Source organism: Erwinia sp. LJJL01 (genome assembly GCF_047300805.2).
Classification (GTDB): domain Bacteria; phylum Pseudomonadota; class Gammaproteobacteria; order Enterobacterales; family Enterobacteriaceae; genus Erwinia; species Erwinia aphidicola.
The window spans coordinates 1-115,343 of record NZ_CP178576.1; the positions used below are offsets into that span (position 1 = coordinate 1).

89 protein-coding genes, 2 tRNA genes, 12 pseudogenes and 1 other annotated feature (1 of these 104 running past the window's edge) are annotated in these 115,343 nt (G+C 53.8%); of the genes and pseudogenes, 43 read left to right on the plus strand and 60 right to left on the minus strand.

What is annotated here, in order from left to right; translation table 11 throughout:
- Positions 1-174: 174 nt before the first annotated feature.
- Entirely contained in the window at positions 175-354 is a 180-nt protein-coding gene (locus ACLI4M_RS00945; protein ID WP_413449759.1) for a hypothetical protein, read from the minus strand.
- A gap of 27 nt (positions 355-381) precedes the next feature.
- Between ACLI4M_RS00945 and ACLI4M_RS00950 the strand changes: the two genes are divergently transcribed.
- On the plus strand, positions 382-639 hold the full coding sequence (locus ACLI4M_RS00950) for a hypothetical protein (protein ID WP_413449760.1): 258 nt from the start codon (positions 382-384) through the stop codon (positions 637-639).
- Positions 640-732: 93 nt separating this feature from the next.
- Positions 733-957: a hypothetical protein gene (locus tag ACLI4M_RS00955; protein ID WP_413449761.1), complete on the plus strand. Its 225-nt coding sequence runs from the start codon at positions 733-735 to the stop codon at positions 955-957.
- Positions 958-1,535: 578 nt separating this feature from the next.
- On the opposite strand, the pseudogene ACLI4M_RS00960 reads toward ACLI4M_RS00955, so the two are convergent.
- From ACLI4M_RS00960 to ACLI4M_RS00980, 5 genes and pseudogenes are all read right to left on the minus strand, one after another.
- A pseudogene (locus tag ACLI4M_RS00960) lies at positions 1,536-2,350 on the minus strand (IS3 family transposase); the annotation flags it as partial.
- Positions 2,351-2,860: 510 nt separating this feature from the next.
- Positions 2,861-4,360 (minus strand): hypothetical protein, encoded by a 1,500-nt coding sequence (locus ACLI4M_RS00965; RefSeq protein WP_413449762.1) that lies wholly within the window; start codon positions 4,358-4,360, stop codon positions 2,861-2,863.
- 537 nt (positions 4,361-4,897) lie between these two features.
- A complete protein-coding gene (locus ACLI4M_RS00970) occupies positions 4,898-6,841 on the minus strand; it encodes a DUF3732 domain-containing protein (protein WP_166643172.1) in 1,944 nt (647 codons plus the stop codon).
- A complete protein-coding gene (locus ACLI4M_RS00975) occupies positions 6,838-7,341 on the minus strand; it encodes a three component ABC system middle component (RefSeq protein ID WP_133623355.1) in 504 nt (167 codons plus the stop codon). The genes ACLI4M_RS00970 and ACLI4M_RS00975 overlap by 4 nt, the downstream gene beginning before the upstream one ends.
- Positions 7,341-8,528, minus strand: a complete 1,188-nt coding sequence (locus tag ACLI4M_RS00980) for an ABC-three component system protein (protein WP_133623354.1) — start codon at positions 8,526-8,528, stop codon at positions 7,341-7,343. Before ACLI4M_RS00980 ends, ACLI4M_RS00975 begins: the two co-directional genes overlap by 1 nt.
- Positions 8,529-8,798: 270 nt before the next feature.
- On the opposite strand from ACLI4M_RS00980, the pseudogene ACLI4M_RS00985 reads away from it, so the two are divergent.
- The 4 genes and pseudogenes from ACLI4M_RS00985 (at position 8,799) to ACLI4M_RS01000 (ending at position 21,402) form a co-directional block, all read left to right on the plus strand.
- A pseudogene (locus ACLI4M_RS00985) lies at positions 8,799-8,999 on the plus strand (hypothetical protein).
- 119 nt (positions 9,000-9,118) lie between these two features.
- Entirely contained in the window at positions 9,119-10,849 is a 1,731-nt protein-coding gene (locus ACLI4M_RS00990) for a ShlB/FhaC/HecB family hemolysin secretion/activation protein (RefSeq protein WP_133623353.1), read from the plus strand.
- 76 nt (positions 10,850-10,925) lie between these two features.
- The gene (locus tag ACLI4M_RS00995; RefSeq protein ID WP_413449763.1) at positions 10,926-21,146 is read left to right on the plus strand and encodes a hemagglutinin repeat-containing protein; all 10,221 of its coding nucleotides are present in this window, start codon (positions 10,926-10,928) and stop codon (positions 21,144-21,146) included.
- Positions 21,118-21,402 carry a hypothetical protein gene (locus tag ACLI4M_RS01000; RefSeq protein WP_133623352.1) on the plus strand — a complete coding sequence of 95 codons (285 nt, stop codon included), beginning with the start codon at positions 21,118-21,120 and terminating at the stop codon, positions 21,400-21,402. The genes ACLI4M_RS00995 and ACLI4M_RS01000 overlap by 29 nt, the downstream gene beginning before the upstream one ends.
- Before the next feature lie 46 nt (positions 21,403-21,448).
- Here ACLI4M_RS01000 and ACLI4M_RS01005 read toward each other — a convergent pair whose 3' ends face one another.
- On the minus strand, positions 21,449-21,778 hold the full coding sequence (locus tag ACLI4M_RS01005; protein WP_133623351.1) for a SymE family type I addiction module toxin: 330 nt from the start codon (positions 21,776-21,778) through the stop codon (positions 21,449-21,451).
- Between ACLI4M_RS01005 and ACLI4M_RS01010 the strand changes: the two are divergent.
- Both ACLI4M_RS01010 and ACLI4M_RS01015 read left to right on the plus strand, forming a co-directional pair.
- A pseudogene (locus ACLI4M_RS01010) lies at positions 21,771-24,350 on the plus strand (hemagglutinin repeat-containing protein); the annotation flags it as partial. The gene ACLI4M_RS01005 and the pseudogene ACLI4M_RS01010 sit on opposite strands and share 8 nt — an antisense overlap.
- Positions 24,347-24,679 (plus strand): hypothetical protein, encoded by a 333-nt coding sequence (locus tag ACLI4M_RS01015; protein ID WP_133623350.1) that lies wholly within the window; start codon positions 24,347-24,349, stop codon positions 24,677-24,679. The pseudogene ACLI4M_RS01010 and the gene ACLI4M_RS01015, both read left to right, overlap by 4 nt.
- A 45-nt stretch (positions 24,680-24,724) precedes the next feature.
- On the opposite strand, the gene ACLI4M_RS01020 is transcribed toward ACLI4M_RS01015, so the two are convergent.
- On the minus strand, positions 24,725-24,907 hold the full coding sequence (locus tag ACLI4M_RS01020) for a hypothetical protein (RefSeq protein ID WP_413449764.1): 183 nt from the start codon (positions 24,905-24,907) through the stop codon (positions 24,725-24,727).
- A 139-nt stretch (positions 24,908-25,046) separates the two neighbouring features.
- Between ACLI4M_RS01020 and ACLI4M_RS01025 the strand changes: the two are divergent.
- From ACLI4M_RS01025 to ACLI4M_RS01045, 5 genes and pseudogenes are all read left to right on the plus strand, one after another.
- A pseudogene (locus ACLI4M_RS01025) lies at positions 25,047-26,723 on the plus strand (hemagglutinin repeat-containing protein); the annotation flags it as partial.
- A 66-nt stretch (positions 26,724-26,789) separates the two neighbouring features.
- Positions 26,790-27,728 (plus strand): DUF6862 domain-containing protein, encoded by a 939-nt coding sequence (locus ACLI4M_RS01030; RefSeq protein ID WP_432759792.1) that lies wholly within the window; start codon positions 26,790-26,792, stop codon positions 27,726-27,728.
- The gene (locus tag ACLI4M_RS01035) at positions 27,725-28,186 is read left to right on the plus strand and encodes an immunity 42 family protein (RefSeq protein ID WP_133623349.1); all 462 of its coding nucleotides are present in this window, start codon (positions 27,725-27,727) and stop codon (positions 28,184-28,186) included. The genes ACLI4M_RS01030 and ACLI4M_RS01035 overlap by 4 nt, the downstream gene beginning before the upstream one ends.
- Positions 28,187-28,593: 407 nt before the next feature.
- Complete coding sequence (locus tag ACLI4M_RS01040; RefSeq protein WP_366521321.1) at positions 28,594-29,922, plus strand: VENN motif pre-toxin domain-containing protein; 1,329 nt, start codon at positions 28,594-28,596, stop codon at positions 29,920-29,922.
- Positions 29,915-30,268 carry a hypothetical protein gene (locus ACLI4M_RS01045; protein WP_133623348.1) on the plus strand — a complete coding sequence of 118 codons (354 nt, stop codon included), beginning with the start codon at positions 29,915-29,917 and terminating at the stop codon, positions 30,266-30,268. Before ACLI4M_RS01040 ends, ACLI4M_RS01045 begins: the two co-directional genes overlap by 8 nt.
- A 134-nt stretch (positions 30,269-30,402) precedes the next feature.
- On the opposite strand, the pseudogene ACLI4M_RS01050 reads toward ACLI4M_RS01045, so the two are convergent.
- A pseudogene (locus tag ACLI4M_RS01050) lies at positions 30,403-30,670 on the minus strand (SymE family type I addiction module toxin); the annotation flags it as partial.
- 439 nt (positions 30,671-31,109) lie between these two features.
- On the opposite strand from ACLI4M_RS01050, the gene ACLI4M_RS01055 reads away from it, so the two are divergent.
- Positions 31,110-31,185: transfer RNA gene (locus ACLI4M_RS01055), tRNA-Asn, on the plus strand.
- Between the two features lie 60 nt (positions 31,186-31,245).
- On the opposite strand, the gene ACLI4M_RS01060 is transcribed toward ACLI4M_RS01055, so the two are convergent.
- Both ACLI4M_RS01060 and ACLI4M_RS01065 read right to left on the minus strand, forming a co-directional pair.
- A complete protein-coding gene (locus ACLI4M_RS01060; RefSeq protein ID WP_413449765.1) occupies positions 31,246-31,431 on the minus strand; it encodes a hypothetical protein in 186 nt (61 codons plus the stop codon).
- Between the two features lie 4 nt (positions 31,432-31,435).
- Positions 31,436-32,475, minus strand: a pseudogene (locus ACLI4M_RS01065) (LacI family DNA-binding transcriptional regulator).
- Positions 32,476-32,708: 233 nt separating this feature from the next.
- Here ACLI4M_RS01065 and ACLI4M_RS01070 point away from each other — a divergent pair.
- The 5 genes from ACLI4M_RS01070 (at position 32,709) to pyk (ending at position 39,504) form a co-directional block, all read left to right on the plus strand.
- Complete coding sequence (locus tag ACLI4M_RS01070; RefSeq protein ID WP_048918276.1) at positions 32,709-33,737, plus strand: ABC transporter substrate-binding protein; 1,029 nt, start codon at positions 32,709-32,711, stop codon at positions 33,735-33,737.
- A 14-nt stretch (positions 33,738-33,751) separates the two neighbouring features.
- Positions 33,752-35,983, plus strand: coding sequence for an ABC transporter permease (locus tag ACLI4M_RS01075; protein ID WP_133623346.1), 2,232 nt, complete (start codon positions 33,752-33,754; stop codon positions 35,981-35,983).
- The gene (locus ACLI4M_RS01080) at positions 35,980-37,041 is read left to right on the plus strand and encodes an ABC transporter ATP-binding protein (RefSeq protein WP_048918274.1); all 1,062 of its coding nucleotides are present in this window, start codon (positions 35,980-35,982) and stop codon (positions 37,039-37,041) included. Before ACLI4M_RS01075 ends, ACLI4M_RS01080 begins: the two co-directional genes overlap by 4 nt.
- A 17-nt stretch (positions 37,042-37,058) precedes the next feature.
- Positions 37,059-37,853 (plus strand): inositol monophosphatase family protein, encoded by a 795-nt coding sequence (locus tag ACLI4M_RS01085; protein WP_413449766.1) that lies wholly within the window; start codon positions 37,059-37,061, stop codon positions 37,851-37,853.
- 208 nt (positions 37,854-38,061) lie between these two features.
- Entirely contained in the window at positions 38,062-39,504 is a 1,443-nt protein-coding gene (gene pyk / locus ACLI4M_RS01090) for a pyruvate kinase (RefSeq protein WP_133623344.1), read from the plus strand.
- Positions 39,505-39,700: 196 nt separating this feature from the next.
- Here the strand turns inward: pyk and ACLI4M_RS01095 are convergent, their stop codons facing one another.
- From ACLI4M_RS01095 to ACLI4M_RS01110, 4 genes and pseudogenes are all read right to left on the minus strand, one after another.
- A complete protein-coding gene (locus tag ACLI4M_RS01095) occupies positions 39,701-42,064 on the minus strand; it encodes a membrane-bound PQQ-dependent dehydrogenase, glucose/quinate/shikimate family (protein WP_133623343.1) in 2,364 nt (787 codons plus the stop codon).
- A gap of 186 nt (positions 42,065-42,250) precedes the next feature.
- Positions 42,251-43,510 carry a PTS ascorbate transporter subunit IIC gene (locus tag ACLI4M_RS01100; RefSeq protein WP_048915635.1) on the minus strand — a complete coding sequence of 420 codons (1,260 nt, stop codon included), beginning with the start codon at positions 43,508-43,510 and terminating at the stop codon, positions 42,251-42,253.
- Positions 43,511-43,523: 13 nt separating this feature from the next.
- Positions 43,524-43,811 (minus strand): PTS sugar transporter subunit IIB, encoded by a 288-nt coding sequence (locus tag ACLI4M_RS01105; protein WP_048915634.1) that lies wholly within the window; start codon positions 43,809-43,811, stop codon positions 43,524-43,526.
- Positions 43,812-43,831: 20 nt separating this feature from the next.
- A pseudogene (locus ACLI4M_RS01110) lies at positions 43,832-44,276 on the minus strand (PTS sugar transporter subunit IIA).
- 307 nt (positions 44,277-44,583) lie between these two features.
- Here ACLI4M_RS01110 and ACLI4M_RS01115 point away from each other — a divergent pair.
- A complete protein-coding gene (locus tag ACLI4M_RS01115; protein WP_133623341.1) occupies positions 44,584-45,774 on the plus strand; it encodes a LacI family DNA-binding transcriptional regulator in 1,191 nt (396 codons plus the stop codon).
- A gap of 4 nt (positions 45,775-45,778) precedes the next feature.
- Here the strand turns inward: ACLI4M_RS01115 and ACLI4M_RS01120 are convergent, their stop codons facing one another.
- Positions 45,779-46,417, minus strand: coding sequence for a hypothetical protein (locus ACLI4M_RS01120; protein ID WP_413449767.1), 639 nt, complete (start codon positions 46,415-46,417; stop codon positions 45,779-45,781).
- A gap of 213 nt (positions 46,418-46,630) precedes the next feature.
- On the opposite strand from ACLI4M_RS01120, the gene ACLI4M_RS01125 reads away from it, so the two are divergent.
- The 4 genes from ACLI4M_RS01125 (at position 46,631) to ACLI4M_RS01140 (ending at position 52,573) form a co-directional block, all read left to right on the plus strand.
- Positions 46,631-48,088, plus strand: a complete 1,458-nt coding sequence (locus tag ACLI4M_RS01125; RefSeq protein ID WP_133623339.1) for an AMP nucleosidase — start codon at positions 46,631-46,633, stop codon at positions 48,086-48,088.
- A gap of 218 nt (positions 48,089-48,306) precedes the next feature.
- Entirely contained in the window at positions 48,307-49,362 is a 1,056-nt protein-coding gene (locus ACLI4M_RS01130) for a 2,3-butanediol dehydrogenase (protein ID WP_133625042.1), read from the plus strand.
- 442 nt (positions 49,363-49,804) lie between these two features.
- On the plus strand, positions 49,805-52,105 hold the full coding sequence (locus ACLI4M_RS01135; RefSeq protein WP_133623338.1) for an FdhF/YdeP family oxidoreductase: 2,301 nt from the start codon (positions 49,805-49,807) through the stop codon (positions 52,103-52,105).
- A gap of 150 nt (positions 52,106-52,255) precedes the next feature.
- Positions 52,256-52,573: a hypothetical protein gene (locus ACLI4M_RS01140; protein WP_133623337.1), complete on the plus strand. Its 318-nt coding sequence runs from the start codon at positions 52,256-52,258 to the stop codon at positions 52,571-52,573.
- Between the two features lie 23 nt (positions 52,574-52,596).
- Here ACLI4M_RS01140 and ACLI4M_RS01145 read toward each other — a convergent pair whose 3' ends face one another.
- The 5 genes from ACLI4M_RS01145 to ACLI4M_RS01165 all read right to left on the minus strand — a co-directional run bounded on the left by ACLI4M_RS01145 (position 52,597) and on the right by ACLI4M_RS01165 (position 57,173).
- Positions 52,597-54,543, minus strand: a complete 1,947-nt coding sequence (locus ACLI4M_RS01145) for a sigma-54-dependent Fis family transcriptional regulator (protein WP_133623336.1) — start codon at positions 54,541-54,543, stop codon at positions 52,597-52,599.
- An 86-nt stretch (positions 54,544-54,629) separates the two neighbouring features.
- Complete coding sequence (locus ACLI4M_RS01150; RefSeq protein WP_133623335.1) at positions 54,630-55,253, minus strand: DUF998 domain-containing protein; 624 nt, start codon at positions 55,251-55,253, stop codon at positions 54,630-54,632.
- A 256-nt stretch (positions 55,254-55,509) separates the two neighbouring features.
- Positions 55,510-55,665: a hypothetical protein gene (locus ACLI4M_RS01155; protein ID WP_166643130.1), complete on the minus strand. Its 156-nt coding sequence runs from the start codon at positions 55,663-55,665 to the stop codon at positions 55,510-55,512.
- Positions 55,666-55,787: 122 nt separating this feature from the next.
- A complete protein-coding gene (locus ACLI4M_RS01160) occupies positions 55,788-56,909 on the minus strand; it encodes a Gfo/Idh/MocA family protein (RefSeq protein ID WP_133623334.1) in 1,122 nt (373 codons plus the stop codon).
- Between the two features lie 63 nt (positions 56,910-56,972).
- Positions 56,973-57,173, minus strand: coding sequence for a hypothetical protein (locus ACLI4M_RS01165; protein ID WP_133623333.1), 201 nt, complete (start codon positions 57,171-57,173; stop codon positions 56,973-56,975).
- 37 nt (positions 57,174-57,210) lie between these two features.
- Here ACLI4M_RS01165 and ACLI4M_RS01170 point away from each other — a divergent pair.
- Positions 57,211-57,286 (plus strand) — tRNA-Asn (locus ACLI4M_RS01170).
- Between the two features lie 77 nt (positions 57,287-57,363).
- Here the strand turns inward: ACLI4M_RS01170 and ilvD are convergent.
- Positions 57,364-59,205, minus strand: a pseudogene (ilvD, locus tag ACLI4M_RS01175) (dihydroxy-acid dehydratase).
- A 102-nt stretch (positions 59,206-59,307) separates the two neighbouring features.
- Here ilvD and ACLI4M_RS01180 point away from each other — a divergent pair.
- Positions 59,308-60,225 carry a LysR family transcriptional regulator gene (locus ACLI4M_RS01180; protein WP_133623332.1) on the plus strand — a complete coding sequence of 306 codons (918 nt, stop codon included), beginning with the start codon at positions 59,308-59,310 and terminating at the stop codon, positions 60,223-60,225.
- Positions 60,226-60,347: 122 nt separating this feature from the next.
- Entirely contained in the window at positions 60,348-61,448 is a 1,101-nt protein-coding gene (locus ACLI4M_RS01185) for an NADH:flavin oxidoreductase/NADH oxidase (RefSeq protein WP_133623331.1), read from the plus strand.
- 135 nt (positions 61,449-61,583) lie between these two features.
- Here ACLI4M_RS01185 and ACLI4M_RS01190 read toward each other — a convergent pair whose 3' ends face one another.
- From ACLI4M_RS01190 to ACLI4M_RS01205, 4 genes are all read right to left on the minus strand, one after another.
- Positions 61,584-62,096 (minus strand): PadR family transcriptional regulator, encoded by a 513-nt coding sequence (locus ACLI4M_RS01190; RefSeq protein ID WP_253539333.1) that lies wholly within the window; start codon positions 62,094-62,096, stop codon positions 61,584-61,586.
- Between the two features lies 1 nt (position 62,097).
- A complete protein-coding gene (locus ACLI4M_RS01195; protein ID WP_133623330.1) occupies positions 62,098-62,883 on the minus strand; it encodes a siderophore-interacting protein in 786 nt (261 codons plus the stop codon).
- Between the two features lie 122 nt (positions 62,884-63,005).
- Positions 63,006-64,442, minus strand: coding sequence for an EmmdR/YeeO family multidrug/toxin efflux MATE transporter (locus tag ACLI4M_RS01200; RefSeq protein WP_133623329.1), 1,437 nt, complete (start codon positions 64,440-64,442; stop codon positions 63,006-63,008).
- 132 nt (positions 64,443-64,574) lie between these two features.
- Positions 64,575-65,471 (minus strand): Kdo hydroxylase family protein, encoded by an 897-nt coding sequence (locus ACLI4M_RS01205; RefSeq protein WP_133623328.1) that lies wholly within the window; start codon positions 65,469-65,471, stop codon positions 64,575-64,577.
- 174 nt (positions 65,472-65,645) lie between these two features.
- On the opposite strand from ACLI4M_RS01205, the gene ACLI4M_RS01210 reads away from it, so the two are divergent.
- A complete protein-coding gene (locus tag ACLI4M_RS01210; RefSeq protein ID WP_133623327.1) occupies positions 65,646-66,656 on the plus strand; it encodes a LacI family DNA-binding transcriptional regulator in 1,011 nt (336 codons plus the stop codon).
- A gap of 46 nt (positions 66,657-66,702) precedes the next feature.
- Here the strand turns inward: ACLI4M_RS01210 and ACLI4M_RS01215 are convergent, their stop codons facing one another.
- From ACLI4M_RS01215 to dacD, 3 genes are all read right to left on the minus strand, one after another.
- Positions 66,703-67,020 (minus strand): DUF496 family protein, encoded by a 318-nt coding sequence (locus tag ACLI4M_RS01215; RefSeq protein WP_048915616.1) that lies wholly within the window; start codon positions 67,018-67,020, stop codon positions 66,703-66,705.
- Between the two features lie 161 nt (positions 67,021-67,181).
- Positions 67,182-68,240, minus strand: a complete 1,059-nt coding sequence (locus ACLI4M_RS01220) for an FUSC family protein (RefSeq protein ID WP_099753280.1) — start codon at positions 68,238-68,240, stop codon at positions 67,182-67,184.
- 235 nt (positions 68,241-68,475) lie between these two features.
- Positions 68,476-69,657 carry a serine-type D-Ala-D-Ala carboxypeptidase DacD gene (dacD, locus tag ACLI4M_RS01225; protein ID WP_208864879.1) on the minus strand — a complete coding sequence of 394 codons (1,182 nt, stop codon included), beginning with the start codon at positions 69,655-69,657 and terminating at the stop codon, positions 68,476-68,478.
- A gap of 233 nt (positions 69,658-69,890) precedes the next feature.
- Here dacD and lysM point away from each other — a divergent pair, with 233 nt between their 5' ends.
- Positions 69,891-70,331, plus strand: coding sequence for a peptidoglycan-binding protein LysM (lysM, locus tag ACLI4M_RS01230; protein WP_048915610.1), 441 nt, complete (start codon positions 69,891-69,893; stop codon positions 70,329-70,331).
- A gap of 357 nt (positions 70,332-70,688) precedes the next feature.
- On the opposite strand, the gene ACLI4M_RS01235 is transcribed toward lysM, so the two are convergent.
- Positions 70,689-70,931, minus strand: coding sequence for a hypothetical protein (locus tag ACLI4M_RS01235; protein ID WP_133623325.1), 243 nt, complete (start codon positions 70,929-70,931; stop codon positions 70,689-70,691).
- A gap of 436 nt (positions 70,932-71,367) precedes the next feature.
- Here ACLI4M_RS01235 and ACLI4M_RS01240 point away from each other — a divergent pair, with 436 nt between their 5' ends.
- Positions 71,368-72,465 (plus strand): acyltransferase family protein, encoded by a 1,098-nt coding sequence (locus ACLI4M_RS01240; RefSeq protein ID WP_133623324.1) that lies wholly within the window; start codon positions 71,368-71,370, stop codon positions 72,463-72,465.
- Positions 72,466-72,642: 177 nt separating this feature from the next.
- On the opposite strand, the gene ACLI4M_RS01245 is transcribed toward ACLI4M_RS01240, so the two are convergent.
- The 5 genes and pseudogenes from ACLI4M_RS01245 to ACLI4M_RS01265 form a co-directional block, all read right to left on the minus strand.
- Positions 72,643-73,041, minus strand: a complete 399-nt coding sequence (locus ACLI4M_RS01245) for a GtrA family protein (RefSeq protein ID WP_133623323.1) — start codon at positions 73,039-73,041, stop codon at positions 72,643-72,645.
- Positions 73,038-73,991: a glycosyltransferase gene (locus ACLI4M_RS01250; protein ID WP_133623322.1), complete on the minus strand. Its 954-nt coding sequence runs from the start codon at positions 73,989-73,991 to the stop codon at positions 73,038-73,040. Before ACLI4M_RS01250 ends, ACLI4M_RS01245 begins: the two co-directional genes overlap by 4 nt.
- A gap of 11 nt (positions 73,992-74,002) precedes the next feature.
- Complete coding sequence (locus ACLI4M_RS01255) at positions 74,003-75,316, minus strand: hypothetical protein (RefSeq protein ID WP_133623321.1); 1,314 nt, start codon at positions 75,314-75,316, stop codon at positions 74,003-74,005.
- Between the two features lie 651 nt (positions 75,317-75,967).
- Positions 75,968-76,318 (minus strand): annotated as a pseudogene (locus tag ACLI4M_RS01260) (IS3 family transposase); the annotation flags it as partial.
- Positions 76,299-76,607 (minus strand): annotated as a pseudogene (locus ACLI4M_RS01265) (Arm DNA-binding domain-containing protein); the annotation flags it as partial. The pseudogenes ACLI4M_RS01260 and ACLI4M_RS01265, both read right to left, overlap by 20 nt.
- 180 nt (positions 76,608-76,787) lie before the next feature.
- Here ACLI4M_RS01265 and sbcB point away from each other — a divergent pair.
- Complete coding sequence (sbcB, locus tag ACLI4M_RS01270) at positions 76,788-78,215, plus strand: exodeoxyribonuclease I (RefSeq protein ID WP_133623320.1); 1,428 nt, start codon at positions 76,788-76,790, stop codon at positions 78,213-78,215.
- A 176-nt stretch (positions 78,216-78,391) separates the two neighbouring features.
- On the opposite strand, the gene ACLI4M_RS01275 is transcribed toward sbcB, so the two are convergent.
- Together ACLI4M_RS01275 and ACLI4M_RS01280 are read right to left on the minus strand one after the other, a co-directional pair.
- A complete protein-coding gene (locus ACLI4M_RS01275; RefSeq protein ID WP_133623319.1) occupies positions 78,392-79,759 on the minus strand; it encodes an amino acid permease in 1,368 nt (455 codons plus the stop codon).
- 456 nt (positions 79,760-80,215) lie between these two features.
- Positions 80,216-81,634: a glutamine synthetase family protein gene (locus ACLI4M_RS01280; protein ID WP_208864910.1), complete on the minus strand. Its 1,419-nt coding sequence runs from the start codon at positions 81,632-81,634 to the stop codon at positions 80,216-80,218.
- A 228-nt stretch (positions 81,635-81,862) separates the two neighbouring features.
- Here ACLI4M_RS01280 and puuD point away from each other — a divergent pair.
- The 3 genes and pseudogenes from puuD to ACLI4M_RS01295 all read left to right on the plus strand — a co-directional run bounded on the left by puuD (position 81,863) and on the right by ACLI4M_RS01295 (position 84,472).
- Positions 81,863-82,628 (plus strand): annotated as a pseudogene (puuD, locus tag ACLI4M_RS01285) (gamma-glutamyl-gamma-aminobutyrate hydrolase).
- Entirely contained in the window at positions 82,625-83,182 is a 558-nt protein-coding gene (gene puuR, locus ACLI4M_RS01290) for an HTH-type transcriptional regulator PuuR (protein WP_133623316.1), read from the plus strand. The pseudogene puuD and the gene puuR overlap by 4 nt, the downstream one beginning before the upstream one ends.
- A 12-nt stretch (positions 83,183-83,194) precedes the next feature.
- Positions 83,195-84,472 carry an NAD(P)/FAD-dependent oxidoreductase gene (locus tag ACLI4M_RS01295; RefSeq protein ID WP_133623315.1) on the plus strand — a complete coding sequence of 426 codons (1,278 nt, stop codon included), beginning with the start codon at positions 83,195-83,197 and terminating at the stop codon, positions 84,470-84,472.
- A 126-nt stretch (positions 84,473-84,598) separates the two neighbouring features.
- On the opposite strand, the gene ACLI4M_RS01300 is transcribed toward ACLI4M_RS01295, so the two are convergent.
- Positions 84,599-85,429: an SDR family oxidoreductase gene (locus tag ACLI4M_RS01300; protein WP_133623314.1), complete on the minus strand. Its 831-nt coding sequence runs from the start codon at positions 85,427-85,429 to the stop codon at positions 84,599-84,601.
- A gap of 178 nt (positions 85,430-85,607) precedes the next feature.
- Here ACLI4M_RS01300 and hisL point away from each other — a divergent pair, with 178 nt between their 5' ends.
- The 9 genes from hisL to hisIE all read left to right on the plus strand — a co-directional run bounded on the left by hisL (position 85,608) and on the right by hisIE (position 92,874).
- A complete protein-coding gene (gene hisL / locus ACLI4M_RS01305) occupies positions 85,608-85,655 on the plus strand; it encodes a his operon leader peptide (RefSeq protein WP_100396937.1) in 48 nt (15 codons plus the stop codon).
- Positions 85,631-85,753 (plus strand) — a sequence feature (His leader region). It overlaps the preceding gene by 25 nt.
- A gap of 66 nt (positions 85,754-85,819) precedes the next feature.
- Positions 85,820-86,719 carry an ATP phosphoribosyltransferase gene (gene hisG / locus ACLI4M_RS01310; RefSeq protein WP_048915602.1) on the plus strand — a complete coding sequence of 300 codons (900 nt, stop codon included), beginning with the start codon at positions 85,820-85,822 and terminating at the stop codon, positions 86,717-86,719.
- A 4-nt stretch (positions 86,720-86,723) separates the two neighbouring features.
- Complete coding sequence (gene hisD / locus ACLI4M_RS01315; protein WP_099754651.1) at positions 86,724-88,031, plus strand: histidinol dehydrogenase; 1,308 nt, start codon at positions 86,724-86,726, stop codon at positions 88,029-88,031.
- Complete coding sequence (gene hisC / locus ACLI4M_RS01320; RefSeq protein WP_133623313.1) at positions 88,028-89,119, plus strand: histidinol-phosphate transaminase; 1,092 nt, start codon at positions 88,028-88,030, stop codon at positions 89,117-89,119. The genes hisD and hisC overlap by 4 nt, the downstream gene beginning before the upstream one ends.
- Positions 89,116-90,180, plus strand: a complete 1,065-nt coding sequence (gene hisB / locus ACLI4M_RS01325; protein ID WP_133623312.1) for a bifunctional histidinol-phosphatase/imidazoleglycerol-phosphate dehydratase HisB — start codon at positions 89,116-89,118, stop codon at positions 90,178-90,180. The genes hisC and hisB overlap by 4 nt, the downstream gene beginning before the upstream one ends.
- A complete protein-coding gene (hisH, locus tag ACLI4M_RS01330; protein ID WP_099754653.1) occupies positions 90,180-90,770 on the plus strand; it encodes an imidazole glycerol phosphate synthase subunit HisH in 591 nt (196 codons plus the stop codon). The genes hisB and hisH overlap by 1 nt, the downstream gene beginning before the upstream one ends.
- Before the next feature lie 3 nt (positions 90,771-90,773).
- Positions 90,774-91,511 carry a 1-(5-phosphoribosyl)-5-[(5-phosphoribosylamino)methylideneamino]imidazole-4-carboxamide isomerase gene (gene hisA / locus ACLI4M_RS01335; RefSeq protein WP_133623311.1) on the plus strand — a complete coding sequence of 246 codons (738 nt, stop codon included), beginning with the start codon at positions 90,774-90,776 and terminating at the stop codon, positions 91,509-91,511.
- On the plus strand, positions 91,493-92,269 hold the full coding sequence (gene hisF, locus ACLI4M_RS01340; protein WP_133623310.1) for an imidazole glycerol phosphate synthase subunit HisF: 777 nt from the start codon (positions 91,493-91,495) through the stop codon (positions 92,267-92,269). Before hisA ends, hisF begins: the two co-directional genes overlap by 19 nt.
- Positions 92,263-92,874 carry a bifunctional phosphoribosyl-AMP cyclohydrolase/phosphoribosyl-ATP diphosphatase HisIE gene (gene hisIE / locus ACLI4M_RS01345; protein ID WP_133623309.1) on the plus strand — a complete coding sequence of 204 codons (612 nt, stop codon included), beginning with the start codon at positions 92,263-92,265 and terminating at the stop codon, positions 92,872-92,874. Before hisF ends, hisIE begins: the two co-directional genes overlap by 7 nt.
- 67 nt (positions 92,875-92,941) lie before the next feature.
- Here the strand turns inward: hisIE and wzzB are convergent, their stop codons facing one another.
- The 22 genes and pseudogenes from wzzB to ACLI4M_RS01455 form a co-directional block, all read right to left on the minus strand.
- Entirely contained in the window at positions 92,942-93,955 is a 1,014-nt protein-coding gene (gene wzzB, locus ACLI4M_RS01350; RefSeq protein ID WP_133623308.1) for an LPS O-antigen chain length determinant protein WzzB, read from the minus strand.
- Between the two features lie 147 nt (positions 93,956-94,102).
- Complete coding sequence (gndA, locus tag ACLI4M_RS01355; RefSeq protein WP_413449768.1) at positions 94,103-95,329, minus strand: NADP-dependent phosphogluconate dehydrogenase; 1,227 nt, start codon at positions 95,327-95,329, stop codon at positions 94,103-94,105.
- A complete protein-coding gene (locus ACLI4M_RS01360; protein WP_413449769.1) occupies positions 95,277-95,510 on the minus strand; it encodes an NAD(P)-binding domain-containing protein in 234 nt (77 codons plus the stop codon). The genes gndA and ACLI4M_RS01360 overlap by 53 nt, the downstream gene beginning before the upstream one ends.
- 202 nt (positions 95,511-95,712) lie before the next feature.
- Positions 95,713-96,723 (minus strand): UDP-glucose 4-epimerase GalE, encoded by a 1,011-nt coding sequence (galE, locus tag ACLI4M_RS01365; protein ID WP_133623306.1) that lies wholly within the window; start codon positions 96,721-96,723, stop codon positions 95,713-95,715.
- 2 nt (positions 96,724-96,725) lie between these two features.
- Complete coding sequence (locus ACLI4M_RS01370) at positions 96,726-97,856, minus strand: glycosyltransferase family 4 protein (protein WP_133623305.1); 1,131 nt, start codon at positions 97,854-97,856, stop codon at positions 96,726-96,728.
- Positions 97,857-97,863: 7 nt separating this feature from the next.
- Positions 97,864-98,949 (minus strand): glycosyltransferase, encoded by a 1,086-nt coding sequence (locus ACLI4M_RS01375; protein WP_133623304.1) that lies wholly within the window; start codon positions 98,947-98,949, stop codon positions 97,864-97,866.
- Positions 98,950-98,957: 8 nt separating this feature from the next.
- Entirely contained in the window at positions 98,958-100,049 is a 1,092-nt protein-coding gene (locus ACLI4M_RS01380) for a glycosyltransferase family 4 protein (protein WP_133623303.1), read from the minus strand.
- A gap of 8 nt (positions 100,050-100,057) precedes the next feature.
- The gene (locus ACLI4M_RS01385) at positions 100,058-100,780 is read right to left on the minus strand and encodes an EpsG family protein (RefSeq protein WP_413449805.1); all 723 of its coding nucleotides are present in this window, start codon (positions 100,778-100,780) and stop codon (positions 100,058-100,060) included.
- Complete coding sequence (locus tag ACLI4M_RS01390; protein ID WP_413449770.1) at positions 100,740-101,228, minus strand: EpsG family protein; 489 nt, start codon at positions 101,226-101,228, stop codon at positions 100,740-100,742. The genes ACLI4M_RS01385 and ACLI4M_RS01390 overlap by 41 nt, the downstream gene beginning before the upstream one ends.
- A gap of 14 nt (positions 101,229-101,242) precedes the next feature.
- A complete protein-coding gene (locus ACLI4M_RS01395; RefSeq protein ID WP_413449771.1) occupies positions 101,243-102,241 on the minus strand; it encodes a glycosyltransferase family 2 protein in 999 nt (332 codons plus the stop codon).
- Positions 102,238-102,816 carry an acyltransferase gene (locus ACLI4M_RS01400; protein WP_133623300.1) on the minus strand — a complete coding sequence of 193 codons (579 nt, stop codon included), beginning with the start codon at positions 102,814-102,816 and terminating at the stop codon, positions 102,238-102,240. The genes ACLI4M_RS01395 and ACLI4M_RS01400 overlap by 4 nt, the downstream gene beginning before the upstream one ends.
- Before the next feature lies 1 nt (position 102,817).
- Positions 102,818-103,925, minus strand: a pseudogene (gene vioA, locus ACLI4M_RS01405) (dTDP-4-amino-4,6-dideoxy-D-glucose aminotransferase VioA).
- Between the two features lie 24 nt (positions 103,926-103,949).
- A complete protein-coding gene (locus ACLI4M_RS01410; protein WP_133623298.1) occupies positions 103,950-105,380 on the minus strand; it encodes a lipopolysaccharide biosynthesis protein in 1,431 nt (476 codons plus the stop codon).
- Positions 105,381-105,384: 4 nt separating this feature from the next.
- Positions 105,385-106,251: a glucose-1-phosphate thymidylyltransferase RfbA gene (gene rfbA, locus ACLI4M_RS01415; RefSeq protein ID WP_133623297.1), complete on the minus strand. Its 867-nt coding sequence runs from the start codon at positions 106,249-106,251 to the stop codon at positions 105,385-105,387.
- Entirely contained in the window at positions 106,251-107,333 is a 1,083-nt protein-coding gene (gene rfbB / locus ACLI4M_RS01420; RefSeq protein ID WP_133623296.1) for a dTDP-glucose 4,6-dehydratase, read from the minus strand. Before rfbB ends, rfbA begins: the two co-directional genes overlap by 1 nt.
- Before the next feature lie 48 nt (positions 107,334-107,381).
- On the minus strand, positions 107,382-108,428 hold the full coding sequence (gene wecA / locus ACLI4M_RS01425; RefSeq protein WP_133623295.1) for a UDP-N-acetylglucosamine--undecaprenyl-phosphate N-acetylglucosaminephosphotransferase: 1,047 nt from the start codon (positions 108,426-108,428) through the stop codon (positions 107,382-107,384).
- Positions 108,429-108,859: 431 nt separating this feature from the next.
- The gene (galE, locus tag ACLI4M_RS01430) at positions 108,860-109,873 is read right to left on the minus strand and encodes a UDP-glucose 4-epimerase GalE (protein WP_099754994.1); all 1,014 of its coding nucleotides are present in this window, start codon (positions 109,871-109,873) and stop codon (positions 108,860-108,862) included.
- 41 nt (positions 109,874-109,914) lie between these two features.
- Positions 109,915-110,817, minus strand: coding sequence for a UTP--glucose-1-phosphate uridylyltransferase GalF (gene galF / locus ACLI4M_RS01435; protein WP_048915584.1), 903 nt, complete (start codon positions 110,815-110,817; stop codon positions 109,915-109,917).
- A 149-nt stretch (positions 110,818-110,966) separates the two neighbouring features.
- On the minus strand, positions 110,967-112,307 hold the full coding sequence (locus ACLI4M_RS01440) for a lipopolysaccharide biosynthesis protein (protein WP_048915583.1): 1,341 nt from the start codon (positions 112,305-112,307) through the stop codon (positions 110,967-110,969).
- On the minus strand, positions 112,304-113,527 hold the full coding sequence (locus ACLI4M_RS01445; protein WP_133623294.1) for a glycosyltransferase: 1,224 nt from the start codon (positions 113,525-113,527) through the stop codon (positions 112,304-112,306). Before ACLI4M_RS01445 ends, ACLI4M_RS01440 begins: the two co-directional genes overlap by 4 nt.
- Before the next feature lie 4 nt (positions 113,528-113,531).
- Complete coding sequence (gene wcaK, locus ACLI4M_RS01450; protein WP_048915581.1) at positions 113,532-114,782, minus strand: colanic acid biosynthesis pyruvyl transferase WcaK; 1,251 nt, start codon at positions 114,780-114,782, stop codon at positions 113,532-113,534.
- Between the two features lie 194 nt (positions 114,783-114,976).
- Positions 114,977-115,343, minus strand: the 3' portion of a protein-coding gene (locus ACLI4M_RS01455) for a phage tailspike protein (RefSeq protein WP_133623293.1). 1,847 nt of this gene lie beyond the right edge of the window; 367 of the gene's 2,214 nt are visible here — the last part of the coding sequence; its start codon lies off the right edge, out of view; its stop codon occupies positions 114,977-114,979.

The window sequence follows — 115,343 nt, forward strand, 5'->3', positions numbered from 1 at the left end:
TATAATTTTTTTTTTTTTTTTTTTTTTTTTTTTTTTTTTTTTTTTTTTTTTTTTCACTGATGAGATGATGATGATGATGAGAGATGAGATGAGAGATGAGATTATTGTTACTGAAATTAGTTTATGAATTTATTATTTATTAAATAAAATAAATTAATGATGATCAGGTGATCATTACTGATCATGATCAGGCCACCAGGAAATGGCAAAAAAAAATTTTTTTTGGAGAAATTTACTCAGCCACTGAGAGAAAAAAAAAAATGAATGATTTTTCCACCAGACTGAGGCATGCTCAGGCTCACTGGCATCATCCAGGAGGAGGCTGGCCAGGCTGATGATCAGCCACCATTTCATTCTGTCACCCAGCCACCAGGCCACCCCATGGCATCAAATTCAGGTGGTGGTGGAGAGAGAGGCTGGAGAGAGATCAGGCTGAGCCAGGCAGTGGTGGTGGCATGGCAGAGAGAAAAAAAAAAAAAAAAAAAAAAAAAAAAAAAAAAAAAAAAAATTTTTTTTTTTTTTTTTTTTTTTTTTTTTTTTTTTTTTTTTTTTTTCCAGGCTGGCAAGGTGGCCATGGCATGGCATGGCATGGCACCAGGCTGGCATGGCATGGCATGGCACCAGAAATTATTTTATTAAATTAAATTTTTTTTTTTTTTTTATTCAATTAAAAAAAATTAAATCAAATATTCACACACATGGCATGGCCAGGCTATTTTTCATGATCATGGCATGGCATTTTCTTCCAGGCATGGCATGGCATGGCATTCATGGCACCAGGCATGGCATTGCATTGCATTGGCATGGCATGGAGAGAGAGAAGATGTTCAGAGAGAGGCAATGGAGGAGGCAGTGGCAGGCTATAATGGAGGAGAGAGAGAGAGAGAAATTTTTTTTTTTTTTTTTCCAATTTTTTTTTTTTTTTTGGCATGGCACCATGGCATGGCACTGAATTAATTTTAATTATTATTTTAATTTAATTATATTATGCTGTTGTTTGTTTGTTTGTTCGGTTGTTCGGTTCAACTGCGCCGTTGCCGCCGACGACTACATGATCGATCTACACACCGACGAATTTTCTGTCGGGAAAAAAATCGAAAAAACTATAATTAGTCACACCGGACTAAATTATTCACTAAATTTATATATATTCAATTATTCATCATTCAATCAATTATTATTCATTATTTGAAAATTGATCATCATTTCATTCACATCATCCACACACCACCATCCTTTCATTCAGTGACAGGAACCATGCACATTCAAACACTTATCTCTCATCGCGCAGGCTCCCGTTGGTCAACGACCTGCGAGTTGCCAGAGCATTATTCTTGTCAGTCTGCCGGGCCGTGAGAGAGTCATCTCTCGTCACCTTACTTTCCTAACAATGCCCTACGGTCAGCGCTTCTCGGTTGAGTTTCTCTCTCTCTCTCTCTCTCTCTCTCTCTCTCTCTCTCTCTCTCTCTCTCCTACCCGCCACTACCCGTTTCTCTCTCTCTCTGCTCGCCGGCCCCGCAACCCGCCTGTGTGTGTGTGTGTGTGTGTGTGGGGCAGCGAGGAGGATTGTGCTGCATTTGTTTCAGGCGCTCCATAACAGCCACCACATCCTCTCCGCGCAGCCCCTGACCAACTTCGATCGCCAGGCATTCACGACTAAAATTATCCACTACAGTTAGGGCACGTATCCGACGCCCGTTGAACAGATTATCAGCAACAAAATCCATGCTCCAGCACTGATCTAATGCGGTCACTTCTGGACGGGCGTGTCGGTGCCTGGCTGTAACATGCCTGAGTGGTCGTTTTGCTCGCAGATTCAGTCCTTCCTGACAGTAAATTCGGTGGGTTTCCTTGTGGTTGACTAACCAGCCTTCCCTGCGCAAAAGAATATGAATGTGCGGGCAACCATAGCGGATCCGTGTCTCCGCAATTTCTCTTATCCGGTGAGTCAGGGCCCTGTCATCACGACAACTGCGATAGAGGTATACCGTGCGACTCTGCATCATTAAACGGCAACCACGACGCAGCCCGATACGATAGGCGTCCAGCAGGTAAGTCACCGCTTCACGCTTCTGAATGGGCCTCAGAACTTTTTTCGAATGACATCCTGGAGCATTTCCTTATCCAGACTGAGGTCCGCCACCAGACGCTTAAGCCGTTGGTTTTCGTCCTCAAGCTGCCGCAAACGGCGCAGTTCTGTTACGCCCATACCGCCAAATTTTTTCTTCCAGTTATAAAAAGTGGCTTCAGAAATACCCATCTTTCTGCACACTTCCTCCACCCGAGTGCCTGTTTCGGCCTGTTTAAGGGCGAATGCTATCTGTTCTTCGGTATAACGGGTCTTTTTCATGGTTGATATGCCTCTCAGTGAGATGAAAGAAAGACCGGATACTTTAGTTTAGGATGGCACTGTTTTCAGGGAGGAGATCAAGTCAAGTCACATGCACCTTTCAAACAAATTCCAAATCTCCAATCGATAGTATAAATTAGAAATATTCATCAGTACTGTTTTGAGAGGTTTATTACCCCTCTCAAAATGTGTTCTAGTTGTCGCAATAAATAATTGGAACAGCATTAGCCTCTTTTACAGCATGAGAAAAAGAAGACAAGATCCATAGCAGTTGAATCACATGAGGCTTAACCGGTTTTTTTCTTCGCAAATTAATGAACTCGCGCTCTATCTCTTTTTTGGATAAAAATGAACAGCTAAGAATGCATTTTCTATGCAATTTAACATCCTTAAAAAGGTCGTCAAGGTATTTCCTAATGTTTTTAGTGTCACCTTTTCTTACCTTTTTTATCTTGGTTGATACTGACTTTTTATTGTAAACTCCAGTATAGTTTTTATTGAATTTTCTCTTTAATTTAACAGTAAAATCAGCAGTATTAAAATACATATATCCAAGATTTTTATACCCTGACCAACAACGTCATGAAGTTTACTTGCTGATGTGCTTTTGTCACCATGCTTTGAATGAATGAAACAAATGCATGACTCCGCTTTATTAAATGTGATATGGTCTGCCCATTCATTCCCTAAGTCATCGCAAAAGATGTAATCATCCCCACTATGAATGTTTTCCACCACATCAAACATGGAATCATTAGAGAACTTATCCATTCCTTTTAAAAGCAAACCTTTCTCACTTGAGACGTTTTTTATATTAGTTTTAGGGACAAGCATTTCTAATATGCTATTGATTTCCGATAAGCCTGAAGAGTCCTCGAAACAATTACCCATAAAATACATATAGCATGGGTCAGTAAACGTAATGCTGTAGAAACCATTTTTAAAGATAAAACTTTGCAAAGTTATATCTTTAGAGTTGTATGTAACTTTTATTTTTTTTAGAACAGTAGAGTCAATCGTTAGTGTTTTGTTATTTTTTCGTATCTTAGCCTTTCCAAGCGGCACTTGAATATTCAAGTCAGGTTTTATTTCATAAACTTTTTCAAGTTTACGAAGCAACCGATTTACTTGTATTTCATTTAAAATGCAATCGGTTCCATCAGGCAATTTGTATTTTAGTATGGCGCCTTCCGATTGTAACTTTTCATATAATGAAGTACTTTCTATTAATAAGGCACTTGGCACAGTAGCGCTTAAAACCTCACTTAAATCTTTTTGTTTTGCAAAAGAATTGAGGAAATCCTTAACCCCGCCACCTTGCCTTATCAGACAAAGCTGATTATAAGACCATATCGCAATTTCATCGAAATTAACTCTCTGTGACGCCTCTACCAATCGTCCTGAACCAGAGATTGTCTTAATTATTGCACCTTGCCTAAGTTTTAAGTAATAAGGTATTGACCTGCCAGCAGCATGAGTAGAGTAAGAACCTTTAAGATCTGCTGATTCTGCAGATCTATTTCTGATTGCCTTATCTGAATTAGTTATTGTTCTTGTGGATATTTTTTGGAATAAAACATCAGAATCATTAAAGGTGCTAGCCAATAAATTACTCGAGACTAAATTAAAATTCCTTTCAATATCATCTGAAATATTTGCACAGCTTTTCTTTATTATTGCCACACTATTATCAAACTCAAGAATTAATATAAAGGCATAAATTTTATCTTGGTAGTTCTCTCCGCCCTCGATCTCCCCAATAAAATACACTGGTTTGAGTGTTGGGAAGATTCGCAATGAATATTTATAAGGGATGTCATTTTCAATTAATCTTTTGTCAATTCTAAACGCCTCTAATAGGTAATCACTACCAGGTTCAATATTGTCATCTGCAGCATCCAAAATATTAGTTATTTCAACGTCTGTTATTGTTCTGTTTCTATTGTCTTCTGGTATTATTAAGTTATAGAATTGAATGTTTTTTGTAAGTTCTAATCTATCAATCATCATAAAACTCCTGTTAGTATTTGACACATGTTCATGATTGTACATTCCCTTATAAATCACACCATTAATATTTATCTATCAATCATAAGGTTGAACAGGCGAATCGCTAATGGCAGATTATTTTTACCGACGAGGTTCTCGCCCAAGAAGACTATGTTGCCCTTCAGAGGGATATTAACTGTCTCAAAATTACGAAAGTTGAGTATCTTTAAATTTGCAAAACACATAACACCCCCTATAAATCAACTTATCAAATCTAGCCATCATGTTTTTACTAAATTTATTGTATTGGCACAGCACTGCAGCAAGTGGTAGTTAATGCCTCAATTGGATTTATGTTCCATCGTTCACATTCTCATGCAGAGCCAAACCTTATCTTCTCCAAACCTACTTACAAAATCTTTCGCCTGCCTAGACGTCGTTGTTCCAGTTAAACCTTCATTACTTCAGCCACAGGATAGTAGCTATCCCCGCCAACATACCACAGTGTTTTTACGCTCAGAAATAAGTGCGCTATAGGCTTTAATTTGGGTCTTGAAATTATTTCTGGGGTGTTATCCAGCTTGTTGGAATAAGTTTTACGCCATTACGCCAGCGATCAGAGACTGCATCCTGAAACCAGTCATCTTTAAGGTCTGCATGGTCCATAACTATTATTTGTAAATCAGGGGCGAGCGTTTTAGCAGCGTGGTTGATTAGGCTGAACAGCCGATTTACAGCGTTCTGATCTTCATTCTTCAGAGCGTCAATAGAACCATCATTATCTTTTTCAGGTGGATAATGCGCCTGCGATGGCTGATCGAGAATTAGAAATCCTGGCACGGGGCGTTTTTTTTGACGGAACCAGCGATGAAGGGCCAGATGTGCCAAAATATGGTAGCCGACCCAATTTTCCCCGCTGCCCATACGGAAAAGTGGTACCGGTCCGTCCAAGGTATCTGCCACCACGGTGAGTTTGCGGATATCTAGACGCAGGTTGCTTCCCTGATGTTCTAGATCGAGAAGCTCCGAATATTCAGTCATATAATGGCCGATTATATTGAGGAAGGCCGCAAGTTTCTCTCGTACAGCAGTCGGATCCAATTTGTTTTCAAGGAAACTTACAGTTAATTGCTGATTTTCTAACCGGGTGCGAAGACCCGAATATTGCTCTGCATCGCTGACAGTTTCAAGATACTGTGCGATTTTCCCCAGAGTCCGCGCCTGCAGCATAAAGTTTTCCTGCTGTACTCGCAGATATTCAGCTTGTTGGATGCAATCACTGATTTTTTTCTGATTCTCTCGAAGATTATTGAGGAGAGTATTTTCCTGTATTTGGAGGGCTGCTAAGCGCTTCTGGAGCCTTGGATTTTCTGCTTCTACCGCCTCAAGTTGTCGGCTCAATTCATTGAGTGAATGGTTGAGTTGAGCAACAGAAGGAGCAACGTTTTCGAGGTGACTTTCGCAAAGAGGACAAAGCTGCGATACCTCTGAGGACTTTATCAAATTCACTACGCTGAGTCTCGCACGCTGCTCCCGCGCCTCTCGCTCATAGCCGGTTGATTCGGAAGTAAACGCCCGCGTTTCACGTATCTCGCTATTCAGTCTCTCAAGCTCAGTACGCATCCCTTGACGTTCTGAGCGCAGTCGCATCAATTTGTCATCATGATCACTTACTACAACTGCATCTGAAAATACTCCTCGCTCGCTCAAGCTTTGGAGCAAAGTCATGCAGGCCTCATAGTTTACAACTACGGTTCGATCGTCGGTAAGCCCTGCCATTTTAGCTTCTTCAAGAAGAGCTTTTGCACGCGGAAATGTGGCGTCATCCAGCGATTCAGCTTCCCGTACCAACCTTTCAAGCTGACGCAGTAGTTTTCGCGCATCGTCCAATTGGGCTTGCTGTAAGAGCCGCTCTTCATCCATTGCGCCAAGAAAATAAGGAAAGGTGTCCCGGATAGCCTGCGCTATAAAACCATCATCTTGGCGATGAAACAGACGCTGTTTATTATCAATATCGTTCTGATCCTGGAAACAAAAAAGAAGCGAGTGGCGGAAATTTGCCTCCAGAGAGGGTCGAGTAGGACTCGGGGGACGGTGTTCGTTTTCATTAATGCCGATTGCCGTTCCCAGAAATTTCTCCACAGCGTTGACTGTAGTGTTTTTGTGGAGAGTTGCGCCATCGGGAATCGACAGGAAGCTCCCGCGGGCAATATAGATGTCGCCGTGAGACTGTGTACCGGCATCTGGATTGCGTCGCGCGATAAAGATTTGGCTATCATTCAGTTGAAAAAGGATCCCATACCATTTCGTACATTTGCGGATAACGCCATCGGCTACGTAACATTCGCTTCGCCCGGTAACGTAATCAATAATATCAATTATTGCTGATTTACCCGTTTTGGATGCGCCGGTCAAGATGTTCAGTTGACCGGGATGAAGGGTGATTTCACGTCGTTCTCCCCCGTGGTTGTAAATCACAAGGCTGGCTATCTGAAGACTCATGGCGCTATCCCCCATGCAGCATAAATAGTCGCTGTTGTACCAGCTGCTGCGAGCCAACGCCCCAGAAATGCCGCACGTTCAATGCATTCTCCGGCTTCCTGAGTAAACAGTGGCGTTCGTTTTTCTGTAGGTGAGAGCAGTTTAGCTCCTTTCTTTAAGTCACCATTTTCATCCAAGCAAAGAGCGCTCTGCCTTGTACCAAATAATATGCTCTCACGGGTAATACCGTTTAGCCGCCTGACTCTGTCGGGGAAATTAATCATCGTATCTCGGTTGTCCTGGCACCATGCCAATAGTGACGTTACGGTTGTAGCAGGCAGAGCCTTGCGTGTTTTCTGATGAAGAATTATCGGAAGTATTATAAAGGCTAGTGCAAAGGGTAATGAGCAACCGGTCTTTTTATTGAATTCTGACGATGTATTGGCTATAAGCAATACGCAGAAAGCTGGGTTGAAGAGGTAGCTCTCCTCGATGGGACGGGAAGACCAAGGCTCCATCATCAATCATCTCCTTTCTGTTCATCACTATTATTCTGCATGAAGTCAGGGTGCCACCCCACGGCGTATCGGTTAGCCAAAATATGGTAGCTTCCGTGGGTAAGAAACCGCTCTCGTAGGCTGCGGAGAGGAAAACATGCCTGCTGTTCTGCCCATGCGAACAGGTCCTTTCCAGAACGTATACGATCGGACTCATCACTATCAGGTAATAAATCGTCTTTCTGTGCGGCGAATCGTGGCTGCCAAGCCTCAATGAGGTCTTGCTCGAACGTTTTAAGCTCATCATTAAGCAATAATTCTTCTCTAACCCATTTTGAGCGTTGCTCTGAAGCTCGATAATAATCACGGATGGCATACTCAATACGTGCCGAACCGAGATTTATCTTACGCAATTGATTGACAAAGGGTCGACTATCTAGCTGAGCGATCACTTCTTGAGGAGGAGAAAATGACCGAAAATCTACAGGTAATGAGGAACGTCGAAACTCCTCTCGCAGTTCATCAATGCGAGATTCAATAGCCAGCACTGGGATGCTGCCCACCTCATTGCCGCTGAGCATACGTATCACTTGGTCGAACCACCAGCCTTCTAAACGCTCAGTGAAAATTTCGATATGCTGTCTTCCTACAGCACGGTGCAACTGCCGGTAAATATCTTCTTTAACATCAGTAATCGAAGGAGATCGATCAAGTACATATATTGATCTTAACAGAGCAAATCGAGCCTCCTCCGGTAAGATCTTATAGGCGTTGAAAGCTTCTTGTAGCGCGCGGTTATTTGAACTGTTTGCAGTCGTGAGTAACAATAAATCGGCTTGAGCCTCGTTACGACTTTCTGTTCGTAATAGAAATGACGCCGAATTCGAAGGTGCCAAACCAGTTGTTATTAGAAAGTGACGAGTTCTTGAGAAACCGCCACAATCGGTGGCTACACTTTTTATCCAGATGAGTAGCGTTTTCCAAAGGTCAACGCTGCTGTCAGTCAGGTTTCCAGTTTTGGCTTTATGATGTTTGGTCTGGATAAGATGAATCGGTAAGCCGTTTGCCTCAAAAGCTATATCATCAAACTTTTCAATTGAGATCCTGAACTCTGGTGAATCCAGAGTAGCTTCCAGTCCTTTTAGCAATGCGTAGCGACACTGATACAGATAGCCAGTGGCCGACGCGCTGGCCTCATGCGCGTTACTCATCCCGTCACTCCGTTAATTTATCGATAATATTTTCTAACTGAAATCCAATCAATTTACTACTGTCAACATCCAAGATTCTGAAAAATACTTTATGAGGGGGGCCCTAGATAGCCTAATCAGTCCAAGTACAACATCCGCCCCCCAAGTAAGCAACGTCCACTCTTGGTATGTGCAGACTGTTAGACCTCGTTGCACTCTTAGTGATAGATTCTTCGATGCTCTCGTTAGTTATGCTAACGTTAAGGGTTAAGCCATAGTAACGATCACCACATTCCGAGGATTGCTCAATCTGATTTGTTTAATCCGCAACTATTGGTGGTCATTTTGGTGGTCTTGACAGGATGAAGATTCAAGTTTAGCTTGCTTATTAGCCAGTTACTGGCAAAGGTGATCCCAGTCAGAGGAGCCAAATTCTATTCTCATCGCACTGTATGGATCCTGTTGCTATCCAGGTTCAACAAGCCCGCGTGAAAAACCTCCCGATGTTTCTTTAGTCTCCCCTCTCGCCAAAAAATTGCTTGCTTTTCCCGCTGCCTGCTAAGTAACCTGTCGAGGTTCATACACCTTTAAACTTTATGAAACGGATTTTCATGAAACGGACTTTTCTTGCGGACGCCCGTCCACAAAAGACGCTGGGACGCATTCTCGCCGGGCTGCTCTTCGCTGGCGCTTCCCCGTTACTGGCTGCCACGCCATCCGACGCGCCCGACCGGGCTGCTTCCGCTATTGACGCGCGCGAACAGCAGCGCCAGCAAGAGCGCGAGCGCGCCCTGCAAAGCCAAAATAACCCGCAGTCCGATGTGCGCCTTGCCCGCCCTGAGCTTGAGCGAACCCCATATCCCGCTGATGAGCAACCCTGTTTTACCCTCAACCGCATCGCCCTGGTCGGTGAGTCTGCCGGGCGTTTTCAGTGGGCGCTGAAAGCCGCCGCTGACGCCAAAGGGCGCTGCCTGGGCGGCCAGGGCATTGTGCTGGTGATGAATCAGGTGCAAAACGCCATACTGGCTAAAGGCTGGGTCACCACCCGCGTGATGGCGCAGGAGCAGGACCTGACCACCGGCGTGCTGACCCTGACCCTGCAGCCCGGGCGCATCGGGGAGATACGCTTTGAGCAACCCGTTTCGTGGCGCGGGCGACTGTGGAACGCCCTCCCCGCCTCATCGGGCGACATGTTGAATCTACGCGACATTGAGCAGGGGCTGGAGAATTTCCGGCGGGTGCCCAGCGCCGCGGCCGATATCAAAATCGTCCCCGGCAGGCAAGATGCCACCAGCGACCTGCTGGTCAACTGGCAGGAAGCCCGGCCGGTGCGGCTTAGCCTGGGGCTGCATGACAGCGGCTCTAAAAGTACCGGACGGTATCTCGGTTCCGCCACGTTAGCCCTTGATGCCCCCTTTGCGCAGAACGACCTCTTTTACGCCAACGTGGGTAAAGATCTGTTCCAGCACGGGCCGTTTGGCAACCGCTCGCACACCCTGAACTACTTTTTCCCGCTGGGCTACTGGGGTGTTGCCGCCAATTACAACGACTACACCTACCACCAGAATATTCCCAACGCCAACGAAGTGCTGCGCTACAGCGGTAAAAGCAACAATGCTCAGCTGACGCTCTCCCGGCTGCTGTACCGCGACCAGTCGCACAAAATCACGCTCAACCTGCGCGGTTACCGCAGGCACTCGACTAACGCCGTAAACGACATCGATATCGAACAGCAGAAGCGGCGCACCGCCGGCTGGGAGCTGGGGCTTAACCAGCGCAGCTACCTTGGGACCACCACTCTGGACGCCAATATCACCTGGCGGCGCGGGACCGGCGCGTTCAACGCCCTTCCCGCCCCGGAAGAGTCGCGTCATGAAGGCAGCGCTCGCACGGGAATGGTGCTCGGGGACCTGGGGATCAATCAGCCCTTTACCCTGGGTGGGCAACCCTGGCGGATTTACACCAGCCTGCGCGGGCAGTGGAGCCCGAACGCGCTGACGCCCCAGGAGCGCATGGCGATTGCCGGACGTTACACGGTGCGTGGCTTTGACGGCGAACAGGTGCTGTCCGGGGAAAAAGGCCTGCTCTGGCGTAACGATATCGCCTGGAACGTATTCGCACGCGGCCACGAGCTCTACCTTGCGGCCGACTATGGGCGGGTAGGCGGCCCGGGTACCCGATACCTGGTCGGTCACCAGCTTGCGGGCAGCGCGGTTGGCGTACGCGGCGCGCTGTGGGGCCGGTTCAGTTATGACCTGTTTGCTGGCCTGCCGATCTACAAGCCAGCAGGCTTCCACACCTCGGGTGCCACGGCAGGCTTTAGCGTTAATCTGGAAATCTGAAACCCGGCAGGGCGTGATTACGCCCCCTTTTTTGACAATGGACGAAACGGACTGACTTTACTCAGGGAAGAACCTCATGAACAAACATTGCTATCGCCTGATATTTAGCCGCACCCACGGAGAGCTGCGGGTCGTATCCGAACTGGCCCGCAGCTGCAGCAGCGAACCCGGACAGCATCGCGGTGCCGGCATCGCGGCGGAGAACCGTTTATGGGTGACCCTGCGGCGTGCGGTATGGCTGCTGGGGCTGGCAATGTTTGCCGCGCCGGTGATGGCCAGCGGCATTGTGGCCGACGGCAGCGCCGCGCCCGGCCAGCGGCCGGAGGTGATCGCCACCCAGAACGGCCTGCCGCAGGTCAATATCACCGCCCCTAACCAGGCCGGGGTGTCGCATAACCAGTATCAGCAGTTCGACGTCGATCACAAAGGCGCCATCCTCAACAACTCGGCGGTCATGACCTCCACCCAGATGGCCGGCATGATCCAGGGCAACCCCAATCTCAATCCCAATAGCGCGCCGGCGCGGGTGATCCTCAACGAAGTGAACAGCAATAATCCCAGCCAGCTGCGTGGCTTTCTGGAAGTCGCCGGCGGCAAGGCGCAGGTGATTGTGGCTAACCCTGCCGGGATTGTGTGCAACGGCTGTGGCACCATTAACGCCGGGCGCATGACGCTGACCACCGGCAAGCCGCAGATGAACGCAGACGGCAGCCTGGCGGGATACCAGGTTGAGCGCGGCGTGATAAGCGTTGAAGGGGGCGGCCTCAACGGTGACGCCCGTCATGATACCGGGTACGTCGACCTCCTCGCCCGTGCGGTAAAGGTTAACGCCGGGGTCTGGGCCAAAGAGGAAGTCTCGGTGGTCGCCGGCCGCAACCGTATCAGCGCGGATGGAAAAAGCGTGGCGCCGCTCTCAGATAACGGCAGCGCTAAGCCCCAGCTGGCGATAGACATGGGCCAGATGGGCGGCATGTACAGCGGCAGTATCCGCATGATAGGCACCGAAGCCGGGGTGGGCGTGCGCAATCAGAACGCGCAGGTTCAGGCAGGCAAAACGCTGACCGTCAGCAGTGAGGGCAGGCTCAGCTGGCAATCAGATGCGCAAAATGCGGCCACGCAGGCCGGTGGCGATATCAGGATGGCGGCCAGAGACGCCGTCGACTATCAGGGTAAGTTACACGGCGGCGGCCAACTCTCCGTACAGAGCCGCGAGGGTAAGCTGACGCAGTCAGGCACCCTCGCCGCGGCGGGTGATGTGCAGCTCAACGCCGCTCGCAGCATAGCGAGCAGCGGGCACCTTCTGGCGGGCAGCGATGCCAATAGCCAGATCAACCGCGATGCCAGCCTGCGCCTGGAAAGCCAGGGCGATATTCGCGCCAGCGGCAGCCTGCTCAGTAAAAAAGAGATTGATGTGAGCGGACGCCGGGTCGACATCAGCGGCGCGCACGTCGCGGCCAGCCGCGCCCGGCTAAACGCCCGGGAAGGCGGCGCGGCGCTGCGAGATTCAGCGATAGACAGCAAACAGTTGGTCATCAACACCGCCGCTGATATTGATGCGCGCCAGGCTCAGGTGAAGGCCGGCCGCTGGGACGTCACTGCGAACAACCTGTTCAATCAGCAGGCTACCTGGTCCCAGACGGGAACTGGTGAAAGTCGCTTCGCGCTGACGGGGCGGCTGGACAACAGTGACGGCACCATAGAAAGCCGCCAGCTCAGTTTCAGCGCGGCGGCGCTGACCAACTCGCGCGGCAGCCTGCTGGCACTCGATAATGCGGCGCAGCAGTGGCAAGTCAGTGGCCTGCTCGACAATGCGGGCGGCGAGATCGGCAGCAACGGCGACCTGCGGCTTGACGCCGGCAGTCTGGACAATCAGAACGGCACGGTAAAAACCCAGGCCGCGCTGGCGGTGAACACCTCCGGCGCGGTCAACAACGCAGGTGGTAACCTGCTGGCCGGAAACGCCCTGACGCTCAGCGCGGGCGGTGACGTCAGCAACGAGTCCGGCACCCTGAGCGGCGGCCAGCTCACCCTCAGCGCGGCGGGGCTGCTCGCGAATGGCAAGGGTGAAATCAGCGGTCAGTCGCTGACGCTGACGACCGGCAGTCTGGATAACGCCCTGGGTAAGATCGTCGCCCAAAACGATGTCACCCTGACGTCGCAGCAGGGGCTGAACAATGCCGGCGGCTGGCTTGAAGCCGGAAATGGCCTCGCGTTAAACGCCGGGGGCGACTGGGATAACCGTGGCGGTATCGCCCAGGGCGGCCATCAGGTCAACGCCAGTGCGCTGTCGCTCGACAATACTGGCGGCAGGCTGCAGTCCGGTGGTGACCTTAGCCTGAATAGTTCAGGCGATATTGTTAACCGCACCGGCAAGCTGACCGCGCAGCAGGCACTCAGTGTCAACGCAGGCGCGGCCAGCCTGTTTGACAACGACGACGGTTCGCTGCAGAGCGGCGGCGCCCTGACCCTGCAGGGCGGACGGCTGAACAACCGTCAGTCGGGGCGGATTTACAGCCAGAACGCGCTGTCACTCAGCCTTGACGGGGAATGGAACAACCAGGGCGGCACCTTGACCGGCAGCGGCAGCAGCTGGGTGCGCGCTGCAAACCTGCTGAATGCTCAGGGGGCTATCAACGCCCTCGACAGCCTGGACATGCAGTTCAGCGGAAAGCTGGATAATGGCCAGGGACGTATTTTCAGTCAGCTGTCGCAAACGCTCAACGCGCAGGACATTGTCAATGTTGGTGGCTGGATGGGCAGCCAGGGTAGCTGGCACGCCGTCAGCGGCAGCTTTGACAACGCGCAGGGCAGCGTGCAAAGCCAGCAGGATGTGCAGCTTGCAGCGAACTGGCTGGGCAATGCGCAAGGCGCCCTGCAGTCGGCGGCGGACCTGGTGCTGCACGTTGCGCAGGATATCGATAACCACGGCGGCAAGGTTTCCGCGCAGGGGCTGCTTGCCGTGCAGGGCTCGACTGCGGATGCCCACGCCGGGGCAATCAACAATGCGGGCGGCCAGTGGCTGGCGGGAGAGGCGCTGAACATTGCCGCCCTGAGCCTGAACAACAGCCAAAACGGTCAGCTGTACAGCCAGAAGCTGCTGCGCCTGAAACTGAACGGCGAACTGGACAACCGTGGCGGCAGGCTGCAGAGCGGCGACGCGCTGTCGCTTGACGCACAGGCACTGAACAATGCCGGCGGCACGACAGACGCCCGGCAGGCGCTAACGCTGCGCATCCTCAGCCTGCTTGATAATACTGGCGGGACAATACGCAGCAACGGTGACCAGCGGGTCACGGCGGGCGATATCAATAACCGACAGGGCGTATTCAGCAGCCGCGGTGACATTGACCTGGCCACGGCACAGCTGGACAACGCCGGCGGCACGCTGATCGGTCAGGGTGCAGGCACCTATCACATTGCGCGGCTTGACAACCAGCAGGGCAAGGTTCACAGCGCTGCATCGCTGACGCTTGACGCCACGCGGGTGAATAACCAGGGCGGCCAGCTCGTCGCCATGCAGGCGCTGAGGCTCAGGGCGGACGCGCTGGACAACAGCGCTCAGGGGACGCTCAGCAGCCAGGCGTCGCTTGACCTGCAAGCTGACAGCCTGAACAACCGCGACGGCGGCCTGATCCTCGGCACCACCCACGCCGGCATCCGCGCGCGCGACATCGACAACGCAGCGGGACGGCTGCAAAGTGCGGGCACCCTCACCTTCACGGATGTCGCCACACTGGATAACCGCCAGGGACGACTCCTTGCCAACGGTAATATCGCCATTAATGCCGGACTGTCGCCGGGCGCCTCACCGCTCGCCCTGCGCAATCAGGGCGGACGGGTAGAGAGTGCCGGTGACCTGACTCTGCATACGCGCACCCTGGAAAATCAGCGCGGCACCCTGCTCGGTCTGCAGTCGCTCACGCTGAGCGCGCAGCAGGATTACATCCGCACCGCGGGCGAAACCGTCAGCAGCAACGGTAAGGTGACGTTCTCTCTGAGCGGTGCCTTTACCAACCTGGCGGACTGGCTGTTGCCGGGCGAACTTATCCTTAATGCGGCCAGCATCACCAATCCGGCTGTCCTGGTGGGCAAAACACTTCAACTGACGACCGGGACCCTGCAAAACAGCGGGCGCATTGAAGCGGACACCATGACGATGAACGTCGATACCCTGGACAACGCCGCGGCGCTGATGGGCGACGATATCACCGTGCGTGCGCGCACGATTGACAACCACGGCCAGCCTGCGGTCATCGCAGCGGCCCACCGCCTGACGTTGCAGGCCGGCGAGCGCCTGAGCAACCGGGATGGCGCCCTGCTCTACAGCGGCGACAGCCTGTCGCTTCACAGCGATGACCTGATTGAGAACCGGGCGAGCTTTATCGAAGCGGACGGCGACCTGGCCGTCGAGGCCCGCCGGCTGGACAATCTGCGCGAAGGGCTGGAGATCCAGCGCGATGCAGAAAAGAGCGACTACAAGTGGCATCGCTATAACTACTACTGGCGCACCTATGGTTCGGCGGTCAACCCCGATAAAAGCACCATGGCACCGACCACCCAGCAGCTGACCTTCCAGGATGACGCGGCGGCGCAGAGCAACCGCTACGGCACCCTGCTGGCCATTGATGCGGCGGGCAAGCGCGCGCAGGTGCGCGTCAAAGACAACAAAGGCCAGCTGACCGACCTGTGGGTTAACTACCTGGCGCTTAAGCCGAATGCCGACGGCAGCTACGCGATGACGTTCTATGAAACGCGTGGGGGAAACCAGCTGGCAACCATCCCGACGCCCTATCAAAACGGCTTCCACTGGGAGCACGACTGGACGCAGGTGCTAACCTGGGACCCCGAAAAGCACATTGATATCGACAGCGCACCGTTTATTACCGATTACAACAATTTCCGCGAACGCTCAGAGAGCGGCACGGTGACCCGCGACAGGCTGGTTTCCGAAGGCATCGGCGCGCGCATTCTGGCAGGCGGCAATATGCTGCTGCGCATTACCGGGCAGTTGCTCAATGACGCCAGCGTCATCACCGCCGGTGGCAACCTGACGCAGGATGGCGGTGGCAGCGTGGACAACCGCGGTTACTCGGTCAATGAACGGCGGCAGGCAGTGATTGTCGACCATTACGACAAGGACACCCATCACTGGTATCCGACGTTCAACCGCGATGAAACCACGGCGCTAACCACCGTTGACGGCATTATTACCGGCAACGGCACGGTGACCATCAACGGCGCCAGCATTACCAACACTACGGTAAACCAGGCGCAAATCAGCCGGCTTGAGTCGGCATTAAACGCCGTAGACGCCGAACGTGCCGAACTGGAGCGCAACCCGCTGGCCTTTACGGTTGAAGGTGCTACCCCCGTGGTCGGCGACACCACGCTTGCGCCGCTGGGGCGCCCGCTGCTGCCGGCCGAGCTGGCGCTTACCCAGTTACAGCATCTGGGCAATGTGGCGACCGCCATTCCCAATAACGCCCTTTTTGCCCAGCATACGGCACCCGCCAGCCCGTTCCTGGTGGTCACCGACGAACGCTTTACCAACCGCGATAAGTTTATCAGCAGCGATTACCTGCTCGGCCGGGTGGGCTATGACCCGGCGCAGGTGCATAAACGCCTGGGCGACGGTTTTTACGAGCAGCGCCTGGTGCGTGAGCAGGTGCTGGCACTCACCGGTAAACCGTCCGTCAGGGGGGAAGATGCGATGGCGCAGTACCAGCAGCTGATGAACAACGGTAGCCAGGTCGCACAGGACTTCCACCTGGTGCCCGGCGTGGCCCTGACGCCGGAGCAGATAGCCGCGCTGCAGCAGGACATCGTCTGGCTGGTGAGCGAGACGGTGCAAACGGCCGACGGTCCGCAAACGGTGTGGGTACCGAAAGTCTACCTGGCGCAGAGCACGCTGCGCCTGACCGGGGATGGCGCGGTGATTGGCGGCGGCAGTCTGCAGCTCTCGGCCGGCAGCATCACCAACGCCGGCAACCTGTTTGCCGACAAGGCCCTGACGGTCGACGCCGGGCAGTTCCTGCATCAGGGTGGTGACATCAAGGCCGGCAGCATTGACGTGCAGGCCGACACCCTGTCGATGAGCAGCAACCTGCAGGACGCGCTGCGCCAGGCGACGATGAGTGCCGATGACATTAGCCTGCGCGGCACTGATATCGGTCTTGCGGGCGCCAAGCTGACTGCAACAGATACCCTCAGCCTGAGCGCGCGCAACAATCTGACCATTACCACCGCCAGAAGCAGCCACACGGCTGACCTCGGGGTTATCTCCGGCTCGATGGGCAACCGTACACGCGGCGGCACGGAGGCGGCCGGCTCCCGGATGGCGCAGGTCAGCGGCGAATGGCAGCAGGTGCTGGGGAGCGAGCTTAACGCCGGCGGCAATCTCACGCTCAATGCCGGGCGTGACGTGACGCTGACGGGCAGCCAGCTCCAGGCAGGCGGCCAGCTGGGCGTGCAGGCCGGGGGTAATATCAACCTCCTTGCCGATAAGACCACCAATAGCACGCACCTGGACGCCAACAGCCGGACTTCGTCAGTCAGCAACAGCCGCGAGGAACAGCGCCTGGCATTAAGCGCACTCGGCGGAGACCAGGGCGTCACCCTGGTGGCAGGTAACCAGCTGCTGGCCGAAGGCGCACAGGTTGCCAGCAAAGAGGGCCGCATCGGCGTCAGCGCGCAGGACGTGACGATTAAGGACGCACGGACCCACTCGCAGGACCAGGACAGCGAAAACAAACGCGAGGGCAAGACCAAAAGCCATCGCATCGAGCAAAACACACGCGAGACCAGCAGCGGCAGCACCTTCAGCGGTCAGCAAGGGGTCACGGTTATCGGGCGTGAAGGCGATGTCACCGTCACCGGCAGCGCCCTGCACAGTGACCAGGGCGCCATCGCCCTGCAGGCGAAAAAGGATGTGACCCTCAGTACCGCCACCGAACGCGAGTCAAGCTTCAGTGAAGAACGGTCTCAGAAAAAGGGCTTCCTGAAAAAAAGCAGCAGCCACAGCGTGGCGCATGACGCCACCACGCGCGAGAAAGGTACCCTGCTCAGCGGGGAGAGCGTCAGCGTCAGCGCCGGCAATGACCTGACGGTCACCGGGTCGGCGATTGCTGCCGACCGTGATGTGAACCTGCAGGCCGGACATAACGTTGATATCGGTGCGGCCACCGAGACCGACACCCACTACCGGTTGGATGAGAAGAAAAAGAGCGGCCTGCTGGGCAGCGGCGGCATCGGCTTTACGATTGGTAAGCAGTCGAGCAAACACGAAGTCGACGAGAAAGGCAGAACCCAGAGCCAGAGCGTCAGCACCGTCGGCAGCAGCCAGGGCAATGTCAGCATCACCGCAGGCAACCAGCTGCACATCGGCGGCGCCGACCTGGTGGCGGCCGGAGATCTGGCGCTGACCGGTGACAGCGTGGCTATCGACCCGGGCTACGACCAGCGCACCCGCCGGGAAACCTTCGAGCAGAAGCAGAGCGGGCTTAACCTGGCGCTGTCGGGCAGCGTGGGCAGCGCGCTCAACACCGCCGTCAGCACGGCTCAGCAGGCAAGAAAGGAAGGCGACGGACGCCTGAACGCGCTGCAAAACACCAAAGCGGCGCTGTCCGGCGTGCAGGCTGCACAGGCCTGGGCGCGTGACGACGCCCTGACCGGGGCGGCGGATGCGAAAAATGCCGCAGCCGGCCTGCAGTCGGGTGATGAAGGTGCCGCGCAGGGGGCCACCAACACCGTTGGCGTTACCGCCTCCTGGGGCAGCCAGTCGTCGAAGAGCGAAACCCGCACCGACAGCCGCCAGTCGCAGGGCAGCACGCTCAACGCCGGGCAAAACCTGTCGATAACGGCAGCCGGTAAGAATAACGCCGCGCAAAGCGGCGATATCGCGATATCCGGCAGTCAGCTGAAGGCGGGCAAAAACCTGACGCTCGACGCCGCGCGGGATATTACCCTGCACTCCGCGCAAAACAGCGAATCCACAACGGGCACTAACAGCAGTAAAGGCGGTAGCGTCGGCGTGGGTATCGGCGCCGGTACGGGCGGCTACGGCATCAGCGTCTCTGCCGGGGTGAACGCCGGTAAGGGGCATGAGAACGGCAGCGGCCTGACCCACAGCGAAACCACGCTCGACGCGGGCAGCCATCTCAGCCTGACCAGCGGCCGCGACACCACCCTGAAAGGGGCGCAGGCCAGCGGGGAAAAAATCACCGTTGACGCCGGGCGCAACCTGACGCTGGAAAGCGAGCGGGACAGCGACCGCTATAACGCAAAGCAGCAGAACGCCAGCGCGGGCGGCAGCTTCACCTTCGGCTCAGCCGGTTCCGCCAGCGTCAGCGCCAGCCGGGACAGGCTCAAAAGCAACTTTGACAGCGTCAAAGAGCAGACCGGGCTGTTTGCGGGCAAAGGCGGCTATGACGTCACCGTCAAAGAGCACACCCGGCTCGACGGCGCGGTAATAGCCAGCACGGCGGAGAGCGACAAGAACCGCCTCGATACCGGCACGCTGGGCTGGAGCGACATCCACAACCAGGCAGATTACCGCGCCACGCACAGCGGCGGCAGCCTCAGCACCGGCGGCCCGGTGGGCAGGGACCTGCTGACCAATATGGCCGGCGGCATGCTGTCGGGCGCCAACAACAGCGGCCATGCAGAGGGCACGACGAAGGCCGGGGTCAGTGAAGGCGCCCTGCTCATCCGTGACCAGGACGGGCAGCAGCAGGATGTCACCACCCTGAACCGGGATACCGACCACGCCAACGACGGCAGCATCAGCCCGATATTTAACAGGGAGAAGGAGCAGAACCGACTCAGGCAGGCCCAGCTTATCGGCGAAATCGCCGGTCAGGCGATGGACGTTATCCGCACCCAGGGCGACATCGCCGGGCTGAAGGCGCAGACCGACCCGGCGGCGCTGGCGCAGGCGCGCGAGCAGCTGGCCAAAGACGGTAAAGCAACCGGCAGCGCGGCGGTGATGCAGCGCGCCTACGACAACGCGATGCGGCAGTACGGCACCGGCAGCGACCTGCAGAAGGCGGCGCAGGCGGTAACGGGCGCGCTGACGGCGCTGGCGGGCAACAACCTGGCCGGGGCGCTGGCGAGCGGCGCATCGCCGTATCTGGCGACGGAAATTAAGAAGCTGACCACTAATCCGCTGACCGGCAAGGTGGACGTGGCCAGCAACGCGATGGCGCACGCAGTGCTGGGCGCGGTCACGGCACAGCTGAACCACCAGTCGGCCGTGGCCGGCGGGCTGGGCGCCGGCGGCGGCGAACTGGCGGCGCGCTACATCGCCGGTCAGCTGTTCCCGGGCAAAACCGCAGAGCAGCTGAGCGAAAGCGAGAAACAGCAGGTCAGCGCGCTGAGCCAGCTGGCCTCAGGGCTTGCAGGCGGCCTGGCGACGGGCGATACTGGCGGTGCTGTGGCGGCCGCCCAGGCGGGTAAGAATGCGGTGGAGAATAACTTCCTGAGCAGTACCTCCTCGGAAAAACGTGATGCTTTGGCAGAGAAAGTCTTAAAAGGCGATAAATCCCTGCAAACCGCGCAAGAGTTTTTGCAACTGGAGAATGCTGATACACGCAGTGATGCATTAGTTGCTAAATTCAATAAAGAACCAGCCAGCATGAGCAGTGCAGAGCGTACAGAACTAGCCAGTTATTTGAGAGTTTATGCTGCCGAAATGCAGACTCAATATGATGAGGCCGTAACTAAGGAACTGATTACAGGGATGCTGACAGGGCAGAACTATCAACAATCAGCCCCGCAAACGAAAGCTCAACAAGAGGCCCAAAAAATCATGAATACCTGGGGCTACCATAAATCGAATGCCAGCATTGGTGACCCTGCCCTGTTGTTCGGCGGTAATATGTTGGGCACCACGATAAAAGAGGGCATGGCGCTGAATGCGGCAATTGGCGCGGGAGTTAATACGGTATCTCAGTTGTCTGGAAAAGATCCGTTCAGCTATGTTGATGCCATTATGGCCGGAGTGACCGCTGCAGCGACAACAGGAAAAGGTATCGGGGCATCGGCTGCAATTAATATGGGCGGTGCTGCTGTTGGCAGCGGGATTAAAGGTGAAGACCCGACTAATTCAGTTATCAGTACCGGATTAGGTTCCGTGATTGGTGGCAGTACTGGAAAGGCTATATCTGGATCTTTAGGAACTTCTGTAAAAGAGGGAACGGCAGATATTATTAGCAATATCGGTGGGTCCGTTACTAGTGAAGCTGTTGGAAATACTGTAAAAGGAACGCTTGATGAAGCCGATAAATCCGTTAAAAATTAATCAGAGTGTCAATTTAAATACTCTTGTTAAATTGGTGGTTCGTTGTATTTTGTGTGTTTTTTTTATAGCAATGATGGGCTGTCTTCTCGGCAGATTAATAGTATTTTTTAAAGCCAATTTTTTACTATTTGATTGGAAAAAGGATGTTTTTTATTCTTTAAAAGTAGGCGCTTCCGCTGGTACATTAGCTGGGATCGGCATCTGGATAAAAGCCAAACTGCAAGAGCGAAAAGATAGCAAATCCCGATCTGAATAACTTTATAATCCCGGCCACTGAGCCGGGATTTTACTTTATACACCAGTCAGTTACCGTTCTGTCTTTGTGGCTTACTGATCACCTCGATCAGCTCCGTCATCTGTCGCTGCTTGCGGGCCGATAGCTTACAGACCTTCCTCAGCGTCTGCATAATCTCCGGTTCCGGCTCTGCCTGCCGGGCCGTAATCACCAGGCAGCCCGCCATCACCCGCACGTCAATCTTCACCCCGGTATCAAACCCCGCCTGTTCCAACCAGTCGCCCTTCAGGTTCATGCTGGAGCTGTAGGTGTAGCGTGCCGCGCTGCTTCTGGTTTTGGGGTGGCGCGTGCCGGTACAGCTGACGGTATACTGCCGCTGCACTTTGGGCACGCTCAACGCCGGGCAAAACCTGTCGATAACGGCAACCGGTAAGAATAACGCCGCGCAAAGCGGCGATATCGCGATATCCGGCAGTCAGCTGAAGGCGGGCAAAAACCTGACGCTCGACGCCGCGCGGGATATTACCCTGCACTCCGCGCAAAACAGCGAATCCACAACGGGCACTAACAGCAGTAAAGGCGGTAGCGTCGGCGTGGGTATCGGCGCCGGTACGGGCGGCTACGGCATCAGCGTCTCTGCCGGGGTGAACGCCGGTAAGGGGCATGAGAACGGCAGCGGCCTGACCCACAGCGAAACCACGCTCGACGCGGGCAGCCATCTCAGCCTGACCAGCGGCCGCGACACCACCCTGAAAGGGGCGCAGGCCAGCGGGGAAAAAATCACCGTTGACGCCGGGCGCAACCTGACGCTGGAAAGCGAGCGGGACAGCGACCGCTATAACGCAAAGCAGCAGAACGCCAGCGCGGGCGGCAGCTTCACCTTCGGCTCAGCCGGTTCCGCCAGCGTCAGCGCCAGCCGGGACAGGCTCAAAAGCAACTTTGACAGCGTCAAAGAGCAGACCGGGCTGTTTGCGGGCAAAGGCGGCTATGACGTCACCGTCAAAGAGCACACCCGGCTCGACGGCGCGGTAATAGCCAGCACGGCGGAGAGCGACAAGAACCGCCTCGATACCGGCACGCTGGGCTGGAGCGACATCCACAACCAGGCAGATTACCGCGCCACGCACAGCGGCGGCAGCCTCAGCACCGGCGGCCCGGTGGGCAAGGACCTGCTGACCAATATGGCCGGCGGCATGCTGTCGGGCGCCAACAACAGCGGCCATGCAGAGGGCACGACGAAGGCCGGGGTCAGTGAAGGCGCCCTGCTCATCCGTGACCAGGACGGGCAGCAGCAGGATGTCACCACCCTGAACCGGGATACCGACCACGCCAACGACGGCAGCATCAGCCCGATATTTAACAGGGAGAAGGAGCAGAACCGACTCAGGCAGGCCCAGCTTATCGGCGAAATCGCCGGTCAGGCGATGGACGTTATCCGCACCCAGGGCGACATCGCCGGGCTGAAGGCGCAGACCGACCCGGCGGCGCTGGCGCAGGCGCGGGAGCAGCTGGAGAAGGACGACAAACCGTTCCGCGAGTCGGACGTGCTGCAGCGCGCCTATAACAACGCGATGCGGCAGTACGGCACCGGCAGCGACCTGCAGAAGGCGGCGCAGGCGGTAACGGGCGCGCTGACGGCGCTGGCGGGCAACAACCTGGCCGGGGCGCTGGCGAGCGGCGCATCGCCGTATCTGGCGACGGAAATCAAGAAGCTGACCACCAACCCGCTGACCGGCAAGGTGGACGTGGCCAGCAACGCGATGGCGCACGCGGTGCTGGGCGCGGTGACGGCGCAGCTGAACAACCAGTCGGCCGTGGCCGGCGGGCTGGGCGCCGGCGGCGGCGAACTGGCGGCGCGGGTTATCGCCGGGCAGCTGTTCCCGGGCAAAACCGCAGACCAGCTGAGCGAAAGTGAGAAACAGCAGGTCAGCGCGCTGAGCCAGCTGGCCTCAGGGCTTGCAGGCGGCCTGGCATCGGGCGATACTGGCGGTGCTGTGGCGGCCGCCCAGGCGGGTAAGAATGCGGTGGAGAATAATGCGCTGCATGCCGATCAGATAGATGCATTTGCAGCGAAAGCGAAAGGGTGTGAGGTTCGTGGCGACTGTCAGCAGGTCGTGAAAGAGATGGAGGATCTGAGCCTTAAGCAGCAGAAAGAAATGATTGCTGTGTGTGCTTCGGACCCTAAAGCCTGTAAAGCGACTTATGGTGATATACCGGCTAACGGCATGCTGGTTCGTGAAGCAATAGATCGCGTACTTGGTGATGATGTACCATCAAAAATGAAGAACGATATGTCTTCATTGCTGGCACAGCAGATCGAAGCTGAGGGAGTTGTCTCCAGTACCGAGTTCGCAAATCAGTTGCAGAGCCGCTACGATATAGACCCACAGCAGGCAGAGATTTATGCGGCGGCAGCGCTGGGTGCTGTAACCGGTGGGATGGGTAAAGGCGGTAAACCTGCTGCCGGAACGGAAGGTAAGAACATCGTTCTTGTGGACTCCGGCAAGAAAGGAGCCTGGAACAAGGCGATGAACAAGCCAGAACCGAATACGGTTTATAAGGTTGATGGGAACAAAACATTCCAGACGGATGAACAAGGCAGAACCAGCTTTGCCGAAGGTACATTGTCTTGGGGTAAAAATGACAGAAATACTTATCAGCAATGTAAAGCTGGTCAATGTGGTAATCCTGGTGATGAAGGTGGACATTTAATTGCCAGCATTTTTAATGGTCCAGGTGAGAAACTCAACCTCGTTCCGATGGATGGAAATCTGAATAAAGGTGTGTGGAAGCAGATGGAAAATACTTGGGCCAGTGCTTTGAGAAATGGTCAGCAAGTCAATGTAAAAATAGCGCCAGTTTATATCGGGGATAGCAAACGTCCCGATAGTTTTAGTGTAATATATTCCATTGATGGTGCTCGTCCAGTTATCAAAGATATTAGCAATACTCCGGGAGGGCTAAAATGAAAGAATTAGATGATCTACATAATAAAATTGGTCACCTTTTAGTAGGTGCTGGCCCAGAGAATGCTAAGAAGATCATTGCTCGAGCCAAATTACCACTTGATGGTGAGTCATGTGAGTATGAATATGATTACATTGATCAGACAGACAGTGAAGACTGGTTTGTGCCTGATAAGTTAGCCAGCCATGACCTTAGGTTGCTATTAGTTAAAATGCGGAATTTTTATATTAAAAATAACATGACTAATGGAAAACCAGCATGGACATCATGTGAAATAACCGTTGATATACCAGAAGAAAAAATAAGCATAAATCTTCAATACGATGATTAACTGTAATCCCAGCCCTCGCAGCTGGGATTTTACCTTATATACCAGTCAGTTACCGCCATTTCTCTGCGGCCTGCTGATCACCTCGATCGGCTCAGTCACCTGCCGCTGCTTGCGGGCTGACAGCCTACAGACCTTCCTCAGCGTCTGCATAATCTCCGGTTCCGGCTCCGGCTGCTGTGCCGTAATTACCAGGCAGCCCGCCATCACCCGCACGTTAATCTTCACCACGTTATCAAACCCCGCCTGCTACAGCCAGTCGCCCTTCAGGTTCATGCTGGAGCTGTAGGTGAAGCGTGCCGCGCTGCTTCTGGTTTTGGGGTGGCGCGTGCCGGTACAGCTGACGGTATACTGCCGCTGCGCTTTGGGCACGCTCAGCGCCGGGCAAAACCTGTCGATAACGGCAACCGGTAAGAATAACGCCGCGCAAAGCGGCGATATCGCGATATCCGGCAGTCAGCTGAAGGCGGGCAAAGCGCTGACCCTTGACGCGGCGCGGGATATTATTACCCTGCACTCCGCGCAAAACAGCGAATCCACAACGGGCACTAACAGCAGTAAAGGCGGCAGCGTCGGCGTGGGTATCGGCGCCGGTACGGGCGGCTACGGCATCAGCGTCTCTGCCGGGGTCAACGCCGGTAAAGGGCATGAGAACGGCAGCGGCCTGACCCACAGCGAAACCACGCTCGACGCGGGCAGCCATCTCAGCCTGACCAGCGGCCGCGACACCACCCTGAAAGGGGCGCAGGCCAGCGGGGGAAAAATCACCGTTGACGCCGGGCGCAACCTGACGCTGGAAAGCGAGCGGGACAGCGACCGCTATAACGCAAAGCAGCAGAACGCCAGCGCGGGCGGCAGCTTCACCTTCGGCTCAGCCGGTTCCGCCAGCGTCAGCGCCAGCCGGGACAGGCTCAAAAGCAACTTTGACAGCGTCAAAGAGCAGACCGGGCTGTTTGCGGGCAAAGGCGGCTATGACGTCAGGGTTGGCGAGCATACTCAACTGGATGGTGCCGTCATTGCAAGCACCGCGGACGCGGACAGCAACCGCCTTGATACCGGCACGCTGGGCTGGAGCGACATCCACAACCAGGCAGATTACCGCGCCACGCACAGCGGCGGCAGCCTCAGCACCGGCGGGCCGGTGGGCAGGGACCTGCTGACCAATATGGCCGGCGGCATGCTGTCGGGCGCCAACAACAGCGGCCATGCAGAGGGCACGACGAAGGCCGGGGTCAGTGAAGGCGCCCTGCTCATCCGTGACAAGGACAGGCAGCAGCAGGATATCACCACCCTGAACCGGGATACCGACCACGCCAACGACGGCAGCATCAGCCCGATATTTAACAGGGAGAAGGAGCAGAACCGGCTCAGGCAGGCGCAGCTTATCGGCGAAATCGCCGGTCAGGCGATGGACGTTATCCGCACCCAGGGCGACATCGCCGGGCTGAAGGCGCAGACCGACCCGGCGGCGCTGGCGCAGGCGCGGGAGCAGCTGAAGAAGGACGACAAACCGTTCCGCGAGTCGGACGTGATGCAGCGCGCCTATAACAACGCGATGCAGCAGTACGGCACCGGCAGCGACCTGCAGAAGGCGGCGCAGGCGGTAACGGGCGCGCTGACGGCGCTGGCGGGCAACAACCTGGCCGGGGCGCTGGCGAGCGGCGCATCGCCGTATCTGGCGACGGAAATTAAGAAGCTGACCACCAACCCGCTGACCGGCAAGGTGGACGTAACCAGCAACGCGATGGCGCACGCGGTGCTGGGCGCGGTAACGGCGCAGCTGAACAACCAGTCGGCCGTGGCCAGCGGGCTGGGCGCCGGCGGCGGCGAACTGGCGGCGCGGGTTATCGCCGGGCAGCTGTTCCCGGGCAAGACGACAGACCAGCTGAGCGAAAGCGAGAAACAGCAGGTCAGCGCGCTGAGCCAGCTGGCCTCAGGACTTGCAGGCGGCCTGGCGACGGGCGATACTGGCGGTGCTGTGACGGCCGCTCAGGCGGGCAAGAATGCGGTTGAGAATAATGCGCTGAGCGGCAAAGATGCCCAGGAGAAAAACAGCATTGAGCTTGCACTGTCAGAAACCGGACTGGCCCTGCACCCAAGAACGCCTGAAGAAGTGGCTGCACTGGAAGAGCGACACGACCAGCTAACCAAACTTGACGCCGAAGTTGATCAGTATGTGCAGGATGCGTGTTCCCAGGGGCGGGCATCGCCCGCCTGTCAGGATGCGAATGCTCTGGCACAGGGTCTACAGGACAGTTACAACGATTATCTGGGCAGGCTGACGTATAAAGAGCTGAATCGCGAAGATTACGCTCAAGTCAGCCAGATAGTGGCGAATACCTCAGCTGATAAATGGGATTACGCAATAGAGGGTTACGCGAAATCACAGAACATCAGCTACCAGGAAGCGAAAGACCGTTTTGCGCTGGCAATAAATATCAATCAGGCAGCTGATATTGCTGGAATATTTTATGGGCTGAAAGGCAACGAGGGCGGCAAAACAGGAATCAGCAGCGCAGCGGCATCAACGCTAAAGCAGCTGATGACGAAGTATGACGAATTCAAGCAGAACATTGCCAGTAGCACCAAGGGGAATAATGACGGGCTGATAACGGCCACTCCCGGAGCGGGATATGCGGGCAGTGAAGGCTCTGAAGTGTCATCCAGTGCACATCTGTCTGTGGGCGCAGGCGGTAAAGGGAATAGCACAGGAAAAAGCAGCGCAATTCCGGTGTCAGAACCTATTAAGGTTAGCAATGGGTTAGTATATAAATCTAACCCTAAGCATACATTAGGTCAGCAGGGTAACAGGCCAAATGCAGGAATCGAGCCTAAAGATTCCCTTAGCCTATTTGAGCATTCAATCCCCAGCCCGAAACAATACCCTAATAAAGAGGTTCGTTTTGCCGTCGATAGTCAAGGCAATGTTCATCGATTTGAAGGTACAAATGGGCAGTATCACTGGAATGGGAGTACCGGGGATAAGAATGCGTTAACAAGCGGTCAAATACCGAATGCTGTTCAGAAACAGTTGGGAGTAAGAATAAAATGATTTACGGCGATCCTTTTTGTTTATCTCTACAATTTGATGTGGTTGATGAATGGAGTACACCCAATGACATTTGGAAAAATGGACTTTTTTCACTGTGTATTGATGGGCGTGTGATTTTTAATGTCGTGGATGTTTTTGAATTAACGACAACATTTAGTTTCTACTCTAAAGCACCAATTGAAAGTTTAAATGTTAATGATGCTTCTATTGATGCAAGAATTCTTTATAGCAACGCCACAGATTACTTCTTAGGTGATAGTGAAGAGTTAATTGATGGGCTGTTTGATATGACATGCACTCCAATGGGGGATAATGGCTTCTATCTTTACTTTCTAAAAACAAGCATTGGTGACAAATTAATATGGAGCACTAATTATGGGGATGAAATTAATGAAACAATGTTGCCTGCGGGAACTGTACTTAGTGTAATCAATCAGTTAAGACAGACATCTTTATAAAATTAATCCCGGACTTCGATCCGGGAATGTTAGGCGGTTCTCTGTGAGTCGTGTTGTTCACTGTGCGGCAGAGCGCCGCGTCCCTGCGTCGATCTGCCTTAATCGTGTCCCGTATACGCGGGGGTAAACGGCCGCCCGTCCAGCGCTAAGCGGTGGCGTTCTCTGCGTTCATGCTGCTGGTCGAACGTCCGTTCAACATAATGTACGGGTATTATGCGCAACCGTCCCGCAAATCTTTACAGCGAAGTCCCGCTTCAACGCGCGAACCTTCTTCGCACAATACATAAGCAGGACGAGTGTACGTTGAGCCGGGATATGGCGCATGCGGCGAAAAGCCTGAATACGATATTTGACAAAAAGAAGGAGCAGAACAGGCGCAGCTTATCGGCGAAATCGCCGGTCAGGCGATGGACGTTATCCGCACCCAGGGCGACATCGCCGGGCTGAAGGCGCAGACCGACCCGGCGGCGCTGGCGCAGGCGCGGGAGCAGCTGGAGAAGGACGACAAACCGTTCCGCGAGTCGGACGTGCTGCAGCGCGCCTATAACAACGCGATGCGGCAGTACGGCACCGGCAGCGACCTGCAGAAGGCGGCGCAGGCGGTAACGGGCGCGCTGACGGCGCTGGCGGGCAACAACCTGGCCGGGGCGCTGGCGAGCGGCGCATCGCCGTATCTGGCGACGGAAATCAAGAAGCTGACCACCAACCCGCTGACCGGCAAGGTGGACGTGGCCAGCAACGCGATGGCGCACGCGGTGCTGGGCGCGGTCACGGCGCAGCTGAACCACCAGTCGGCCGTGGCCGGCGGGCTGGGCGCCGGCGGCGGCGAGCTGGCGGCGCGCTACATCGCCGGGCAGCTGTTCCCGGGCAAGACGACAGACCAGCTGAGCGAAAGCGAGAAACAGCAGGTCAGCGCGCTGAGCCAGCTGGCCGCAGGGCTTGCAGGCGGCCTGGCAACGGGCGATACTGGCGGTGCTGTGACGGCCGCTCAGGCGGGCAAGAATGCGGTGGAGAATAACTCACTGAGCGGGGATAAAGCCCGCGAATCGGTTAAGCAGAGCGCTGAACACTGGAAAGATCAGGTCCGGGATAAGCTGGGCAACGGTACAACCTCCTCCATCGCGAACGGGATTATCAATGCCCTGGCTGATACGGGTGATGCGGCACTGGGTGGGGCGGATTACGCTGCTGATGCAGCGATGGCGCTGGCGTCATGTGCAGCCGGTGACAGTTACTGTGGTACAGCTCTTAATGATCTGGCCGGGAAGAATCAGGCGGTAGCAGACAGCGTTAAGGCGCTGATGCAAAGCGAAACCTGGTCAGCAGTCGCCGACACCATCAAACAAGCGTCTGAAGGGAATCAGGCGGCGCTGGAAGCCACAGGCGGGATGGTGGCAAGTATTATCCTGCCAAGTAAGAAAGTTCCACACGTCCCTAATGCCGGGGCTGTTGGGAATATGAGCGAACTTCTGAAAAAGTCAGGATTTGGTAGTGATATTAAAGATGTCACAAGGAAAACCGCGAAGCAATATCAAGGACAGAGCATTTACCAAGCTCAAAATAAAACTGGTGATACGATAAAGAAAGGCGACCAGTTATACCTTGATGCTAAACATAAAGATCATTTAGAAGTGTTTGATAAAAATGGTAATTTCAAGGCTGTTCTTAACTTGGATGGCTCGGTTAATTTTGATAAAACCAAAGCTGGGCAAGGGAGGAAACTGAAAATTGACTAAATTAAATTACATTAAAGAGGCGTTATCTGATGTGGCAAAAGTTTGCAACATTCGTGAAGACGAACTTTCTGTTGATTACTCATTAAACTTAGATGAAGAATTATGTAGTGAGTTGGAAAAATTAGAAAAAATATCATTGGTGCTAAGAAAAGCATTAGATGAGAAAGATATGATTGCTGTTCAGGCAGCATTGATTATGTCTAGAATTCATTCAATGAATTTGCGGAATTTTTTCAACGATATATATGATGATATTGAAATGATTGGTTGGACTGAACGTTTTAACTGGCCAGAAATTCCAGAGGATTATCGAATACCTGAACATTACAATCATCCGATTAAGTAATAATAAATCCCGGCCATCAGACCGGGATTTTACTTTATACTCAGTCAGTTACCCTTTAGCCGCCCGCTTCTTCGGCCGGACAATCTTGCGGATAAACTCTGCTATTTGCAGCTGCTATCAGGCGGGATATCCCACTATTTCAGCTCCCGACAATGATACCCGCTGTTACGTTTAAACTTCGGCACGTCACAGGTGTTGTGTAACGCCCCCGGGAATTCCTTCAGCCACTGCGCCACCTTCCTGCGGTTAATCGGCACCACGCTCAGGCCCTCGATGCAGCCCCACAGTTCGCGGGTGTCCTGGGTGGTGATCACGATACAGTCGGGCATCACCCGGATCTTAATCGGCATCCCCGGTATCAAACCCCGCCTGTTCCAGCCAGTCGCCCTTGAGGTTAATGCTGGGGCTGTAGGTGTAGCGTGCCGCGCTGCTTCTGGTTTTGGGGTGGCGCGTGCTGGTGCAGCTGATGCTGTACCCTGCCCTTCCCTGGTAATGACTGTTTAACTCTTTGATTTATGAAACCCGCTAAAAAATCAGAAAACTGTGGAGGCTCTTAACATTTTTTATCAACGTTTACGCCTCTTTTTTTTCCATTGTTGAATACTTATCGGATACCAGAAGCTACCCGCAGGACAGCGACCGCAATAATGCGAAACAGTAAATAGTTTGGAATAGACGTCGAAAAATCTACCTATAGCCAGGCACAGCGATTGCTCGCTGAGCTCCAGTGGTACGGCGGATAATAATCTTCTGACCAGCATGGCCGGCAGCATGCTCCTGGAGAATATTTAACGTTGACACACCTCCCTGCCATGATTATTATGCGCCCCGTTCAAACGATTCCTCTGTAGTTCAGTCGGTAGAACGGCGGACTGTTAATCCGTATGTCACTGGTTCGAGTCCAGTCAGAGGAGCCATATTTAGAGAAGCCCGCTCGGGGAAACCTGAGCGGGCTTTTTGTTTTCAGCAGGAATTGTTTATAACGCAAAGCCAAAATGGGAGCCGTCCGGCAGTTCTACATCAAGCCGCAGCTTGCCACCCGCTGCCTCAACATCGCGTTTGAGAGAAGTTGGAGGCGTGTTCGGGGGTTTCGAGGTAACAGACATTTGTTTGCATGACTTTGCGAGCATGAGCGCAAAGTGGTTAAAAATAAGCGTCGCCATCACCCTAGCCCCCACGCACCGTCCCTCTCCAGATAAAATCGGCATGATAGAGCCGCGTTTCGCCGGGCATCTCCAGCCCAGGGGGGGAGGTAACTCCCCTTCCTTCTGCTCTTCAGCAATCAGCCACTGCACCGCGTCACGGGCGAACTGCTCGACCGGCTGTGCGAAGGTGGTGAGATGATAGGAGGACCAGGCAGCCTGCGGAATATCGTCGTAGCCCGCCACGCAGAGATCCTTGGGGATGCGCAGGGAAAAGCGGTGACGCGCCTCATCCATAAAGCCGCAGGCCAGCAGATCGGTAACGCAGAACACCGCATCCGGACGCTCGCGTCGGGTCAACAGGCGATGTGCGAGGATCTGCCCGCTCTCATAGGAGGTAGTGCCGAAGCGCTCAACGCTGACGCTCAGCCCGGCCGCTTGCGCCGCCTGTAAAAATCCGCGCTCGCGCGCCATCAGGCTTGGGGTGCCCGCCAGCGAGTTGGCAAAGGCCAGCTTCTTGCAGCCCGCCCGGGCAAACGCCATCACCACCCGGCTGGCGGCCTCTTCATTATCCAGATTGATACTGAGCGATCCGGGCAGCGCGTCGTTGCGGTTGATCAGCACCAGCCGCTGGCCGTGCTTGTGGCACAGGCGGGCAATGGCGCTCTCCGGCATTCCGGAGAGGACAAAAGACGCATCGGCGCGGTAATTGATCGCCTGCTGCAGCGCCTGGGAGACGCTGTCATCGGAACGATCGGTGTTGATCAGCATGGCGATTTTGCCCGCTTCCTGCAGGTGCTGCGTCACCAGCCGCACCAGGCTGGCGCGATATGGCGTGGCCAGTTCGGAGACAATCAGGCAGACAATGCCGCTGCGGTTGCGCACCAGCCCGCGCGCCAGATGATTGACGTGATAACCCAGCGCTTCCGCCGCTGCCATCACCCGCTTGCGCGTTGCCGCCGACACGCTGGCCCCCGGCGTAAAGGTGCGCGACACCGCCGAACGGGATACCCCGGCCAGCTCCGCCACGTCCTGCGCACTGACTACCGTTTTCTCCACCGCCATATCTCTTCCGCCTGATCACTGTACGCCAGAGAGTCTGTCGCACTTTGCAAGGCTGTGCAAATAAATTTGTTAGACAATTGTTTCATTTTTGTGACATGGCCGTGGAGTTGCGTATCAGCGCGATTGACAGCGCAATTATTAATCATTATTCCTTTGCACACACGTGCAAAAAACCGCGTGCATAAAAACCTGGCGACAACGTATCGCTACCCTACACAACCAAGGAGAACACCATGCATCGCGTCACTCTGATGGCCGCTATTGCTGCCGCTACCACGCTCTCTGCCCTGCCCGCCTGTGCCGCCGGAAAGCTGAATATGATCTGCTCCGCGGATGTCGTGGTTTGTGAGCAAATGACCAACCTGTTTGAAAAACAGCACCCGGATATCAAGGTCAGCATGGTGCGCCTCTCCGCTGGCGAAGCCTATGCCCGCATTCGCACTGAAGCCCGCAACCCGCGTACCGATATCTGGTGGGCAGGCACCGGCGACCCGCACATGCAGGCGGCGGATGAGGGCTTAACCCAGGTGTACAAATCTCCGCTGCTTGACCAGCAGCAGGACTGGGCACGCAAGCAGGCCGAAAGCGCCGGATATCGCACCATCGGCGTGTATGCCGGAGCGCTTGGCTGGGGCTACAACACGAAACTGGTCGCGGATAAGAAATTAAAAGCCCCGGCCTGCTGGGCCGATCTGCTCGACCCGTCGTACAAGGGCGAAATCCAGATGGCAAACCCGAACTCGTCCGGCACCGCCTATAACACCCTCGCCACCCTGGTGCAGATCATGGGCGAAGAGAAAGCCTTCGACTACCTGAAAAAGCTTAACGCCAATATCTCCCAGTACACCAAATCCGGCTCGGCCCCGGTGAAAGCCGCGGCGCGTGGCGAAACCACCATCGGCATCGTGTTTATGCATGACGCGGTGGCGATGCAGGTCGATGGCTTCCCGATCAAGGCCGTGGCACCGTGCGAAGGCACCGGCTATGAGATTGGCTCGATGTCGATTGTGAAAGGCGCCCGCAACCTCGCCAGTGCCAAAGTGTGGTACGACTGGGCGCTGAGCGCGGAAGCGCAGTCGCATATGAAAGATGCCAAATCCTTCCAGCTGCCATCGAATAAAAACGCCGCCATCTCCGAATATGCGCCGCGCTTTGAGAACATCAAGCTGATCGATTACGACTTTAAAACCTACGGCGACTCGGCAAAACGCAAAGCGCTGCTCAGCCGCTGGGATAAAGAGATCGGCGCCAGCGCCCAATAACTGTCGAGGTGAAGATGAATGCTCAAAACCGCCGCCTCGACGGGGCTTTACTGCTGGGCGCACTGGCAATTCTGCTGCTGCCCTGGTACAGCCTCGAAGCCGGATTCTTCGACTTCGGCTGGCTGACCACGCTGTGGCAGGAGGGCGAAAGCGCTCCGGCGCTGTGGCAAATCGCGCTATTCGGCCGCCCGTGGCTGGCCGTGGCTGTGTTGATGCTGGTGCTGTGCGCGCTGGGCCGCCTGCTGCACATCGGCACGCTGCGCTCGGGCGTGCTGCTGGGGGCCAGCGCGGCCGGCGTGCTGTTCCTGCTGTTTGAGGGTCACGCCATCGGCTACAGCGGCTGGAACTGGCAGTGGAGCGAGCAGCTCTTCGGCGCGCTGAGCGACGGCCAGCCGGCGTTTGGCGCCGGGGCGATCCTGCTGCTGACCACTTTCCTGCTGCTGTTCTCCTTTGCGCTGGCCGAGCGCGGCGTGCTAAAGGGCGATGCCTTTGTTGTTGCGGCCATTGTGCTGCTGGTGGCGCTGGTCACTACCTTCGTGCTCTACCCGGTGCTGAGCATGTTTGTCGCCTCGGTACAGGATATAGACGGCTCGTTTAAACCCGACGGCATGATCGCTAATATTCAGGATCCGGCGATCTGGAGCCTGGGCTGCCTGAGCGGCGGCAGCTGCGGCACCGCATGGCGCACGCTGTGGCTGGCGCTGATGACCGCCAGCGGATCCACGCTGCTGGGGCTGGCGTTTGCGCTGGCCGCGACGCGCACGCCGCTGCCGTTCAAAAAGGGGCTGCGCCTGCTGACCGTGCTGCCGATCATCACGCCGCCGTTTGTGATTGGCCTGGCGCTGATGCTGCTGTTTGGCCGCGCCGGGGTGGTTACCGAGCTGCTCTCCTCGCTGTTCGGCATTGAACCCGGCCGCTGGCTGTATGGCCTGACCGGGATCTGGATTGCGCAGGTGCTTTCGTTTACGCCTATCGCCTTCCTGGTGCTGATCGGCGTGGTCGAGGGCGTCAGCCCGTCGCTGGAGGAAGCGTCGCAGACCCTGCGCGCTAACCGCTGGCGCACCTTCCGCTCGGTATCGCTACCGCTGATGGCGCCGGGGCTGGCAAACGCATTTCTCATCAGCTTTATCGAGAGCATGGCGGACTTCGGCAACCCAATGGTGCTGGGCGGCAGTCACGGCGTACTGTCGACGGAGATCTTCTTCTCGGTGGTCGGCGCGCAGAATGACCCGAGCCGCGCGGCGGTGCTGGCGATTATCCTGCTGTGCTTCACCCTCAGCGCCTTTATTCTGCAGCGCCTGTGGCTGGCGGGGAAAAACTTCGCCACCGTCACCGGCAAAGGCGATTCCGGCCAGCACTGCGGGCTGCCGCGCGCGCTGCGCTACGGGGTTTATGCGCTGGTGATCCCGTGGGGCCTGTTCACGCTGGTGGTCTACGGCATGATTTTGATTGGCGGCTTTGTGCAGTCGTGGGGGCTGGACAGCAGCCTGACGCTGGCGCACTACGCCCGTGCCTTCGGCTTCCACTGGAATGAAGGGCAGATTGTCTGGACCGGCGTGGCGTGGAACTCGTTCTGGACTACGATGGAAATTTCGCTGATTGCCGCCCCGCTTACGGCAATAGTTGGCCTGCTGACCGCGTGGCTGATCGTGCGGCAGAAGTTTGCCGGGCGCCAGACCTTCGAGTTTATGCTGATGCTGAGCTTTGCCATTCCCGGCACGGTGATCGGGGTCAGCTACATCATGGCCTACAACCTGCCGCCGCTGGAGATCACCGGCACGGCACTGATCCTCGTCGCCTGCTTTGTGTTCCGCAATATGCCGGTTGGCGTGCGCGGCGGGATTGCCGCCATGAGCCAGCTGGACCGCAGCCTGGATGAAGCCTCCCTCACGCTCGGTGCCAGCAGCTTCCGCACCCTGCGTAAGGTGATCCTGCCGCTGCTGAAGCCGGCGATCAGCGCCGCGCTGGTGTATGCCTTTGTGCGTGCTATCACCTCGATCAGCGCGGTGATCTTCCTCGTCAGCGCCCAGTACAACATGGCCACCTCCTATATTGTCGGGCTGGTGGAAAATGGGGAATACGGCGTGGCTATCGCTTACTCCTCGGTGCTTATCGTGGTGATGCTGGCGGTGATCCTCACCTTCCAGCTGCTGGTCGGTGAACGCCGCCTGCGCCGCACTAATCGCGTGGCCACGGCGCCTGTCGCCGCGGTTCCAACCACTTTATCTCAGGAGAGTGCCGTATGACCGCCATCAAAACCGGTTCCGTGGTGTTTGAAAACGTCAGTAAACAGTTCGCCGGCTTTACCGCCCTGCCCGACCTGTCGCTCACCGTCGAGCCGGGTACGCTGGTGACGCTGCTCGGCCCCAGCGGCTGCGGCAAAACCACTACCCTGCGTCTGCTGGCCGGGCTGGAGCACCCGACGTCCGGGCGCATCCTGATCGGCGGCAAGGACGTCACCCATCTGCCCGCCAACGAGCGCGATGTGGCGATGGTGTTTCAGTCCTACGCGCTGTTCCCGCATATGAATGCGCTGGATAACGTGATGTACGGCCTCAGCGCCAGCGGCTTGAGTCGTAAGGAGGCGCAGGACCGGGCGCGTGAAGGGCTGAAGCTGGTCGGGCTGGAGACCATGGGCCAGCGCCTGCCTGCCGAACTCTCGGGCGGGCAGCAGCAGCGTATTGCCGTGGCGCGCGCGCTGGTGCTGGAGCCGCAGGTGCTGCTGCTTGACGAGCCGTTATCTAACCTGGATGAACGCCTGCGCCGCCGCGTGCGCACTGAGATCCGCGATCTGCAGCAGCGCCTCGGCTTTACCGCCGTGTACGTCACGCACGATCAGGAGGAAGCGCTGGCGGTCTCCGATAAGATAATTGTCATGAAAGAGGGGCATATTGCCCAGCAGGGCGCACCGCAGGCGCTGTACCACTCCCCTGCCTCGGTGTTTATCGCCGATTTTATGGGCGAGGCAAATATCCTGCCCTGCGCCGTAGAGCGGGTGGAAGGCGGCGAAGCGCTGATCGTTCTCGGCAGTCGCACTTACCGCGTGCCCGGCATGCAGGCGCGACCAGGGGCAGCACAGCTGTCGGTGCGGCCAAAGTTTATTACGCTGCACGCCGACCAGCCCGGTGCGCTGAACGGGGAAGTGACCCACAGCACCTGGCTGGGCGATCACATCGAATATGAAGTGCAGACCGAGCTTGGCGCGCTGTTTGTTATCGATGTGCAGATGGAGCGCCAGCTGGCGCCCGCCACAGCGGTATCCGTAGATTTTAAACCTCAGGGGCTGGCGCTGATTGCGCAGTGATCCCGCTTTAATAAGGAATGACCATGAGTGACGAGATTTTGCAGCGCCTGGCGCTGGCCGAGCAGGTCGCGCGCCAGGCCGGCGTAAAAGCGCTGGACTATTTTAACCGCCGCGACAGCCTGGTGATTGAAACCAAGCGCGATGCGCAGGACGTGGTGTCGATTGCCGACCGCGAGGTGGAGCTGCTGATCCGCGAGCAGACCGCAGAGCGCTTCCCGCAGGACGGATTCCTCGGCGAGGAGTATGGCCTGCTGCCGGGCAGCTCCGGCTACAGCTGGGTGGTGGACCCGATTGACGGCACCAGCCCGTTCGTTAATGGCATGCCGAACTGGTGCGTATCGGTGGCGGTGATCTATCAGGGCGAGCCGGTAATCGGCGTAATTATGGCACCGTGCCAGCAGGAGTGCTTTGTCTCGGCACGCGGCCAGGGCGCGACCCTGAACGGCAAGCCGCTGAAGGTCGACCCGGCGCGCACCATGCAGAATCACGTCACCGGCTTTGGCGCTAACAGCTACGTTACGCCGCAGCGCGTCGGCGAGATTGTCGCTGCCATTACCGCCGTCGGCGGCAACTTCTTCCGCAACGGTTCCGGCGCGATGATGCTGGCCTATGTCGCAGCCGGGCGCCTGGTCGGCTATTACGAACCCCATATGCACGCCTGGGACTGCCTGGCGGGCTACTGCCTGGTGAGCGAGGCGGGCGGCTGGGTACATCCGTTTAACACCGACGGCGAAAACCTGCTGCGCGGCGGCCCTGTGCTGGCAGTAGCACCCGGCGCCAGAGAGGATTTACTGCGCATCGCCCAGCTTTGATCCTCACTGCGGGCGGACCAGAAACAGCGGTCCGCCCCTACATCACGTTCTCGCCACCTCAATGCATTTACCGTAAATCCATTTACGGTAAAAGAAAGGCCACCGTTCTCCACTATATTGATCTGCGTCCGTACACTATGCAGCATTAAATAAAACAATTGTCTCACTCTGCTTCTTTTTCAACGTGAATGTTAATAAGGACGTGATCATGTCTGACGTATTAAGACGCACTAAAATTGTTGCCACCCTGGGGCCGGCAACCGACCGCGATAACAACTTAGAAAAAATCATCAGGGCCGGGGCGAATGTGGTCCGGCTTAACTTCTCCCACGGCAGCGCCGCCGACCATATTGCCCGGGCGCAGCGCGTGCGCGACGTGGCGCAGCGTCTTGGCCGCCAGGTGGCGATCCTCGGCGATTTGCAGGGGCCGAAAATCCGCGTATCGACCTTTAAGGAGGGCAAAGCGCTGCTGACGGTCGGCGAGCCGTTTATTCTGGATGCCTGGCTGGAAAAGGGGCTGGGTGACAATCAGCGCGTTGGCATTGATTATAAAGCGCTGCCGGAGGATGTGGTGCCGGGCGATATTCTGCTGCTCGACGATGGCCGCATCCAGCTGCGCGTGATGAGCATTGCCGGGGCCGCCATCCACACCGTTGTCACGGTGGGCGGCGTGCTGTCGAATAATAAAGGCGTCAACAAGCTCGGCGGCGGGCTGTCTGCGGAGGCGCTAACCGAAAAAGATAAGGCGGATATTGTGACCGCCGCCGCGATGAACGTCGACTATCTTGCCGTCTCCTTCCCGCGCAGCGGTGAAGACCTGCGCTACGCGCGCAGGCTGGCGCAGGAAGCGGGCTGCCGCGCGCTGATTGTGGCAAAGGTTGAGCGCGCAGAAGTGGTAGCCACGCCGGAGAGCATGGACGACATGATCCTCGCCTCCGACGTGATTATGGTGGCGCGTGGCGATCTCGGCGTTGAGATTGGCGATGCTGCGCTGGTGGCGGTGCAAAAGCGCCTGATTGCCCGCTCGCGCCAGCTCAACCGCGTGGTGATCACCGCCACGCAGATGATGGAGTCGATGATCACCAATCCGCTGCCGACCCGCGCCGAAGTGATGGACGTGGCAAATGCGGTACTTGACGGCACCGATGCGGTGATGCTCTCTGCCGAAACCGCCGCCGGCAGCTTCCCGGCAGAAGCGGTCGCCGCCATGCACGGCGTCTGCCTGGGGGCGGAACGCGTGCCGAGCGTCACGGTGTCGAAGCATCGCCTTGAGGTGCAGTTCGATAACATTGAAGAGATGACGGCGATGTCGGCAATGTATGCCGCCAACCATCTGACCGGGGTAAAAGCGGTGATCGCCATGACCGAATCCGGGCGCACCGCGCGCATGATGTCGCGCATTACCTCACGCCTGCCGATTTTCGCCCTCTCCCGCCATCAGTCCACGCTTAACCTCACCACGCTGTACCGCGGGGTGACGCCGGTGCTGTTTAACGGCCATGCGGAGGGCGTGGAGTCGGCGCAGGATGCGATCGCGCTGCTGCGGGAAGCGGGTTATCTCAGTTCGGGGGATCTGGTGGTGCTGTCGCAGGGGGACAGCGTGGGGCTGATTGGCAGCGCGAATACCTGCCGGATTTGTATCGTCGATTAGCGCAAAATAAGGGGCGACCGGAAAAGAGCGTCTTCAATACGAATGGCGCAAATCCGCGGCACGGGTCGACCGGAAAAGAGGGTCTTCAATACGAATGGCGCAAATCCGCGGCACGGGTCGACCGGAAAAGAGGGTCGACCCCTACGGTTTTTAGTAGTGGCTGACCCTCTTTTTCGGTCAGCCAGCCACATCCCGCTTACTTCAGACGGTACGCCACCACGGCATCACCCTCTTTGGTGCCCAGCGAACCGTGACCACCGGCCGCAATCACCACGTACTGCTTGTTGTCGCTGCCCATATAGGTAGAAGGCGTCGCCTGCCCACCCGCTGGCAGCTCGGTCTGCCACAGCAGCTCGCCGCTGTTAATGTCATAGGCGCGGAAGAAGTTATCCGCCGTTGCGCCATGGAACACCACATCACCCGCCGTGGTTAACGGACCACCGTGCGCCACCATCCCCATCGGGAAACCGATTGGGAAACGGCCCGGCAGGAACGAGGTTTTCAGATTTTTAGTGGTACCTACGCGGCGCATCCACTCGGTTTTACCGGTAGACAGGTCAACGCCCACCATACGGCCCCACGGTGGCGCGATGCACGGGATCCCCAGGCTGGAGGAGAGCTGCTGAATATGAATGGCATAATCGCCGTCAAAGTTCTCATTCCAGTACGGCGTGCCGTCCTTGGTGAACAGGCGCTGTTTAGCATTTTCCGCGTTACGTTTGATCAGGTTGTACTTATAGGCCAGGCGTACCGGCGAAGCGATCAGGATCTGGCGCTCAGGGTCAACCGCCACCGAGCCCCAGTTAAACACCCCGATATTGCCTGGGAAGACAATCGAACCGCCTTCGGTCGCTGGCGTCCACGGGTTGCCGTCGTAGCGCAGGGATTTAAAGTCGATGCGGCAGGCCATCTGGTCGAACGGCGTGATGCCCCACATTGATTTTTCGCTCAGCGGCTGCGGAATAAAGTTCAGCGCGGAGACCGGCTGCGTTGGCGAATACTTCTCGCCAGCAATACCTTTAGTAGAAACGTCTTTCTGATTGATCGGATACACCGCCTCACCGGTCAGACGATTAAGCACAAACAGGTTGCCGGTTTTGGTCGGCAGGATCACCACCGGCTGTTTCTTGCCCTGGTAATCAATATCCAGCAGCGACGGCTGTGATGGATTATCGCGGTCCCAAAGGTCATGCTTCGATGACTGGAAACGCCATTTAAAGGCACCGGTTTTCAGATCCAGCGCCACCAGCGTGTCGCGGAACTTCTCGGTGTTGCTGTCGGCATTACGCTCAATCCCCACTTCATCCGGGGAGGCATTACCAAATGGAACGTACACCAGGCCATTTTTCAGGTCAGCGCTCAGCGTGGCCCATGCTACCGGCGTATCCTGCGGATAGGTGGCGTCAGCCGCAATCGGCTGAGTGTTTTCCGGGTTAGCCGGATCAAAGTTCCACACCAGGCGACCGGAAGTGGCATCGTAAGCGCGGATCACGCCAGACGGATTACCGCTGTTGAAGCCGTTATCCATCACCGACCCCCCGACAATCACCAGATTGCCGGCTACCAGCGGTGCCGCAGTCTGCATCAGCGCATGCGGGCGCACGGTACCCATATTGGCATGCAGATCGACCACGCCGTTGTTGCCGAAGTCGGCACACAGTTTACCGGTATCGGCATCCAGCGCGATCAGTTTGGCATCGTTGCTGGCGTTAAAGATACGCTTGCGGCAGATAGCTGGGCTGGCCGCGCCGGTGTCTGCCTGGGCCTGCTGGCCGCCGTCGTAATAGCTCACGCCGCGACAGGTCTGGTGCTGTTGCAGGTAAGAAGCCTCTTTCTTCGGCTGATATTTCCATTTCAGCGCCCCGGTTTCCGGGTTCAGCGCGTGAATTTCATTGTGCGGCGTACAGAAATAGACGCTGTTGTTAACCTTCAGCGGGGTCGCTTCAAAGGTGTATTCGGAAGCATCATCGCTGGCGCGCAGATCGCCGGTATGATAAGTCCAGGCCACCTGCAGGTTGCTGACGTTATCGCGGGTGATCTGCTTGAGGTCGGAGAAGCGCAGGCCATTGCTGGTCCCGCCGTAGGCTGACCAGTCACTGCCTGCCACCTCGGTACTGCTGCCCTGACGCTGGGTGGTGATGGTGCCCGCTTTCGGATACGGGTCATAGAACATCATCCCCACTACCAGCGCGATAATCAGCACCAGGGTGGTACCGAGGAACGGATGGAAGCGGCGTTTTTCAGCTTTATACAGCGGGCGAACCACCCACGGCATCACCAGCCAAAGGCCGATCACACCAATGATATCCCCCCGTGGGATCCACTGCCATTTGTCGAAGCCGACTTCATAAATTGACCACGCGACCACCAGCCACATCAGCACGGCATAGATGGAAAGCGCAATTTTTTTGTTCATAAACAGTGTGATAGCGGTAGCCAACAGGCCAACCCCGATAATCACATAGAATGGCGACCCTCCCAGCATCAGGAGTTGGGCGCCCATGTACAGCATAGCGATTGCAATGACCGCGATGACAATACCGGTGAGTTTGTTAAGCATTGGTATCCCTTAGTGTTAATCAACGTAATTATTTTCTGACAAATAATTACATGCACTATACATTAAATTAACTAAAAAAATCTGATAAAAACCCAAACGGATTTTAGATCGCAGGAATAACCACCGCCGTCAGAACAAAAAAAAGCCCCGCACTAAGCGGGGCGTGTTCAGCAGTGAAGCCAGCGGTTAACGCACGATCAAGCCGAGCAGGATCCCGACCGCGCCGAAGTCGGAGTCGCTGAAGGTGGTGTTCGCCAGGCCAATGCTGCCCAGTACCGGCAGCAGGAACACCGGAATAAAGGTGATCAGCAGGCCGTTGGTGAACGCACCGAGGATGGCGCCGCGACGCCCGCCCGTTGCATTACCGAATACTCCGGCGGCCGCGCCGACGAAGAAGTGCGGCACCACGCCTGGAATAATTACCGTCATGTTCAGCGCATACAGCAGAAACATGCCCAGCACCCCGGCCACAAAGCTGCTGAGAAAGCCAACCAGTACTGCGTTCGGCGCATACGGGAACACCACCGGGCAGTCGAGCGCCGGTTTGGCGTTCGGCACCAGCTTGTCGGAAATCCCTTTAAACGCCGGAACGATCTCTGCAATCACCATACGTACGCCCTGCAGCACGATATAAACCCCGGCGGCAAAGGTGATCGACTGCATTAGCGAGAACATAAACCAGTTTTTGCCACCCGCGTTCATCTCTTTCACCGTTGACGGACCGGCCACCAGGCAGGTGAAGATAAAGATGAAGAACATGGTAAAGGCAATCGCCACCGGCGTGTCGCGCAGGAACAGCAGGCTTTTCGGCACTTCCATATCTTCGGTCGACTTCTCTTTATTGCCGAACTTGCTGCCGATCCATGCAGAGAGCAGCTGAGAGATCGCCGAGAAGTGACCGAACGCCACATCATCCGAACCGGTTACCTTTTTCATGTACGGGTGAATGATGGCCGGGAAGAACACCATCGACACGCCGACCACCAGCGAACCGACGGCGATCAGGGTGGCCCCCTTCATGCCCGCCGTAGCCAGAATCACCGCCACCATCATCGACATAAACAGCGTGTGGTGGCCGGTCAGGAAGATGTATTTCCACGGCGTAAAGCGCGCAATCGCAATGTTAATCACCATGGCGAAGAACATGATCATCGCCATTTCCGTGCCGAAGCTCTTCTGCGCTACCGCCACGATCGCTTCGTTATTCGGCACCACGCCCGGGATCCCGAAGGCATGATGGAAGATAGCGGCGAAGTCGCCGAGCGAGGAGACAATCAGCCCGGCGCCCGCACCGAGGATCAGGAAGCCCATCACGGTTTTCACCGTGCCTTTGATCACTTCGGTCGCCGGCTTTTTCTGCGCCACCAGACCGATCAGTGCAATCAGCCCCACCAGGATGGAGGGCTCAGACAGCACGTCGCTCATTAAAAAACGGAAAAATTCCATTTCTGGCTCCCTGTTATAATGCGCCGAGTTCGGTCAGCGCCGCTGCGATACGCTCTTTCATCGCCACTTTGTCCACCATGTTTTTCAGGGAGACAATTTTGCCGCCAACCTGCTGAGCGACTAATTGCTCGGCAATATCGGAGGTGCCGACGAAGATATCGCTCTGGGTGCCTTTGGCTGAGCCAAGATCGACATGGTCAACGTCAGCGTTGACACCCAGATCTTTCACAATGCTTTTGATGCTCATTTCCATCATCAGGCTGGTGCCCAGGCCGTTGCCACATACCACGGTGATTTTCATTTTGTGTCCTCTGGTGTTTATCAATAACGCGAAATAATGGATAAAATCTCTTCAACCGTCGTCGCAGCCATCAGTGACGCGGTATCTTCAGGGGTATCAAACAGCTGTGCCAGCGCGGTAATAATACCGATATGGCTGTTGCTGTCGGTCGCGGCCAGCACAATCAGCAGGTGCACCGGGTCGTTACCGTTCTGAGTCAAAGTTCACCCCCTGCTGCACCACGGTCAGGCTGACTCCCATTTTGTGGGCGCCGTCTTCCGGGCGTGCATGAGGCATAGCGATACCGGGGCCAACCACGTAATATGGGCCGATGGCTTCGTGCGAGCGGAAAATGGCGTCTACGTAGCGCGCTTCCACCGTGCCGTTATCAAGCAGCGGCTGGCAGGAAAGCGTGACGGCGTGACGCCAGTCGGTGCAGGCGGGAACAATCTGGACAACATCAGCGGTCAGTAATTCTTTCAGCATTTCAGGTCACCTCTCTCTCATCGCCCGAGCAGAGTAGTGCCAGTAACGCTGGAATAATGTGACGAATATCTAAAAAGATAACGCTAACTGTTATAACTATCACTAAATGTGATCGGCTTATCATCCGCCGAAGAATAAGTTGTTGCCTGAAGGTTGGCGCGGCACACTGCGCGCATGTTTAAAGTTACGAAAGGGTCAGGCACGCCTGACCCTACATGTTCTGCGTAGGGGCGAGGCACGCCTGACCCTACATGTTCTGCGTAGGGGCGAGGCATGCCTCGCCCGGATTAAGAAGGGAGAAACCAGGATGCGAAAGCGGCGAAGTAGCGGTCGCGTGACACTGCAGGATGTGGCCGACTATGTCGGCGTCGGCGCGATGACGGTGTCGCGCGTCATGCGCACGCCGGAGCTGGTTTCTGAAAAGGTGCGCAGCAAAGTTGAGCAAGCCGCACGCGCACTGGGTTATGAAGCCAACCCCGACGCCAGCGACATCGCCAGCAGCAGCGCCAGCCGCGTCACCTTGCAGGACGTGGCGCGCCACGCCGGTATCGGCCCGATGACGGTCTCCCGCGCGCTGCGTGACCCTTCTCTGGTCTCTGACGCCTCGCTCAAAAAGGTGCAGCAGGCGGTCACAGAGCTGGGCTACGTACCGAACCTTGCCGCCGCCTCGCTGGCCTCCAGCACCCTGCATACCGTCGCCGTGCTCTACCCCTTTCAGCACGATCGCGCCAGTACGCGCTTTATTCAGGCGCTGCAACAGACGCTGAGCAAACAGCCTTTCCAGTTAATCATGGCCTGCCACGAGTATCATCAGTACGGCGAAACGCCGCTGGTGGAGAAGCTGCTGCAGCACCGCCCTTCCGCGCTGGTGCTGTTCGGCGCGCAGCTGGCGAGGAAAACCGCCGATCTGATTGAGTCCAGCGAACTGGTGACCGCCAACGTCTGCGGCGCCGAGCGCTTTAACGCCGATATCACGCTGGATATTGCGATAAGCGATGCCGCCGAACGCTTGACCCTCCACCTGCTGGATAAAGGCTATCGCCGCATCGCTTTTATCGGCGCGCAGACCGACAACCGCCTGCACAAGCAGCAGCTTAACGGCTGGCACAAGGCGATGCTGGCGCACTATCAGAACGCGGACCTGATGATCACCGTGCCGGACGCACCGAGCCTGCAGTTTGGCCGCTACGCCCTCGGCCAGCTGCTACAGAATCAGCCGGACCTCGATGCGATTATCTGCAGCCATGAAGAGATTGCTTTTGGCGTGCTGGCCGAGTGCCAGCGCCGGTTGCTGAAGGTGCCGTACGACCTGGCGGTCGCCTGCCTGGACGGCTCCAGCAACTGTGACCACACATTTCCGGCGCTGACGTCGATGCGCCTCAATTATGAAAAACTTGGCCAGCAGGTCGGCGAGCGGCTAATGGCGATGCTGGATGACGCCCCGCAGCCGCTGGCCGAGCAGGCGAAGTTTACCCTCGAGCCTGGCGCCAGCAGCTGAAGGATTACTCCAGCTTTTCGTGGCTGATGACAAAAAGCCGGTGTGGATGATAATCGCGGTCTTCCCCCCAGCCATATTGCGCCCAGTGGTCGTAAAAATCGTCCCAGTTGGGGATAACACGCAGGGGGCGATCGTCGAAACTGCCGTCAGACAGGTAGACATGGTATTCAGGCTGCGCCAGAGCCCAGGCAATCATCCCCTCCCAGAAGCGGCGGCCATCGCCGGTATGCTCGCTGTCGGAAACCACGATGGAATAGCGCTGAAGAAAATAGCGGAAAAAGCGCCGGGCGAGACCATGAACCGCCTCTTCGTGCTGAGGCAACACGCTGCGCCACACCATAATCTGCGTACAGCTGCGCCGCGAAGGGACGATAGTGTCCAGCAGCAGTAGCTTGACGGCATAGACGGTTTCCGGCTCCGCGCCTTCTTTAATCAGGCGATACTGATCTTCACGCGATGATTGCAGCAGGCGATACCCCGGCGGCACCGCGTAGTCAGGCAGGTCAAAATCATGCGACCCGCCATCGATAAATGCCTGGGTATGCTGGGTATTCTTCCCTGTTGATGTCCGGCTGAGTTTGTCATCGAACTCCGCCGACGGAATAAGTAGTGGCATCCCTGTCTCCCTCACTGATTTCTGCATCCTTTCCCCTCCTGTGGCATAAAAAACGTTGCGCAGGCGGGCCTCTATTTCCAACCTAAGCCCTGCTGCTACTTTTAGCAATTATGCTTTTTTTTTATACAGCGCGCCTCACAAATTTCCGGCCAGAAGAGAAAAAAGTTCACTGGTAATAGCCGTTTATCACCATCTTCAGTTAGTCTGTTTGCCATGGTGCAAACGATCCAAGGAGATATTATGACTCAACCCGTAGCGCGATCCCTGACGGTTAACGAGGCGCTGGACGCCCTGGATAGCCAGTACAACGCGGCGGTCGATGCCCTGCGTGATGCCATTACCGCATTTATCGCTAACGGCGCCCTGCCGGATGCGGCACGCCGTGCCGCCGGTCTGTTTGTCTACCCGCAGCTGCGCGTCAGCTGGAACGGCGTTGCCCCCTCGCAGCGCCTGACCCGCGCCTTTGGCCGCTTTACCCGAGCCGGCTGCTACAGCACCACCATTACCCGCCCGGCCCTGCTGCGCCACTATCTCAGTGAACAGCTGTCGATGCTGACCAGCGAATATCAGGTCACCATTGAAGTGCTGCCATCGCAGCAGGAGATCCCCTTCCCGTATGTCATTGACGGTTCCGGGCTGGCGCTAGATCGCAGCATGAGCGCCGGGATCGCCCAGCACTTCCCGACCACCGAGCTGTCACAGATTGGCGATGAGAATGCCGACGGCCTGCTGCCACCGGGGGAAACTTTCCCGCTGTCGCACTTCGATGCGCTGCGCACCGACTTTTCGCTGGCCCGCCTGCGCCACTACACCGGCACCCCGGTGGAAGACTTCCAGCCCTACGTGCTGTTTACCAACTACACGCGCTACGTTGATGAGTTCGTGACGTGGGCCTGCGCGCAGATAGCCGACCCGGCCTCGCCGTACGTGGCCCTCTCCTGCGCGGGCGGCACCACGCTGACCCACGACACGCCGCACCCGGAGCATACCATCTCCGATCTGGCATGGAAAAAACATCAGATGCCCGCCTGGCACCTGATTGCTGAAGACGGCCAGGGCATTACGCTGGTCAATATCGGCGTTGGCCCGTCAAATGCTAAAACCATTTGCGACCATCTGGCGGTGATGCGCCCGCACGCCTGGCTGATGATTGGCCACTGCGGCGGCCTGCGTGAGAGCCAGACCATTGGCGATTACGTGCTGGCGCACGCCTATCTGCGCGATGACCACGTGCTGGACGCGGTGCTGCCGCCGGATATCCCGATCCCGAGCATTGCCGAAGTGCAGCGCGCGCTGTACGACGCGACCAAGCAGGTCAGCAACATGCCGGGCGAAGAGGTGAAACAGCGCCTGCGTACCGGAACGGTAGTCACTACCGACGACCGCAACTGGGAGCTGCGCTACTCCGCTTCCGCGCTGCGCTTTAACCTCAGCCGCGCGGTGGCGGTAGATATGGAGAGCGCCACCATTGCCGCACAGGGTTACCGCTTCCGCGTTCCTTACGGCACGCTGCTGTGCGTCTCCGACAAACCTCTGCACGGCGAGATCAAGCTGCCGGGCCAGGCGAATCGCTTCTACGAAGGGGCGATTTCCGAGCATTTGCAGATTGGCATCCGCGCGATTGATCTGCTGCGCGCCGAGGGCGACCGCCTGCACTCGCGCAAGCTGCGCACCTTTAACGAGCCGCCGTTCCGTTAAGCCTGCTGTGACACCTGTCGCTGTTACAGGTGTCACATTTCCTTCTTGTGTCACTCCCTCTCCCCTCTGCAGAAACAGAAATAAACAAATAGAATCAGTAAATTACCAAAAAAGCACTTTATGGCACGCTTTTCGCACTATGTCGCCCTGAGTTCCTGCACCGGCCGCTGACTGCGGCGATGGACAGGTTTTCTTGTTCCACTCTCAAGGGAAATATGATGAAAGCAGCACGTTGGTATAAAGCGCACGATATCCGCATTGACGACATCGAGGAGCCGCAGGTATCCGCAGGCAAAGTCAAAATCAAAGTGGCGTGGACTGGGATCTGCGGTAGCGATCTGCATGAGTACCTCGCCGGCCCCATTTTCGTCCCGGTCGATAAGCCGCACAAAATCAGCCATGACATCGCCCCGATTGTGATGGGCCACGAGTTCTCCGGCGAAGTGGTCGAGGTGGGCGCAGGCGTCAGCAAATTTAAAGCAGGTGACCGCGTGGTGGTGGAACCGATCCTCGCCTGCCGCGAGTGCGAGGCCTGCCGCGAAGGCAAATATAACCTGTGCGGCGACCTTGGCTTCCACGGTTTATCCGGCGGCGGCGGTGGTTTCTCCTCTTTTACGATGGTTGACGAGCATATGGTGCACCGCATGCCGGATGGCCTCTCTTACGAGCAGGGTGCGCTGGTCGAGCCTGCCGCCGTGGCGCTACATGCGGTGCGCATGAGCAAGCTGAAAGCCGGGGATAAAGCGGCGGTATTCGGCGCGGGCCCGATTGGCCTGCTGGTGATTGAAGCGCTGCGCGCGGCGGGTGCTTCTGAGATTTACGTGGTGGAGCTGTCGCCGCAGCGCGCTGAGAAGGCGCTTGAGCTGGGCGCCAACGTAGTGATTGACCCGAGCAAGCAGGACGCAGTTGCCACCATCCGCGACCTGAGTAAAGGCGGCGTAGACGTGTCGTTCGAAGTGACCGGGGTGCCGGTAGTGCTGAAACAGTGTATCGACGCCACCCGCTACGAGGGCGAAACCATTATTGTCTCTATCTGGGAGGGCGAAGCCTCATTCCATCCCAACAGGGTGGTGCTGGCCGAACGCAACGTGAAGGGTATTATTGCCTACCGCCATATTTTCCCGGCGGTGATGGAGCTGATGACCCAGGGCTACTTCCAGGCCGATAAGCTGGTAACTAAGCGCATTGAGCTGAACGATCTGGTGACCGAAGGTTTTGAGGCACTGGTGAAAGAGAAGAATCAGGTAAAAATCCTGGTGCGCCCGCCGCAGTAACCGCTGCTATAGGGTCGACCTCTGCGGTCCCCCCCAGACATTGATCTGAATATTATCGCGGGATGACAGGTGCACGGTTTCAGGAGGGGGGCTGCTTTCCGCACCGGCATGAATACATCCCTGTAGCGAGGCAGCACGGCCATCCCTGGCCGTGGGCCTGCTGCAATCAGCCCTCCCTCCTTGCACCCAAAGCCCCAGCGTCGCGGTTTAAAGGCCACAGCGAGCACGATGGTAACGGGGGGCTGAGCTCAGACCGGTTTGCGGACGTTTAGCGATGGAAGTTATTTCTGGAGATAACTCAGGCTCTACCTTTGTCGCCACTTCCATCGATAACAGCCTGAACTTTTAAGTAACCAATTGATAATCCGCCGGGGCCTGCTGCATTTCTTTGCTACTTTCATTTAATCAGATTTTAAAAAGATGAAGAGGCCGCAGGATCATTATGAGTAAGAAAAATCATCGTACAGTGCCTGGGGTACATCCATATGACGGGCCCGCAGGCGGCTGGGGAGCACTCAAAGCCACCGCCATTGCCGTTAAAAACCAGATGGATACCTTCAAAGCGCCGCCCACTTTGATGCGCACAAACCAGCCAGAAGGCTTTGACTGCCCCGGCTGTGCCTGGCCGGATAAGGACCATGGTTCAACCTTCCAGTTTTGTGAGAACGGCGCCAAGGCCGTCACCTGGGAAGCCACCACCAAACGCGTGACGCCGGCATTTCTTGCAGAAAATACCGTGACCTCCCTGCTGAAGCGAACAGACTTCGAGCTTGAGGGATATGGCCGGTTAACCACGCCACTGCGATACGATGCAGCAAGCGATACCTTTAAAGAAGTGAGCTGGGACGAAGCATTCAGCCACATCGCCAAAGGTCTGGCAGCGCTGCAGCCCGACGAAGTCGAGTTTTATACCTCCGGCCGGGCATCAAACGAAGCTGCCTACCTGTTTCAGCTGTTCGCTCGCGAGTATGGAACCAACAATTTTCCTGACTGTTCAAACATGTGTCACGAAGCGACAAGCGTAGGCTTGCCGCAGTCGATAGGTATCGGTAAAGGCACTGTCTCACTGGACGACTTTGATAGCGCAGAGCTCATTCTCTCTATGGGCCACAATCCGGGGACCAACCACCCGCGTATGATGGGGACGTTGCACGAGCTGGCGCGCCGCAAAGTCCCCATTATCGTCTTTAACCCAATGCGTGAACGCGCGCTTGAGCGTTTCGCCGATCCGCAGAATGTCATGGAGATGGCCACTTACGGCTCGACTGACATCGCCTCAACTTACTATCTGGTGCGCGCCGGAGGCGACTCGGCTGCGCTAAAGGGCATCGCTAAAGCGGTACTTGAAATTGAGGCCGAAACAGGCGCGGCGCTGGATCATGATTTTATCAACGAGCACACCGAAGGTTTCGAGCGCTTTGCAACGGACATTCATGCCACTTCGTGGCATTCAATTGAGCATGACTCCGGTCTGAAGCAAGCGGAACTTCGCAGCGTGGCAGAAGCCTATGTCAAATCGAAAGCCACCATCCTGACCTACGGCATGGGCATCACCCAGCACAACCGCGGAACGGACAACGTACGCCTGCTGGTTAATCTGTTGCTGATGCGCGGCAATATCGGTAAACCCGGTGCTGGCGTTTGTCCGCTGCGAGGTCACTCTAACGTCCAGGGCAACCGCACCGTAGGGATCACTGAAAAGCCCGGCGCTGATTTCCTCAGCAAGCTGCAGAACGTATTCGGATTTACTCCGCCCGCTCAGCACGGTCACGATGCGGTGCAGGCGATGCAAGCCATGGTAGAGAAAAGAGCTAAGGCACTGATTTGCCTTGGCGGTAACTTTGCGGTGGCGTTACCCGATCCTGATGTCTCCTTTGCGGCGATGCGTGAACTTGAGCTCAGCGTCCACATCGCCACCAAACTTAACCGGACACATCTTCTGACCGGGAAAGAGACGTTGCTGCTGCCTTGCCTCGGACGCACTGAACTTGACGAGCAATCCGGTATCCGGCAGTCGGTCACCGTTGAAGACTCGATGTCGATGGTGCACGCCTCCTCCGGTAAGCTCAAGCCTGCATCGCCACTGCTGCGCTCTGAACCTGCGATAGTCGCCGGGATGGCGAAAGCTTCCTTGCCGGATACACGGGTTAACTGGAGTGAACTGGTTGCCGATTATGACCTCATCCGGGAGCTGATCGAAAAAACCATATCCGGTTTTGACAACTATAACGCGCGTATTCGTCATCCCGGCGGTTTCCAGATGCCGCTTCCACCGAGAGAGCGCATCTGGCCCACTCAATCAGGAAAAGCGGTGTTTTCAGTCTACCAGGGCACTCATGAGGATTTATCCGTTGAGGGTGAGGACGTGCTGCGGCTCATTACATTGCGCAGTCACGATCAGTACAACACCACAATCTACGCTTTAGACGACCGCTATCGTGGCGTATTTGGCCGCCGCGATGTGCTATTTATGTGCGATTATGACCTTGAGCGTCTGGGCCTGGAACATGGTGATGTCGTCGATCTTGAGTCAGCGGTACCGGGCTACCACATGCGCCTCGAATCCATGACGGTAGTGCGTTACGCTATTTCACCGGGGTCGATTGGCGCCTACTACCCTGAAGCTAACGTACTTATTCCGCTCAACTATATCGACAAGGAAAGCGGCACACCATCCTATAAATCTGCGCCTGTTCGCATCACTCTCAGGTCGCACGAAATAGCTAAAACGCCAGTGGGTTGAATCGTCGGGATAATAGATGCGGCAGGCGAATTGTCTGCCGCATATTCAACTTATGGCGTTGACCGCATTTCAATTTTAAAACGGGGCGTAAAATCGAATAAAAAAGACGGCTGAAGCGTTTACACGATACTCACTCTGAGGATTATCAATATGACTCGTTTCATGCATGCCATCGCCCTGGGCTTTTTGTTCCATCCGCTTTGCTTATACGCCAGCCCGGTCAGCTACCGTATCGACACTCAAAACACGACAATTTCCCTCTCATGGCATGCATTTGGCAGTGTCTCTGAAGCCAGCATGGGAAAGGTGACGGGAGGAATTACCCTGGATGCAGGAGATGAAAGGGCGGACCGTACAGCGTTGCCGCGCTGGTGGATGACACAGTCGCGATTAATATTGAAATTCAGGCCCGTGCGTATCAAGGCGCAGAGTGACAAAACTGCCCATGTAAGCAAACAGAACGCCTGACGCCGCATCCCCAGCCACGGGATTCATCGCCCCGCCTTATTCGGCGAGCGGATGCCGTAACGCTGCAAGCGGCGATAGAGCGTCATGCGGCTGATGCCCAGCTGGCGTGCCACCGCACTGTGGTTCCAGCGGGCGGCGTGCAGCTGCTGCATCAGCCGCTGCGCCTCCGGCGGCCAATCCGCGGCCTCCTGCGGGTCGGGCTGCGCGCGCGGATCGTCAGCGTGGGCCTTCAGGGTTTCCGGCAGATCGTCAACCTCAATCCGCCCGCCGTCACACACTGCGGCGCCGTAGTCGAGGGCGTTACGCAGCTCGCGCAGGTTGCCGGGCCAGGCGTGCTGATGCAGCCGTGTGCGCGCCTGCGGCGTCAGTTCAGCCCTGCCCGCCAGCAGTCGGGCGACCAGCCAGTCGAGATCGCTGCGCGCGCGCAGCGGCGGCAGCGAGATGCGTGCGCCCTGCAGGCGATAAAACAGGTCGGCGCGGAAACGCCCCTGCTCCACCAGCTTATCGAGCGCGTGATGCGAGGCGGAGATCACGCGGATATCGACGGGCAGCGGGCGGGTGGCGCCAACCGGCAGCACCTCCTGCTCGGCCAGCACGCGCAGCAGCCGCGTCTGCATCTCCAGCGGCATATCACCGATCTCGTCGAGGAACAGCGTCCCCCCGTCAGCCTCCTGCACCAGCCCGCGCTTTGCCTTGCTGCCCGCGCCGGAAAAGCTGCCCGGCAGGTGGCCGAACAGCTCGCTCTCAATCAGCGTCGGCGCGATGGCGGCGCAGTTAACCGCAATAAATGGCCGTGTCCGGCGCGCGCTGGCCTGATGAAAAGCACGGGCAAAAACCTCTTTGCCGCAGCCGGTTTCGCCCTGTACCACCAGGTGCAGCGGCGCATTCAGCAGCCGTGCCGCCCGCTGCAGCTGCTGCTGTAGCGCCGCATCACCACCGCTCAGCGCTGCCAGGGGTTGCGGCAGTGCCAGCGGTGCGGTCATCACTCGCCGCGGCGGGCGCCGCGCCGGTTGCACGGCGGTCACATAGAGCCGCTCGCCGCTGTTGATCCGCTCCAGCGTACCCTGCCGCCCGTTAGCGCTGGCCAGCCAGTCCGGCAGGCTGTCGATGGCGGTATTAAACAGCTGTTCAATCGGCATCCCGATTAGCGTGCTGCGGCTGTGCGGCGACGGCGCCGGAATCCCCAGCTCGTGCTCCAGCATGCGCTGCGCACGATGGTTATGCCCGACCAGGCGCCCGCTGGCGTCAAAGGCGATCAGGAAATCCGGGCTAACCTCAACAAACGACGACGACGGGCTGAGCTTCAGCACCCAGTCGCTGCGGTGGCGGTGCTCAAACCAGGCGTTTTCAATCTGATGGGCGGAGAGTCTGGCGATCTGTAGCGCCAGCTGCTGGCTGGATTTCGACTGCGGCGAGGTCAGCGCGGAGATATCGAGAATGGCATTCAGCTGCCCCTGCGGGTCAAACAGCGGCACCGCGCTGCAGGTCAGCGGAATGTGGGTGGCGTCGAAGTGGTCCGCCTGATGTACGGTCAACGCTTTGCCAGTCGCCAGCGCGGTGCCCACCGCGCAGGTGCCCGCCCAGGCTTCTGACCACTGCGCCCCGAGGAACAACCCGGCGCGTCGCAGGCTGATTTCAGACCCGGCATCGCCCAGATAGTCAACCGTCACGCCGCTGGCATCGTTCAGCAGCACCACGTATCCGGCCGGAGCGATCTGCTGATACAGCACGCCCAGCCCGTGATGGGCAATGCGGCGGAACTCTTCAAGATTTTCGCGATGCTCACGCAGTTCGTTATACGGCAGAATGAGCGCTTCCTGCATGCGGCTCGGATCCAGGCCGTGACACTCGACGCAGCGCTGCCAGGAGTCGCGAATGGTCTGGTCATGCAGGCGGAGACGTTGTCCCTGCGCGCCCGAACGGAGGCTCTCCATAACGGTGGCAATATGTTCGCGCTGGTTCTGATTCACAACTCACCCTCCTGTGGAAATGACGACGCTCTGACGGCGACAACAGGATACGCCTGTCGGCGATAAGTTGCAGAAAATCACTCAGATTAATCAGCGCCTGAACGCTTTATCAGCAGCGCAAAGCCGGTAACGATCTGCCAGCTGGTAATGGGGTAAACCGAGGCGCGCTCAATAATGCCGATGGGGAACAGCGCGGAGGGGATAGCCAGCATGCTGAGCAGGCCAAAACCACCGAGCAGCAAGCTGAAATAGCCGAATGGCTGAAACCGCTTGTTCACCAGGCACCACGCCCCCACCGCGATCAAACAGAGATTGCCGCCGCCAATCGCCATCACCGCGCCCGTTTGATGCAGGGTAATGCCGCTGGCGATGCCGCCGCTGTGAAACAGGGCAATCAGCACGCCGCCCGCGCCGTGGATGCCTGCCAGCAGCAGCGCCCAGCGGTTTTTAATGAGCGGAAAAAGCAGGACACAACCGCAGAAAAACAGCAGCCCTTCGGCGGCGAATCCGCTGTTCATGACGTTATGCAGCGGGGAGCAGATCAGCGATCCGCACTGGGGAATACCGAGGTCGCTGATATAGTTAAATTGATAGCGGTAGGGGGGATGCTGCCACGCCAGCGCGCTGATGCGCTCCGCCAGCAGATAGAGCAGCCCGCCCAGCGCCAGGCAGGCGGCGCCGATCCGGTTCCATCGCGTGAGTTTTTGCATAGTGCTCCTTATCGATCGCCCTGGGGGGGCAAGAGATAAAACGGGCCAGGCATGCCTGGCCCCTGCGGAATGATGCAAGCTAACCCGTGCGCTTACCAGCGGTAATCGACGGAAGCAACAAAGGTGCGGCCACAGCCATACAAACAAGCATAGGCGTTAGCGCAGGATGCGACATAGTGCTCGGTGGTGAGGTTCTGCGCGTTGAACTGCAGGCTGGTGCCTATCAGCGCCGGCGTCACCGACGTAGCGTACGCGGTCAGCCGTGGTTTACAGTGGTGGAGCCTGCACGCTGACTGACCGCAGGCAGGTTTTCTTTATGCTGCGTAGAGCAGCTGCGCACCGCCACGACCATCACCAGGGCAGCAATAATCAACGCTGCGCACAGCAGCGGGAAGGAGAAGGATTTTTTCATCTTGGCCATTTCATCGTAAATGAATCTTATTATCATACAATTAATGGCGGGCGAATTAAACGCTTAAGGCCGCAGGGATATTGACGCGGGATAAATCGGGCCGGGCGCACCCGGCCATTCTCTTACACTTTCATCCAGCGCCCTTCGGCAGCGGAGATGGCGATAGCTTCCAGCACTTTTGATACCTGCAACCCTTCGGCAAAGTCCGGCCACATGCGATCGTTAGCGGCGATGCCGTTGATCAGATCGCGTACTTCAACGGTTTTCTGGTCGTTAAAGCCGATGCCGTGCCCGGCAGAGATGCAGAATGCCGCATAGTCCGGATGTGCCGGGCCGGTGAGGATGGTCTTAAAGCCCTGCCGCCCTGTCGGTTCATCATGAATATACAGCTCCAGCTCTGCCATGCGCTCCTGAGTGTAACGAATGCTGCCTTTGGTGCCGGTAACCACATAGGTCAGGCCCATTTTGCTGCCGCAGGCGATGCGTGAGGTTTCAATCACGCCGTGCGCGCCGTTGGCAAAACGCAGCAGCGCGCTGGCCTGGTCTTCATTTTCCACATTGCGCAGCTGCGTCAGATTTTTCGGGTCCGGGCGCTGTTTGATTACCGTCATCATATCACCGCTCACTTCATCGATATTGCCGACGAGGAAGTGCGCCATATTGACGATATGCGCCGCCAGGTCGCCGAGCGCGCCCAGCCCCGCCAGCGCTTTCTGGCAGTGCCAGTCGAGCGGCGTGTTCGGGTTTGCCAGATAATCTTCATTATGGGTGCCGTAGAAGTGCACCACTTCGCCGATCTCACCGCGCTCAATAATTTCACGCGCCAGCTGGCTGGTCGGATTTTTCATGTAGTTGAAGCCGACCAGCGTTTTCACCCCGGCTTTTTGCGCGGCGCGCACCATCTCTTCGGCGTCCGCCACATCCAGCGCCAGCGGCTTTTCAGAATAGACATGCTTGCCGTGACGGATCGCTTCCAGCGCCATCTCTTTATGCAGGAAGTTCGGGGCGCAGATATCCACCACGTCGATATTTTCATCCGCCACCAGCTCGCGCCAGTCCCCGGTGGAGCGGCTGAAACCCAGCGTTGCGGCCTGGGCAGCGGCCAGCTCTGGATTGACCTCTGCCAGCATCTCGCGCACCAGTTCACCCTTGAGGTTAAATACCGTCGGCGCCTGCGAATAGGCAATGGCATGGCAGCGCCCGATATAGCCGGTACCGATCAATCCAATTCTGACTTTTTGCATGGTGGGTCCTTGTGCAGGGTAAAAATGGAACAAACGTACAATTCAAGTGGAATTTATATTCCATTAACGGGCTTCACAATATGAAAATGAAACAAACGTGATCGCGCTGACGAAAAAGAGTGCAACGCCGCTGCAACGCCAGCCAGAAGTTGCAGCGAGCAGCGCAAATGCGGGATATTTGCCGAAAAAAGCGACAACCCCCACATAAAATGCTGATTTATTCAGCAGTCGACCCAAAAGCGTGAAATCAGCCTTTGACTTCACCCGCCCTGCTGGATATGATGCGCCCCGTTCCAACAATTCCTCTGTAGTTCAGTCGGTAGAACGGCGGACTGTTAATCCGTATGTCACTGGTTCGAGTCCAGTCAGAGGAGCCATATTTGAGAAGCCCGCTCAGGGAAACCTGAGCGGGCTTTTTGCTTTTACAGTTTTGTTTTTGTCGCAATGGAGTCCATCATTCCTCTTCCTCCACACTGCGTACGGCGCCACGAGAGGCACTGGTGGTCAGTGCCGCATACGCGCGCAATGCTGCCGATACGCGACGTTTGCGCAGAACGGGTTTCCAGGCTGCTTTGCCACGAGCCAGCATTTTCTGCCGACGCTGGTCAAGCTCGTGCTCAGCCAACTTAAGTTAGATAACGCGACGCGGGATATCAATTTCAATCAGGTCGCCATCTTCAATCAGGGCGATATTGCCGCCCTCAGCAGCTTCAGGCGAAACATGCCCGATTGATAAACCCGAAGAGCCACCGGAAAAACGGCCGTCTGTGAGCAGCGCACAGCTTTTGTTAAGCCCTTTTGACTTCAGATAGCTGGTTGGGTAGAGCATCTCCTGCATGCCTGGCCCGCCGCGCGGGCCTTCATAGCGAACCACCACAACGTCCCCCGCCTGCACTGTGCCCGAGAGAATCCCGTCCACTGCCTCATCCTGCCCCTCAAATACCCTGGCGGTGCCGGTAAAACATAACATCCCGGCATATACGCTGGCAGTTTTAACGATACATCCCTCCGCAGCAATGTTGCCGGACAAAACGGCAAGACCGCCATCGCGGGTGAAGGCATGGTCAGCATGACGGATACATCCATCCTGGCGGTTGGTATCAAGAGCGGGATAGTAGTTATTCTGGCTAAAAGCGACGGTAGTGCGCACACCGCCTGGTGCAGCACGATAGAATTGCCTGACGCTTTCAGAGAGGGTGGTTTTGATATCCCATTCCATCAGAGTCTGCTTAAGGGTAGGCGTGTGAACGGTAGGAATATCAGTATGTATCAGCCCCGCCCGGTTTAGTTCCGCCATAATCGCCATCACGCCACCTGCACGATGCACATCTTCCATATGCACATTCTCAACTGCAGGCGCGACCTTACACAGCACCGGTACTTTGCGTGATAGCCTGTCTATATCTGCCATAGTAAAATTCACACCGCCTTCCCAGGCGGCAGCCAGCAGATGCAGTACGGTGTTCGTGGATCCCCCCATTGCGATATCCAGCGTCATAGCATTTTCAAACGCTTTAATACTGGCAATTGAACGCGGTAGTATGCTGGCATCATGCTGTTCATAGTACCGATGGCACATTTCAACAATTTTCTTACCTGAATCAATAAACAACGATTTACGCAGGGCATGCGTCGCCAGCAGGGATCCGTTGCCTGGCAAGGCCAGTCCCATAGCTTCAGTCAGACAATTCATCGAGTTGGCGGTAAACATTCCCGAACAGGATCCGCAGGTTGGGCAAGCAACATTTTCAACTGCGTTAACTTCCTCATCCGACATACTATCGTCACCAGCCACCACCATCGCATCGATCAGGTCAAAAGCCCGGTTTTCACCGCGCAGGGTCAACTTTCCGGACTCCATCGGCCCCCCTGAAACGAAAATCACTGGGATATTAATTCTGAGCGCCGCCATTAACATACCGGGGGTAATTTTGTCGCAATTTGAAATGCATACCATGGCATCAGCGCAGTGAGCATTCACCATGTACTCCACGCTATCCGCTATCAGGTCGCGTGAGGGCAGGCTGTAAAGCATGCCGCCATGACCCATTGCAATACCGTCATCAACCGCAATGGTGTTGAACTCTTTGGCCACACCACCTGCGGCTTCGATCTCCCTCGCCACAAGTTGACCAAGATCTTTAAGATGAACATGTCCGGGAACAAACTGAGTAAAAGAGTTGACCACCGCAATGATGGGCTTGTTGAAGTCATTATCGGTCATACCTGTTGCACGCCAGAGGCTTCTGGCACCTGCCATATTACGACCGTGAGTAGATGTACGTGAACGATACATTTCAAGATACTCTGAAGAATTAAGTTGCTTTATATTAAGTTCGACAAGCAGTAAGGTGAAATATATTATGCGCTAGCCATTAAGTCGCCAGGGATATTAGACATGGACATCAGAAGGTTGAAACATTTTGTTACCCTCGCCGAAACACTTCACTTTGGCAAGGCGGCAGAAAAACTGAATATGACGCAACCCCCCTTAAGTCAGTCGATAATGGTGCTGGAAAAAGAGTTAGGGGGTGCCCTTTTCATCAGAACCAAAAGAAACGTCAGCCTGACATCCTTTGGTGAACAGTGGCTGATTCATGTGAAGGATGCACTGTCCGGTGTAAATTCATTATCTGAAATTGCCGACAGGTTAAAAAATGGCGAGTCAGGCCGGTTAGACCTCTCTTTTATCAGCGTCGTTGACTATAGTATTTTACCTGATCTGGTAAGAAATTTCCGGCAGAGTTATCCGGAAGTTGAACTCAGATTGACGGAAGCCACCAGCGACATTCAATTAATGGCGATTTTAGATGAAAAAATGGATGCCGGAATTATCATTGCCCCTCTGAATGGCACACTCCCTGCCGTATTAAATTATCAAAAAATCCTCTCAGAACCCTTAATTGCGGCCATCCCTTCTTTATGGTTAAACGACAAAAACCTGCGTATCATAGATAATAAAATTTGCCCAAGCTCTATAATTAATTCACCATTAATTCTCTTTCCGCAGCAGCTGGCACCAGGCTTTCACGCTTTAGTAACCAGATTTTATGCTTTCTATGGTGCCAAACCAGATATTATTCAGCATGCCATCCAGATGCAGACAATTATTAGTCTGGTTGCCTCTGGAATGGGAATGGCGTTAGTCCCGTTATCGTTACGTCATTTAGCCCGTACTGGGGTAGTTTATCTTGAGCTTCTCTCATCGCCACCGGAGCTGGAAGTCGGCATTGTATGGCACAAAAAAAACAGCTCTCCAATGATTATCAATCTGATTGAAATGGCTTTGGCGACTCATGAAAAAAGATCACAATAGCCGGTTTCAGTAACCCCCTGACCAGCAGGGTAAACCCTAAGGCACACAGCGCTTAGTAACCCACGCCTTTCGTCGCTTAATGTTGCCAGCAGAAATCTCACTCTACATTTCCGAGGATCTCCATGTCTGCACTGTTTACCCCGTTCAAACTAAAAGACGTCACGCTGCGTAACCGCATTGCCGTGCCGCCGATGTGCCAGTATAGCGCCGAAGAGGGCCTGACGAATGAGTGGCACCAGGTTCACTACCCGACGCTGGCGCGCGGCGGTGCCGGGCTGGTCATTGTTGAAGCCACGGCGGTGTCGCCGGAAGGCCGTATCACCCCGGGCTGTACCGGGCTGTGGAACGACCAGCAGGCGCAAGGCATGGCTAAAATCGCCGCGTCGATCAAAGCCGCAGGCGCGGTGCCGGGCATTCAGATCGGCCACGCCGGGCGCAAGGCCAGCGCTAACCGCCCGTGGGAAGGTGACGACCATATCGCCGCCGGGGACAGCCGCAGCTGGGAAACCATCGCGCCGTCAGCCGTGGCGTTTGGCCATCATCTGCCGCAGGTACCAAAAGCGATGACCCTCGACGATATCACCCGGGTTAAAAGTGACTTTGTCGCCGCCGCCCGCCGCGCGCGCGATGCCGGTTTTGAGTGGCTGGAACTGCACTTCGCCCACGGCTATCTGGCACAGAGCTTCTTCTCGGTGCATGCCAACCAGCGCAGTGACCAGTACGGTGGCGATTTCGCCGGGCGCAGCCGCTTCCTGCTGGAGACGCTGGCGGCGGTGCGTGAAGTGTGGCCGGAGAACCTGCCGCTGACCGCGCGCTTTGGCGTGATTGAATTTGACGGGCGCGACGAGCAGACGCTGAGCGAGTCGATTGAGCTGACCCGACTGATGAAACAGGGTGGGCTGGATATGCTGAACGTCAGCGTCGGCTTCTCGATTGCTGAAACCGAGATCCCATGGGGACCGGGCTTCCTGGCCCCATTCGCCGAACGTGTGCGCCGCGAAGCCGGGCTGCCGGTCGCCTCTTCGTGGGGTGTGGAAGCGGCAGAAGTGGCGGAGCGCGTGATTGCCGAACAGCAGATGGACCTGGTGATGATTGGCCGTGCGCATCTGGCTAACCCGCACTATCCGTATGCGCTGGCGAAGAAACTCAACGTTGAGCGCCCTTCCTGGGTGCTGCCGGCGCCGTATGCGCACTGGCTGGAACGTTATCGTTTAGCGGATTAACTAGCCGGCAAACGGGCTGACCGAAAAAGAGGGTCAGCCCCTACCCCAAAATGGTGCCGTAGGGGGCGACCCTTTTCTCCGGTCGCCCCGTGCCAATGGTTTGCACCGGCCGGACTGAAGACCTTTTTTTCGGTCTTAACTACGCTCAATCTTCTTTGCAGCGTCATCCAGCGCATCAATAATCGCGTACAGCGCATCCTGAGAAATCCCCTCCTGCGACAGGCGCACGTTAAGCGCGCTCTTCATATTGTGGATTGCACGCTCCACGTCCGGCAGGCTGCGGTTATTCACCAGCACCGCCATCGAAGAGAGCCGCCGCACGATGACCTCCAGTGCCGCCTGCTCCTGCTGTAACAGTTCAGACCCTTTGTCGATCAGCCGGTACGCTTTACGCGTGGCCTGCGCATCCAGCACCGCGATGCACTCCATCTCCTCCAGCAGGGTGAGATTGGGGTAGATAATGCCGGGGCTGGGCGTGTATTCGCCCTTTGACAGCGCCTCTATCGCCTTGATCAGCTCGTAGCCGTGCGCCGGATTGAGGCTGAGAAAATGCAGCACCAGCAGGCGAATATCGGCGGCATCGAGCATCTTCTCACGGCGTTTGCGGCGGCCCTGCCCGGGCTCCGCAGCGGGAAACGGCACGCGCATGCTATTTCTGATGCCAGTAGGCCACGGCGCGCACAAAGGTGGCATCGCAGCCGCGCTGGTTAATGAAATAGTCGCTGAGCGACTTCACGAAGTCGGCTTCCCCGGTCAGCCAGATAAAGTACTCCTCCGGCGGCAGCACCAGTTGGTCAAGCTGCGCCACCAGCGCGTCAAGATGCGCTTTATCCATGCAGCCGTGCCCGAACCAGCTGGCATCGATACCGTTCAGGGGATCGAGATATACCCTGCCCTGTGCTTCATCCGCATAGGCAAACAGCTTCAGGCGCTTCGCCCTGACGCTGGCCTGGCGGCGCTTAAAGGCGGGCAGGCCGCTTTCGTCGCAGACATAGAGCTGGAAAGCATAATCATCCGGCACCACCAGCGACCCGCGCGGGCCGCCGATCGCCAGCGGATCGCCGATTTTAGCCTGTTCAGCCCAGTCGCTGGCCACGCCGCCGTCGTGGATGAAGAAGTCGATGGTCAGGGTATTTTTCTCCCCGTCGAAGAACAGCGGCGTGTAGTCGCGCGACACCGGGCGCGCCCCCTCTTTCCACACCACGCCATCCTCCGTCACCTCGGGGAGGCTCAGCACGCCGCTGGCATCAGGGAAAAACACTTTGATATGGTCGTCGAAGCCCGGCGAGGTAAAGCCGCTCAGGTCGGCGCCGCCAAAGTCGATACGCCAGAAGCTGTCGGCCACTTTGGTTTTGCCGGTGACGGTCAGCTGGCGGAAACGCAGTTCGTTACGCACGCGCTGTGGCGCACGCGAGTTTTTGCTCTGTTCGGTCACGAAGATTCTCCTGGCTTAATTTTAGTAATGATTCTCATTTGCGAGATAAAATATATCTATGATATATCTTGAATGCAAGCCAGCAAGCTATCCCTGGCCGGGTAAAATGTGGCAGTCTGTGCTTATTCCTTCGGCGCCTTTACCAGCGGGCGGTATTTCCACAGCCATTTACCGCTGTCCAGCCGGCGATAGAAGCAGGAGCCGCGGATCATCCAGTCCAGCACCATACCTAACCAGATCCCCACCACGCCAAAACCGAGCACAATCCCCAGCAGGTAACCGGCCACGATGCGTCCACCCCACATGCTGAGCAGCGACACCCACATGGTGTAACGCGCATCGCGCGCGCCTTTTAATCCGGCGGGCAATACCCATGAAGCCGCCCAGAACGGCATAAACGCGGCGTTGAGCCACACCAGCATTTTCACCACGTGGATCACCTCTTCATCACGCGTGTAGAACTGTGCCAGCAGCCCGGCAAACGGCACCGTCAGCAGCGCCAGCGCGCACAGCCCAATGGTCGACAGCCAGAATATATAGCGCAGCAGGCGCTCCGGCTGGCCCAGCTGGCCCCGGCCAAGGCGGGTGCCGACGATAATAGTGGAAGCGGAACCCAGCGCGTTACCCGGCAGGTTAATCAGGGAGACGATAGAAAATGCGATAAAGTTACCGGCGATAACATCGGTGCCCATCCCGGCGACGAACACCTGGGTCAGCAGCTTGCCGCCGTTAAACAGCACGGACTCGATACTGGCCGGGACGCCAATACCGAGCACTTCGCGCAGGATGTTGAGATTGAGCCGGGTGAAGTAGCTTTTCAGGGAGATTTTCAACACCGGGACGAAGCCAATCACCAGCACGTAGATCACCGCAGCGGCCCCGATATAGCGTGAAATGGTCAGCCCGAGTCCCGCCCCGACAAACCCCAGACCGTGCCAGGAGAAGCAGCCGTAGATCAGCACGCTGCTGATAACAATGTTGAGGATGTTCATGCCGCCGTTGATCAGCATCGGGATTTTGGTATTCCCGGCGCCGCGCAGCGCGCCGCAGCCGATCAGCGCGATAGCCGCCGCCGGGTAACTCCATGCGGTCGTTTGCAGATAGGAGAGCGCCAGCGCTTTCACCTGCGGCTCCGCTTTGCCTGCAATCAGGTCGATGATCTGCGGGCCGATAAACTCAATCGCCAGCGCCAGCAGCACGGCGAACCCCGTCATAATAATCAGCGACTGGCGCGCCGCGGCAACTGCCCTCTCCCGGTTCAGCTTGCCGAGGCTAAAAGCCACCACCACGGTGGTCCCGAGATCGATGGCGGCAAAAAATGAGATCACCACGATATTGAAGCTATCCGCCAGCCCGACTCCGGCCATCGCTTCCGACCCGAGCCAGCTGACCAGGAAAGTACTCAGCACCCCCATCAGCAGAACGCAGAGGTTTTCAAAGAAAATCGGCACGGCCAGCGGGGTGATTTCTCGCCAGAAGAGTATCCGCAGGGAACGTCGTTTCGGATACCACGCACTGTGCTGGATAGCCTGCAGCAGTGAAGTTCTGAAGTTTAGCAAGAGTATTCCAGTTTATTACCAGAGGAGGGGGTCACAGTTATCATGGTAAAGGGACAGGGTTTCTGCAAAGTCTTTTTATGTATCAAAGTGCAGCAAAAAAAAAGGGCCTCCATTACAGATGCCCTTTACCACTCAGACCAGCGGTCGCTGCAGCAGCTTTTCAAGGATCGTGAGCGGCGCATTCTGTGGATTTCTCATTCCGGCCACCGGCAGGAAAAAGGTCTGCTCCATCATAAACTGCCCGCTCATCGCCGCATGTGGCGTTTGATCGGCGAAGCAGATCCAGCTACTGCCCGCCGGCAGTTCCAGTGCCACCTGCGGGCCATGCTCCTGATAGCGCAGGTCAGCTTTCATTGCATCGTGCAGCTGCAGCATCAGATGATCGTAATGGGTACGGTAGGATTTGGTGATGCCAAAACGCTGCTGCAGCCAGCTGCCGAGCGGCGAGTACCCTTTCAGGCGTGAGATAAAACGCTGCGCTAATACCGGGAAAGGTTCCCCCACCCGCCAGCGGCGGCTTTCACCGTGGGGATGGATATTGGAGAAGATGCGCAAAATACGCTCGCCGTGATTAGGCCGCGACGGGAATGCATCGACGTGCAGTCGGCTGTCGTCCTTGCGCCACGAAGTGGCATCGCGCCACGCGGCAATCGGGTGCAGGCGCAGGGTGTTGGCCGGGGAGTGTAACCACGCGCGATAATCAGGCAGTATGCCGTCGATCAACCGCAGAGAGTGCTGGTAGTGACGCACCATCAGCGCTTTAACCTGCGGTAGTTTGCTGTCGTCGGCCACACCGTTAACCCGATCTGTCTGCGGATTAAAGCTGATGTTTTTGCGCTTCGCATCGACCAGCTGCGGCGTTAACAGCATCTGTTCTTCGGCTGTCAGAGTGAAAGCCAGCTGGGGCAGAAACAGCACTTTACCCTGCTCCAGCGCATCAATAGCGCTGGTATCCACCACTGACTCATCCCAACGCGTGTTGGGCAGTGTTCGAATCACCAGCTCCTGAGATAAAGATTGTTCAGACATTTGATATCCTTATTGCATGCCACAAGGGGAACTTCTACCCGGCCATTATAGGGAGACGATGGATTTTTGATTAAACCCCGACTAAACGATCCAGCCCCGGAACCGCCTGCGGTAAAGCGAAAGATGCGCGCGCGATTTGTTGCTACACTGCGCCATCAAAAACAGGAGTGACCTATGAAACCCCGTTCCGTGACGCTGGAAGATGTCGCCCGTGCCGCTGGCGTCTCGTATCAAACCGTCTCCAGAGTGCTGAACCATTCGCAGCAGGTCTCCGGAAAGACCCGCCAGCGGGTTGAGGCAGCGATGCAGGCGCTTAACTATGTGCCAAACCGGGTGGCACAGCAGCTGGCGGGCAAGAATACGCGCACGCTCGGCCTCGCCACCAGCGACCTCGCGCTGCTGGCTCCGGCGCAGATTGCCTCCGCCATTCAGCAGCGCGCCAGCCAGCTGGACTACCACCTGGTGATAGCGATGGCGGGCAGCGGCGGCGCACGCCAGGCGGTCAGCGACCTGCTGGCACAGCGCGTCGACGCGCTGATAATCAATATTCCGCTTGATGCCTCTGCCGCCAGCCAGATTGAGCAGATGGCGGGATCCCTGCCCTGCATCTTTCTGGATGTGGCGGAGGATGCCGCGGTGGCGATATGCAGCTTCAGCGCAGAGACTGGCGCACGCCAGGGGGCCGAGCATCTTTTGCAGCTGGGGCATCGGCGAATCGCGTTATTGAACGGGCCGGTGGACTCGGTGGCGGCGCAGGCGCGCAGCAAGGCGTGGCTGGCGGTGCTGAGGGAACGGGATCTGGCGCCCACACAGCAGCTAAGCGGCGACTGGAGCGCAGAGTCCGGCTACCGGGCGGTGATGCAGCTGGAGGGTCAGGCACGCCCTACGGCGCTGTTAGTGGCTAACGATCAGATGGCACTCGGTGCGATGCAGGCGCTGCATCAGCTTGGCGTGGCGGTACCTGCGCAGATGTCGGTGGTGGGCTATGATGATACCGCCGACAGCGCCTGGTATCAGCCGCCGCTGACCACGGTGCGCCAGGATATGCGCCAGCTAGGTGAATGCAGCGTGAACTGGCTGGTGGCTAAGCTGGAAAACCCCGCTGCCGGTGAGGCGCTGACGCCTTTTGCCACCACGCTGGTGGTGCGCGCCAGCACCCGTCAGGCTCCGGAACAGCAGGCATAAAAAAGCCGGACAGATTGCCCGGCCTTTATCATGCTGGCGTTCGCCGTTACGCTTTCGGCTCGCCCATCGCTTTCAGCTTCTTCGACAGATCGCGACGCTCTTTAGAGAGGTCGGCATTTTTGATGATGTAATCATCCACGCGATCTTCGTAATCGCTGCGCATGCTGGAGATAATCTCCTGGATAGCTTCCACGCTCATGCCGGGTTTAATGTACTCACCCAGGTTGTCGAGCAGCAGAACACGCTTCTGGTTATCACGGATTTTCTTTTCGTTGTCGTGAATTTCACGTTGCAGCTTGTTCTTACGACGAAACATACGCACGAACTCCAGTACGTCCTGAAATGATTGCTTTGCATTTTCCATGAAGACACCTTTCATTTGGGCCTGCTTACACAGGCATCATTGTCGTAGCCATCAGATTAGCGGCGCGCCGCTGGCGATGGCAATTTTAAACTTGCAGAATCGGATTGGGCCTATCTTACCCTGAAGCGACCCGCCTCGCAGTAAGTTGTTGCTGGATCATTCTATTTTCGCAGCGCCAGGCGAATAAGTTCCGATAACCGCTCCAGCTGCCGGACCATCTCCAGACTGAGCCAGACGTAGCCGTGAATGGGGGTTTCCACCAGTTCGTCACTGTCAGACTCGGCGATCAGCTGGCGCAGTTCCCGCGTAATCTCCACCAGTTCTTCGCTATTTGCCCCAATCTTGTCGGTATTCCCCTCCACGATAGCCTGCGACAGCGCCCGCAGCGTATTTTCGGTCATCTGCTGGGTGCGGCGCAGCGCCGGGGCGTTCAGCATAATCAGGTGGCTCTGGCGCGACGCCCACCAGGCATTGAGCTGCAGCTCCAGCGTGCAGACCAGATTGCGGTTCAGCGTCTGTATCCCTTCAAATACCGAGCGCGGCGTGCGCGTCTCTTTACTGGAAGGCTCGATCAGCGCGCGCATCTTAATCACATTACTGAGCAGGCGCTGTAACGGGCGCGTCAGGCGCGGTTTTTCAACAAGGTTGGGAGAGAAACCGGCGTGATAAACCCGCGCGGTTTCCAGCAGCAGATCGGACAGCTGAATGCGCCAGTGGGTGTAGGCTTTTTGCGGCCAGATGCTGGTGAACAGCAGCGCCAGCAGCGAGCCGAGGATCACATCACCGCCGCGCCACAGGGCGGTGGTCATATCCCCCGGGATCCCGCCGCAGATCACCGCCAGGGTGATGCCAATCAGCAGCGCCATATAGGGCTGTTTGCCCAGCGTCAGAAAGCCGCTGATAAACATGATCGCCGCGCACCACAGCAGCATGCCCGGCAGCGAGATCAGCTCCAGCCTGAGCGCGATCAGCCCGGAGATAGAGCCATACAGGGTGCCGCCAATGCGCTGCAGCGCGCGCGGGAAGACATTGCCCCAGAAGGATATCGGCCCCATCACCACCACCAGCGTGATCAGCGGCCAGCTGCCCTCGGGGATCTCCATCAGCCTGACCAGCAGGAAGGTAAGCACGAAAGCCAGCGCGATACGCACGCCGTGCACTGTGCGGTAATTACGATATACGTTGAACTGCAGGGCCGAAATCGGCTTGTCCGGTCGCAAAACAGGCTCCGAAAGATGGGGGTCTCTGCGCGCCATGATACCTGAAGTCGGGGTCGGGAAAAGGCGTAGAGCGACGCTTTTCAGATGTTTTTTCACTCATTTATGGCGAGTTAACGGCAGAAAACATTGAGTTTACCGGGGAGATACAGCCCGTTAATAATCCATTACCTTGCCGATGAATTTATTAACTTTTAAATAACATGGCCGCAGGAAGGCGGCCATGGAAAAATCAGCCTTACAGCTTGCGCTTGATATAGTCTGAAATGCGCGTGATAACGCCTGCCTCTTCTATCGGCTGCAGCGCCACCAGCGGGTAGCTGGCCAGCTGCTTATCGCCCTCAACCAGTTGAATAGTGCCGACCTGCTCGTGCAGCTTAATCGGTGCTTCCAGATCCTTGCGGTCGATGACGTACTTGGCTTTGACCTTCTGCACTGCATCGCGTGGCAGGGTAAGATAGACGTCATTTTCACTGCCCAGAGAAATGCGGTGCGGGTTGCCGTACCAGACATTTTCATGGCCAATCTCTTTGCCCGCGTGGAACAGCTGGACGGTATCGAAATTGCTCTGGCCCCAGATCAGCAGTTTGCGCGCCTGCTCTTCACGCCCTTTCGGGCTTTTACCCCCCATCACCACGGCAATAAGGCGGCGCTGACCGTCCACGCTGGAGGCAATGATATTAAAGCCGGCGCTTTCGGTGTGGCCGGTCTTCAGCCCGTCGACGTGCAGGGTTTTGTCCCACAGCAGGCCGTTGCGGTTCTGCTGGGTAATGCCGTTCCAGGTGAGCGACTTCTCGCTGTACATTTGGTAGAAGTCCGGCTCGCCGCTGATGATCGCCCGTGACAGCTTCGCCAGGTCGCGCGCGGTGGTGAACTGGCCCGGTGCATCAAGCCCGTGAACGGTTTCAAAGTGGGTATTAGCCAGGCCAAGCTTTTCAACATACTGATTCATCATGGTGACAAAGTTTGCCTCGCTGCCCGCCACATAATCGGCGAGCGCCACGCAGGCATCATTGCCCGAATCGATAATCACGCCGCGGCTTAAATCGCGCACCGAGACCTTCTCCCCCGGCTTAAGGAACATCAGCGAAGAACCTTTAAATACCGGGTTGCCTGCTCCCCAGGCATCCTGCCCGACGGTGACCATGTCATCACGGCTAATCCGCTTTTTATCAATAGCGCGGTCAACCACATAGCCGGTCATCAGCTTGGTCAGGCTGGCCGGATTGCGGCGCTCATCCGGGTTGCCGGAGGTGAGGATCTGCCCGGTAGTGGCATCCATCAGTACCCAGGAAGCGGCATCAATCGCCGGGGCAGTCATTGGGAACGCCAGTGCGTCAACGCCCGGGTTGTTTTCGGCATGGGCTACGGTACTCAGGGCCATAACCACGGTTAAACTTGCAAGCTGACGCTTTTTCAACACTCAATCCTCAATACGGTAACAGATAAAAAAACTGCGCATGTTGTACGGGATCCTTTGGCATTTTGTGTGAATAAATTGCAAGAAAATATGAATAAATCAGCCGATTAAGCGATGAAAGTCGGGTCTCATTTCCGATAAAATTTTAACCGGGTCGGGCATCTGCCGCGCAAAAAGTGCCGGGCCGTCTAAACTTAAGCTGCTCTACTCACCCACTAACAGGAGTTATGGATATGGGACTGCTTGATTTCGTTAAAGAGGCCGGAAGCAAAATTATCGAGGCCTTCTCCGGCAATGCACACGCGCAGGCGACTGCAATTGAAGATGACCTGAAAAAATCGGGGATCCCCGGTGCTGATAAGGTCAAGGTTGAGGTCAATGGTGACAAGGTCGTGGTTACCGGTGATGGCCTGACGCAGGAGGAGAAAGAGAAGATCATTGTCGCCGCCGGCAACGTGAAGGGTATCAGCAGCGTAGATGACAAGATTACCGTCACCTCGGTAGCCGTTGAGGCCAGATTCTATACCGTTGTTTCCGGTGATACCCTGAGTGCCATCGCCAAGAAAGAGTATGGCAACGCCAACGACTACAATAAAATTTTCGAAGCCAATAAGCCGATGCTGAGCCATCCGGACAAGATCTACCCGGGCCAGAAGCTGCGCATACCGCAGTAATCCTGCGCGTGACCTTACCTGACCGGCGAAATGCCGGTTTTTTTTCGTCTGACACCGCTGCTGCGACGCTTCAGCCTGTAGGGGATATGGTTTACCATAAGGCATATCACTAAAACGCATCGCTCAGGAGAGAGCTCAGGATGAAGGTAGAGGGATTTTCCCGCCAGACTCAATGCTGCGTTTTCAGGAAGTTAATTATTAAGTGGACCGCCATAACATCATGAAAAACGCCACCAGCCAGCCCACCTTCCTCTTCCACGACTACGAAACGGCACGCTGAATCCTTGTAACTACTGCTATCCAACAAAGTAAACTCATTTTTTGCACGTATTTCTTTACACACCTTGCTTTCTGGCATCAAATGACCGGCCAGTTGAAATCGTGATGCTTCGTTATTTTCAGCACCACAGTGCCGATCACAATGACTTCACTCAGCGAGTAGCCTTCCTTCGCGTCGCCGTCCGGTGCCACTGCGCAGTCAATGGCGTACTGCCGGCCGCCGAACTCAGTTAGGGATGTTGCTGATGTGTGCGGTATGAAAATAGGGTTCAGGCATATGCCGTCTTCAATGTAATCCGTGGCCAGGGATGGAAAGCCCATTAGAAGCCTCTATTGTTCGGATTGAACAGCAGGACGTCCGGCGCTCGCCCTCTTCTGTCGATACACCTATGAACGTGCTCTGGTAGTGCTCTATCCAGCGATTTCCTCTGCCAGCGGCCAGTCATAGTTAACCAGCTTTAGCGCCGCGACAAAGTCAGCTGTCGTCACTGTGAGCAGCCAATTAGCCGCTACTGTATACTGACCCGGAACCCTGCAGGGATCTCGTCTCTTTTGCCCATGGTCACCCCTGCTCTGTTTGGACATACAGTGTTATTAAATCGACTGGCGGGAATGATCAACCGGGTGGAGCGGGGATCTTTGTCAGGATGATGATATCTAAGTGCATTTTTTGAGTCCACCTTTACAGTTTCTTGATGAATTCCTGACAGATGTTAAACTATCCACCATCAATGAATCGACACTGTCGTCGGAAAATATGAACAATAGAATAAACTCAATTCACTATCTTCGTGGCATTGCCGCACTTTTGGTTGTCTGCTTTCACTCAAAACAGTTTTTGAATGGAGTTTTGGGAGTTAAGGATTTAGGGAACTATTTATTCTTAAATGGACAGTTTGGAGTAGACTTGTTCTTTGTAATTAGCGGATTTATCATTGCATTCTCAACTCATTCAAAAGAGAGATCAAAGATAAGCTCATTTGTTACTAGGAGATTTTTCAGGATCTACCCTGTTTTTATTGTATCTTTATTAATATGCTACTTGGTGGTTACCCCTGCCAGGGAGATTGACATTTTATCCTTGGTTAGGTCTGCTTTTCTGATTCACACAGATTACACATTGCACGGGCCGTTTTTTGGGTACAGCATATTATATACCGCGTGGACACTTACGTATGAAATTTACTTCTATGCTTTATTTGTTGTTGCAATGTGGATAAGCCACAGAAACAGAATTTTAATTTCTACAAGCTTAATAATATTACCGCTAATTATCATTCAGCTTTTTTATAACGAAAGAGTATCTCTATCAGGTTCGATGTCACTAAATGGAACCAGCCTTCCTTTCTTGAACTTTGTTGCATCACCGATGATGATTGAATTTATCTATGGAATGTTAATATATGAGACACTTAAAAGATTAAGGAGCGACAAATATTCTGGCTTCATACTATTCATGTGTGTGTCATTTGTTTTCGTATGCTACTTTAGCAACTACATGATAGGACCCGGCCCATTAAATTATGGAACTTGGGGCGTGCTGATTATTTTTAGTCTAATTACATACGAGCAAAGTAACACCCTAGGACAAAGCAGAATTTTGAATGCATTAGGTGATATATCCTATTCAATGTACTTGATGCACGTAATTGTTATTTATGTCATGATTTATTACCCCGAACACGTACCGATGTATGAGAGCACTAGTGGTTTCTCACGATTTTCCTATATGGTTCTGGCTTCTATAGCTGCATCGTGGTTAACTTTTGAATATATAGAGAAGCCATTCATGTCAATTGGAAAAAGATTGATAAAAAGAGGCCATAATTCGCTACCATCTAGTAATTCACTCTAATGCAGTGCCGTCTGTAGCTGAAGTTGGGGCAGCGCCTCTTTTTTATCCTGAGGCCTGTCCCGTCACCCCATAGTCTTACAGATCCAATCCTTAAAAAAAACCTCCATTCCAGATGCCTGGTATGCTGATGCATTCAGTTTTTCTTGGCTCACGTGTTGCTGATGAAAAATTTTTAGTTTATGAATCTTTACGGAACAAGATGAGCTTTGATGTAGCCAGATTTACAAACATGCCGGCAACACTCCCTGCAGCCACTCCGATTACGGGGTAATCGATAACAACGCTGTACACAGAAATCAGCCAACTATACACACCGTAGTTTACCGCTCCTCCACCGAGCATGAGAATCAAATATGTTAGAAACTCATTACGTGGTTTCATGTTGGAGCTTTTACCATTGAAGGTTATTCTTCTGTTAAAGCCCCATGTAAACGCAACTGCAGTAAGAAAAGAGAAGCATCTTGCGATATATGGTCCAAGACTTCCTATGAAAATATAGAGAACCGCCGTATCTACCAGAAACCCAAGGGCGCCGCTTATCGCAAAAAATAATGCCTCTCTCAGCGCTTTCATCATTTATCTTTTCTCATGGAAGGAAGTGGTATTCCGAGGTATACCAGTCTCTTCATTTCATGTCGCCCTCTTGTAACATTATCTAGGATTAATCCACACACGAATGAAAGCGCTGCGGCTATCATAATTGATGCTGCCAGCACTGCTGTAGGAAGGCGAGGAACAAGACCGTCTTTAAGGAATTCTGTCAGAAGAGGAAACCCTAGGATGACAGATATCATAGCCATTACCAGAGCGCATATACCAAAGAAGGCAAATGGCCTTTCCGTGATGTATAGCCTTGCGATCATCTTCAGAATCCTGAGTCCATCACGGTATGTGGAAAGCTTGCTGACTGAACCCTCTGGACGCACACCGTATGCGGTCATTACCTCTCCGTATGGCATGCGAAGCTCAAGTGCGTGAACGGTGAGTTCTGTTTCGATTTCGAAGCCACGCGAAATGGCGGGGAATGATTTCACATACCTGCGTGTAAATGCCCGGTACCCGGATAGCATGTCATTAAAGTTACCGCCAAATATCTTCACAACGCTGTGGGTGAGCATATAGTTCCCCCACTGGTGCCCACGTCGGTAAGCCTCTCCAGAAATCTCTTCTTTAGTTTTTCTGCAACCAACAACCATGTCGAGATGGTTGTCCAAGAGCTGGTCAACCAGTGAGCGAACCGCACCTGCTTCATACGTTGCATCACCATCCACCATAACGTAGATATCAGCTTCAACATCAGCAAACATGCGTCTTACTACGTTTCCTTTGCCTGGCAAGCTAACTGATATAACCTTGGCTCCCGACTCTGCGGCAACCTGAGAGGTGTGATCGCTTGAGTTGTTATCAAAAACGTAGATATCAATCTCAGGCATAGCCTCCCTAAACTCCCGCACCACTGATTCTATTGCTGACTCTTCGTTGTAGCATGGGACTATTAATGCAACGTGCTGTCCACGATATTGCATACTAACCTCGATTAATTATTTCTAGTTTTGATAGATAGTAAAATAAACGGAACGCTAACTGACGTCGCCATAATAGACCAGTAGGCGTACCTGAAATCAGATGCTACACCTACAAAGAAATACGCAAACAGATAAAGGAAGCTTGATGTATTCAATGCAATGATTAAATTTCTTGCTTCTCCTTTGCAGGCTAACAAACCATACAAAGAGAAAACCAATGACACTATTAACCAGAACCCAGGCTTAAATAAAGGGGAGTCGCGAAGGGAATCAGTTAACCCTTGCAAACCATTAAAGGCTGCGGTCTTTTTGTATTCGAAGCCTAATGAGTTCTTGGCCGTTCTATCCTCAAGAATCCCACCAGGCTCCCACAGGAGATTCATGAAGTTTTCATATCGGTGGTGCAGGTATGCAGTTGGTTGTTGGTACATAGCTTCTAGCCAGTTACCCATCAAAGAACCATCCCCCCAAGAGCCCGACGCAACAAGTTTTTTCAAAACAAAACCACAAGGACCCCATGCATAGCTGTTCCAGGAGCGTGAATCGTAGCACTCATTTCTTACCTTGCTGTCTTCCTCGGTATTCCATTCTTCTTTGAAGTAGTTTCTGTTTGAGAAATGCGATACGCCGCCAATATCAAAAACTGTCAGAGACTGATATGCCTTCGATTTTGAAGCGCTTAGAATCTTGTAATTGAAAAATGAGGTTATAAGTACTGTACATAGTGGGAATAACACAAATATAAACGCCACCTTTTTCCACTCTCGCGTCTTTACGCCTGCAACCAGTAGCCATGCCAGAGGAATAAGACCGAATATGGCGTTGAATCTAAACATGCTACCCAGCACCAGAAGAATGCCAGCAAGTATAAGTGCTTTCCTTTTCCCTGATTCATTCCTGTTGCTCACTGCAACCAAACCAACTGCCAGAAGCCATGTTACAGCATGGAAAACATCTTTAAGTATGTGGCTTAGAGTGCCCAAGGCGAAAGGCATAAACCCGACAACAATAACCGACAAAGAGATAGTTTTTTGTTTTGCAGGGATAGAAGCGGACAGCAGTAATAGCGATCCCCAATACATAAGGCATTCCAAGAGGAGCATACCAAATGGGCCTGGTATTGCCTTATCTGTCATGGACCAGATGAAGCTCATTACAGGTGGATGCCAGTCGGTGAATATAAATCTTGAGCCTTGCTGGTACTGGTCCAGTGCGTCACTGCTGACAATGCCAGGATAAAACGCCCAAAGCGTTACAATCAGACCTAACAACGACAACAAAACCTGAGGGGTGGCGCTCTTGAAATCTATCCTTGCAATTGACATTGAGTAATCTAATTTTGAGTTTTTTCTGAGAATTTAGGGAAGGGATTTTTACACATGAGGTGTGGGCAGGCAAGATCTTTGGGGGTAATTAGACTGATGAGAAGGCCGCCTAAGCGGCTGTGGTTTAGTTACAGTGCAATGCCATCACAAACGCTCAAGGGTCTGTTCCTCGCTTGATACGAAGACCTGTCCCATAATGCCACAGCACTACTGCTCCTATCCTCATTAACCCGCCATTCCCGTTTCCAAGGAAGTTTAACACTGATTCCATCCCTGATCGGCGTAGATGATAGTTTGTTACCCTATATAATTACCTAATGACGAAGGTCCAGTTGACTTAAACCCAATATGCGTACTCGAGAGGTGTTGTCAGTTTGCAAGGGAATCTATGCCGAACTAGCGACAGCTATGAATAATTCGTTAATAGTTACCTGTGAGTTTCATGACACTGTTAATGCATTAACGCCTTAAAGGTTGACGGTCTGGGAAGCCTGTAGGCCACTGAAGGATACTTGACTGTTTACTACTTTTGCCAGCCTTCCATCTCTAGAAACAACAGTTAGATTTTCAGTGCCATAGGAGTTGATGTTTACTCTATTGCATCTCGTCATCATGAATGGACTGACCCACGACAGTAGACAAATTCTGTCCTCACGACGAGACCTGTTCAAAGGCCCCCGGACTAACGCCGGCGAGATGACTGTGGCGCCGGGACCGGTTATAGAAGACTTCAATGTAATCGAAGATATCGGCCCGGGCCAGATCCCGGATTTTATGGATGCGTTTTCTGATCCGTTCTTTTTTCAGTGAACTGAAGAACAATTCAGCCACCGCATTATCCTAGCAGTTGTCACGCCGGCTCATGCTTGGGGACAGGTTATTGGCCCGGCAGAAGCGCTGCCAGTCGTCACTGCCGTACTCGCTGCCCTGATCTGAGTGCACGAAAACCTTGCTGTCGGGTTTACGTCGCCAGACCGCCATCATCAGCGCATCCAGCAACAGTCGTACTCTTATCGCCAGATTCGCTCTCGAAGTAGAAGCGCGGGTCTTTCCTGCTGTCATACATCACACGAAGATCGGTGGTCGTCGCTCTGACATTCTATAGCCTCACTGCTGGGTTTCTGCCAAGGCCTAGCCTATGGGCTTTCCCGCCCCACCTGTATCAATACTGAAAGGTGATAATACCCTTCGGAGATATGCGAATGCCAAGACCATAAGCGTCTACTACTTCAGGACTTCCCGAATATGGTTTACCATGTACGGAGCGGAGTTTAGTGCCGCTGAGGGCCATAATATTTTTTTCCACACGTGGTTTCAGTGATTCTGTACCAACTATGTACACAATATTGAATGGATTAATGCAAACCACAATGAAGATGAATGAACAGATGTGGACAAAGTAGGGTTTAGAAGTTGAGTTGAGCACTACCTTTTCAGCGATTTAATCAATAGAAGTGAACAGAGAAAAATAGTGAAAAACGCCACCAGCCAGCCCACCTTCCTTTTTCACGATTACGAAACCTTTGGTAAAAGCCCATCGCTGGACCGTCCTGCGCAGTTTGCCGGCATCCGTACCGATATGGATTTTAACATCATTGGCGAGCCGGAGGTGTTTTACTGCCAGCCTGCGGATGACTATCTGCCGCAGCCGGAAGCGGTAATGATCACCGGGATTACCCCGCAGATTGCCCGCGCCCGTGGGGTGCCGGAAGTGGAGTTTACCCGCCGCATCCACCAGCTGTTCAGCGAGCCGAACACCTGCGTGGTGGGGTACAACAACGTGCGTTTTGACGACGAAGTCAGCCGTAACCTGTTTTATCGCAACTTTTACGACCCTTACGCGTGGAGCTGGCAGCACGGTAACAGCCGCTGGGATCTGCTGGACGTGATGCGAGCCTGCTATGCCCTGCGCCCGGACGGGATTGCGTGGCCGGAAAATGAGGATGGCTTCCCCAGCTTCCGCCTTGAGCACCTGACCAAAGCCAACGGCGTGGCCCATGACAACGCCCATGATGCGATGTCGGACGTTTATGCCACCATTGCCATGGCCAGGCTGGTCAAAGAGAAGCAGCCGCGCCTGTATGACTTCCTGTTCAGCCACCGCAATAAGCAGAAGATCACCGCGCTGGTCGATATTCCGCAGATGAAACCGCTGGTGCATATTTCCGGCATGTTTGGCGCGGCGCGCGGCAATACCAGCTGGATCGCCCCGCTCGCCTGGCACCCGGAAAACCGTAATGCGCTGATTACCTGCGATCTCGGCGGTAATATGTCGCCGCTGCTGGAGCTGGACGCCGACGCGCTGCGCGAACGCCTGTATACCCGCCGCGACGAGCTGGGAGATGCCTTCCCGGTGCCGCTTAAACTGGTGCATATTAATAAATGCCCGGTGGTTGCCCCGGCGAATACCCTGCGCCCGGAAGATGCCGAGCGCATCGGCATTGACCGCCAGCGCTGCCTGGATAATCTCGCCCTGCTGCGTCAGCATCCGGAGGTGCGCGAAAAAGTGGTGGCGCTGTTTGCGGAAGCCGAACCCTTTACCCCGTCGGAGGATGTCGATGCGCAGATCTATAACGGCTTCTTCAGCGATGCCGATCGCAACGCGATGAATATACTTCGCCAGACTGCCGCGGAAAATCTGCCGGCGCTGGATCTGAGCTTTAACGATGCGCGTATTGATAAGCTGCTGTTCCGCTACCGCGCGCGCAACTTCTTCGGCACGCTGGATGACGCCGAGCAGAAGCGCTGGCTGCAGCACCGCCGTGAGATGCTGAACCCTGAGCGGGTGCAAAGCTATGTGCAGGAGCTGGAGATGCTGTTTAATCAGTACGAAGGGGAGCAGGAGAAGCTGGATCAGCTGAAGGCGTTGTTCGAGTATGCGCGGGAGTTGGTGTCCTGATATCACAAGGGCTGACCGAAAAAGAGGGTCAGCCCCTACAAAATAGTTCGAGTATGCGCGGGAGTTAGTGTCCTGAAATGACAAGGGCTGACCGAAAAGAGGGTCAGCCCCTACAAAAATGGCTCTGAATCACCCGCAGGGGGCGACCATGTGTACCGGTCGCCCCGCATCGGGAATTACAGCCCTTCTTCGCTCCACTGCGGCACCGGGTTACGGAAGCTGCGGGTGACGAACGCCAGGTAGACCAGGCCGATTGCGGCCCACACCAGCCCCAGCACCATCGAGCTCTCTTCCAGGTTCGCCCACAGAGCACCTACGGTCAGTGCGCCAAGCAGCGGCAGGATCAGGAACTTGAAGTTGTCTTTCAGAGTCTTATTGCGCTTCTCACGGATCCAGAACTGCGAGATCACCGACAGGTTAACGAAGGTAAACGCCACCAGCGCACCGAAGTTAATCAGTGCCGTAGCGGTCACCAGGTCGAAGGAGATCGACGACAGGGCAATCGCGCCAACCAGCAGCACGTTCAGCGCCGGGGTGCGCCACTTCGGATGGATATAGCCGAAGAAACGCTCCGGGAACACGCCGTCACGGCCCATCACGTACATCAGACGCGACACGCCCGCATGGGCTGCCATGCCGGATGCCAGCACGGTGACGCAGGAGAAGATCAGGATGCCGAACTGGAAGGCTTTACCCGCCACGTACAGCATAATTTCCGGCTGCGACGCGTCCGGATCTTTGAAGCGTGAGATATCCGGGAAGTACAGCTGCAGGAAATAGGAGACCACGACAAAGATCACGCCGCCAATCAGTGCGGTAAGGAAAATCGCTTTCGGGATCACGCGCTCTGCGTCTTTGGTCTCTTCCGACAGTGAGCTGATACCGTCAAAGCCAAGGAACGAGAAGCAGAGTATCGTCGCCCCGGTGATCATCGGCACCACATGAGCATTCTCAGACCAGAATGGTTTACTGCTGACCAGCGTCCCGGCACCTTCGCCGTGCGCCACGCCATACACCACCATCCCCATGATCACCACCATCACCGCCACCTGCAGCACCACGATCACGCTGTTAAAGTTGGCTACGGTTTTGATGCCTTTGAGGTTGGAGAGCGTCATAAAGCCCACCAGCAGTACCACAAAGATCCACGATGGAATGCCGGGAACTAAAGCTTCCCAGTAAATTTTCGCCAGCAGAATGTTGATCATCGGCATAAACAGATAATCAAGCAGCGAAGACCAGCCGACCATAAAGCCGACGTGCGGGCTGATGGCTTTCTGCGCATAGGTATAGGCCGAACCCGCAGACGGGAAACGGCGCACCAGCTGGCCGTAGCTCAGCGCGGTAAACAGAATAGCAATCAGCGCGAATGCGTATGCGGTCGCGACGTGGCCGTCAGTCAGACCGGAAACAATGCCGAAAGTATCGAACAGTGTCATCGGCTGCATATAAGCCAGACCCATCATAACAACAGGCAGTAACGTCAGCGTTTTTTTCAGATGTGCACGCGGCTGTGCGGCTGGAGTAGCGGTACTATGCGACATGGTTCAGCCTCCCCATAGCGTCAACCTTTCTGGGTTGAACCACAGGGAAACTTCGCATTATGCGAGAGCTTTTCGAAAGAGGATTCATGGAACGACAGGCAGGCGTGAAGGTGTAACCTGCTGTGGCGCCGTAGTCATCGCGCTGGCGAATCCCAGCCGATACCGGAGTAAGAAGATGTTGCCCCATGTTTGTTTCCTCAATGTACACGTCACCGTGTTTTTAAAAGCGTATATCCATCCGGTTCTGGACCGGCCTCATTAGAATGCGAAAGTCCTGCGCTTTGCATACAGATAAAAAAATACCGCCGCCGGGGTAAATCCAGCGTCGGTTTTATGTTGCAAATTGCAAGGCGCATATTTTGCACCATAACAAAGCAGTATGACAAGTGTTGGAGACCTTCTCTTACATATTTTTGCCTGAAAAGAGCGGGCGAGGCGTGCCTCGCCGCTGCGCGCTTAGGCGTTTTTCAGCATCCAGTCGATTTCGGTGGCGGTAACCAGGCGCTCAAAGTGCATCAGTTCGTGATGCTTGCAGCTGTGCCAGACAAAACCGAAGCGCTTGCCGAGCAGTTTCTGCAGGGCATGATTCTGCTCAAACTCGTACAGCGCATCACTCTGGCGGATCGGCAGCGGGTTGCCCTCGGCCTCGTGGCCGTTGCCTTTTACCGCGGGCGGCAGCGGCAGCTGATTATCGATGCCGTGCAGGATCCCGGCGAGAATGGCCGCCATCACCAGATAAGGATTGGCGTCGGCCCCCGCTACGCGATACTCCACGCGGTGATTATCACTATCGCCACAGGGAATGCGCAGCGCGACGGTGCGGTTATTGTGCCCCCAGGAAGCCTGAAGCGGGACGAAAGCATCCGGCAGAAAGCGGCGGTAGGCGTTGACGTTAGGGGCCAGCAGCGCCATCGAAGCGGGCATCAGGTCGATCATCCCGGCCAGCGCTCGCTTCAGCAGCGGCGAGTCGCTGCCGTCATCGCAGGCAAAAGCATTGTGGTCGGCGGCATCCAGCATGCTGATATGCACGTGCATGCCGCTGCCCGCGTACTCCTCATACGGCTTCGCCATAAAGGTGGCGTTCATGCCGTGCTGCTCGGCCACCTGGCGCACCAGGCGTTTCAGCTGCACGGCATGGTCGCAGGCGCTTAATACGTTGCGGGTGTGGTGCAGGTTAATCTCAAACTGGCCTGGCGAAGCCTCCGCCAGCGCCCCGTCGGCGGGGATGCCCTGCTGACGGGCAATCGAGTCAATATCCCCCAATACCTCAGAGAAGTGGTCAAGATTGTCGACGGAGTAAACCTGGCTTTGCATATTACGTTCGTCGCTACCCGGCGCGCACGGCGGCTGGATATAGCCCTCTGCATCGCGCTGCTTATCGACCAGATAGAACTCCAGCTCTACCGCTACCACCGGGAACAGTCCTCGGTTGCGCAGCTGTTGCCACAGCTGATTGAGGACATTACGGGGTTCAACGTCAAAGGGAGTGCCATCTTGATTGCACATGGTCAGCAGAAGCTGTGCCAGATGTTGCGGGTCAGCCGCAGAGGGGATGAGAGTGCCGTCAACCGGCATGCAGATATTATCAGGTTCGCCCAGCGCCTGACCGAGCCCCGCCTCTTCCACCGTATTGCCCAGAATGTCCATGGCGAACACCGAAGCCGGGAAGTAGCAGCCTTTGTCGAGCTTAAGCAGGCTGGCGATGGGAATGCGCTTACCGCGAAAAACACCGTTTAAATCATTAAGCAGAATATCGACGTACTGAGTTTCAGGATGGCGTTCCAGATAAGCTTTCACTTCATTCCGGAACGCGCTGGTTCGTTTCTCTTCACTGTGCCTCGTGAAGTCTTCCACTTCGACGATATTGGTCATGATGCACCTGCCCGCATGAGGTTTATGGAGTCGGTGCCCGCTCAAAATAACGGCCACTCCCTTAACATAGCGTCAACATAAAAAGTGTGCAAATGTTACTGATAGCTTTATTTTTGCCCGCATTGCGTTTGAATATTCATCAACTGATTGCTAGATTGAAAATATATTGCACACTTTTGCGTCATTCTGCGCGATACCGGCTGATATTTTTAACAGTACCACGGGAGGGGAATGGGCATTATTTTTGACAAGCCTTTGATTGGCGTAGTGATGTGTCAGAACGGAAATTGGCGGGCACCCCACGCAGATGGTGCATAACAAATATCTGGAAGCGGTACTTGGCGCTGGCGGTGTGCCGTTGGCCCTGCCCCACGGGCTGATGTCGGCCCCTCATCTATTAGAAAATGCTATGGCTGTCCTCGACGGCATTCTGCTTACCGGCAGCCCGAGCAATATCGAACCGCACCACTACGGCGAGCCGGGGGACGAGCCGCTGGCCGATCCGGGGCGCGACCGTCTCTCTTTTGCGCTGATAGATTACGCTCTGGAGCAGCAGCTGCCGCTGCTGGCGATCTGCCGCGGCCTGCAGGAGCTGGTGGTCGCTAGCGGCGGTAAGCTGCATCGCCAGCTGCATCAGATCCCCGGCCTGCAGGAACATCGGGAGGATGAAGCGCTAACGCTGGATGAGCAGTACGCTCCGGCCCACGAGGTGTGGCTGGAACCCGGCGGGCTGCTGGCCCCACTGGTCAATTACGCTGAGAAATTTTGGGTCAACTCGCTGCATGGTCAGGGCATTCGCGAAACGGGCAGCGCGCTGCGGGTTGAAGCGCGTGCCGCAGATGGTTTAATCGAAGCCGTCAGCCATCGCCAGCATCCCTTCGCACTGGCGGTGCAGTGGCACCCGGAATGGCACAGTGACAGCTCCGCGCTCTCGCGCCAGCTGTTTGATGGGTTTATTCACGCCTGTCAGCAGTTTCAGAAAGGATCGCGGCTGTGAGCGAAACCCTGCTGGCACCGGGAAGGCGCCTGGCGGAAATCCGCCAGCAGATGGGCCTGTCTCAGCGGCGCGTCGCCGAGCTTTCCGGCCTGACGCACAGCGCCATCAGCACCATTGAGCAGGACAAGGTCAGCCCGGCCGTCAGCACCCTGCAAAAACTGCTGAAGGTTTACGGCCTGTCGCTGTCCGAATTTTTTGCCGAGAAGGTGCAGGATGAGCCGCCGAAAGTGGTGATCGATGCGCACGAGCTGATCGATATTGGCAGCCAGGGCGTTTCACTGCGGCTAATCCACAACGGTAATCCGCAGCGCACGCTGGCGATGCTGCTGGAGACCTATGAACCCGGCGCGACCACCGGTGAAAAAATTCGTCATCAGGGCGAAGAGACCGGCACGCTGCTGGAGGGGGAGATCATCCTGACCATCAGCGGTCAGAGTTACCCGCTGCGCGCCGGGCAGAGCTACGTGATTAATACCAGCCACCCGCACAGCTTTACCAATACGTCGACCCGGCCCTGCCGCATTATCAGCGCACATACGCCGGCCACGTTTTAACAGGGAGACTGCATGGAACATATCAACAGCTACTATTCGGCAACCACCAATGCACACGATCCCTGGCCACGGCTCGAAGGGGCAATAGAGTGCGATGTTTGCGTGATTGGCGGCGGCTTTACCGGGCTGTCGTCCGCGCTGTTTCTCACCGAGGCGGGATACGACGTGGTGCTGCTGGAAGCCGCGCGCGTCGGGTTTGGCGCCAGCGGGCGCAACGGCGGCCAGGTGGTGAACTCCTACAGTCGCGACGTTGATGTGATTGAGCAGCGCTACGGCAAAGAGACCGCGCGCCTGCTCGGCAGCATGATGTTCGAGGGGGCAGCGATTATCCGTGACCGCATCGACCGCTACGCCATCCGTTGTGATTACCGCCCCGGCGGTATTTTTGCCGCGTTAAACAACCGACAAATGCAGCACCTTAGCAGCCAGCACAAGCTGTGGCAGCGCTACGGCAATCATGACCTTGAACTGCTCGACCAGACCGGTATTCGCCGGGAAGTGGGCAGCGATCGTTATGTCGGTGGCCTGTTGGACAAGCGCGGCGGCCATATTCACCCGCTCAATCTGGCGCTGGGTGAAGCCGAAGCCATTCGTCGCCACGGCGGGCGCATCTATGAGAACTCGGCGGTCACCGCGGTGAACTACGGCAACCCGCATCTGATCCGCACGGAGCAGGGCGAAGTGAAAGCCCGCTTTGTGATTTTTGCCGGCAATGCCTATCTGGCCCCGCATCTGGAACCCCGGCTGGCGAACAAAAGCCTGCCCTGCGGCTCGCAGATTGTCGCCACCGAGCCGCTGTCTGCGGACCAGGCGCTATCGCTGCTGCCGAACAACTGCTGCGTCGAGGACTGTAACTACCTGCTGGACTACTTCCGCCTGACCGCCGATAACCGCCTGCTGTACGGCGGCGGGGTAATCTACGGCGCGCGCGATCCGGGCGATATTGATGCCCTGATCCGCCCGAAGCTGCTGAAAACCTTCCCGCAGCTGGCAGGGGTAAAATTTGACTTTGCGTGGAGCGGCAATTTTCTGTTGACCCTGTCGCGCATGCCGCAGTTCGGACGGCTGGAGAGCGGCGTTTACTATATGCAGGGTGACAGCGGGCACGGCGTTACCTGCACCCACCTGGCCGGGAAATTGATTGCAGAGGCGATGCGCGGCGATGCGGAGCGCTTTGATGCCTTTGCCAAACTGCCGCATCTGCCCTTCCCGGGCGGACGGCGGCTGCGCGTGCCGCTAACCGCAATAGGTGCCGCATGGTATGCGTTGCGCGACAGGCTGGGGGTTTAAGGGGCAACGTGGAAGTTTATGGGTCGATCGGAAAAGAAGATCGACCCCTACGGTTTGGAACCCGATCGCCTGTAGGGGCTGACCCTCTTTTCCGGTCAGCCCGTTGTTTTCAGTCAGCCCGTAATTTTACGCTAACGGCATCTTGTTCGGGTCGGGGTAGCGGTACTCGAAGCCCAGCTCGCGGCAAATTTTACTGCCGTCGATCAGCTTGCCGCTGTTACCGCTGTCATTCGCGAGGAAGGTAGGAGGTTGCAGCCCCAGCTGGCGTGCCACCTGCGGATAAAACTGCGCACGCGCCGGGTGCTGCGCTGCGCTGAGGTTGTAAATGTGCCCGCCCTTCGGCGTTTGCAGCAGCAGCGTAATCGCCTCGATCACATCTTCCAGATGCACCAGGTTAACGCCCTGTGATCCGTTCGCCAGCTCGGTTTTTCCGGCGAGGAAACGCCCCGGATGGCGGTTAGGTCCCACCAGCCCGGCGAGGCGCAAAATATCGACCGAAGTATTAGGCAGATGGTGCAGCCAGCTCTCCAGATCCCGCAGGGTACGCCCGGCGATACTCACCGGCTCAAGCGGCGAACTCTCTTTGGTCATGCCGACGCTGTCGCCGTAGACAGAAGTGGAGCTGGTGAAAATAATGCGCGGTACGCTATATGCCAGCGCGCTGTCGACCAGCTGCTGCACCGCCAACTGATAACTCTCCCCGCCGGAGGCGGTACGGCTGGCCGGTAGCGTGATCACCAGCGCGTCTACATGGCTGAGCAGAGACTCCAGATCCTCCGACTCGCAGATGAGCTCCGGCGTCAATTCCAGCAGATAGCTGTCGATACCGCTCATCCGTGCCGCCTCCACCCCGTCCTGCGTGGTTTTCGTGCCGGTCACCTGCCAGCCAGCCGCCGTCAGCGACATGGCCAGCGGCATGCCCAACCACCCCAGCCCGACTATCGCAACTTTTTTCATCCTTTTACTCCTGTGAACTCACACCGTCAGAGTTTCAGGCTACGCCAGCCTTATGCCAGTGACAACAGCCCGTTGATAAGAGAATCTTTCAACATTAACAAAAAAGGGTTGCGCCACGCGCCTATTCTGGTTAGGTTATTTGTCACGATATGAATATCCATTCATCCAAGAGAATTTTATGACACGCGTTCAGTTCAATCACCATCATCACCATCACCCTGACTAGTCTTTCAGGCGATGTGTGCTGGAAGACGATCAGGATCTTCCAGTGGTGCAGAACGCAAAATCAGCCCCCGGAAGATCGCCTTCCGGGGGCTTTTTTTTTGGCCCGGTGCAATTGAAACGCTGACATAGTGAACTTAAGCAGACAGGAAAAGAGGATTATCCCCGATGTTAGATAACACCCGTTTACGCATAGCTATGCAGAAATCAGGCCGTTTAAGCGATGAATCACGCGAACTGCTCGCGCGCTGCGGCATCAAAATTAATCTGCAACAGCAGCGCCTGATCGCGTTCGCCGAGAACATGCCGATTGATATTCTGCGCGTGCGCGATGACGATATCCCGGGCCTGGTGATGGACGGTGTGGTTGACCTCGGCATCATTGGTGAAAACGTGCTGGAAGAAGAGCTGCTGACCCGTCGTGCTCAGGGCGAAGACCCGCGCTATTTCACCCTGCGCCGTCTGGACTTCGGCGGCTGCCGCCTGTCGCTGGCGATGTCGGTTGATGACGAATATACCGGCCCGCAGTGTTTACAAAACTCACGCATTGCCACCTCTTACCCGCACCTGCTGAAAAAGTACCTCGACAAGCAGGGCGTCAGCTTCAAATCCTGCCTGCTGAACGGTTCCGTTGAAGTGGCTCCGCGCGCCGGTCTGGCCGATGCCATCTGTGACCTGGTGTCAACCGGCGCCACGCTGGAAGCCAACGGTCTGCGCGAAGTGGAAGTCATTTACCGCTCGAAGGCCTGCCTGATCCAGCGCGATGGCGAAATGCCGGCTGCCAAGCAGGAGCTGATCGACAAACTAATGACGCGTATTCAGGGCGTGATCCAGGCGCGTGAATCGAAGTACATCATGCTGCACGCGCCGGGCGAACGTCTGGAAGACATCATTGCCCTGCTGCCGGGGGCCGAGCGCCCTACCGTACTGCCGCTGGCGGGTGATAAGAGCCGCGTGGCGATGCACATGGTCAGCAGCGAAACGCTGTTCTGGGAAACCATGGAAAAACTCAAAGCCCTGGGTGCCAGCTCGATTCTGGTGCTGCCGATTGAGAAGATGATGGAGTAATTCGATGGCGACCCTGATGACCCCCATTAGCTGGCAGCAGTGCAGCGCGGAAGAGCAGCAGGCGCTGCTGATGCGCCCGGCGATCTCTGCCTCTGAAAGCATTACTGCCACCGTGCGTGGCATTCTTGAAAAGGTAAAAGCCGAGGGCGACGACGCGCTGCGCTACTACAGCGCGACCTTCGATAAAACTCAGGTGGATGCCCTGCGCGTCAGCGAGCAGCAGATTGCCGATGCCTGCGCGCGACTGGGTGATGAGATCAAACAGGCGATGGCCGTCGCGGTCGCCAACATCGATAAATTCCACGTGGCGCAGATGCTGCCAGCGGTTGATATTGAAACGCAGCCGGGCGTGCGCTGCCAGCAGATTACGCGCCCGGTGGCCTCTGTCGGGCTCTATATTCCCGGCGGTTCTGCCCCGCTCTTCTCCACCGTGCTGATGCTGGCAACCCCGGCACGCATTGCCGGATGTGGCCGCGTGGTGCTGTGCTCGCCTCCGCCGATTGCCGATGAAATTCTCTATGCCGCTAAGCTGTGCGGCGTGCAGGAAGTGTTTCAGGTTGGCGGGGCGCAGGCGATTGCCGCCCTCGCCCTCGGCACTGAATCAGTGCCGAAGGTCGACAAAATCTTTGGCCCGGGCAATGCGTATGTGACCGAGGCCAAACGCCAGGTCAGCCAGCGCCTGGACGGTGCAGCAATTGATATGCCGGCAGGGCCTTCCGAAGTGCTGGTGATAGCCGATGAGGGCGCCACGCCGGACTTCGTCGCTTCCGACCTGCTGTCACAGGCCGAGCACGGCCCTGATTCACAGGTGATCCTGCTGACCCCTTCGCTGCCGATGGCAGAAGCAGTAGCGCAGGCCGTCGAACGCCAGCTGGCCGAACTGCCACGCGCCGCCACCGCGGCGAAAGCGCTGGAGAGCAGCCGCCTGATTGTGGCACGCGATCTGCAGCAGTGCGTCGAGATCAGCAACCGCTACGGCCCGGAGCATCTGATTATTCAGACGCGCCGCGCGCGGGACCTGGTCGACAGCATTACCAGCGCCGGTTCGGTATTTCTTGGTGACTGGTCACCGGAGTCCGCTGGCGACTATGCCTCCGGCACCAACCACGTGCTGCCGACCTATGGCTATACCGCCACCTGCTCAAGCCTGGGGCTGGCTGATTTCCAGAAGCGGATGACGGTGCAGGAGCTGACGCCTGCCGGCTTTATGGGGCTGGCCGCCACCATTGAGACGCTGGCCGCGGCCGAACAGTTAACCGCCCACAAAAATGCCGTCACCCTGCGCGTGGCCGCACTGAAGGAGAAGCCATGAGCAGCACAATTCAGGACCTGGCCCGCGCTAACGTGCGCGCCCTCACCCCTTACCAGTCTGCGCGCCGCCTTGGCGGTAACGGCGACGTGTGGCTGAACGCCAATGAATATCCGCTGGCCGTGCCGTTTGAGCTCAGCCAGCAGACGCTGAACCGCTACCCGGAATGCCAGCCAAAGTTGGTGATTGAACGCTACGCCGCCTATGCCGGACTGACGCCTGAGCAGGTGCTGGTGAGCCGCGGCGCGGATGAAGGTATCGAACTGCTGATGCGCGCCTTCTGCGAGCCGGGCCAGGACGCGGTACTGTTCTGCCCGCCGACCTACGGTATGTACAGCGTCAGCGCGGAAACCATCGGCATTGAATATCGCACGGTGGAAGCAGGTGAAGACTGGCAGTTGAACCTGCCGGCGATTGCCGACCAGCTGGACGGGGTGAAGCTGGTGTACGTTTGCAGCCCAAACAACCCAACCGGTAACCTCATCAACCCGGAAGACCTGCGTCAGCTGCTGGAGATGACCCGGGGCAAAGCGCTGGTGGTGGCGGATGAAGCCTATATCGAGTTCTGCCCGCAGGCGTCACTCGCCGGCTGGCTGAAGGATTTCCCGCACCTGGTTATCCTGCGCACGCTGTCAAAAGCCTTCGCGCTCGCCGGGCTGCGCTGCGGCTTCACCCTCGCCAGCGCCGAGGTGATCGCGCTGCTGATGAAGGTGATCGCGCCGTATCCGCTCTCTACCCCTGTCGCCGATATCGCCGGTCAGGCCTTAAGCGACCAGGGTATTGCCCTGATGCGCCAGCACGTCGCCGAGCTGATCGCCACCCGCGAACAGCTGATTGCCGACCTGCGCAGCCTCGACTGCGTTGAGCAGGTGTATGAGAGCGACACTAACTATATTCTGGCGCGCTTTACCGCCTCCAGTCAGGTGTTTAAAACGCTGTGGGACCAGGGCATTATTCTGCGTGACCAGAATAAGCAGCCCGGCCTGGCCGGCTGCCTGCGCATCTCCATCGGCACCCGTGAAGAGTGTCAGCGCGCCGTTGCCGCATTAAAATCATTACCCGGTTCACCCGTTTCTCAGGAGCAAGCATGAGTCAGAAAGTCCTCTTTATCGATCGCGATGGCACCCTTATTTCTGAGCCGCCGCAAGATTATCAGGTCGACCGCATGGACAAACTGGCCTTCGAGCCGGACGTGATCCCGGCCCTGCTGTCGTTACAAAAAGCGGGCTATCAGCTGGTGATGATCACCAATCAGGATGGTCTGGGCACCCGCAGCTTCCCGCAGGCGGATTTCGACGGCCCACATAACCTGATGATGCAGATCCTCAGCTCCCAGGGCGTGAAGTTCGACGACATCCTAATCTGCCCGCATCTGCCGGAAGATAACTGCGACTGCCGCAAGCCGAAAACCAAAATGGTGGAAGCCTGGCTGGCCGAAGGGGCAATTGATACCGCCAACAGCTATGTGATTGGCGACCGCGCTACCGACGTGCAGCTGGCGCAGAATATGGGCATTACCGGTCTGCTGTACGGAAAGGAGCTTAACTGGAACGCTATCGAGCAGCAGCTGACCAAGCGCGACCGCTATGCGCTGGTGCAGCGCAACACCAAAGAGACGCAGATTAAGGTTGAAGTGTGGCTGGATCGCGAAGGCGAAAGCAAAATCAACACCGGCGTCGGCTTCTTCGATCATATGCTCGACCAGATCTCTACCCACGGCGGCTTCCGTATGAACATTGATGTGAAGGGCGACCTGTACATTGACGACCATCACACCGTGGAAGATACCGGTCTGGCGCTGGGCGAAGCGCTGCTGAAGGCGCTGGGCGACAAACGCGGCATTGGCCGTTTCGGCTTTGTCCTGCCAATGGACGAGTGCCTGGCACGCTGCGCGCTGGATATCTCCGGCCGCCCGCACCTCGAATATAAAGCTGAGTTCAGCTATCAGCGCGTGGGGGACCTGAGCACCGAGATGGTCGAGCACTTCTTCAGCTCGCTCTCTTACACCATGGCCAGCACCCTGCACCTGCGCACCAAAGGCAAAAACGACCATCACCGCGTTGAAAGCCTGTTTAAAGCCTTTGGCCGCACGCTGCGCCAGGCGATCCGCGTGGAAGGCAATACCCTGCCAAGCTCGAAAGGAGTGCTGTGATGGATGTGGTGATCCTCGATACCGGCTGCGCCAACCTCTCTTCAGTGAAGTGGGCGGTGCAGCGCCTTGGCTACCAGCCGCAGGTCAGTAAGGAAGCCGATATCGTCCTGAATGCCGACAAGCTGTTTTTGCCGGGCGTCGGCACCGCGCAGGCGGCGATGGACCAGCTGCGCGAGCGCGAGCTGATTGAGCTGATCAAAGCCTGTACCCAGCCCGTGCTGGGTATCTGCCTTGGCATGCAGCTGCTCGGCTCACAGAGCGACGAGAGCGGCGGCATCTCTACGCTGAATATTATTGAACACCCGGTTGAGCGTATGCAGGATCTCGGCCTGCCGCTGCCGCATATGGGCTGGAACCAGATTGCCTCGCAGGCGGGCAACCATCTGTTTCGCGGCATCGACGACGGCGCCTACTTCTACTTTGTGCACGGCTACGCCATGCCGGTGAATGAGTTCACCATTGCGCAGTGTCACTACGGCGCAGCGTTTACCGCCGCGGTACAGAAAGATAACTTCTTCGGCGTGCAGTTCCACCCGGAGCGTTCCGGTGCCGCTGGCGCGCAGCTGTTGAAAAATTTCCTGGAGATGTAACGGATGATTATCCCGGCGTTAGATTTAATTGATGGCAAGGTAGTGCGCCTGCATCAGGGCGATTACGGCCAGCAGCGCGACTACGGAAGCGACCCGCTGCCGCGCCTGCAGGATTATCAGGCCCAGGGCGCAGAAGTGCTGCACCTGGTTGACCTGACCGGTGCGAAAGATCCGGCTGCGCGCCAGATCCCCCTGCTCACCAAGCTACTGGCAGGCGTCTCCGTGCCGGTGCAGGTTGGCGGCGGCATTCGCACTAAGGAAGATGTGGAAGCCCTGCTGAAAGCTGGCGCCACCCGCGTGGTAGTAGGTTCTACCGCGGTGAAACAGCCGCAAGAGGTGCAGCAGTGGTTTAAGCAGTACGGCGCGGAAGCGATTGTACTGGCGCTGGACGTGCGCATTGATGCGGATAACCGCAAAGAAGTGGCGATCAGCGGCTGGCAGGAAGCCAGCGGCATCACGCTGGAAGAAGTGATCGAACAGTTTCTGCCGTTCGGCCTGAAGCACGTGCTGTGCACCGATATTTCCCGCGATGGCACGCTGAGCGGCTCTAACGTTGCGCTGTATCGTGAAGTTTCCGCGCGCTATCCGCAGATTGCCTTCCAGTCCTCCGGCGGCATCGGCTCGCTGGATGATATTGCGGCCCTGCGCGGCTGCGGCGCACAGGGGGTGATTGTCGGTCGCGCCCTGCTGGAAGATAAATTTACCGTATCGGAGGCGATTTCATGCTGGCAAAACGGATAATCCCCTGCCTTGACGTGCGTGACGGCCAGGTGGTCAAAGGCGTGCAGTTCCGCAACCACGAGATCATCGGCGACATCGTGCCGCTGGCACAGCGCTATGCCCAGGAAGGCGCCGACGAGCTGGTGTTTTACGATATTACCGCCTCCAGCGATGGCCGCGTGGTGGACAAAAGCTGGATCTCGCGCGTGGCAGAAGTGATTGATATCCCGTTCTGCGTGGCGGGCGGTATCAGGTCGGTGGAAGATGCCGCCCTGCTGCTCTCCTACGGCGCGGATAAGATCTCCATCAACTCCCCGGCGCTTGCCGACCCGGAGCTGATCACCCGCCTGGCGGATCGCTTTGGCGTGCAGTGCATCGTGGTGGGCATCGATACCTGGTACGACAGCGAAAGCGGCAAATACCACGTTAATCAGTACACCGGCGATGAGAGCCGCACCAAAGTAACCAGCTGGGAAACCCTCGACTGGGTGGACGAAGTACAGAAGCGCGGCGCGGGCGAGATCGTCCTCAACATGATGAACCAGGACGGCGTGCGTAACGGCTACGACCTGGTACAGCTGCAAAAGGTGCGCGCGCGCTGTAAGGTGCCGCTGATTGCTTCCGGCGGCGCGGGCACCATGGAACATTTCCATCAAGCCTTCCGTGATGCCGACGTTGATGGCGCGCTGGCCGCCTCGGTGTTCCATAAACAGATTATTAATATCGGCGAACTGAAAACGTTCCTGATTGAAAAAGGTGTGGAGATTCGCGCGTGTTAACAGAACAACAGCTCGCCCAGCTGGACTGGGTAAAAACCGACGGTATGATGCCGGCCATAGTCCAGCACGCCGTTTCTGGCGAAGTGCTGATGCACGGCTATATGAACCAGCAAGCGCTGGATAAGACGCTGGCAACGGGTAAGGTGACCTTCTGGTCGCGCACTAAGCAGCGCCTGTGGACCAAGGGGGAAACTTCAGAGCACTTCCTCAACGTGGTCAGCATCACCCCCGACTGCGATAACGACACGCTGCTGGTGCTGGTCAACCCGGTTGGCCCAACCTGCCACCTCGGTACGTCGAGCTGCTTCTCACCTGCCGCTGCTGACTGGACATTCCTCTATCAGCTGGAGCAGCTGCTGGCAGAGCGCAAGCACGCCGACCCGAAAAGCTCCTATACCGCCAGCCTGTATGCCAGCGGCACTAAGCGCATTGCGCAGAAAGTCGGTGAGGAAGGCGTTGAGGTTGCGCTGGCCGCCACCGTCAACGATCGCCACGAGCTGACCAACGAAGCGTCGGACCTGGTCTATCATCTTCTGGTGCTGCTGCAGGACCAGGATCTTAACCTGTCGACGGTAATTGAGAACCTGCGCCAGCGCCATAAGTAGGCTGCCGCAGTTCTGACGCTAATAAAAAAGGCCGGGAATTCCCGGCCTTCTGTTAGATATTTAAGAGTTAGCTGCTTTTTCGCAAGCGATAGCTGGCGCTGACATTGCGGCCAATCACTATCGCTGAACCCACTACCCCACCAAGAATAATCGCCAGCAGCATCACCAGCGTCTTTTTCGGGCTATCGCGGCGGATAGGCAAATCGGCGGTAGAGATGTATCGGTACGACTGCAGATGCGACAGGTCTATTTTCATATGCGTCACGGCCAGCAAAGCGCTCTGCGTGTCGTAATAAGACTGATCGTACACTAATGGTTTAGTCGCCTCGTTCTGAATCATTGACTGCAGTGCGCTGCTGCCCAGCAGGTAGAGGGTATCGTCAGAGAGACGTTCAGCCTGATTCAGCTGTGCACTCTTCACCCCGGAGGCTTCTGCAATCGTCAGCGCCTGTTTGATGGCGTCCATACGCTGCTGTTTTTTATCGATCGCCACCTGCTTCAGCGTATCCAGCGCGCTGGAAAGCTCATTGGTTTTCACACTCAGCGTACGGCGAAGATCGGCGGTGTAGCCGTCGACGATTTTATCGTTGATCTGCTCGATATACTTGGTCAGCTGCGCCTGTGCATCTTTGGCAGTGGGCGCGGTGTAAGCAATGCTGAGCTGGTCATTACTGCCCTTCACCACCTGATCCACTTTCAGCATCTGGGGTTCTTCCAGATTACGCAACGCTGATGACAGCGCCGCCATAGATGCAGCAAAGCGACCGAAGAACTGGTTTTGCAGATCGGGAAGTGACGGTTTATCACCTGGCGTTTGCGTATACAGCACGCTGAGAGAGGCGTTGTAGTTAGCAATCATACCTGACGTTGGAGTAGCAACAATGGCGGTGGAGGTCCATTTTTCTTTCGCGACAAACAGGTAGATGCCTGCCAGCACCATGGCCACGATCACACTGATGATAATGGTTTTTTTGCCGTTCCATAGCTGAGCAATAACTTCCAGTAAATCGATTTCATCGGCTGTGTTGGAAAAGTTCTGGTGACGCGAGGACAGCTCAACATTTTTATTATCGGGGTTCATATAATCAGTAAACTCTGCGCAAAAGAAAATAAGATAAAACTCAGGCGATAGCTGACTAAATGTAGAGGAGTTTGGCGGGAAACGCTATGGATAGATTCTTAAAACGAGGTAAGAAACCTCCCGCATTGCGGGAGGTTAGAGCAAAACTTAATCGAGCCACTCAGTGTGGAACACACCGTCTTTATCAGTACGCTTATAAGTATGCGCACCGAAGTAGTCACGCTGCGCCTGGATCAGGTTTGCCGGCAGTACCGCTGAACGGTAGCTGTCATAGTAAGCGATAGCCGCAGAGAAGGTCGGAGTCGGGATACCGTTCTGCACAGCATAAGCTACCACGTCACGCAGTGCCTGCTGGTACTCATCCGCGATGTTCTTGAAGTACGGCGCCAGCAGCAGGTTCGCGATGTCCGCATCTTCAGCATAAGCATCGGTGATTTTCTGCAGGAACTGGGCACGGATGATGCAGCCCGCACGGAAGATCTTAGCAATCTCACCGTAGTGCAGGTTCCAGTTGTTCTCGGTAGACGCCGCTTTCAGCTGGGAGAAGCCCTGAGCGTAAGAGACGATTTTACCCAGATACAGGGCGCGACGTACCTTCTCAACGAACTCCGCTTTATCACCGCTTACCGCCTGAACTTTCGGACCGCTCAGTACTTTGGAAGCCGCAACGCGCTGGGTTTTCAGGGAAGAGAGGTAACGAGCGAATACGGACTCGGTGATCAGCGACAGCGGCTCGCCAAGGTCCAGAGAGCTCTGGCTGGTCCACTTACCGGTCCCTTTATTCGCGGCTTCATCCAGAATCACATCAACCAGGTAGTTACCTTCTTCATCTTTCTTGGTGAAGATATCTTTGGTGATGTCGATCAGGTAGCTGCTCAGCTCGCCTTCGTTCCACTCGCTGAAGGTCTTAGCCAACTCTTCGTTGCTCAGGTTCAGCGCACCTTTCAGCAGTGAGTAGGCTTCAGCAATCAGCTGCATGTCGCCGTACTCAATACCGTTGTGCACCATTTTCACATAGTGACCAGCACCGTCCGGCCCCATGTAAGCGACGCAGGCTTCACCTTCTGCAACCGCCGCGATCTCGGTCAGGATTGGCGCAACCAGCTCGTAAGCTTCTTTCTGACCACCAGGCATGATGGAAGGACCTTTCAGAGCGCCCTCCTCGCCACCGGACACGCCGGTGCCGATGAAGTTGAAGCCCTGCTCAGACAGTTCGCGGTTACGGCGAATGGTGTCTTTATAGAAGGTGTTACCACCATCAATCAGGATGTCACCTTTATCGAGGTGCGGAGTCAGGGAGGCGATGGTTTTGTCGGTGGCTTCACCGGCCTGCACCATCAGAAAGGATACGACGAGGTTTTTCCAGAGAGTCAACAAACTCTTCGATGCTGTAGTGCGGAACCAGTTTCTTACCTGGGTTCTCTGCCACGACTTCATCGGTTTTTTCACGCGAGCGGTTGAAGATAGAAACTGTGTAGCCACGGCTCTCAATGTTGAGTGCCAGATTACGGCCCATCACAGCCATACCTACAACGCCGATCTGTTGCTTGGACATACCTACTCCTGTCTGTTGAAAAGCTTTGGCAGTACTAATCTGCCGTTCTAAGCGTAGGAAGATATTAACTCAGATAATTACAAATATGATAGCGATTGATGCGATAGAAAATGACCACTTACAAATTGGTGTTTATTTATCCAGAAGCATCTTGAAAAGTAGGGGTATGAATAAAATCAATACAAATAGGTATATCTAATGGTTATTCATATCCAAAAGGATTCTTAACTTGCCAGTTCCAACCATCAGCGATCATTGCGTGCAAATCTCTTTTAGCAGTCCAATCTAAAACAGAATTAGCTTTGGCTGGATTTGACCAACATTCAGCAACATCACCAACTCTGCGCTCAACAAATTTTACAGGTAGCTTTTTTCCAGTTATTTTTTCGAAGCAGTCAACTACTTCTAAAACAGAATAAGCTTTACCAGTACCTAAATTAAAGCAAAAAAAGCCACCGACATTGCAATGCTTTAACGCAGCCACATGACCTTCTGCTAAATCCATAACATGAATAAAGTCGCGTACGCCTGTACCATCAATAGTTGGATAATCTGAACCGTAAATATTCAAATATTTTAATTTTCCTACTGCGACTTGATAGATAAATGGAACTAGGTTATTAGGGATACCAACGGGACTTTCTCCGATTAGACCTGAAGGATGTGCGCCAACGGGATTAAAGTATCTGAGATTGATTACAGTTACATCGGGGTTTGCCTTCTGATAATCAAAGAGTACCCGCTCACAAAAAAACTTGCTTGTCCCGTAAGGGTTTGTAGTACCACCGGACTTTGCATTTTCATCTAATGGGATATATTCAGGATCACCATAAACAGTGGCAGAAGAGCTAAATATTATTTTTTTAACTTTAAACTCTGTCATGCAGCGCATCAAATTTAATGTACCCACAAGATTAGAATTGTAATACTCTAATGGTTGTAGCGTTGATTGTGAGACCGATTTTAAACCAGCGAAATGGATTATACTTGTGATGTTTTTTTCAATAAAAAAATTTCGTAATGAGGGAAAATCACAAATATCAACATCATAAAAGTCAAAGTCTTTTCCAGTAATAGTCTTTAACCGAGATTTAACTTTTCGCGAAGAATTTATAAAGTTGTCTATCACATGAATATCATGAAAATCCTTGGAGAGTGCCGCGATAGTGTGAGACCCAATATATCCGGCGCCACCCGTAACCAATAAAGCCATAACTACTCCCAAGTATTTTTTAAGAGATTTTTTATTTGAACCAGATAATTATCAATAACAATTCTTTCATCGAATTGTGCTGTCACCTTCTCACGCCCCTTTATTCCCATCGCAATCCTTTCAGAGTGGCTTAGATTAATAATAGCTTCCATTTTAAAAGTCAAATCGTCAGCAGAACCGGGTTTGCATAAGTAACCATTAACACCATCATCTACTGTATCCCTACATCCAACATTATTGGTAGTGACAATGGGTTTACCCATAGCAGCACCTTCAAGTAAAGATTTAGGAACTCCCTCACGATAGAAAGAAGGCAAAACTATGCAATCAGTCGATTTTAAAATAAATTCAACATTGTCAGTCTTACCCAAGTATTGGATAAAGCCATCCTGAACCCATGCATCAACTTTTTGTTTAGAAACCGACCTCGAATTACTTTCATCCAGGAAACCAATTAATTGAAATTTGACAGAATCACCATACTTTCTTTTTAATGTTTTTGCTGCTTCGGCATATTCGTAAACACCTTTATCAATAAGCATACGTGCGACCAAGCTGAATACAACATTACCGTCATCTGGAGCAACAGATAAAGCAAACCTGTCAAGGTCCACTCCAGAACCTGGCAATACGGCCGAGTTTTTCAAAACAATATGCGAATCCTGAAACAGTTTATAGTCTTCCTGGTTTTGGAAGAAAACAAAATCAGCCTTCGACTGACTAAACTTATATAAAAACTTAACAAACTTAGTTAAAAGATCGTTCTTTATAAATACAGCACCTAAACCTGCGATATTGTTAATAACTTTTATTTTATTTAACTTTGCTGCAAGTGTGCTGTAAATGTTATTTTTAGGAGTAAAGTTTAAAACAACTGAAACCCCCAACCTCCGATATAAAGTATAAAAAAAATAGAAAGTTAAGAGATCCTTGACTGGATTAGTCCCTCCCTTATCGATCATAATGTTGAAATGATCACAACCTAACTCGATCAGTTTATCAGAATATTCATCACTTGGTGATAGTATCACTACTTTATAATCACTATTTAATAGTGCCTTAATAGTATTTTTTCTAAAGTTGTAAATATACCAGCTTGTGTTAGCCGTAATTGCCACAGTATGTAATTTCATATTGAACTCAGTGATAAATTTCAATCCATTTTGTTACTATGTTATTTATCGAAAAAATATCATCAACCCTTTTTCTAGCTGCAAAGGAGTGAATACTCAATTCATTTTCGTCCATTTTCAAAGCTGATTTAATCCCTTCAGCAAGGGGCTGGGGTGATTTTACGGGCACGATTATCCCCGTATCTCCTAATATCTCTCCCACTCCACCACAGTTTGTAGTTACCACAAATGTTTCACATGCCATAGCTTCGCCGACAACTAATGGCAAACCCTCCCACGCTGATGACAATACGAACAAATCAGCTGCACTAATTAAAAGAGGAATGTCGTGTCGTAGTCCAAGAAAGTGAACATTATTATTCAACTTTAGTTCTTTTGACAACTCCTTGACCTCATCAAATAATTCTCCATGACCTGCAATAATAAGATGAACTGATAAATTCTCAGCATTAATAATTTTTAACGCGTGAAGCAAATTAGGGTAATCTTTGGCTGTAGTGAAGCGTCCAACTGCTAGAAGCAACCTAACATCTTCTTTAAGATTTAATTCACTATAGATAGTTAATTTGGCATTTTGTATCTTTTTTATTGATGTAGTGTCAATACCGTTATAAACAAGTTTAATCTTGTTTTTTGGAACTGCTCTTCTTTTAACAGCCTCATCAACCGCATCCTGACTAACATTTGTTGTAATATTAGCGAGAAAATCAGTAATTCTGTAAAGCATCATCCTTATGCGGCCACCTTCATGCCTACTGTGAGCAGAGCAAATTAACTTTTTAATACTCACGAACAATCTAGTTAAGCGGCACATAATGTTTGCATGAAATAAGTGGCTATGCACTACGTCTGGATTATTATTTTTTATTATTTTACATAATTTCAAATAGCAAACAAATATCGATAGTGGGTTCTTTTTCATGCCCAATTCGTAAACTCTAACATTTCTCTGCTTCGGCAATACAATTGGATTGTCCAATAAAGATACAAGCACGATATCATGTCCTAATTCTGACATTTTATCGGCGAGAAGGCATACTTGTTTTTCAGCACCTCCCATTTTTAAGCCAGTTATAACATAAGTAATGTTCACGAAAATTCCTAGTTTATCAAATCGGTAACAAATTTTTCTGAATTAAAAAGATAAGCGTATTCAGAAGCACTGATTGCAAATTTCCCCTTACATTCTTTAATGGTTTTTAAATCAGAAAGTAGGGTTTCAACATTACTAAAATAAAAACCATTCTTACCAACGGTAATCGCCTCTATAATTCCATACCTAGATGGGCCGATAACCGGAACGCCGAGTGCTGAACTTTCTATAAATGTTAACCCAAAAGCTTCAGGCTCGTTAGGTAATAACCAAAAAGCATCGTATTTGTTGAAGTTTATAACTTCTACCATGGACAACCTATCTAATTTTGGATGAAAATTTATTGTTTTATCTAATCCAAGACTGTTTACAATTTTAACCAACTCACTTTTAAAACTTCCTTCTCCATAAACATCCCAAGAAATAAGCGGATTTAACTTTAGGGCTTCTAAGTAAATTTTAACCATATCCTCATAACCTTTTCTTTTCTCAATCCGTGAGAAAGAAACAAGCTTAGTAATATCAGAATTAGTAGTAATTTCATGATTTAATGATGTAAATGTTTTTTTTGCCACAGTAATAAAGTCATAACTAAGTCCTGCATAGCTTACAATTGCCTTAGCGGTATCGATCTTTTCATTATGAAATGAATTAATTGTTCTATCTTTAACAAAATGACTAACGAAAACTATTTTTTTACAAGCTTTAACAAACCTGGAATAGAAGAATCTCATTCCAATAAACTTATTTTTTCTTGTGCAATCATTATAAACAATATCTACTTCTGTACCATGAACTATATATACACTTTTGCGCATAATTTTTTTTGAATTTGCCAAACCCAATATGTATGCAGATCGTAAATCATTAACAACAATTAGATCGTAATTTTTGAATAGAATATGCACCAAGACTGGTATATAAAAGAATGGCCATATTAGTGAATATAAATTTTTAAGCCATTTTACTTTGGGATTAGAACAAAAAACATAGCACTCAATGTTCTGCCGTTGTAGATCACCATAGATTTGCTGTGCAACAACACCAGCGCCGCCTAAATGATAAGGGTATAACTCGTCTGTTAATAGTAATAACTTCATCTTAATATTTACTCTGGGCAAAAATTCGGATCAAATTGTTGAATAACGTCGCACTTGCCTTTTTTAAGTTGAGGCAGATTAACAAAACTACCGGAAATGAGTTCAGCATAAAAGAACTTTGGCTGATAGAAATCATAAGTATAGTATGGATTTGTTATATTTCTATAGAAAACGGCTATAGAAATAACAATTAGATAAGGCAGTACGATGTTACTCAACTTTATTAAGTTACTAGCATTAAAAACGACTAATCCACAAACGCTAACTAATGGAAAAATATAATAAAGAAGCCTTTGTAAAAATGGGGCAAAATAAAAAACAAAGTGTAGCAAGAAAAAGTAAAATACACTTGAAAGCAATATGTTTAGTTTCTGGTTAGTATGAAAGGATTTGAGCCGAGATAATAAATAGATCATTAAAATGGCTATTATATCAGTTATCATGAAAAAGCCGAGTTTAATTTCACTACTCATCTTTTCTACATAAGTTGTAAGCTTAGCCTGAATTAGACTTGGTAAAAAACCACCTATTGCTGACGAAATGAAGGGCATAGAAGATAATAATAGTATTAACAGCACAGAATATAAACTGTATTTAACAATTTTGTGTTGGGTCAAACCTTGTTTTATTAGAAATATTATAGGTAATATCAAAATGCTGGATAAATGGAATGTTGCTGCAAGAACACAACTAAAAAAAATTTTCTTGGTTGAGGAATTGTTCAGATTCAGCTAAAACAGGTAGCATTATAGTCAGCGCAGCAAGTTGACGTATAGCATCATTAAATAATGGAAGCAAAAAAAGAACCATCATAAGCATTAATAACGAACGGTTAAACCGCATATTAGTATTTTTTATAAACTTTGCAAAGCTGATTACAAAAAAAAATGTGATAACTAGAATGACTACATGGAAATTATTAATTCTGAATAATGATCCTATAATATACATTATTAGAACAAAGCCGGGTTCATACGGTAAAAAATCCACTGGGAACCCGTTATTATAAATTTCTTGATAGTGCTTATTATAGTTTATCCAATCAATACCATTGAAGTAAGAACCTGATATTATTACAAACAGAACGAATAATGAGAATTGATAAGCAACTCGCTTATAAACACCTCGTTCCAGAAGAGAGGTCACTGCCAATATAAAGGCCGAAATAATCCAGTACATGATAACCTCTATTATTACCGTGGTAAATATGACTTCAAAAAATGTATAAACCTCATTATTTGAGGTGCATTGTAAAAAAACCGATATACCTTTTGTTTTAAGGTGGGCCTGTTATTGGAAATAATTCCTTTAATGACCGCTCTTTTGAAGAGCGAGTATTTTCCTTCAAAGAGATATCGAGTAGCCATATTTAGATACACTGCTGTAATTTTTCTATCGAAATAATGGTCATATCCCGGAATTTGATTTTTTGTTTTTTTGAGCAGTTTAGCTATTTGTAGGTGTCTGATAGTGAACTTATTTATATCATTTTTAATTGACTCTGACCAAGATCCAACTGATTCCAGCCTATATACAGATAACGTTTCAGCTAAATATATTCCTTTATTTTTAGTTCCATACAATTCTAGAAACAAATCTCCAACTGGTGCTGTAGTAAACCAAGTAGGAAGATCATGAATGATTTCGCAGCTGAACATATATGAGCTAGTTGGCGCAAATTGTCCAGTGACTGAAAGGATGTCTTTTAGATCAAAAAGCTTTGTTTCGTTACCATAATCAAAATGAACAACTCTTTTCTCACCAGTTTCCATAAAAGCTCTGTGTGTACAAAAAAATATTCCATTTGATGCTGATAGTAGATCTACCTGTTTTTGTAATTTATAATTATCGATCCAATAGTCATCACCTTCACAAAACGCAATCCACTGCCCTTTAGCCATTGAAAGCACTGAAAGAATGTTTGCATTAGCACCAACATTCTCTTCATGTTCAATGCATCGAATAATGTCTGAATAATTTTTTGTATATTCTTTTATAATATGGCTAGTGTTGTCAGAGCTAGCATCATTGCCGATAATAATTTCATATTTGAACGTTGTGCTTTGAGAAAGAAAACTATCCAACGCTTCTGGTAAATATCTGGCTTGATTATACGTAATACAGCATATCGAAACTGTAATTTCATTGTCATCTGTAAACATAGGGTTGCTATATTTAACGCAAGCACTCATAGCACATTGCCTTCTAAATCAGATAAAAACCTTCTCTCCAATTCTAAAAGATTTTTTTTTCGGGATTTTATAAATTTCAAAGGGTTTCCTGCATATATACAGAATGCAGCGCAGTTTTCTTTGACTAAAGAAAGGGACCCTATAGCTACTCCATCTTGCATCGTAACGCCCGGCAGTATTACAGTTCCGCTACCTACAATAGAGTGTTTTCCTATTTTAACTGGTTTTGTAGTTACATTCGTATATTCCGTGGGTATCATAGGGCTTGTCATAAATTCGCCAGAATAATCATCATTACTGGAATATATTGATACCCTTGATGAAATATTGCAATAATCATTTAACTGTATTTCACCAGCACCTATTAATGAACTATATACACCTATATGCACATAGCTGCCAATGTAAATACCGTGAACTCCTGCTGAAAGTACGCAAAAGTCATCAATTCTGACATTATCAGAAATTGATATTCTTTCTGCACCGTAAATACTACACTTTTTCGAAATGCTTACGTTTACCCCGAGACTTTTAAAACCAATCGCTAACAATTCATCTCTATTCAAGATAGCCATTTTAGCATCCCTTTATGACAGATATTACTCTTGCAAAATCGAATTCATCCATATCATGATATATTGGTACACAGAGCACTTTGTCTGAAATAATATTCGCAAATGGTAAGTTTTCTTTTGAGGATGATTCAATTCCACGATACATCGGCATATTACTAATTAGAGGATAAAAATATCTGCGAGAGAGAATACCTTCGTCTTTAAGTCTCTGATAAAGTTCATCACGGTCAACTGGGAAATCATCTTCAATCAACACAGGAAAGTATGAAAAATTATTATTAGCATGGGTTGATAATGATGGAACTGTAATACCCTTAATAGAATTCAACGCCTGCCTATACTTATCACTGATGGACTTTCTTTTATTCATTGAGCTATCAATATGCTTAAGCTGAACTAGCCCAAAAGCAGCATTAATCTCACTCATTTTGCCATTAATTCCAGGTGCAGTAATGGTAAGTTCATCAGCAATACCAAAGTTTTTAAGGCGGTCTATTCTTAATTTTGTTTTCTCATCTTGGCAAATGATTGCACCACCTTCAAATGTATTAAAAACCTTCGTCGCATGGAAACTAAGTATCGACATATCACCAAAATTCAATACACTCTTCTCTTTATAGTTAATTCCAAATGCATGAGCAGCATCATATATCACTCGCAAGCCATAATTATCAGCTATTCGTTGAATTTCTTCGACATCACACGGGTTTGAATAACAGTGAACTGGCATTATGGCAGTCGTCTGAGGTGTTATTGCAGCCTCAATCTTTTTGGGGTCGATATTAAAACTAAGAGGGTCGATGTCGACGAAGACAGGTTTTAACCCATTCCATAGAATAGAGTGACTAGTTGCAACAAAAGAATATGGTGTTGTAATAACTTCACCACTGATTCTTAATGCTTGAAGTGCTGTAATTAGAGCAATGGTTGCATTGTTAAATAGGGATATGTATTTTACACCTAAATATTCGCAAAGCTCTTTTTTCTAATTTTTGATGAAACGGCCCGTTATTAGTGAGCCATTTATTATTCCATATCTCTTCTAAATAGGGAATGAACTCACTTAATTCAGGAAGAAAAGGTTGTGTGACAGGTATATTTTTTTTCATGGGCTTCACGGTTTTCAAATTTATTTAATGGTTTCTCATTGATAAGATCTTTATGAATAAGTCTTTTTGCAATAAGAAAATTAAAGTTAAATAGACTACTGGCGTTAGAAATAACATTAATATTATTTTACTAACATTGCTTTCTAGAAAAAAGGACGAAATTATTAGTGTAAAGGAACCAGAGCCTACACTAATCAACCAAATCGGCATAATTACCTTAATCTGCCGAGCGGCAGTTAATGATGACAACGTACCGGTATAATAGGTATTTATGACGAGCGAGGCGTATGAATGTAAAACAATACCGAGGCACATCATCTGCACACCATATGGTATAGTAAAACATAAAATCAATGTAGCCAGAATTTTTTTTATTATTTCTAATTTTAGAAAAAGATCTGAACGCCCTTTAACTTGCAATAGATTCAAGTTAATAGCATGAATAGGGTATAGCATATAGCCTAATGCCAGTAAAGAGACCAGTAATGCTGAAGGTTCCCATTCATTTCCCAACAGTAATATCAGTAATGGCTTTGAAATGATACAAAGACCACTCATCAAAGGAAAAATAAATACTGCAGCAATACGCATAGATAGAATATAAGCTTTATCCATTTTTTCAACATCGTGCTGGATATGACTTAACATTGGGTATGTTACTCGTTGAATAACATTAGTCATTGTTATTGCTGGAACGCTCGCAAGTTGGTTTGCTTGGGTAAATTGCCCTAACTGAAAAGCATTAAACTTCTTGCCAATGACAATCTGGTATATATTATTGTAAAATGATTCTAACAATCCTGCTAAAAGCAATTTCCCGCCGAATCCAAAAAGATATTGCAGAGAACTCTTGGAAAAAATAAAACTTGGAGACCATCGGATAGTTAAGTTGATTAATATCACATTTAACGCTGCTGTAATAACAGACTGACTTACAAGTGACCACACCCCAAATCCTTTATAAGCTAAGAATATCGATACGATACTACTAATCAAGATGCTGATTATCGATATTAACGCTTGTGCTTTAAAATTCATATTAATTGTTAAAATAGTCTTTGGCACAAGCCCAAAGCTGTTAACAATCATCACAACCCCAAGAACTCGCGCAAGATCAATCAATAGTGGTTGATTATAAAAATGTGCAATGCTTGGAGAAGAGATATATAAAGCAGAGTAGCAGACTACAGAAACAAATATGTTAAAGTAAAAAGCTGTAGAAAAATCAGCATCACTTCTATCTTGCTTTCTTATTAATGCAGAACTAAAACCACTATCAACCAGCACTTGTGATATGGAAATAAAAACCGCAAGCATTCCAATTAAACCGAAGCTTTCAGGTCCTAATATTCTTGCAAGAAGCAGCATGATTAGAAGTTGCATTCCTTGAGCCAGGAATCTCTCAAGTGCACTCCATTTTAAAGCGTTTATTGTCTTACTTTTTATATTTTCCACAGAATTATTTCAACAATTCTTTAAGATATGAACCGTAGCTATTTTTCTTTAAATTCTCAGCTTGCATGAGCAAGTCATTTCGACTTAACCATCCTTGATTGAATGCTATTTCTTCTAAGCATGCTATTTTATAGCCTTGGCGTTTTTCAATAGTTTCCACAAATTGTGCCGCCTGCAGTAAGCTTTCGTGTGTACCTGTATCTAACCATGCAAATCCGCGCCCAAGCATCTCTACACTTAATGCTTCCTTTTCTAAATACATCTGGTTCAATGCTGTAATTTCCAACTCTCCCCTCGCGGAAGGTTTTACTCGTTTAGCATATTCTACTACTTTATTATCGTAAAAATAGAGTCCTGTTATAGCAAAATTGCTCTTGGGATTTACAGGTTTCTCTTCAAGAGATAAAACACGCTTATTTTCATCAAATTCTACTACGCCAAAACGCTCAGGATCTTTAACCTGATAACCGAAAATAGTTGCTCCACTAACGGAATTTTTTGCCGCACTTTTAAGCTGAGGCGAGAAACCATGCCCATAAAATATATTATCACCAAGAACTAAACATACTGGATCATTAGCTATAAATTCCTCACCAATGATGAAAGCTTGGGCTAACCCATCAGGAGAAGGCTGAACTGCATAACTTAGTTCAATACCAAATTTGTTACCATCTCCAAGGAGTCTTTTGAAACTGGATTCATCTTCAGGTGTTGTAATAATTAAAATTTCGCGTATGCCTGCCAGCATTAGTACCGATAATGGATAGTAGATCATAGGTTTATCGTATATCGGTAGCAGCTGTTTAGAAACACCCATAGTGATAGGGTATAGGCGTGTACCAGAACCACCAGCCAGAATAATTCCTTTCATTATTTATTTATCTCCAGTCCCAATCTTTCTCTACGATAGTTGCCAGTTTGTACATTTAAGCACCATGGCTGATTTGCAAGATACCACTGCACCGTCTTGCGGATCCCGCTCTCAAAGGTTTCCTGCGGCTGCCAGTTAAGTTCTGCGGCAATCTTAGCGGCATCGATGGCGTAGCGGCGATCGTGGCCCGGGCGGTCGGCAACATAGGTAATCTGCTGGCGGTAGCTACTCTCCTTTGGCACCAGTTCATCCAGCAAATCACAGATAGTTTCTACCACCTGCAGATTCTGCTTCTCATTATGGCCGCCGATGTTGTAGGTCTCACCAATCTGCCCTTGCGTCACCACGGTATAGAGCGCGCGCGCGTGGTCCTCTACATACAGCCAGTCGCGGATTTGATCGCCTTTGCCGTATACCGGCAGCGCTTTGCCATCCAGCGCGTTGAGGATCACCAGCGGGATCAGTTTTTCCGGGAAGTGGTACGGGCCGTAATTGTTGGAACAGTTGGTGACAACAGTCGGGAAGCCGTAGGTGCGCAGCCAGGCGCGCACCAGATGGTCGCTGGATGCTTTTGACGCGGAGTAAGGGCTGCTGGGTGCATACGGCGTGGTTTCAGTGAACAATGGCAGTGCTGCACCCGCTGGCTCTTCATCAGGATGCGGCAGGTCGCCATACACTTCATCCGTCGAGATATGGTGGAAGCGAAACGCGGCTTTACGGTCTGAATCTAATCCATTCCAGTAGCTACGCGCCGCTTCCAGCAGTACATAGGTACCGACAATATTGGTTTCAATAAATGCTGCCGGGCCGCTGATTGAGCGGTCAACATGGCTCTCCGCCGCCAGGTGCATTACCGCATCGGGCTGGTGCTGGCTGAAAATGGCACTCATTGCCGCGCTGTCGCAGATATCTGCCTGCACAAAGGCATAACGTTCACTGCTGCTGACTTCCGCCAGAGATTCCAGATTGCCGGCGTAGGTTAATTTATCGACATTGATGACGCTGTCAGAGGTGCTATTAATAATATGGCGAACCACGGCCGAACCGATAAAACCGGCTCCGCCCGTCACTAGAATTTTCACGCTTATATTCTCTCTGTATTCAATGTTATTTCTGCATCAGATGATTTTCTATTTCACCGTCATAATAGTGTCAGGAGTGAGCTTTATTCTCGCCACCATGCGTACGCCATAAATAAACGAGATAAAACTCAGGCAGAATATGGCAAACTGCCAGTTATCCGGCACGTGGCAACCTTCGAGGATAATACCGAGCATGCCGCTAAACAGCTGGCCTGAAGTCATGATCGCTAAGGTCATACGCCCGCTGAATCCGGCGCGCATCAGAATGTGGTGCAGGTGCTCGCGATCGGGGCGGAACGGGCTGCTGCCGCGGCGTACGCGGGAGATCATCACGCGGATCATATCCATCAACGGCAGAGCGATAATCCACAGTGCGGTTACCGGGGCCATCACCGCATCTTCGCCCTGAGAGGCAAGGATAAGCAGCCAGATTACGGTGAAGCCAATCAGCATACTGCCGGCATCACCCATAAATATTTTGAATTTCCGCCCCCACGGCACCCCGAGGTTGAGCAGAATGTACGGCATGCAGGCCACCACCAGCGCCAGGCACCACATCCCCAGCTCCGTTTGTCCGCCGAAGAAGAACAGCATGCTCAGGGTGGCAAAGGCCACGCTGGCCAGGGCACCAAGTAAGCCGTCGATACCGTCAACCATATTAAAGGCATTGATCGAACCGATCACGGCAAACAGCGTCACCAGATATCCCAGCGCCCCCAACATCAGCGGGTAGCCAAACAGGAAGGTGCCCAGCGAGTCAATCTCCAGCCCCTGCCACATCATAATCCCCGCTACCCCGGCCTGTACCAGCATGCGCGGCATCACCGGCAGGTCAAAGCGGTCGTCAATCACGCCGACCAGTAGCAGCAGCGTGATGCAGACCATATAGACCGGAAAACCGGGCAGCCAGTCGGGCTGCAGGCCATAAAGTAGCCATAATGAGAAATAGATTGAGACCCCACCCACCAGCGGGATGTGCCCGGAGTGATGCTTGCGCGCGTTCGGCTTGTCGACCAGGCCAACCCGACGGGCAATCTTACGCGCAGCGAACAGCAGCGCCAGTGCGCCTACAAAGACAACAATGATATCTAGCATATGTTTACCCGTGCCCACAGAATTTAAGCATCCTGACTTAATTTGACCACGCTACCGCCCCTGGCTATAGCTACCAGTTGACTGTCACTGATTCACCTTCAAGCATAGCCAGTGAAAACCGGCCAGCTTTGTTTTTTTTTATTGGATTTATCCTGGAAACAAATCCACATGTCGCGTTACAAAATTATGCGACAATTCTTATACTATTGAGGCGGTCACACAAGCTTAATCTACTGTCTTTTTTATGTAATTTACCATTCTCAACCACGTTGAACAATTAAGTATCACTGACCGGTTATTTTTTGACACGCCACTACTGTCATGACGCCAGCGCTTATCGGTTGCAGTCTCGTGCAAAATTTCGCTGCCCGCAGAAATGAAAAAACTCCCAAATCAGGGAGTTTTTTTAATCAATGCCAGTCATGTCTGAACTATCGGTAACCGTTAGGATTGTTCGACTGCCAGTTCCAGGTATCGCGCATCATCTCATCGATACCGCGAGAGACGCGCCAGTTCAGCTCTTTGTCCGCCAGCGAGGCATCCGCCCAGAATGCCGGCAGGTCGCCAGCGCGGCGCGGTGAAATCTGATACGGCACCGGTTTACCCGCCGCTTTCTCAAAGGCTTTCACCATCTCCAGCACCGAGTAGCCAACGCCGGCACCGAGGTTATAGGCTTTATAGCCGTCAACCGCCGCGATATGGTCCAGCGCCTTCAGATGCCCTTCTGCCAGATCCATGACGTGGATATAGTCACGTTCACCCGTGCCGTCTTTTGTTGGGTAATCGCCACCAAAGATGCCGAGCTTTTCCAGGCGACCGATAGCGACCTGCGCAATGTATGGCAGCAGGTTGTTCGGGATACCGTTCGGGTCTTCGCCAATCTGGCCAGACTCATGCGCGCCAACCGGGTTAAAGTAGCGCAGCGCGATGGTTCTGAACTCCGGGTTGGCTTTAGCGTAATCGCGCAGGATCAGCTCAACCATCAGCTTGGAGGTGCCGTAAGGGCTGGTGGTGCCGCCGATTGGCGTGGTTTCCACGTAGGGAACCGGGGCATCAGCGCCGTACACAGTGGCGGAGGAGCTGAAGATAAACTGGTTCACACCGGCACTGCGCATCTCTTCCAACAGCACCAGCGTACCGGTGACGTTGTTCTGGTAATACTCCAGCGGCATGCGGGTTGACTCCCCTACCGCCTTCAGGCCGGCAAAGTGGATCACCGCGCTGATGCTGTTACTGGCGAAGATATCACGCAGGCAGGCGCGATCGAGGATATCACCTTCGCAGAACACCGCTTTCCTGCCGGTCAGCTTCTCAACCCGACTGATTGATTCGCGTGATGCGTTGCTCAGGTTATCCAGTACTACAACGTCGTCGCCGCGCTCAAGCAGCGCCAGCACCGTGTGGGAACCGATGTAGCCAGCTCCGCCCGTTACTAAAATAGCCATGTTGACTCCTTGCAACCACGCCGGGCGTGGCCACGTTCGGGTTAAGGTTGTTTCGCTAAAATCTTCTGAATTTCTTCGCGGAAATCGCGGCCCTGGTCATGGTTACGCAGGCCCCAGGTCACGAAGGCTTTCATGTAACCCAGCTTACGACCACAGTCAAAGCTGTCGCCGCTCAGCAGGTGCGCGTCAACCGGCTGTTTTTTATTCAGGTTGGCAATGGCGTCGGTCAGCTGATAACGGCCCCAGGCACCCGGCTCAAGGTTTTCCAGCTCGGTCCAGATATCCGCAGACAGCACGTAGCGACCGACCGCAGCCAGATCGGAGTTCAGCGTCTGTGGGTTTTCAGGTTTCTCGACGAACTCAACAATAGAGGCCACTTTACCGGCAAAATCCAGCGGCTCGTCGGTGGTGATCACCGAGTATTCGGAGAGATCGGCTTCCGGCATGTGGTGTGCCAGTACCTGGCTGCGGCCGGTCTCTTCGAAACGTGCCACCATGGCAGCCAGGTTATAGCGCAGTGGGTCGGCGCTGGCGTTGTCCAGCAGCACGTCCGGCAGTACCACAACAAACGCTTCGTCATGCAGCATCGGGCGCGCACACAGTAGCGCATTCGCCAGGCCCAGCGGCTGAGGCTGGCGCACGTTCATAATGGTCACGCCCGGTGGGCAGATAGATTTCACTTCGCTCAGCAGGGAACGCTTAACGCGCGCTTCGAGCAGGGCTTCCAGTTCGTAGGAAGTATCAAAATGGTTTTCGACCGCATTCTTGGACGCGTGGGTGACCAGAACAATTTCCTTGATACCTGCTGCCACGCACTCGTCGATGATGTACTGAATCATCGGCTTATCGACTACCGGCAACATCTCTTTAGGAATGGCTTTTGTAGCAGGGAGCATATGCATACCGAGACCCGCAACCGGGATAACTGCTTTAAGCTTGGTCATATTTTTTCCATATAAATGAAGTAAAAAACGTTCACTCATTATGCATTAAAGGGATGATTCACAAGTATAATCTTAATCTGAAAAAATAGCGCCAGGGCCAGCTATAAAAAAAAGGCCACCGCCAGGGTGACCTTATATTTATTACCGGGTTACAGGATGCCGCTGAACCATTCGGGCATCACAAATAAATTATAATAACTGACCAGCGCCATGATCCCGACGAACACCACCGACACCGACACCCACTGGCGGGCGTACGGAATGAAGCGGATCCCAATCACTGGCTTAATAAAGAACGGATGCGCGAAGCCAGAAATCAGCACCTGGGAAATCGACAGCGTCAGCGCCACGTAAGCGACATTTGGCCAGATCCAGGTTGTCGCCAGCACCGCAACCACGATCAGACTGGCAACAATATTCCAGTAGAACTCGACGTTGGTGCGGCCATTGGCCTGGGAGATCGCGCCGGTCAGCCCGCCCATCGGGCGCAGCATGCCGAACAGCAGCATCAGTGGGATCAGGTGCCCTACCGCCTCATGAGCCGTACCGTAAAGCACGCGAACAATCACCGGGGAGAGAATACCAATCGCCAGATACATCAGGCTGCTGAACAGCATAATCGCCAGCGTGCCCTTGAGGAACAGCTTCTGCAGCTGCGCAGGCTCATGCTGTTTTTCAGCAAAGCGTGGCAGTGCCAGGCGGTTAATGACCGGCGTCACCAGCTTCAGCGGTTGCAGCACCAGCTCTTTTGCCAGCGAGTAAACCCCGAGCATCTCGGCGCCCATCACCTTGCCGACAATCAGGGAGTCGGCCTGGGTGCGCAGCTGGTTAATGGTCTGCGAGCCGAGCTGATACACGCCGTACTTCATCGAACTGAAGAAGGTGCCTTTATCAAACTCAAAGGTTGGACGCCACGACTTCTCACCAAACCAGATCATGCAGAGAATACGCATGGCGGCATTGGCAAACAGGCCGAGGATCACCGCAGAAACGTTAAGCGGCGTGAGGTACAGCAGCGCGACCGTCAGAGCGAAAGCGAGGAACTTAGTCACCATCTCTATCTTCGCCAGCAGCACCATGCGCTTGGCTTTGATAAAGTGCGCCTGATACTGCGACAGCGAGCCGAGCACCAGGAAGTTCAGGCTGGTCAGCATAATCAACCCGGTGAGCTGCGGCAGATGATAAAAGTACGCAATCGGCCAGGCAATGGCGATCAGCAGCAGCCCGGTTAGCAGGCTGAGCAGCACGTTCACCCAATAGATGGTGCTCTGCTCTTTGCGGGTAATGTTCTGGCGATGCACGATATAGCTGCTCATCCCCATATCCTGCAACACCATGGCCACCGCGAGGATGGCATTGATAATTGCCAGAATACCCAGTTCATGCGCTTCCAGTTTGCGCGCCAGTACGCCCAGCTGAACCACTTGCAGTACCGCAGCAAAACAGGTACCACCAAACAGCCATACGGCCTGGTTTTTTAAACTACTCACGCTAATTGCTCCAGAATTTCGGCCAGCCTGCGGTAGGCAATATGCTGGTTAAACTCGGTTTCAACCTTAAGACGGGCTGCGGCCACCACCGGGGCTACATCGGCCTCGCCCTTCGACAATTTCAGCAGGATGTCGGCCAGCGCTTCGGCGTCGCCCTCTGGCGCCAGCCAGCCGGAGACATTGTGCTCGATCAGCTCAGGAATACCGCTGTGCTCGCTCGACACCACCGGCAGCCCGACGGCCATCGCCTCCATCAGCGCGACGGGGATCCCTTCCATATCGCCATCGGCAGCGGTCAGCGACGGCAGCAGGAAGATATCGGCTTCATCCAGATAGCGTTTAATCTCCTCCTGCGGTTTGAAGCCAACCATCTTCACGCACTCTTCCAACTTGGCGTTGGTGATGGTGGCACGCAGCTCATCTTCAAGGTCGCCGTTACCGACGATGCTGTACTCGAAGTGACCGCCCTGCGCTTTGAGGATTTTGCAGGCATCAATCGCCACGCCCAGCCCTTTTTTCTCGGTCAGGCGAGCCACGGAGAGAATGCGCAGCGGCTGGTGAAGCGAATCACGGGCCTGCAGATTAAATTTCTCCGGCTCGATCCCCATGCGCGTCACGTGGATCTTCTCCGGCGGGCAGCCCATCTCGATCAGCTTGCGCTCCCACAGATGACTGATCGGCAACAGCAGTTCGCTCTGGGTAAACAGGCGCGCGTAATCCTCTTTGTGCTCTTCAAGGATATGGCGGCGGGAGATATCCGCCCCGTGGAATACGGTGGCCTGCTTGCCCTGCAGTACGCCAAGCTCGCGCAGCTTGTTCGCCAGCGCCCCGGCGTAGCCGAAGTGCACCAGGAACACGTCCGCGACAAACGGCGTCTTGTTGGCGGCAACAATCGCCGGCAACAGCAGCTTGCTCGACTGCGCGCCGTAGCGCCCGATATTGAATGATTTCAGGGTGGCGGAGCTAAGAATTTTAGGCAACACGATCTGCAGACGCTGCTTCAGCTTGTCCGCATTGGTCACCTTCTCTTCCGGCAGCAGATAGTGGGTTTTTTCCGCCAGATTATAGCGGTCAAAGGCCCCGTGCCGGTTTACCAGATCGCCCGGGAACACCGAGATAATCTCAACGTCATAGCCGATATCAATAAAATGCGTCACCTGGTTCAGCACGAAAGTTTCAGAGCTGACCGGAAAACGCATCGTGAAAAATGTTAATTTCATTGGTTCACCCTAAGAGTTTAACCACGTCGTCAGTGATCCGGTTACCCAGCATCCGTTCCTGTTCCACAGCGCTGTCTACCTGCTGTTTCACCGCATCGTAGTTATCCAGTACGGTATTCACTTTCGTGATAATGCTGCCGTCCATCAGGCTCTTCACATCGCTGGCCATCTCTGGCAGGCCCAGCTGGTTCATCACCCCAAGGGATTTGTGCTCATAGTTGATCGCCACGGCTGGCGTACCAAAGTTCATTGAGATAATCGCCGAGTGCAGGCGTGTACCAATCGTCAGGTGGCACTGACCCAGCAGGATACCCAGCTCAAGGTCGTTAAACTCATCCATGATGACGTGGTACTTATCTTTCTGTTCGATATGGTCGCTCAGGGTCATCGCCACCATACGGTCATCTTTGTTGTAGCTGTCGATGCCGGTACAGGTCGAGAACGCCACCACCTGGTAGCCGCGGGCGATCATGGCGTTGATCACTTTGCCAAAGGCTTCTTCATACTGCTGCTGCGTTACGCCCAGTCGCTTGTCGAACGGGGCCAGTTCACGCACGGTAATGGCAATGGTCTTTTGCTGGCCGATAACCTGCTGCCAGTGCAGCAGGTTATGGCCCGGCTCCGCCACTTCACGTGCGCGCACCAGAAAGGCGGTATCAGCACCTTTTACCACTTTCCCGGTGGTGATACCGCCCTGCTTCATCATCTCCAGGCTGACGCTTTCACGCAGCACCAGGCTGTTTACGCGGTCAAAGACAAAATTGGCGATTTCATTAAAACGCGGCTTCTGGAAAGGACCCACGCTGTGCCCAATCATATGAATCGGCTTGCCGGCCAGCAGCGCACAGAGCGAGTGTTCAAACTGCAGCGGGCCGTAAAGGTCAACGAAGAACGAGCCACCGACCTGAATAATCGCGTCATACTGCTTCAGATTGTCGCTGAACTCCTGCAGATACTGCGGCACAGGAAACAGCTTAAACACGCCGCGTTTGGCGATATGCGCCATCATGATTTTCGGCATCAGACGGCGCTTAATTTTATCTACCAGCTTGTTTTTGCCCTTTTTAGTCTGCAAAAAGAGCGCATCTGGCAGAATATCTTGCTGGAGCAGGTAACCAGAACTGGTTGGATAACGGCTAATAACGTCAATATCGAGGTCGTTCCTTGCCAGGTTTAACGAATCAATAATCCCGCGTAAAATAGCGCCATCACCACGATTTCCACATGTATGATTGCCAACTAACAAAATCTTCATAACTACTCCAGAAAAAATTTTATAATTCTTACAGGCCTAAATGACCTTAAGTGGTTAATTAATAAGTCTTATTGTTTAAAAACTGCCAAACACCCATCAATACGTCTTAACCGCTTAAAACAGGCTGCCTTTCCAGGCATCAGAAAAACAGCCTGATAACTCTGAAAAACCGTGGTCTTAACGAAAAACTGACACTATTTCAGTGCGAAGTAGGGAATAGCTACCTGCTTGCCGTTCAGAACAATCGAGACAAACCCCTCGGGATGGTCGGTATTAACCTGATCGGCGCTCAGCGGGCGGGAAGCCATCAGCAAATCGCCATTTTCATTAGCGCCAATGCCCGCTTTACCGTTGTGCAGGCTGAAGCGCTGCACCGCACGGCTGGCGTCTTTGCCCGTTGGCGCCGCGCCAAATTTCATGCTGCTGTCGAAGCGCGCGCAGCGTCCGGTCTTGAAGCGGTCTTTAGCCGTGGTTTTGATCAGCACCCCGGCAGAAGCAACCCAGCCGTCAATTTTGACGAAGATCCGCACATCGGTGTCGTGCGGCGTCACGATCATCACG

Excerpts from the sequence above, each read along its gene's own strand:
- ACLI4M_RS01000 (WP_133623352.1), top strand. The coding sequence starts at position 21,118 with ATGAAGCCGATAAATCCGTTAAAAATTAATCAGAGTGTCAATTTAAAT.
- ACLI4M_RS01395 (WP_413449771.1), bottom strand. The coding sequence starts at position 102,241 with ATGAGTGCTTGCGTTAAATATAGCAACCCTATGTTTACAGATGACAAT.
- ACLI4M_RS01085 (WP_413449766.1), top strand. The coding sequence starts at position 37,059 with ATGACCATGAGTGACGAGATTTTGCAGCGCCTGGCGCTGGCCGAGCAG.
- hisB (WP_133623312.1), top strand. The coding sequence starts at position 89,116 with ATGAGTCAGAAAGTCCTCTTTATCGATCGCGATGGCACCCTTATTTCT.
- ACLI4M_RS00980 (WP_133623354.1), bottom strand. The coding sequence starts at position 8,528 with ATGAGTAACGCGCATGAGGCCAGCGCGTCGGCCACTGGCTATCTGTAT.
- ACLI4M_RS01240 (WP_133623324.1), top strand. The coding sequence starts at position 71,368 with ATGAACAATAGAATAAACTCAATTCACTATCTTCGTGGCATTGCCGCA.
- ACLI4M_RS01080 (WP_048918274.1), top strand. The coding sequence starts at position 35,980 with ATGACCGCCATCAAAACCGGTTCCGTGGTGTTTGAAAACGTCAGTAAA.
- ACLI4M_RS01300 (WP_133623314.1), bottom strand. The coding sequence starts at position 85,429 with ATGAAAAAAGTTGCGATAGTCGGGCTGGGGTGGTTGGGCATGCCGCTG.
- wecA (WP_133623295.1), bottom strand. The coding sequence starts at position 108,428 with ATGCTAGATATCATTGTTGTCTTTGTAGGCGCACTGGCGCTGCTGTTC.
- rfbA (WP_133623297.1), bottom strand. The coding sequence starts at position 106,251 with ATGAAAGGAATTATTCTGGCTGGTGGTTCTGGTACACGCCTATACCCT.
- ACLI4M_RS01205 (WP_133623328.1), bottom strand. The coding sequence starts at position 65,471 with ATGTCTGAACAATCTTTATCTCAGGAGCTGGTGATTCGAACACTGCCC.
- ACLI4M_RS01135 (WP_133623338.1), top strand. The coding sequence starts at position 49,805 with ATGAGTAAGAAAAATCATCGTACAGTGCCTGGGGTACATCCATATGAC.
- ACLI4M_RS01445 (WP_133623294.1), bottom strand. The coding sequence starts at position 113,527 with ATGAAATTAACATTTTTCACGATGCGTTTTCCGGTCAGCTCTGAAACT.
- pyk (WP_133623344.1), top strand. The coding sequence starts at position 38,062 with ATGTCTGACGTATTAAGACGCACTAAAATTGTTGCCACCCTGGGGCCG.
- ACLI4M_RS01140 (WP_133623337.1), top strand. The coding sequence starts at position 52,256 with ATGACTCGTTTCATGCATGCCATCGCCCTGGGCTTTTTGTTCCATCCG.
- wcaK (WP_048915581.1), bottom strand. The coding sequence starts at position 114,782 with ATGAAGATTTTGTTAGTTGGCAATCATACATGTGGAAATCGTGGTGAT.
- ACLI4M_RS01180 (WP_133623332.1), top strand. The coding sequence starts at position 59,308 with ATGGACATCAGAAGGTTGAAACATTTTGTTACCCTCGCCGAAACACTT.
- ACLI4M_RS01105 (WP_048915634.1), bottom strand. The coding sequence starts at position 43,811 with ATGAAAATCACCGTGGTATGTGGCAACGGCCTGGGCACCAGCCTGATG.
- ACLI4M_RS01245 (WP_133623323.1), bottom strand. The coding sequence starts at position 73,041 with ATGATGAAAGCGCTGAGAGAGGCATTATTTTTTGCGATAAGCGGCGCC.
- ACLI4M_RS00945 (WP_413449759.1), bottom strand. The coding sequence starts at position 354 with ATGAAATGGTGGCTGATCATCAGCCTGGCCAGCCTCCTCCTGGATGAT.
- ACLI4M_RS01095 (WP_133623343.1), bottom strand. The coding sequence starts at position 42,064 with ATGCTTAACAAACTCACCGGTATTGTCATCGCGGTCATTGCAATCGCT.
- ACLI4M_RS01210 (WP_133623327.1), top strand. The coding sequence starts at position 65,646 with ATGAAACCCCGTTCCGTGACGCTGGAAGATGTCGCCCGTGCCGCTGGC.
- ACLI4M_RS00970 (WP_166643172.1), bottom strand. The coding sequence starts at position 6,841 with ATGAGTCTTCAGATAGCCAGCCTTGTGATTTACAACCACGGGGGAGAA.
- ACLI4M_RS01190 (WP_253539333.1), bottom strand. The coding sequence starts at position 62,096 with ATGCGCGTGCCGTTTCCCGCTGCGGAGCCCGGGCAGGGCCGCCGCAAA.
- ACLI4M_RS01185 (WP_133623331.1), top strand. The coding sequence starts at position 60,348 with ATGTCTGCACTGTTTACCCCGTTCAAACTAAAAGACGTCACGCTGCGT.
- ACLI4M_RS00965 (WP_413449762.1), bottom strand. The coding sequence starts at position 4,360 with ATGATGATTGATAGATTAGAACTTACAAAAAACATTCAATTCTATAAC.
- ACLI4M_RS01275 (WP_133623319.1), bottom strand. The coding sequence starts at position 79,759 with ATGTCGCATAGTACCGCTACTCCAGCCGCACAGCCGCGTGCACATCTG.
- ACLI4M_RS01120 (WP_413449767.1), bottom strand. The coding sequence starts at position 46,417 with ATGCAGAAATCAGTGAGGGAGACAGGGATGCCACTACTTATTCCGTCG.
- ACLI4M_RS01295 (WP_133623315.1), top strand. The coding sequence starts at position 83,195 with ATGGAACATATCAACAGCTACTATTCGGCAACCACCAATGCACACGAT.
- galE (WP_133623306.1), bottom strand. The coding sequence starts at position 96,723 with ATGGCTTTATTGGTTACGGGTGGCGCCGGATATATTGGGTCTCACACT.
- ACLI4M_RS00950 (WP_413449760.1), top strand. The coding sequence starts at position 382 with ATGGCATCAAATTCAGGTGGTGGTGGAGAGAGAGGCTGGAGAGAGATC.
- ACLI4M_RS01150 (WP_133623335.1), bottom strand. The coding sequence starts at position 55,253 with ATGCAAAAACTCACGCGATGGAACCGGATCGGCGCCGCCTGCCTGGCG.
- ACLI4M_RS01155 (WP_166643130.1), bottom strand. The coding sequence starts at position 55,665 with ATGAAAAAATCCTTCTCCTTCCCGCTGCTGTGCGCAGCGTTGATTATT.
- ACLI4M_RS01370 (WP_133623305.1), bottom strand. The coding sequence starts at position 97,856 with ATGAAATTACATACTGTGGCAATTACGGCTAACACAAGCTGGTATATT.
- ACLI4M_RS01040 (WP_366521321.1), top strand. The coding sequence starts at position 28,594 with ATGGACGTTATCCGCACCCAGGGCGACATCGCCGGGCTGAAGGCGCAG.
- ACLI4M_RS00990 (WP_133623353.1), top strand. The coding sequence starts at position 9,119 with ATGAAACGGACTTTTCTTGCGGACGCCCGTCCACAAAAGACGCTGGGA.
- ACLI4M_RS01215 (WP_048915616.1), bottom strand. The coding sequence starts at position 67,020 with ATGGAAAATGCAAAGCAATCATTTCAGGACGTACTGGAGTTCGTGCGT.
- ACLI4M_RS01255 (WP_133623321.1), bottom strand. The coding sequence starts at position 75,316 with ATGTCAATTGCAAGGATAGATTTCAAGAGCGCCACCCCTCAGGTTTTG.
- ACLI4M_RS01360 (WP_413449769.1), bottom strand. The coding sequence starts at position 95,510 with ATGTCCAAGCAACAGATCGGCGTTGTAGGTATGGCTGTGATGGGCCGT.
- hisH (WP_099754653.1), top strand. The coding sequence starts at position 90,180 with ATGGATGTGGTGATCCTCGATACCGGCTGCGCCAACCTCTCTTCAGTG.
- ACLI4M_RS01130 (WP_133625042.1), top strand. The coding sequence starts at position 48,307 with ATGAAAGCAGCACGTTGGTATAAAGCGCACGATATCCGCATTGACGAC.
- ACLI4M_RS01070 (WP_048918276.1), top strand. The coding sequence starts at position 32,709 with ATGCATCGCGTCACTCTGATGGCCGCTATTGCTGCCGCTACCACGCTC.
- hisA (WP_133623311.1), top strand. The coding sequence starts at position 90,774 with ATGATTATCCCGGCGTTAGATTTAATTGATGGCAAGGTAGTGCGCCTG.
- ACLI4M_RS01060 (WP_413449765.1), bottom strand. The coding sequence starts at position 31,431 with ATGGCGACGCTTATTTTTAACCACTTTGCGCTCATGCTCGCAAAGTCA.
- ACLI4M_RS01235 (WP_133623325.1), bottom strand. The coding sequence starts at position 70,931 with ATGGGCTTTCCATCCCTGGCCACGGATTACATTGAAGACGGCATATGC.
- ACLI4M_RS01400 (WP_133623300.1), bottom strand. The coding sequence starts at position 102,816 with ATGGCTATCTTGAATAGAGATGAATTGTTAGCGATTGGTTTTAAAAGT.
- ACLI4M_RS01380 (WP_133623303.1), bottom strand. The coding sequence starts at position 100,049 with ATGAAGTTATTACTATTAACAGACGAGTTATACCCTTATCATTTAGGC.
- hisC (WP_133623313.1), top strand. The coding sequence starts at position 88,028 with ATGAGCAGCACAATTCAGGACCTGGCCCGCGCTAACGTGCGCGCCCTC.
- hisG (WP_048915602.1), top strand. The coding sequence starts at position 85,820 with ATGTTAGATAACACCCGTTTACGCATAGCTATGCAGAAATCAGGCCGT.
- hisD (WP_099754651.1), top strand. The coding sequence starts at position 86,724 with ATGGCGACCCTGATGACCCCCATTAGCTGGCAGCAGTGCAGCGCGGAA.
- ACLI4M_RS00955 (WP_413449761.1), top strand. The coding sequence starts at position 733 with ATGGCATTTTCTTCCAGGCATGGCATGGCATGGCATTCATGGCACCAG.
- ACLI4M_RS00975 (WP_133623355.1), bottom strand. The coding sequence starts at position 7,341 with ATGATGGAGCCTTGGTCTTCCCGTCCCATCGAGGAGAGCTACCTCTTC.
- ACLI4M_RS01250 (WP_133623322.1), bottom strand. The coding sequence starts at position 73,991 with ATGCAATATCGTGGACAGCACGTTGCATTAATAGTCCCATGCTACAAC.
- ACLI4M_RS01125 (WP_133623339.1), top strand. The coding sequence starts at position 46,631 with ATGACTCAACCCGTAGCGCGATCCCTGACGGTTAACGAGGCGCTGGAC.
- wzzB (WP_133623308.1), bottom strand. The coding sequence starts at position 93,955 with ATGAACCCCGATAATAAAAATGTTGAGCTGTCCTCGCGTCACCAGAAC.
- hisF (WP_133623310.1), top strand. The coding sequence starts at position 91,493 with ATGCTGGCAAAACGGATAATCCCCTGCCTTGACGTGCGTGACGGCCAG.
- galF (WP_048915584.1), bottom strand. The coding sequence starts at position 110,817 with ATGACCAAGCTTAAAGCAGTTATCCCGGTTGCGGGTCTCGGTATGCAT.
- lysM (WP_048915610.1), top strand. The coding sequence starts at position 69,891 with ATGGGACTGCTTGATTTCGTTAAAGAGGCCGGAAGCAAAATTATCGAG.
- ACLI4M_RS01035 (WP_133623349.1), top strand. The coding sequence starts at position 27,725 with ATGATTTACGGCGATCCTTTTTGTTTATCTCTACAATTTGATGTGGTT.
- ACLI4M_RS01075 (WP_133623346.1), top strand. The coding sequence starts at position 33,752 with ATGAATGCTCAAAACCGCCGCCTCGACGGGGCTTTACTGCTGGGCGCA.
- ACLI4M_RS00995 (WP_413449763.1), top strand. The coding sequence starts at position 10,926 with ATGAACAAACATTGCTATCGCCTGATATTTAGCCGCACCCACGGAGAG.
- galE (WP_099754994.1), bottom strand. The coding sequence starts at position 109,873 with ATGGCTATTTTAGTAACGGGCGGAGCTGGCTACATCGGTTCCCACACG.
- ACLI4M_RS01160 (WP_133623334.1), bottom strand. The coding sequence starts at position 56,909 with ATGCAAAAAGTCAGAATTGGATTGATCGGTACCGGCTATATCGGGCGC.
- ACLI4M_RS01115 (WP_133623341.1), top strand. The coding sequence starts at position 44,584 with ATGCGAAAGCGGCGAAGTAGCGGTCGCGTGACACTGCAGGATGTGGCC.
- ACLI4M_RS01015 (WP_133623350.1), top strand. The coding sequence starts at position 24,347 with ATGAAAGAATTAGATGATCTACATAATAAAATTGGTCACCTTTTAGTA.
- ACLI4M_RS01100 (WP_048915635.1), bottom strand. The coding sequence starts at position 43,510 with ATGGAATTTTTCCGTTTTTTAATGAGCGACGTGCTGTCTGAGCCCTCC.
- ACLI4M_RS01390 (WP_413449770.1), bottom strand. The coding sequence starts at position 101,228 with ATGTACTGGATTATTTCGGCCTTTATATTGGCAGTGACCTCTCTTCTG.